The following is a 110,407-nucleotide window of genomic DNA, read 5'->3' as shown; positions in this document are numbered from 1 at the left end:
ACGGAGCCGCCACGGCGCTCCTCTCGGCCGCGCCCGAGGGACCCCTCAGCGCCTGGTCGCACGGCAACCACCCCGCCGCCGCCAGGCTGGCCGAGCGCTTCGGGTGGGTGCGCGAGCGCGACCTGTGGGTGATGCGCCGACCCGCCTCGGTGTCCTTGCCCGACGTCGTCGCCGACGGCGTGGAGATCCGGGCCTACCGCGATTCCGACGCAGGCGAGGTGGTGCGCGTCAACGCCGCGGCGTTCGCCCACCACCCCGAGCAGGGCTCGATGGACCGTGCCAACCTCGCCCGCCGGATGGCAGAGCCCTGGTTCGACCCCGCCGGGCTCCTGGTGGCCGACGACGGCTCCAGGCTGCTCGGCTTCCACTGGACCAAGCGGCACGACGCCGCCCTCGGGGAGGTCTACGTCGTCGGCGTCGACCCGGCCGCGCAGGGCCGCGGCCTCGGTCGCGCACTGACCCTCGCCGGGCTCCAGCACCTCGGGGGGCTCGGCCTCTCCGAGGTCATCCTCTATGTCGAGTCCGACAACGACACCGCGATCCGGCTCTACTCCGGGCTGGGATTCACCCACCACGACACCGACACGCACGTGCAGTACCGCCGCGCCTGAGCCTCGCCCGCTCCGCGCCTCGCCCTCTCCACGCCGTCTGCCTCAGGGTGGCGGCACACGACACCCGTTCCCGCAGGGTGGCGGCGCACGACATCCGCCTGGCCTGTTTCGATGTCGTACGCCGCCAGGGTCACCGTCAGCGATGTCGTACGCCGCCAGGGTCACCGTCAGCGATGTCGTACGCCGCCAGGGTGGGTCGCCGTGGGCATCCGCAGCAGCGGGTACGGCGTCAGCGCAGCCGCGGCCGCACGTGCAGCCCGACCTCGGGGTCGACCACGACCTCCTGGCCCGCAGGCATGTGGTCGCCCTCGGCGACCGCGACCATGAGGGTCGCGTCGACCGGCACGTTGCGCTTGACCAGGGCGAGCGCGATCGGTCCGAGCTCGTGGTGGCGGGCCGAGGACCCGACGAACCCGCACTCGCGGCCCTCGTGCAGGAGAGGGGTGCCGACGGCGGGGAGGCGGTTCTCGGTGCCGTCGAGGTGGAGCATGGCCAGGCGGCGCGGCGGTCGCCCCAGGGTGTGGACGCGCGCGACCGTCTCCTGGCCGCGGTAGCAGCCCTTCTCGAGGTGGACCGCGGGCCCGATCCAGCCGACCTCGTTGGGGATCGTGCGGTGGTCGGTGTCGAGTCCCAGCCGGGGTTCACCGCGCTCTATGCGCAGCGCCTCGAACGCCCACAGCCCACAGGCCGGGCCGGCCGCGTCGGCGAATGCCGCGAGCTTCTCGCGCGGCACGAAGGAGGGGCCCGACGGACGCCACATCGCGGCGACGTCGTCGACCAACGAGACCTCGACGCGGGTCATGAACTTCATCCGCTCCAGCCACTCCACCAAGGCCGCACCACGCCCAGGCTCGGTGTGGGCCACGAAGGCCTCGCCGTCGTCGACGCCGGTCATCTCGTGCTCGACGTGGCCCTGGGGGCTGAGCACCAGCGCCTGGGTCCAGGTGCCGGGGGTGAGATCGAGGAAGAACTGGGTGGTCAGGTTGTGCAGCCACGAGAGCCGTTCGGGCCCCTCGATGCGCAGCACGTCGCGGTGGGAGAGGTCGACGAAACCCTCGCCCCCGACAAGGGTGCGCTGCTCGGAGTTGAACGAGCCGTAGTGCGCGGCGACGGGTGCGTCGATGCCGTCCCCGGCCACAGCGCCGGGGAGCGTCAGGAGGGGGCTGGCCATGTCGACGAGTCTACGGACGCGTCGTCAGCCGGTCCGTCGCGATCACCGGCTACCCGGTGGTTCGCCGGGTTATCGCCCGTTGCAAAGGGCGATAACCCGATCAGTCACTGGGTAGCCGGTGATTCCGACGAGCACGCAGAGCACACCCCGAAGAGCGCCAGGTGCCCCAGGTCGGGCGAGAAGCCGTGCTCGCGCTCCAGCGCCTCGACGAGCGGGGCGGCGACCTCCGGATCCACGCTGCGTACGACACCGCAGCGCCGGCACACGACGTGGAAGTGCTCGGGCTCGCGGGTGGAGTGATAGGTCGGCGCCCGGTCGGAGAGGTGGGTGTGCCGCACCAGGCCGAGCTCTTCGAGGACCTCCAGGGTGCGGTAGACCGTCGAGGCGTTGACCGAGCTCGCGTGGGTGCGGACCTGCGCCAGCACCTCGTCGGGCGTCGCGTGGCCCAGCTCCTCCACGGCCCGGAGGATCAGCTCGCGCTGCGGCGTCAGCCGCAGGCCGCTCTCGCGCAGGCGAGCGCCGAGGTCGCCGGGGTCCGAGGGCATCAGGCCCGCTTGAGCCGGGCCCACAGGTGGGGCTGGAGCTCCTGCCCGACGGCCGCCATGTCGAAGGCGTAGAGCAGGTCGCCCTCGACGTTGCCGTACATCCGGGAGCCACCGGTGACCTCCTTGGCGGTCTCGGTGAACCCGACGCCGGCGGTGTGCATCTCGAGCTTGCCGCCCTCGGCGTGGCCGTACCAGATCTCGGAGAAGCCGATGTTGTGCGCGAGGAGGAGCTCGACCTTGCCGGGCTCGGGGCAGCGCAGGAACCCCGACTCCATCGCGGCGTCACGCACGAACTCGCCCTCGTCGTCGACGATCCACGCACGCGCCATGTAGTGGAAGAACGGGCGGCCGTCGTGGGTGAAGATCAGCTCCTGGCCGAACTGGAACTTCTCGATGGTGGGGTAGTCGCCGTGGCCGTTGCCTCGCCACGTGCCGAGCAGCCAGGCCACCGGAGCGCAGTGGGGGTGGAGGTTGTCCGGCAGCTCGAATGGCATGGGCCCAACCCTATGACGCCACCTAGGGTGGGCGCATGCCCCGATCGCTGGTCGTCAAGGTCACCTGCGGCTCCGAGGACGCCGAGCGCTGCAACCAGGCGTTCACGGTCGCCGCCGCTGCGGCCGCGGCAGGTGCCGACGTCTCGCTGTGGCTGACCGGAGAGGCCGCGTGGTACGGCGTACCCGGGCGGGCGGAGGAGTTCAGGCTCGACCTCGCGACGCCGCTGGCCGACCTGCTCACCACCGTCGTCGAGCTCGGTCGCGTCCAGGTGTGCACCCAGTGCGCCGCCCGTCGCGGCATCGAGCCCGATCACCTGCGTGAGGGCATCACGATCGCCGGCGCCGCGGTGTTCGCCGAGGAGATCCTGCAGGACGGCGTCCAGGCGCTCGTCTACTGAGGTCACCCGCTGTTCACCTGTCGGTGTCAGACTGGTGGGCATGACCGGCACCCTCCCCAGCGCGCTCCACGTCTCGCTGGAGGACGGCCCCGCGCCGGACGCGTTCGCACACCCCTCCGAGACGTTCGACGTCGAGCCGCCCTACGTCCCCGACATGGCAGAGCTCGCGGCCGTCCAGCAGTTCGCCGACCGTTTCATCGACCGCGAGCTGTCCTGGCTCCGCTTCAACCAGCGGGTGCTCGAGCTCGCCGAGGATCCCGCGCTGCCGCTGCTCGAGCGGGCGCGCTTCCTCGCGATCTTCGCCAGCAACCTCGACGAGTTCTTCATGGTCCGGGTCGCCGGGCTCAAGCGACGCATCGCCGCCGGGGTCGCGGTCCGCGCGGCCAGCGGGCTCCTCCCCCGCGAGCAGATCAACGAGCTGTGGGGTGACACCCGCCAGCTGATGGAGCGCCACGCCGCCGTCTTCCAGGACGACATCGTGCCGGCGCTCGCTGACCAGGGCATCGAGATCGTCCGCTGGGCCGACCTCGACAAGGAGGAGCAGAAGGCCTGCAAGCGGCTGTTCAAGGAGCGGGTGTTCCCGGTCCTCACGCCCCTGGCCGTCGACCCCGCCCACCCGTTCCCCTACATCTCGGGCCTGTCGCTCAACCTCGCGGTCGTCGTACGCCACCCCAAGGAGGGCACCGAGCACTTCGCGCGGGTCAAGGTGCCACAGACCTTCGCCAGGTTCGTGCCAGTCGGCGACCAGCGCTTCGTGCCGATGGAGGACGTCATCGGCGAGCACCTCAAGAAGCTGTTCCCCGGCATGGAGATCGTCGGCGCTCACACGTTCCGGGTCACCCGCAACGAGGACCTCGAGGTCGAGGAGGACGATGCCGAGAACCTCCTCCAGGCGCTCGAGAAGGAGCTGCTCCGCCGCAAGTTCGGCGCTGCGGTCCGGCTCGAGGTCGAGGAGTCGATCGACCCCAAGGTCCTCGAGCTGCTGGTCTCCGAGCTCGGCGTCTCGCGCAACGAGGTGGTCGCGCTGCGCGGACCGCTCGACCTCACCGGCCTGCACTCCCTGGCCGACCTGCCCCGCGACGACCTCAAGTACGACGCCTTCCTCCCCACGACCCACCCCTCCCTGGCCGAGGTCGAGTCGGCCTCACCGGTCGACGTCTTCGAGTCCGTACGACGCCACGACGTGCTGCTGCACCACCCCTACGACTCCTTCGCGACGTCCGTCCAGCGGTTCCTCGAGCAGGCAGCCGCGGATCCCCACGTCCTGGCGATCAAGCAGACCCTCTACCGCACCTCCGGTGACAGCCCGATCATCGACGCACTCGTCGACGCGGCCGAGGCCGGCAAGCAGGTGCTGGTCATCGTGGAGATCAAGGCCCGCTTCGACGAACGCGCCAACATCCGCTGGGCGCGCAAGCTCGAGCACGCCGGCTGCCACGTGGTCTACGGCCTGGTGGGGCTCAAGACCCACTGCAAGCTCTCCATGGTCGTGCGCGACGAACCCGACGGGATCCGGCGCTACACCCACATCGGCACCGGCAACTACAACCCCAAGACGGCCCGCCTCTACGAGGACCTCGGCCTGCTGACCGCCGACACGGCCATCGGCGAGGACGTCGCCCACCTCTTCAACAACCTGTCGGGGATCAGCCGCAACGCGTCCTACGAGCATCTCCTCGTCGCCCCCGACAACGTGCGCAGCGGACTCGTGTCGCAGATACACCAGGAGATCGCGCACCACCGGGCCGGCCGCTCCTCCGGCATCCGCATCAAGGCCAACTCCGTGGTCGACGAGGCCGTGATCGACGCCCTCTACCTCGCCTCCCAGGCCGGGGTCCGGGTCGAGCTGCTCATCCGTGGCATCAGCGCCCTGCGGCCCGGGGTCCCCGGCCTGTCGGAGAACATCTCGGTGCGCTCGATCCTGGGACGCTTCCTCGAACACAGTCGCGTCTTCTGGTTCGACAACGGCGGCGAGCCGCAGGCCTGGCTCGGGTCGGCCGACCTCATGCACCGCAACCTCGACCGGCGCGTCGAGGTGCTCGTCCGGCCCTCCGACCCGCACGTCATCGCCCAGATCGGCGAGCTGCTCGACCTGGCCCTCGACCCCGACACGACCAGCTGGACGCTCGACTCCGAGGGAGCCTGGACCCTTCAACACGGCACGGTCGGGCTGCACGAGGCGCTGATCGCGCGTCAGCGCGTCCGGCGGCGCTGAGGGTCAGGGCAGGAAGATGCGGAAGAACCAGTAGCAGACCGCGGCCGCCAGGCCCGCCGCCGGGAACGTCAGCACCCAGGCGGTCAGGATCGACTTCGCGACGCCCCAGCGGACCGCCGAGAGTCGCTTGGTCGCCCCCACGCCCATCACCGCTGAGGTGATGGTGTGGGTGGTCGAGATCGGGGCCTCGAAGACGTAGGACGTCGTGTAGAGGACCGAGGCGGCGACCGACTCGGCGGCGAAGCCGCGGGGCGGGTCGAGGTGGATAATGCGCCGCCCGAGCGTGCGCATGATCCGCCAGCCGCCCGACCAGGTGCCGAGCGAGATCGCGGTCGCGGCGGCGACGATCACCCACAGTGGCAAGCCGTCGGACTCCGCGACGTAGCCCCCGGTCAGGAGCGCCAGGAAGATCACGCCCATCGTCTTCTGGGCGTCCTGCAGGCCGTGGCCCAGCGCCATCGCAGCAGCCGAGATCGTCTGCCCGATCTTGAAGCCGCGGCTGACCTTGCTGGGGTTGGAGTTCCGGAAGATCCACATGATCGCGAGCATCAGGGCGAACCCCATGCTGAACGCCACGACCGGCGAGATGAACATCGGGATGACGACCTTCTCCAGGACGACCGCCCAGTTGGCGGTCGCGCCGGCGGCCACGGCCGCGCCGACCAGGCCGCCGATCAGCGCGTGGGAGGAGGAGGACGGCAGGCCGAAGTACCAGGTGATCATGTTCCACGTGATGGCACCGATCAGACCCGCCATCACGATCACCAGCCCGTGGCTGCCTGGCCCCGGGTCGATCGTGTCGGAGACGGTGTGGGCGACCTTCTGACCGAGGAAGGCACCGACGAAGTTCATGACCGCGGCCATCGCGAGCGCAACCCTGGGGGTCAGTGCCCCCGTGGAGACGGAGGTGGCGATCGCGTTGGCCGCGTCGTGGAAGCCGTTGGTGTAGTCGAAGACGAGGGCGACGACGACGACCGCGACGATGATCGCGAGTTCCATCGGGGCTCAGGACTCCTTGACGGAGATCTGCTCCACGATGTTGGCCACCGTCTCGAAGGCGTCGATGGCGCTCTCGAGGGCCTCCACCACGTCCTTGAGCTTGAGGACCTGGAGGGCGTCGTACTCGCCGCTGAAGAGGTTGGCGAGCATCCGGCGGTAGGACTTGTCGCCGGCGTTCTCGAGGCGGTTGATCTCGATCCAGTACTCCTCGAGCCCCTTCATCGACTCCAGCCGCGGCATCGCCTCGGCGGTGAGCTCGGCACAGCGCTGGAGGACCTCCACCTGCTCGGCGGTCTCGGGCGGCAGCGAGGTGATCTCGTAGAGGAGGACGAGGTCGACCGCCTCGTCCATCTCGTCCATCACGTCGTCGAGCGCCGAGGCCAGCGAGTAGATGTCCTCGCGGTCGAAGGGCGTCACGAACGTGCTGTTCACCCGGCGCACGATGCTGTGGGTGGTCTCGTCGGCGGCGTGCTCGGCCTCGCGCATGCGCTGGGCGATCTCCGCACGGGAGTTGCCCTCGGAGAGCATCTCCCCGAGGAGTCCTGCGCCGACGACGAGGTGCTGGGCGGCTTCGCTGAACAGGTCGTAGAACGAGCCGTCCACAGGGCGGAACTTGAAACGCACGGAGTACTCCCGGTGAGGGGTGGATGAACCGCACTCATGCTAGGGGGTGCCGAGCCTCCTGACGCAACCCGGACCGGTGTGACCACCGTCGCTGGTCGTCCTACCGTCCCACCGGTCCCTCCACACCCATCCGTCATCCGAAGGAGAGCCCATGCGTTCGCTTTCGCATGACGGATGGGTCTTGGCGTGGCCAAGGCCGTGTGGCGTACGACGATGCTGTCAGGCGGCAGGTGGCTGCGCCGTCCACCCGCGGTCACGGAGCGCTCGTCGGACCTGGTCGAAGAAGTCGTCAGGGCTGACGCGCAGGCCCAGCACCGGAAGCCTGAGGACCACGTCGTGCTGGAGGGTCACCTCGTTCTGCCGGAGCGCGTCGGGGACCACCTCGCTCGCCCAGGAGTGCTGGATGCCGTCGATCTCGACCACGACGCCCCACTCGTCCCAATGGACGTCGAGGTAGTAGCGCCCGTCGCGTCCTCGTCGGACGACCTGACGGTCAGGTTCGGGAAGGCCGCGTCTGCGGCATTCGCGTGCGAAATCCAGCTCGCCCAGGCTCCGGACGCCACCTAGCAGGTCGCTCAGGACGTCCCGGACGAAGGCAAGCCGAGGCGCCTTCTTGATCCGCAGCACCTGCGAGGCGAGGCGCTCGGCCGTGGTCAGCCCCTGTTGGACCGTCATCGTGAGGAGCAGAGCCGCCTCCCGGTCGCTGCGGGCCCACAAGGCCGCCCGCACAGCCGCCACCTCGTTGCGGGTGCGGGGGATACCGACCTCCACCATGTCGTCGCTGGCCCAGCGTCGTGTCTGGCGCACGTTGACGCGCGAGTCTCGGAAGACTCGGCCACCTCGCGGAACCGAGACGCGGTGGCGATCCACCGTGAAGCCCTTCAAGCCGGCGGCGATCAGCGAGGACGCACCGTCGAGCTGGGCGCGGGGGCCTCCTGCGAGCTGGGCGGCACGCAGGAGCGCGCGCTCACCGAGGGCTCCTGTGGTGAGGGCAAGACAGTGTCGTCCCACCGCTTGCCACCGACCGGCACGGATGTTGGCGTCGACCTCGCCACGACTGAGCCCGGCTGCATAGACCTGTCGGCGCGCCACGACGCCGTCCTGGTCCTTCGCGAGCGCTTCGACCACGGCGCGGCGAGCCGCTCTCTCCGCTCCCGTGCGGGGCGCCGGTCGACTCGTCATGCCGACGAGCGTGGCGGCCCGCGTCGTCGTACAACACCGGCTGAGGGCGATCTGTGGACATCGTCCGCCCATCCGTCATACGAAAGTGAAGCAATGACTTCGGCTTCGTATGACGGATGGACCCGACCGGCGGGCAGAGGCCAGGGTGGGGCTCCGCTCAGCCGAAGCGGCCGGAGATGTAGTCCTCGGTGCGCTGGTCACCCGGGTTGGAGAAGATCTTCGAGGTGAGGTCGTACTCGACCAGGAGGCCCGTCCGGTTGCCCGTGGTCTCGTCCGGCCGGGCGGTGAAGAAGGCGGTCCGGTCGGAGACCCGCGCGGCCTGCTGCATGTTGTGGGTGACCACGACGATCGTGTAGTCCTCGCGCAGCTCGACCATCAGGTCCTCCACGCGGGAGGTCGCGATCGGGTCGAGGGAGGCGCACGGCTCGTCCATCAGGATGACGTCGGGCCTGGTGGCGATCGTGCGGGCGATGCACAGGCGCTGCTGCTGCCCGCCCGAGAGGCCGTAGGCCGACTGCTTGAGCTTGTCCTTCACCTCGTCCCACAGCGCCGCCCGGGTCAGCGCCTCCTCGACGAGGTCGTCCATGCTGTCGACCTTCATGCCGGTGACGCGGGGACCGTAGGCGATGTTGTCGTAGATCGACTTCGGGAACGGGTTCGGCTTCTGGAAGACCATGCCGATGTGGGTGCGTACGGCGATCGGGTCGACGCCCTTCGCGTAGATGTCCTGACCGTGGTAGACGACCTGGCCCTCCACCCGAGCACCGGCGACGAGGTCGTTCATCCGGTTGAGGCAGCGCAGCACCGTCGACTTCCCGCAGCCCGACGGGCCGATCATCGCGGTGATCTCGTTGCGGCCGTAGGCGAGGTTGACGTCGTGGACGGCGTGGAAGTCGCCGTAGAAGACGTTGAGGTCGCGCGCCTCGATGACCGGGGAGACCGGCACTGGGCTCAGCTCGCGGTCGACGTCGGCGCGGACGCGCGCCAACGAGCTCGGCGCGGGCTGCTCACGGGTAGTGGTGGCAGTGGCGGGGGTGGTTGCCATGACTGAAGACTTCCTCACCAGGATCGCTGGAACTTGTTGCGGATGTAGATGGCCAGGGCGTTGAGGCCGAGGATCATCACGAGCAGGACGATGATGGCGGCCGACGCGGCCTCCTTGTAGGCCTCCTGCGAGCTCGAGCTGAGCCCGTAGATCTGGATCGGGAGTGCCGTGATGGGGCTCATCAGCCCCTCGGGGTCGAAGCGCAGCGAGCTGGCCAGGCCGAGCATCACCAGGGGTGCCGCCTCGCCGATCGCGCGGGACAGGCCCAGGATCGTCCCGGTGGCGATGCCGGGGACGGCGGAGGGGAGCGTCTGGCGCCAGGTGGTCTGCCACGTCGTGGCGCCCAGCGCCAGCGAGCCGTCGCGGATCTCGCGCGGGACGGCCCTGACCGCTTCCCGGGTGGTGATGATGATGACGGGCAGGATCAGCAGCGCCAGCGCGATCGCCCCGCCCAGGACGATGCCCTTGCGCTGGAAGCCGGCGGTGGCCATCACCGCCACCGCCAGGAGCCCGTAGACGATGGCCGGGACGGCCGCGAGGTTCTGCAGGTTGACCTCGATCAGGCGGTTGTACCAACGCCGGCCGTCCGCGAACTCCTCCAGGTAGACCGCTGCGGCGATGCCGAGGGGCACCGCCATGACAGCGGTGAACAGCATGAGCCACAGGCTGCCGAGGATCCCGGCGCGGAAGCCGGTGCGTTCGGGGGACAGGGTCGAGTCGTAGCCCGTGAGCAGCTCGGCGTCGAAGCGGCCGGCCCCGGCGATCGCGGTGTCGAGGATGAGGACGACCAGGACCATGACGCCGAAGAACAGCGAGAACCACAGGGCGCCCAGGAAGACCATCGAGCCCGGGTTGCGGTCCCGGCTCCGGCCGGTGGCGATGCGCACGGTGTCCCGTGCGGTGGTGGCAGCGAGGCTCATCAGTAGACCTGCCTGAATCGACGGACCAGCGTGATGCTGATGATGTTGATGACCAGGGTGATCGCGAACAGCGTGAGCCCGACGGCGAAGAGGGTGTTGTACGACGTCGAGCCCACCGGGTTCTCGCCGCCGGCGGTGGTGGCCATGAAGCCCGTCATCGTCTGCATGCCCTCGCGCGGGTCCAGGGAGAGGTTGCGCTGGGATCCCGCGGCGATGGTCACGATCATGGTCTCCCCGATCGCCCGAGAGAGGCCGAGGACGATGGCGGCGGCGATGCCCGAGAGGGCAGCAGGCATGACGACGCGCAGTGTCGTCTGCATGCGGTTGGCCCCCATCGCGAGCGAGCCCTGGCGCAGCGACTGGGGGACGGCGCTGAGGGCGTCCTCCGAGAGGGAGGCGATGGTCGGGATGATCATCACGCCGAGGATCAGGCCGGCGGACAGGGCGTTGAGGAAGCTGACCTCGAGGCCGAGGATGTCCTGGAGGAGCGTCGGCGTCACGAACATGACGGCGAAGAACCCGTAGACCACCGACGGCACTCCGGCGAGCAGCTCAACCGTCGGCTTGAGCACCTTGCGGGCACGCGGGGAGGCGTACTCGGAGAGGTACATCGCGGCCCCCAGGCCCAGCGGCACGGCGACGACGAGCGCGATGGCCGTGGTGACCAGGGTCGCCGAGATCAGCGGCATGACGGCGAAGCGCGAGCCCTCGTCGAAAGAGAAGAACTCCGAGACGGCGACCTCGCCGAAGAAGTCGATGACCGGCTGGATGAGCGCCGCGATGATCCCGAAGGTGATGGCGATCGACAGCATCGCGGAGACGAAGAGGACCGCCTTGATGACGGTCTCGCCGGGACGGCTGCGTCCCGCCAGACTGACGGGAGCACCGGGCAGGCCCGACCCGTGGGTCGGACCTGCGCCGGTGCTGACGTGGTGACTCATACGAGGAAGCTGTTCCTTCTCGCTCAGGAGGAGATGCCCTCGAGGGCCGACTTGGTCTCCTCGTAGAGCTCCTCGCTGAGCGGGATGAACTTCGCGGCGGTCGCGATCTGCTCGAGGTTCTCGATGTAGAAGTCGACGTACTCGGCGACGGCGGGCTTCTCGGCGTACGACGCGTTGCTCACGTAGATGAACAGCGGGCGGGCGAGGGGGGTGTACTCCCCCGCCTGGGCGGTCTCGACCGAGGGCTCGACGCAGCCGTTGCCGTCGTCGATCGCGAGGGCCTTGAGGCTGTCGGCGTTCTCCTCGTAGTAGGTGAAGCCGAAGTAGCCGGTCGCGCCCTCGGTGCCGGAGACGCCCTGGACCAGCACGTTGTCGTCCTCGGAGGACTCGTAGTCGCTGCGGGTGGTCTCGGACTCGTCACCGATGACGTCGGCGGCCATGTAGTCGTAGGTGCCGGAGTCGGTGCCGGGACCGAAGAGCGCGATCTCCTGGTCGGGGAAGCTCGGGTCGAGCTCGTTCCAGTTGGTGACCTTCGAGGTGGGGTGCCACAGCTCGACGAGCTGCTCGGTGGTGAGGCAGTCGACCGCGAGGTCGGGGTGCACGACCACGGTGAGGGCGTCGGTGGCGACCTGGAGCTCGGTGTACTCCACACCGTTCTCCTCGCACACCGGGACCTCCTCGTCCTCCTTGATCGGCCGCGAGGCGTCGGAGATGTCGCTCTCGCCGACGCAGAACTTCTCGAACCCGCCGCCGGTGCCCGAGGCCGCCACGGTCACCCGCACGTCGGCGTTCTCCTCGGAGAGCAGCTCGGAGGCCGCCTTCGACATCGGCTCGACCGTGGACGACCCGTCGACGGCGACCGTGCCGCCGGCACCCTCGCCGGAGCCGCTCTCGCCGGCGTCGGCGCCGCCGCATGCGGAGAGGATGAGAGCCAGGGCGGCCACGCCGGCGGCGCTGGTGCCGAGGCGGATGGAAGTGCGCTTCACTTCGTTCTCCTGAAGTCTGGTGATGTGCTGACGTCAGGGACGTTAGGGACCTCAGGAGAACGACCGCGGCGGCCTTGGTGAACGCCGGGTGAACTCGGGCCAGCGTCTCGGCGCCCACGGGCGGAGAACGAGACGACGGTCACATGAACTACCCGCCGGTCGCTTGACCCGGAAGGTCACGAAAAGGTAACGGCCCGCTCAGGGCAGGTGGCGCTCCGTCGCGACGACGCGGCCCTTGCGACGGTGCTGGACGAGCAGCTCACCGACCTCGAGGGTGGCGTCCTCGGCGCAGAGCGCGTCGAGGATCGTCGGCAGGACCGGCCGGTGGCTGCACAGCACGACGCCCGCGCGCTCCTGCAGCGCCTCGTCGACGAGGTCGAGGACGCCCTCGACGCTCGCGTCCTCCTCGCTCAGCTCGTCGTGGAGGTGGACTTCGAGCCCGGTCGCGTCGGCGTAGGGCCGCACCGTGTCGACGCAGCGCCTGCTGCTGGAGCAGTGGACTGCGGTGACGCCGAAGGCAGCCAGGACCGGCACCAGGCGCGCGGCCTGGTCGACCCCGACCTGGAGCAGCGGGCGGAGCCTGTCGTCGTCCGTCCACGACTTCCGGGACCGCGCCTTGGCGTGCCGGAGCACCACGACGGCGCGGGTACGACGGCGCAACGGCCGGGCCTGCGCGAGCGTCTCGCGGTCGTGCTGGTGGGTGAGCCGCTCGGCGGCCTCGTCCCACGGAAGCCACTCGACGAGGTCGATCTCGTCGTTGGCCGGGTAGCGGGTCACGTCGTCGTCACCCACGACTCGCGCCACCCAGTAGTCGACGTGCTTGATACGCCCGCCCTCCAACCGGTAGCGCTGGGCGCTCAGGGGCGGACCGAGCCGGATGCCGAGCCCGGTCTCCTCGGCGACCTCGCGCACCGCCGTGGCCACCACGTGCTCGCCGGGGTCGACCTTGCCCTTGGGGAAGCTCCAGTCGTCGTACTTGGGACGGTGGACCAGGACGACGTCACCGTTGCTGCGCGTGACCACGGCGCCGGCGGCGCGCACGTCGCGGGGCTCCATGCGCGTTAGTCTCACACCTCCCCAGCGCGGAGGTGCCCGTCAGTGTCACGACGTCTCGTCTGGTCGGCGGTTGTACTGGTCGCACTCCTCGTCGCCGGCGGTCTCCTCGCCTGGCGCCTGTCGGCTCCGGACCCCGGGATGGCGCGGGCCCTCGACCTGGCTCCGGCCGGCACCGAGCGCGTCACCTGGACCGACTGGGCCGCCGTACGACGCTCGCTCGACGCCGACCTCGACGCGGACTCGCCCACCGAGGACCTCGAGGCCTTCCTCGACGAGGCGTTCGCCCAGGACCTGAGCTCCACCAGCGCCCTGCTCGCCTCGGCAGCGACCCTCCACGAGGAGCTCGGCCTGTCACCGGCGAACTTGGAGTGGGAGATGCTCGCCCAGGGCCCGGACGGGGCCGTGGAGGTGCTGGGACCCGCCCCCGACACCGACCTCGACGACCTGCGCGAGCGGCTGGCCGAGCTCGGGTGGGAGGAGCCCGACGAGGCTGACGGGGTCTGGCGCGGCGGCCCCTCGGTGCTGCCCTCGGTCGGCCCGGGGCTGACTCCGGAGCTCCAGCACGTCGCCGTCCTCGACGACGCGGGCGTCGTCCTCACCTCCGACCAGGAGGGATACCTCGCGCGGGCGGTCGAGGTCGCCCGGGGCGACGGCGAGGCGGTCGCCGGTCTCGACGACGTCGTCGCCGACCTCGAGGAGCCGGTGTCGGCAGTCGCCTACACGGCAGCACATGTGTGCGAGCGGCTGGCGATGTCCCAGGCGGACGCCGGCTCCCAGGAGACCTCGGACCAGCTGATCGAGTCGGCCGGAGGGGTCCATCCGTTGACGGCGTTCGCGATGGGCAAGCGTGCAGGTGGCGTCGTCCGCGTGGCGATGGAGGTCGAGGACGCCGAGGACGCGGCCGCGGACGCAGCCGCCCGCGCCGCACTGGCGCAGGGACCGGCCGTGGGTCAGGGGGGTGACTTCGCCGACCGCTTCGAGGTGGCCGAGGCGTCCTCCAAGGGACGGGTCGTCAGGCTCGACCTGCTCCCGCGCGAGGAGAGCTACGTGCTCTCAGACCTCTCGAGCGGACCGGTGCTCTTCGCGACCTGCTAGCACGCGGCGCCGTCACTCAGACGGGGAGCGCGGCTTCGGCTTGGGGGTGACACCGAGGAGCTTGTCGATCTCCTCCTGGCTGAGGTGGTCCTCGGACTCGGTCGCAGCGATGATCAGCGTCGTGGTCAGCTCCACCTCACCGAGGAGGTCGCCATCCTCGAGGGTCACGTCGAACTGGTCGTGCACAACGCCTCCCTGGAGATCTCGTCCGGCCACGCTTCCGCGAGCGACCTAGCGGTCGATCCAGACACCATGCCCTGTTTCTGTCCAGCTCAAACCGAATTTCAAAGAAAATGATCCATTCGGATGGTATTCCGCCGGACAAAGCACGAGGCCCCACCCCTCGCGGGGTGGAGCCTCGTGTCTGGTCTGGACAGGTCCAGTCCAGCAGTGTCTGAGATCAGACGGGGCGAACGTTCTCGGCCTGGGGACCCTTGGGGCCCTGGGTCACGTCGAACTCAACCTTCTGGTTCTCGTCGAGGGACTTGTAGCCCGAGGACTGAATCGCCGAGTAGTGCACGAAGACGTCGTCGCCGCCGTCCTCCTGCGCGATGAAGCCGAAACCCTTCTCGGCGTTGAACCACTTCACGGTGCCTTGAGCCATGTTGCTCGGTACTCCTGTTGATCGGAACGAGAAGCCGTCACGTCGACGGCTCCGCACCAAGTGCGGTGACACTGCGCTCCGACTTGCAAGCTGGAAGGCCCGAAGAAGAAACGCCGTTGGATCACAAACTCCGCGGGCGTCGACCTGCTGGAACTTGCACCTGTTGCGAGATGAACACTACCAACTTTTCGCCGAATGCCTACCCTCTGGCATGGCGAGCCTGTGAACACTCGGTGGCCGCCTCGTGTCCCAGGGGATGGCCCGGGGACGGCCCGACTTGGCGTCGTCAGACCCCGGCGGGGTCGGCGTACCCCAGTCGCACACCGTCGCCGACGCGGCCACGGCCGTTGCGCTTGGCGTCGTAGAGCGACTCGTCCGCGGCCGTGTAGAGCTCTCGCAGCTGGCCGGAGTCCGCGGGTGCGTGGGCGACCCCGATGCTGATCGAGAGCGCGAGCTCCTCGCCGTCGGCGAGCGGGAGCGGAGTCGCGCGCACCGCCTCGACCAGCCCCTCCGCACGCTGGATCGCGACGTCGTACGGGCAGCCGGGCAGCAGCAGGGCGAGCTCGTCGCCACCGAGGCGGCTGATGACCGTGTCGGGGCGGCACATCGACCGCAGCACCTCGGCGATGTGGACCAGTGCGGCGTCGCCGACCGGGTGGCCCCACGTGTCGTTGATGGCCTTGAACCTGTCCACGTCGAGCACGAGCAGGGCGGTACCGGCGTCGCCGTTCTCGTTGCTCAGCACCGAGTGCGCGGCCTTGTCGAGGACCCGCCGCGTCACCAGGCCCGTCAACGGGTCGATGGCGGCCTGGGCGCGCAGCTCGTTCACCAACGCATCGTTGCGGTCACCGGCCCGCACCAGCAGCCACGTGATAAGGGCGCCCGACGACCCGACGAAGACCAGGTCGGTCATGGCTCGTTCGAACGGCAACAGGCTGAAGGTGATGACGGCATCGGCCGCGATCGCACAGGCACAGACGAACCAGGCCAGCTCCCTGCGCATCTGGGACGCCGCGAAGAGGACGGGGGCACACAGGAAGACCTGACCGGAGGCGGACGCGTCCTTGGTGCCGAGGCTGGTGGCGGTGATGGCCACGATGCCCAGCATGGGTACGACGACCAGCAGCCACCGTCGGAGCGGGTCCCTCCCGGTCAGCAGCAGCAGCCCGACGACCATGATCGCCAGCGAGGCCCCCATGATCGGGAGCTTCATGCCGGGCGAGATGTCCTGCGGCACGAGCGCCGTCATGGCAGTGCTCAGCCCCCCGGCGACGAACGACACCGTGGCCGCGAACCTGCACGCACCCTCGGGGTCGCGAGGCGCGAAGACGTCGGAGCTGAACATTGCCCAAAGGTAAAGGCTCGCCTGCACCCTCCGAGGCGAATCGGTGGAAATGCCATGTGATCTGCGCCGAGTGTCGAGCCCCGGGGGCCTCTGGGATACTCGCCCCGTCGTCGCCGGCCGGTCGGGGTGGCGACCGAGGGCCTCTAGCTCAATTGGTAGAGCACCGGACTTTTAATCCGTTGGTTGTGGGTTCGAGACCCACGGGGCCCACTGAGCTGCGACCGCGGGGACCCGGGTCTCGAGCGCCCTAGAGTGACGGCATGACCCAGCCGATGGCGTCGCGACGCGCCTGCCTGGCCGCCCTCGCGGTGGTGGTGGCCGCGCCCCTCGCGGCGGCCCTGCCGGCCGCGGCGTCAGCGCCGCCCGAGTTCTGGGCGAGCGTCGAGGGCCGCACGAGCTTCTCGCCCAACGGCGACGGCGTGGCGGAGCGCGTACGGTTCGGCTACGAGCTCCGGCAGCGCGGGTCCGTGACCGTGCGGATCCGCCGGAAGGGCCAGCCGCGAGTGCTCCTCACACGGGAACTGCCGCGCCGGAGCACCGGCGAGCACGGCTGGACGTGGGGCGGACGCCTCGACAACGGGCGTCGCGCGCGTCACGGCGACTACACCGCCACCTTCCGCGCCTCCACCGGGAGCGACACGACGTCGTTCAGGGTCGACCGGCGGTTCGAGACGCGTCTCCTACCCCAGTTCCCCGGCGAGAGAGCGACGACCGCTGCCGTCTATCCCAGGAGCGTCGTCGTACGCGACGCCCTGCCCCTGGAGTTCGACGACCTGGAGCCGAGCGGCTACCGACGGGCCTTCGTCAGGATCACGGACCCGGCCGGTGAGGTCGTCTACCGACGTCGGATCACCAGGCGTGACCGATCCCATGGCATGGCGTGGGACGCCCGGGACCGCAGCGGGCAGCCCTTGGCACCGGGGCGCTACCGCGCCGAGGTGGTGGGTGCCGACCGGCTCGGCAACGAGGGGGTCGGCCCACGGCTTCGCATCTGGGTGTCGGCCGACCAGCTGGCCTGGACGGAGGAGACCCGAATCCTGCGGCCCCGGGACACGCGGAAGATCTGGCCGATCTCGAAGTACCAGAAGGACGACTACTTCACGCGGCTCTGCGGGACGGTCGAGCCCATCGAGGACCGGCCGGGGGCGCTGCGTCACCGCGCCGGCGTGTGCGACGTCCCGTGGGGCCTGAACCCGTGGGCGGAGTCCCACCACTACCTCCCCGTGCAGGAGGCGGTGCGCGGCATCGAGGCCTTCCGGGTCGCGTTCACCGGGGCGCCGGCCACGGCCGGCGGCGACGACCTGGGTCACCTCGTGGCGAACGCCAACGGCCTGTACGTCGCCTGGGGCCAGGTGACCACCGACGTCGAGTCGACCAGCGGCGCCCAGACGCCGTGGGGGGAGGCCTCGCTGCTGGGGCGCGGCGGCGCCTACTGGGCCTTCTGGACCGAGGACGACGATGCCTTCGACGTCCTGTCCTTCACCGTGGACCTGCGCTACCTGGCTCCCCCGAGCTGACACTGGCGCCGACTCGCGGGGTGTTGGCGCCGACTCGCGGAGAATTGGCGCCGACTCGGCGGGGTGTTGGCGCCGGCTCGCGGAGAATTGGCGCCGGGTCGGCGTCAGGCGTCGCGGATCCCCCGGGCGCCGCTGTCGGTGAGCCGCGCCTGCTCCTCGGCAGTGGCCTCGAGCTCGCGGCGGCGCGACTCGACCTCGGCGGCGACCTCGGCGTCGTACGCGCCCGGGTCCGTGACGAGGTCGGCAGCACCGTGCTCGAGCCGCGAGAGGGCCGCGCGGGCGAAGATCTGCTGCTCGGTGGTGGTGCGCTCGGAGCGGTCGTTGCTGACGAAGGTGATCGCCCAGCGCATCAGCGCCGAGACGCGGTTCTTGAAGCCGGTGAGGTAGACGAGGTGGATGACCAGCCACATCAGCCAGGCGACGATGCCGGAGAGCCGGATGTTGCCCACCATCGCGACGGCGTTGAACTTGCTGATGATCGCCATCGAGCCCTTGTCGAAGTACTTGAAGGGCTGCTGCGGGGCCTTGCCGTCGAGCCGGTTGCGGATCTCCTTGGCGGCGTACTTGGCGCCCTGGATCGCGACCTGGGCGACCCCGGGGAGGTTGTCGAGGGCGATCATGTCGCCGACGACGAACACCTCGGGGTGACCCGGGAGGGTGAGGTCGGGGTTGACGCCGATGCGGCCGGCCCGGTCGAGCGGCGCCCCTGTCTGCTCGGCGAGGGTCTGGCCGAGCGGGTTGGCCTGGACGCCCGCGGCCCAGATCTTGGTGACGGCGGAGATGTGCTCGACGCGACCGTCCTTGAGCTTCACCTCGAGGCCGCGCTCGTCGACGCCGGTCACCATCGCGCCCAGCATCACCTCGACGCCGATCTTCTCGAGCTCGGTGCGCGTCTTGGCGCCGAGCTTGGCACCGAACGGCGGCAACACCTGCCCCGCGGCATCGACGAGGATGACGCGCGCGTGGCGGGTGTTGATGGCGCGGAAGTCACGCCTCAGGGTGCGGTGGGCGAGCTCGGCGATCTGGCCAGCCATCTCGACACCGGTCGGACCGGCACCCACGACCACGAACGTGAGCAGGTGGTCGACGTCGTCACCCCGGTTGGCCCCGAGCTCGGCCAGCTCGAAGGCGCCGAAGATGCGTCCGCGCAGCTCAAGGGCGTCGTCGATGCTCTTCATGCCGGGCGCGAACTCGGCGAACTGGTCGTTGCCGAAGTAGGACTGCGAGGCGCCGGCGGCCACGAGCAGGGAGTCGTACGACGTCACGGTCGACCTGCCGAGCACCTGCGAGGTGACCGTGCGGGCCTCGAGGTCGATGTCGGTGACCTCGCCCAGCAGGACCCGGGCGTTGGCCTGGCTGCTGAGGATCTCGCGCGTGGGCGGGGCGATCTCGCCCTCGGAGAGGATGCCGGTCGCCACCTGGTAGAGCAGCGGCTGGAAGAGGTGGTGGGTGGTCTTCGCGATCATCGTGACCTCGACGTCGGCGCGCCGCAGGGCCTTGGTGCCGAAGAGGCCACCGAAGCCCGAGCCGATCACCACGACCCGGTGGGTCGCGTTGCCATCGGCCCCGGTCGGGTCCGCAATGCTCTCGACGTCGGTCATGGGAATCCTCCTGGCTGTTGCCGGCGGGGCCGGCCCGGCTGGTGGCGGGCACCGTGGTGACCCGTCACCATTGTGTGTATCCGCGGGGCTGCCATCCCAACCCTGGGCATCGTCTCGTTGCTCACACGGCGTGCTCCGAGCACCGGATGGTCAAATGCTGTAGGAAACCTGTTTGGGGTGCGCTGAACGTGGGTATGCGTGACCCGTTGCCTGCATCCTCCTCCAGTTCCACATGCCGCACCCACGAAGGGAGACCCCGGTGCCGCTGAGCTCCCAGCTCTCCCTCGCACCCTCTCCGCGCAGCGCGGCCGACGCCCGCAGGTGGATCCGGGCCGCCTGCCTCAAGCTGAATCGGCCCGAGCTGGTCGAGGCCGCCGAGGTGGGCATCTCCGAGCTGGTCGCCAACGCCATCCTGCACGGTCACGGCCCCATCACGGTCCGGCTGCGCGGCACCGCCAGCCACCCCCGGGTGGAGGTCCTCGACGGGTCCACGGAGCCACCCGTGCCACCCGCACTGGCCGAGGTCGAGGAGGACGACGCCGACCTGCTGACGACGTTCGGCCGCGGCCTGGCCATGGTGGCCCGCAGCGCGACGGCCTGGGGCGCCTCGATCGACGAGAACGGCAAGATCGTCTGGTTCGAGCCGGCTCCCGAGCTGCGCGAGGACGGCGACATCGAGTGGGTCATCGACCAGGACGTCACGGACGGCCCCGACAACCCCGGCGAGACGGCCACGCTCGTGGCGCTGCTCGGCTTCGACCTGCGTCTCTACGAGGCCCTCAACCGCCAGTACCGCGAGCTGCGGCGCGAGCTGCGGCTCCTGTCCCTCGCCCACCAGGCCGACTACCCGCTGGCCGCGGACCTGTCCGGGATGTTCGACGACTTCGAGCGCCAGTTCCCCCGGACCTACCACGACCAGATCTGTCGGGCCCTCGAGCAGCGTCGCGCGTCGACCGACCTCGAGGTCCCGATCCAGCCGGCGGCCTCGAGCCTCTTCGTCACGATGGGCGAGATGTTCGACCTCGCCGACGCCTTCTGCCGCGCCGAGCGCCTCCTCGCCATGGAGCGCACCCCGCGGCAGCGCGAGTTCCACTCCTGGTTCCTGGGCGAGTTCGTCCGCCAGATCGCCGGCGGGGAGCCACGACGCTGGCCGGGGGCGGCGACCGCCCGCTCGGCGAGCAACGTCTCGTGAGCGGCCTGCGCCCCACGCTCCCCCATCTCCTCCTGGTCGCCGTCGGCGCTGCTGCCGGCGCCGTCCTCCGCTGGGGCCTGGACACCGCGATCCCCGACGGTGTCCTGCCGTGGACCACCCTCGCCATCAACGTGTCCGGCGCCTTCGCGCTCGGCGTCCTCCCGGTCGTCGTACGACACTCGCACGCCGCGGCGCTCGCCCTCGGGCCCGGGCTGCTCGGCGGGTTCACCACCGTGTCGACGTGGGCGCTGGAGGTGCGCGACCTGGCCGCAGACGACCGCGTCGGCCTCGCCGGGTCCTACCTGGGAGGCACCCTGGCCGCCGCGCTGGTGGCCGCGCACCTCGGCCGCCGCCTGGCCCAGCGACCAGAGCCGGAGGACGCGCTCACGTGACCGCCCTCCTCGTGGGACTCGGCGCTGCCGTCGGCGCGCCCCTGCGCTTCCTGCTCGCACACTCACTCGACCGGCGCTGGCCGTCAGGGACGCTGCTCGTCAACACCGTGGGCAGCGGGCTGATCGGGCTCTTCGCCGCCCTGTCGCTGGGGGGAGACGCCTGGGCCCTCCTGGCGACCGGGTTCTGCGGCGGTCTGACGACCTTCTCAGCCTTCGCCGTGCAGGCGGTGGAGCGGCCCCGGACGGTGGCCGCTGCCTACGTCGTCGTCACCGCGGTGCACGCCGTCGGCGCGTGCACGCTCGGGTGGTGGCTCGGCGCGCTCGTGTGACCCCTCCGCGGGTCCGGAGCGGGTCAGCCCCAGCCGAGCTCGTGCAGGCGCCGGTCGTCGATGCCGAAGTGGTGGGCGATCTCGTGCACGACGGTGATCGCCACCTCCTCCTCGAGTTCCTCGCGCGTGTCGACCATGTCGAGCAACGGCCTGCGGAACAGGAGGATCCGGTCGGGCAGGCCGGTGTGGTTGGCCTGGCGCTCGGTCAGCGCGACGCCGTCGTACAGGCCGAGCAGGTCGGGGTCGTCCGGTGGGGCGTCGGCCTCGACGAGGACCACGACGTTGCGCACGAGCGTGGCGAGGTCGTCCGGCAGGTCGTCCAGGGCGCGGTCGACCAGCAGGTCGAACTCTGCGGGGTCGAGCTCCAGGGGCACGGGGTCAGGATAGGCAGGGGGGCGGCGGGGGTTTCGTGACAGGACTTCGTCCTTCCTCAACCACCGAGGGGGCGGCGGGGGTTTCGTGACAGGACTTCGTCCTTCCTCGACCACCGAGAGGCGGGGCCGGAAATGCAGCAGAGCCCCTCCGCGTGGGAGGGGCTCTGCGATGGCGACCCCGACGGGACTCGAACCCGCGGCCTCCGCCGTGACAGGGCGGCGCGCTAACCAACTGCGCTACGGGGCCAGGTGTGTGGAGCGGTGGGAACTCTAACCCATGCGCAGGTCATGCTCCCAATCGCGGTGACATTGGCCGGGAGCCCTGCACGAGTCGCACCCCCAACGGGATTCGAACCCGTGCTACCGCCGTGAAAGGGCGACGTCCTAGGCCGCTAGACGATGGGGGCCAGTGGCGCCCGCCCAGCATAGATGCAGGCCGCGCGCGCCTCCCAACCAGCGCGCCCATGACCACGCCTGCGTGCGATTCCACCGGCACGGGAGCCCTGTTGTAGGGTTTCCCCCGCTTGGCCAGGTAGCTCAGTTGGTACGAGCGACCGACTGAAAATCGGTAGGTCGGCGGTTCGACCCCGCCCCTGGCCACAGGCACACGAGGGCCTCGATCACTTGCTGATCGAGGCCCTTGTGCATGTCTGGCGCCCGCCCCAGGGGGGTACGACACCCACCATGAGCCTGCAGAACACCACCACGGTCACCCGCACTGTCAACGCCCCGGCCGAGGCCGTGTGGAAGGTCCTCGCGGACGGCTGGTCCTACGCCACCTGGGTGGTCGGTGCCTCGCGCATCCGCGCCGTCGACCACGAGTGGCCGGCGGTCGGCTCCCAGATCCACCACTCCGTGGGCCTCTGGCCGGCGCTGATCAACGACAGCACCGAGGTCCTCAGCTCCGAGGCGCCCCGGGAGATGGTGCTGAAGGCACGGGCCTGGCCTGCCGGCGCCGCCCAGGTGCGCGTCACCATCGAGCCCCAGGGCCCGGCGACGTGCACCCTCCGCATCGAGGAGGACGCCACCTCCGGGCCGGCGCAGCTGATGCCCAAGCCTGCGCGTCAGGCGATGATCCACCCCCGCAACGTCGAGGCGCTGCGCCGCCTGGCCCTCATCGCCGAGGGACGGCACCAGGACCCCACCCGCTGATCCAGGACGCGGTCACCGCCCGGGAAGCGTCCACCAGCCGTCGCGCACGGACCGCTCGCCCGGTTCGGGCTCGAGCACGTTCCCCGCGCTGGGCGCTCGCTCAGCCCGGGAGGTCGTCGCGATCGCTGCCAGCGGACCGACCAAGAGGTCGAAGACGGCGGGGAGGAGCCGGAACCCGGCGACCATGACGCCGTTGGCCAGCCCGACAGAGGACTCCCGGCGCGGCTTCTCGAGCGCCTCGAGGACGGCGGCCACAACCTTCTCGGGCGAGTCAACCGGCGGGGGCGGTCGGTGCGCGTGGCCGGTGTAGCTCCCGGCCAACCGGTAGATCGGGGTGTCGACCCCGCCGGGGGACACCAGGGTGACGTGGACGCCGGGAGTCCTCCGCGCCTCGAGCTGGAGCGTCCGCGCCAGCCCGTGGACGGCCCACTTGCTGCTGACGTAGGTGCTCATCATCGGGACGCTGATCTTGCCGACGACCGAGCCGAGGAGGACGAGCGACCCGCCTCCGTGCTCGTCGAAGTGGTCCAGGGCCGCCCTCGCGACGTTGGCAGCGCCGATCACGTTCGTGCGGTGGACGCGGTCGAACACCTCGGCCGGCACGTCCTCGAAGCGTCCGTATGCCAGCACGGCCGCCGCGTTGACCACGGCGTCGATCCGGCCCACCTCGGCGGCGGCCAGCTCGAACGCGGACTCCACGGCCTCCCGGCTGCCGACGTCGGCCGGCGCGACGAGCGCCTGCCCGCCCCGCTCCTCGCACTGCCCGGCGACCTCCGCGAGGGCGTCGTACGACCTTGCGGTGAGCACCACGGTGTCCCCTCGGTCGGCCAGGGCGAGTGCGACGGCGCGGCCGATCCCGCTGGATGCTCCGGTGACCAGTACGACGCTCATGGGAGGGCAGTACCCACGTCGCCGGCTGACAGCGCAACGGGGTGGTGGGCGGCCCGGCGGGGTACAGGCCGCGCATGATCGATCTCGAGAGCCTGGCAGCGCTGTACGCAGACTTCCGCGAGGACCTGGAGAGTCCCGTGGCCCCCGTCCGGGTGAGCGAGGACGTGGTGGTGGGCGACGACGCGGTCACCGTCATGGGTGTCGTGAACCTGTCCCACGACTCGACCTACCGGGAGAGCGTCGCGGTCTCGACCGATTCCGCCGTGCGCCTGGGCCGCGCGCTGACCAGCCAGGGCGCGGCGATCATCGACCTCGGCGCCGAGGCGAGCCACGAGAAGGCGGACCGGGTCGACGCGGCCGAGCAGATCGACCGGCTGGTGCCCGTCGTCGAGGCGCTCTCGCAGCGCACGGTGGTGTCCGTGGAGACCTACAGGCCGGAGGTTGCCGAGGCGGTCCTCGCGGCGGGAGCCCGCATGATCAACCTGACCGGCAGGGGCGAGGAGGAGGAGATCCTGGCCGCGGCGGGGCGAGCCGGTGCGACCGTGCTGATGGTCTTCAGTCCCTCGGACAACGTCCGGGAGTCCGGGCAGCTCCCCGACGACGACGACATGCTGCCAGCGCTCGTCGAGCACTTCGAGGAGCGGCTCGAGCGCGCTCGCGCGGCGGGGGTGGAGAAGGTGATCGTCGACCCCGGTTCGGGCTTCACCTACGACAACCTGTCAGGGGTGGGCAAGGCGAAGGTGCAGTCGCGAGTCCTCGCCCAGTCGATGCGGCTGCGCCGGCTGGGGGTGCCGTCGGCGCACGCCCTGCCCCACTGCTTCGACCTCTTCGAACGCGACTTCCGGCACGCCGAGGGGTTCTTCGCCGTGCTCGCGTTCCTCGGCCGCGCCCACCTGCTGCGCGTCCACGAGGTGTCGCAGGTGTCGAGGGTGCTCCGGTCGATGCGGGAGCTCCCCGTCAGGTGAGCCGGGCCCACGCGGTGCTGGCCAGCGCGCGACGCATCCTGCCTGTGCGGCCCTGGTGGGCCAGGGCTGCGCGGGCGGCGTTCCAGCCGCACGCGCCGTGCACTCCCCCGCCGGGGTGTGCCGAGGCGCCCGCGAGGTAGAGGCCTTCCACCGGCGTCTCCGGTCGGCCCAGGCCCGGCACCGGACGGAAGATCAGCTGCTGGTGCAGGGCGGACGTCCCGGCGTTGACCGCGCCGTCGACGAGGTTGGCATCCATCGCCTCGAGACTGCCCGGCGACTGGACGTGCCGGGCCAGCTGGATGTCGCGGAACCCCGGTGCGACGCGCTCGACGGCCTGCTCCATGCGCTCGACATGGCGGTCGAGCCGCTCGCCGCTCCAGTCGCCGTGCGGGACGTGCGTGTAGGCCCACGCCGACTCGGTCCCCTCGGGGGACCGGGTCGGGTCGGAGGTGGTCATCTGCCCGAAGAGGAGGAAGGGGCGCTCGGGATCGCGCCGGGTGGAGAGATCGGCGGCGAAGTCGACGAAGCCGTGGTCGTCCACCCCGAGGTGGACTGTCCCCGACCCTGCCGCCTCGCGGGCAGTCCACGGCACGGGCCGTTCGAGCGCCCAGTTGAGCTTGATCGTGGGGTTGTCCCAGTGGAAGCGCTCGAGGTCGCGCAGCAGCTTGGCGGGAAGCCGGTGTCGTGCCAGGAGCCGGCTGTAGAGGGCAGGGGCGGCCACGTCGGCCAGGACGGCGTGACGCGCTGCGATGCTGGTGCCGTCGGCCATGCGGACCCCGGTGGCCCGGTCGGCCGACGTCGTGACCTCCGTGACCTCGGCACCGGTCCTGACCTCGACCCCGAGCGACTCGGCGCGGGCACGCAGGGCCTGCGCGAGCCGACCGGCACCCCCCTCCGGCACCGGGAAGCCCACGTCCTGCCCCAGCATCGCCAGCAGCCAGCCGAAGACGCCGCTGCCCGCGGCATCCGGTGGTACGTCGCTGTGCAACGCGTTGCCGGTCAGCAGCAGGCCTGCTCCCTGACCGCGGAAGCGCTCCTCGGCGAGGCGTCGTACGGGCAGGACCGCCAGGCGGGCGAAGTCGAGGCCTCCGCTGGCGCCGAGGCGCCGCAGCATCCTCGCCCCCGCGGCGACCGGGGGGAACGGGGTGAAGAGCGCGTCCAGGAGCGGGTCACGCACCCGCTGCCAGCCGTCGTACATCTCCAGCCAGGCCTCACCGTCGCCAGCCGCCTCGGCGTCCAGCCCGGCGGCCGTGTCGGCGGGGTCGCGGCGGAGAACCGCGGCGCGCCCGTCGTCGAGGACGTGGGAGAGGACGTCGGGGGCCTGACGCCAGGCCAGGCCGTGCTGCTCGAGGTGGAGGTCGCGGATGATGGGACTGGCGGCGGCCAGCGGGTAGAAGGCGCTGAAGAGGTCGTTGACGTAGCCAGGGGCCGTCACCTCGGCGCTCCGCACGGCGCCACCGACGTCGTCCTGGGCCTCCACCAGCACCACGTCCCAGTCCGCGTCACCCAGCGCGTTGGCGGCCACGAGGCCGTTGGGACCGGCGCCGATGACCACGGCGTCCACGGTGCTGTGCGGCATGCTCCACTCCTGACGTCGGGCGGCGGCGTCCCTTCACCTTGGGTCATCTGGCGAGCAGGTGCAAGGAGGCGACAGGATGGGTCGGGTGCTGCCCCGCCTGGAGATCGTGCGCCGCCTGCGGCCGGTCGACCTGGTGGCTCTCCACGACGTCCGGCTGCGGGTGGCGACGCCGGGACTGCACCACATGCCCGCCGCCGCGCCCTACGTCGCGGTCACGTCGGCGCTGCGAGGGACCGGCGCGGTGGCGTTCCACCTCGGAGGGATGCGCCTGGCGGCGGAGTACGACGGCGAGCGCGTCGCCCTGCAACTCGGCGAGCGGCGGCTGGTGAGTCGCCGACACGGACGAGCCCAGGACCCCGTCGACCTCGGCCTGAGCCTGACGGGCACCCACGTGACCGCGTGGGTCCGCGAGCGTGGTCGCTGGGTTGCTCGGGCTGGGCACGACCTGCGCCACGACCCGCGACGTGGCCCGGACACCCACGACGAGTCCGCCCTGGCCGCCCTGGCGGTGGAGACCACGACGGGCCTGCCCGCCACCGCGGGCGGCTTCGGCCAGCTCGGGCTGCGCGACATCCGTGTCGTCACCCACGCCGACGGGGAGCCGGTGCGTGAGGGGGGTGCCACGTGGCTGACCGCCACGTCCGCCGGCCCGGGATTCTTCGACACCGGTCACACGAGCGTGTGGCGGTTGGAACCCGACCTCACCCTCACCCACACCGGCGACCTCTTCTTCCGGCGCCCCGACAAGCCCGGGGTCTTCGGCGACCACGCCACCCACCTGGTCCGCGACGGCGACCACTGGCTGGTGGCGACGAGCACGTGGGGCGACTTCGAGGCGCCGGCATCGCGCGCGGGGCGGCGTACCCCCTCCACCCTGCGGGTCACCCGCGGAACCTCGACGTCGGACCTGCTCCGCGGCACGCACGTCCTCGACACGGTCGAGCTCCCGCTCCCGACCGACGGCTTCGCGTCCATCGCCACCTGGGACCCCCACCTGCTGCGCCGCGACGGCACCTGGCACGTCGGCTTCGTCAGCGCGCACCGGTTCTTCTTCTTCCACCCCGCCCTGGCGGCCGGACCGTCCCTGGACGAGCTGACCCTGGTCGGCGCCGATCCCTCCCGGGTCGCCACGGAGGGCACGACACTGCTCGACGTCGACGGTGCCCTCGTCGTGCTCGCGAGCGACGGGCGCCAGGGTCGACGCGGGCAGCGGGCTGCGTTCCCGGTCTTCGACCCACAGCTCCGAGAGGTCGGCGCCCTCGACGCTCCCTACCCCACCAACCTGCCGTGGCCGTCGCTGGTCCGCGAGGGGCGCGGCAACGGCGACGGTGACAGCTGGCTGATGGTGACGTTCAACGGTCGTCCCCAGGGCGGCGACCTACTCGGGTACGGCACCCACGGCGACGTCGTCGTCATGCGGAGCGGACCGCCCCGCGGTGATGTCACACCCTGAGCCACCACCCAGCGGCCAGGCCCCGCCGTTGTGTCACGGCCCGGGCCGCCTCCCGACGTCACGGTCCTGTCGTTGTGTCACGGCCCGGGCCGCTTCTCGACGTCACGGTTCTGTCGTTGTGTCACGACTCGGCTCGCTTCATGGCGCCAGGCCCCTCGGTTTGTGTCACGCTCCGTGCCGTCACGCAGGCGATCCGACGCGGTGAGGCGACCCGGGTTGTGACGCAACACGGAAAGACCCACGCCGGGAACGGACCCAGGTCGTGACACAACACTAAGCACTCGGTGCCGGGAGGCGGATCACCCTGGGTCATAACCGGCGGCCTGTGGATGAGCGACGCACGACAGGCGCTGGTTGCGCTCGAATGTGCTCATGCCCAAGTTCGTCGACTATCCCGGCCGCTTCGCATTCTTCGAGGAGGCGAGCTTCGTCGTCGTCCGCGACCACGGGGTGTCCCACCTGAGCCGGCACCGCATCGCGAAGGTGCTCGGCACCTCCATCAGCACGGTCCGACGAACTCTCGCCGGGCACGCCGACCTCCGAGCCCTGGCGCTGCGGGAGGTCGAGCTGCGCCGGCGCTCGGGCAGGTACGGCCGACCGCGGGGCGAAGGCGCGGAGGCAGCCACGGACCTACTCCGACGTTTCCTGCCCGACACGACCGAACGCATCGCCGAGGAGCTGGTGTGGTGGCGGCTCGTCCTGGCAGCACCGCCGTCGGTCGCGGTCCCCCGCGATCTCGCCGACCTGGAGGAGGGGCCGCTGCACCACCGCTTCGCGGTGGGCAGCTTCGGCTTCGTGCCCCTGGACATCCTGGCGCTGAAGATCGAGCCCCCGGCCCGCGCCGAGGACGACGCGGGCCAGCTCGACCGGGTGGTCGCTGCTGCGCTCGAGCGCGAGGAGGGCATGGCCTCGATGGTGGACGCCGCACTGACACTGGTGGCGCCCGACCTCGACGTGGCGGGTGTGAATGCGGAGAGCATCGAGAGAGTGAAGGCCCTCCTGCTCGCGCTGCTCGACGGGCTCGGGGCCAGAGTGTGTCTCGGCCGGACGACACCCGAGGAGGCAGTGGCCGTGCTGCACGACCACCTCGTGCGGATAGGCTCGATGTGACGACGGTCACCCACCCATGGTGTCGTCACGACCCGGCCGCTCACCCGCGACCATCCACACCGAACGCGAAGGACCCCATCCATGTCTGACACGTCTCCCGTCGACGTCTTCGACCTCGGCTCAGAGCACGAGCAGGTCGTCTTCTGCAACGACCGCGCCACCGGCCTCAAGGCGATCATCGCCATCCACTCCACAGCACTGGGCCCGGCACTCGGCGGCACCAGGTTCTACCCCTACGCGACCACCGACGACGCGATCACCGACGTCCTCAACCTCTCGCGGGGCATGTCCTACAAGAACGCGCTGGCCGGCCTCGACCTCGGCGGTGGCAAGGCCGTCATCATCGGCGACCCCGCGACGACCAAGAACGAGGCGCTGCTGCGCGCCTATGGCCGCTTCGTGCAGTCGCTGAACGGGCGCTACCTCACCGCCTGCGACGTCGGCACCAACTCCTTGGACATGGACCACGTGGCGCGCGAGTGCGAGTTCGTCACCGGCCGCACCGTCGCCCACGGCGGCGCGGGGGACAGCTCGGTGCTGACGGCGTACGGCACGTTCCAGGGCATGCGCGCCGCGGCCGAGCAGGTGTGGGGCGATCCGACCCTCGCCGGGCGCACCGTGGGCGTCGCCGGCGTCGGGAAGGTCGGCCGCCACCTCGTACGACACCTCGTGGAGGACGGTGCCCGCGTGGTGGTGACCGACGTCAACCCGACGGCCGTCGACGCGATCCGCGAGACCTACCCGGAGGTGGCGGCCGTCGGCTCGACCGAGGCCCTCGTGGCCTCCGCGCTCGACGTCTACGCGCCGTGTGCCCTGGGCGGGGCGCTCGACGACGACGTCGTCGAGAAGCTGTCGGCCAAGATCGTCTGCGGTGCGGCCAACAACCAGCTCGCGCACCCCGGGATCGAGAAGCAGCTCGAGGAGCGCGGGATCCTCTATGCCCCTGACTACTGCGTCAACTCAGGCGGAGTCATCCAGGTCGCCGACGAGCTCGAGGGCTTCTCCTTCGAGCGCGCCAAGCAGCGCGCCACCGGGATCTTCGAGACGACCCGCCGGGTCTTCGAGCTCGCGAAGGTCGACGGGGTCCCGCCCGCCGTCGCCGCCGACCGGCTCGCCGAGCAGCGGATGCGCGAGGTCGGGCAGCTCCGAGGGATCCACCTCCCCTGACGCGAGAGCGCTCGTGCGTGCGTCGTGGCGCGCACGAGCGCCGGCTCGTCGGAGCCGGTGACCGCGAGGGTGCGGTCAGGTGTCAGTCGCGACGACTGGGGTAGTCAGCCCACTCGTCGTAGGCATCCGGCTCGGCGGCATCGACCGCCTCGCTCGGCTTGCTCTCATCCCCGTGCAGCTCCTTCGCAAGCGCCCCGAAGTCCGTCTCGTGAGTCCGGTACTTCAGGTCGCGTGCGACCTTCGTCTGCTTCGCCTTCGCTCGGCCGCGCCCCATTGGGTCGACCCCCTCGCACACTTGGCCGGGGCTCGGGGCGCCCCACCTGCGTGCGGCACCGCTGCGCCCGGTCTGATCGGTCACATATCGTGAGCACAACGCTACCCGAGGAGTGGGTGTTCCCGCACACCAACTCCCCGACGATTGTTTCCGCCGGCAGCGAACGCCCCGTGATGAGGGCGTGCAGGGTCACCAGCCGGGGTGCTGCCCCTCCATGAGGACCCGTCCACCGTTGACGTCGTCGGCGCGGACCTCGCCCGCGACCCAGGCACGGACACCGTGGCCGGCGAGCACCTCGATCGTGGCGTTGACCTCGTCGGCGCCAGTCAGGGCGACCATGCCGACACCGCAGTTGAGCGTCGCCTCGAGATCTGGCTGCGACACCTCCCCCACGCGGCGTACGACGTCGAACACCGGCTGGGGGGTCCAGGTGCTGCGGTCGATCCGGGCGGAGAGCTCCACGGGCATCACGCGTTCGAGGTTGGCGGCGAGGCCTCCCCCGGTCACGTGGGACATCGCGTGGACGCGGGTGCGGGCAGCCACGTCGAGGCAGGCCTTGGCGTAGATCCTGGTCGGCTCGAGGAGCTCCTCGCCCAGGGACCGTCCGAAGTCGTCGACGTGTCGGTCGAGCGCCCATTGCGCCCCGCCGTCGGCGGTGTCGCCCAGGAGCACGTGGCGCACGAGGGAGTAGCCGTTGGAGTGCAGGCCGCTGGACTCCATGGCGACGACCACGTCGCCGGGCCGCACCCGACCCGGGCCGAGCAGCTTGCTGGCCTCGACCACCCCGGTGGTGGCACCGGCGACGTCGTACTCGTCGGGCTCGAGGAGGCCGGGGTGCTCGGCGGTCTCGCCGCCGATGAGGGCGCAGCCCGCGACCACGCAGGCCTCGGCGATGCCCTTGACGATGGCGGCGATCCGCTCGGGGACGACGCGGCCGGTCGCGATGTAGTCGGTCATGAACAGCGGCTCGGCGCCGCACACCACCAAGTCGTCGACGACCATGCCGACGAGGTCGAAGCCGATCGTGTCGTGGACGTCCATCGCCTGGGCGACGGCCACCTTGGTGCCGACGCCGTCGGTGGAGGTGGCCAGCAGGGGCTGCTCGTAGCGGGTCAGGGCCGTCGCGTCGAACAGGCCCGCGAAGCCACCCAGCCCGCCGATCATCTCGGGGCGGCGTGCCTTGTCGACCCAGCCCTTCATCAGGTCGATCGCGCGGTCGGCGGCCTCGATCGACACTCCGGCGGCGGCATAGGCGTTCTCGTGCTGATCGGCCACGGGGGCTCCGTTCACGGGTTGTTGAGGACGGGCAGCTGGGTGGACGACAGGGGCGTCTCCAGCAGGCTCTTGCCCAGCCGCGACTCATCGGGGAGCGGGATCGGGTAGTCGCCGGTGAAGCACGCCTTGCACAGCCGGTCGCTGGCCTGACCGGTCGACTGGACCATGCCCTCGAGCGAGAGGTAGCCGAGGGAGTCGGCGCCGATGCTGCTGCGGATCTCCTCGATGGTCAGGCCGTTGGCGATCAGCTCGGCCCGCGTGGCGAAGTCGATGCCGTAGAAGCACGGCCACTTCACCGGCGGCGACGAGATGCGCACGTGCACCTCGAGGGCGCCGGCCTCGCGCAGCATCCGCACCTGGGCCCGCTGGGTGTTGCCGCGCACGATGGAGTCGTCGACCACGATGATGCGCTTGCCGCGGATCATGTGGTCGAGGGCGTTGAGCTTGAGCCGGATGCCGAGCTGGCGCAGGGTCTGGCTGGGCTGGATGAACGTGCGGCCGACGTAGGAGTTCTTGACGAACCCGAGGCCGAACGGGATGCCGCTCTCCTCGGCATATCCCGCTGCGGCCGGGAGCGCCGACTCGGGCACCGGGATGACCATGTCGGCCTCGACCGGGAACTCGCGGGCGAGCTGGCGGCCCATCTCGACGCGAGCTTCGTGGACGCCGCGGCCGCTGATGGTGGCGTCGGGTCGGGCGAGGTAGACGTACTCGAAGACGCAACCCTTGGGGTCGGGCTCGGCGAAGCGGCGCGAGACCAGGCCGTTCTCGTTGATGACGAGCATCTCGCCCGGCTCCACCTCACGGACCACGCTGGCGCCGATCGTGGCCAGCGCGGCGTCCTCGCTGGCGACGACCCAGCCACGCTCGAGCCGGCCGAGCACCAGCGGCCGGACACCCTGGGGGTCCCGGGCGGCGAAGAGGGTGTCGTCGTTCATCCAGACGAACGAGAAGGCGCCCTTCACCGAGGCGAGGACCTCGATGGCGCGCTCCTCCAGGGAGGTGTCGGGGTGGCGGGCCATCAGTGCCGTGACGACGGCGGTGTCGTTGGTGGCGGCGGTGCCCATGCGCAGGTGCAGGTCGAGCTCGTCGGCGGCGGAGGCCTCCTCGGCCATCTCGGCGAGCTCGGCGGTGTTGATGAGGTTGCCGTTGTGGGCCAGCGCGATCGACCCGGAGGCTGTGGGGTGGAAGGTCGGCTGGGCGTTCTGCCAGGTCGAGGCCCCGGTCGTGGAGTAGCGCGCGTGGCCGATCGCGACATAGCCCTTGAGCGAGGCCAGGGTCGACTCGTCGAAGACCTGCGAGACCAGGCCCATGTCCTTGTAGACCAGGATCTGACGCCCGTTGCTCACCGCGATGCCGGCCGACTCCTGCCCGCGGTGCTGGAGCGCGTAGAGACCGAAGTAGGTGAGGTTGGCGACGTCCTCACCGGGCGCCCAGATGCCGAAGACGCCACACGCGTCCTGTGGACCTTGGTCGGAGGGGTCGATGGCCGCGGTGAGGCGGCCGTCGCCGCCCTTCCGGTTGCTCGGCTGGGGCACGGGTGGAGTCTACGGGTGGTCCGGCCCCGGCCCGAACTCGCGCCGCAGGGCGGTCAGAGGTCGCCGAGGTTGCGCAGGAGGAGCGCCTCGGCGAGCACGACCTTCTCGAACTCCGCAAGGTGGAGCCCCTCGTTGGCGCCGTGGGCACGGGTGTCGGGGTCCTCGACCCCGGTGACGAGAACGCTGGCCCGGGGGAAGGCCTCGAGGAACTCGGCGATGAAGGGGATCGAGCCTCCGACGCCCATGTCGATCGGGGCGGTGCCGTCCCACGCCTCGGAGAACGCGGCACGTGCCGCGTCGTAGGCCGGACCGCTGGCGTCGATCTGGGTGGCCTCGCCGGTGTCGACGACGGTCGTGCTGAGCGTGGCACCCCACGCGACGTTGGCCTCGAGGTGTCGCTGGAGGCACTCGACGGCGTTGGCGGTGGTGTCGCCCGGCGCGACGCGCAGGCTGAAGCGGGCGCGCGCCGCCGGGACGAGGGTGTTGGAGGCGCCCTCGACCTTGGGCGCGTCGAAGCCGGTGATGGACAGCGCCGGCTGCGTCCAGAGCCGCTCGACGGCCGAGCCGGTGCCGATCCACTCGATGCCCTCGGCCGCGCCGGACTCGGCGCGCAGCCGCTCCTCGGGATAGTCGACGTCTGCGGCGGGACCCGAGTGGAGACCGTCGATGACGAGGTTGCCGGCGTCGTCCCAGCACGAGGCGATCAGGCGCGAGAGGGTCATGATCGCGTCCGGCGCGAGACCGCCCCACATCCCGCTGTGCACCGCGTGGGTGAGAGTGCGGACCTCGACGTCCATGCGCACCAGCCCGCGCAGCGACGTGGTCAGGGCCGGCTCGCCGATGTCCCAGTTGCCGGAGTCGGCGATGACGATGACGTCGGCCTCGAGCCGGTCCTTGTGGGCGTTGAGCAGGTCGACGAGCGTGTCGGAGCCGACCTCCTCCTCACCCTCGATGAACATCACGAGGTTGACCGGCAGGTCGTCGCCGAAGATGCGCACGGCGCCCAGGTGGGCAGCGATGCCGGCCTTGTCGTCGGCTGCCCCGCGCGCGTAGAGACGCGTCTCCCCGTGGGCGTCCTCCCTGGCGGTCGGCTCCCACGGCGGGGAGTCCCAGTCGGCGTGGTCGTTCTCGGGCTGCACGTCGTGGTGGGCGTAGAGGAGGACGGTCGGCGCACCCTCGGGGCCCGCCTTCCTGGCGATCACGGCCGGCGGAGCACCGTCGTACGCGCGCACGATGTCGGCCTCGAAGCCCTCGGCGACGAACAGGTCGCGGGTCTTCTCGGCGCTGCGCTCGACCTCGCCGGCGCGGGCCGGGTCGGCGGAGACCGACTGGATGCGGATCAGGTCCTCGAGGTCGCTGCGGATGCCGGGCAGGACCTCGGCGAGACGTGCGCGGATGTCGACGGTCATGCGCCTCACTCTAGGAGGCCGCCAGCTCACCCTCCACGGCGGCTGCGATGGCCGTGGCACCTCGCTCGCCCATCGTGATCGTGTAGTGGTTGACGTCCGCCACCTCGCGGCTGTCGATGAGGTCGAAGCCCTCCAGCATCGCGGCGAGGCGGTCGGCCTCGTAGAGCCCCGGCGACTCGTCGAGAAGTCCCCTGGGTGCCGTGAGCAGCAGCGTGGGGTGCCGCAGGCGGCCGAGGGCGCCGGCGAGCGCCGTGCCGGTGTTGAGGTCGACGGTGTCGCACGACATCACGTCGTAGCTGGTGGCCGGGCGCAGCTCGGGCTCCTCGCCGACGAGGTCGTAGGCGAGGTAGTCCTCGAGGGCGGGCGACCAGTCGTGCGCGAAGGCGGGGTGGCGCCGCCAGAAGTCGTAGTAGTCCTCGACCCCGGCGAACCGCATCGCCAGGCGCTCGGCGGTGGGTCCGAGCACGTACGAGATCACCTCGTCGGCGGTGAGCCCGTCCGGCACGGCCAGCGGCAGGCCACCGTCGACGAGCAGCAGCCGGGAGACCCGGTCGGGGTGGCGGTCGGCCATGACGACACCGACGAACCCGCCCATGGAGTGGCCGACCAGCAGGGTGCGGTCGACGTCGAGGTGGTCGAGCACGCGCACCAGGTCGTCGGCGTGCTGGGCCATCCCTGCGGGTCGCTGCCCGGGGCTCTCCGGATGGCTGCGGCCACGACCGCGCAGGTCGGGGGCCACCAGCCGCACCCGCGGCAGCCGGTCGGCCACGAGCTGCCAGGACCGGTGCGACGCCGTGACGCCGTGGACGAGGAGGGCCGTGGGAGCCTCGGGCACCGGGGCACCGTCGGCGTCGAGCGCGTCCCAGACGCCCACGCGCAGCGATCCGCCCGCCACGGGAACGTCGACCGTGCGGTAGCGGTCGGTGAGACGGTGCTCCACCGAGCGGGCGGTCATCGGGCGCTCCACCCGCCGTCCATGGCGTACGACGCCCCGGTCACCATGCCGGCGTCCGGGGAGCACAGCCACGCGACCAGCGAGGAGACCTCGCGGGGCTCGACCAGGCGCTTGACCGCGGAGTTCTTGAGCATCACCTGAGCGAGGACCTCGTCCTCGGAGAGGTCGTGGACGCGCGCCTGGTCGGTGATCTGCTTCTCGACCAACGGCGTGCGGACGTACCCGGGGTTGACGCAGTTGCTCGTCACGCCGTGCGCGGCGCCCTCGAGGGCAGTGACCTTGGAGAGGCCCTCGAGGCCGTGCTTGGCCGAGACGTAGGCGGACTTGAACGCGCTCGCACGCAGGCCGTGGACGCTCGACACGTTGACGATGCGGCCCCAGCCGCGGGCGTACATGTGCGGCAGGACGGCCCGGACGAGCAGGAACGGCGCCTCGAGCATCACCGAGTGGATCAGCCGGAAGGTGTCGGGGGCGAGCACCTCGATCGGCGAGACCCGCTGGATGCCGGCGTTGTTGACCAGCACGTCCGCCTCGAGGGTCAGCTCGTCGAGGGCGGCGGTGTCGGAGAGGTCCACGACCCACGCCTCGCCACCGACGTCTGCGGCGACCTTCCCGGCGGCGTCGGCGTCGATGTCGGCGACGACCACGTGGGCGCCGCGGGCGGCCAGCCCCTCGGCGACGGCCCGGCCGATGCCGCTGCCGCCGCCGGTGACGACGGCCCGCCTGCCCTCGAGCTCGCGGGTGCTCACTGCGCGGCCTCCTGCCCTGGCGCCTCGTGACCGGCGGGACGCGGCGCCAGGGCGGTCTCGATGAACCGCATGACGTCGGCGAAGACCGTCGGGTCGATCTCGCCGGGACGCTGTCCGTCGCCGTCGCGCTCCCACAGGATGTAGCGCGCACCGACCATCTCGCCGATGCCCATCAGCGCCCATGCCGCCACCTCGGCGTCGATGTCGGAGACCTCGCCGACAGCCTGGGCCTTGCGGAGCCCCTCGACGTACCCCTCGACGATGCGCGAGTAGTGCAGCCGGAGCACCTCGGGCGAGACCAGCTCGGCCTCGCGCACGACGCGGTAGAGCGCCGGGTGCTCGGCGGTGAATCGGAAGAAGCCCGCGAAGCCGGCACGCTCGGCCTCCAGCCGGTTGGCAGCGCCGAGCATCGCCTCGGCCATCGAGTGGCGCACCCGACGGTTGAGGTCGATGACGAGCGCCTCGAAGATCGTCCGCTTGCTGTCGAAGTAGAGGTAGAACGTGCCCATCCCGATTCCGGCTCGCTCGGTGATCTTGACGATCGAGGCGTCGTGGTAGCCGAGCTCGGCGAAGACCGCCTCGGCTGCATCCAGGAGCTTCTGCTGGGTCGCCAGACCGCGCTTGTTGCGGCGCGGGGCACCCGGCGCCTGGGGGTCGGCGCGGCGCTCGAGCTCGCTGAAGTCGTCGGTCGTCATGGGGTGCGGTCCTCTCGGGGAGCGGCTGGAGCTGCGCCAGGGCTGAAGGCGTGGGAGCGGAGGTCGGCACGGGCCACCTTGCCGATGCCCGTGCGGGGCAGCTCCCCCAGCACGTGCACCTGGCGCGGCAGCTTGAAGTCGGCGAGGTGCTCGCGGGCGTGCTCGAGGACCTCGGCGGCGGTGAGCCCGACCCCGGCGACCGGCTGCACGAAGGCGACGCCGACCTCGCCCCACACCTCGTCCGGCACGGCCACCACGGCGGCGTCGGCGACCAGCGGGTGTCGTACGAGCACGGCCTCGACCTCGGCCGGTGCGACGTTCTCGCCGCCGGAGATGTAGATGTGCTTGAGACGGTCGACGATCCGGTAGCAGCCGTCGCCGTCGCGCTCGGCGAGGTCGCCGGTGCGCAGCCAGTCGCCCGTGAACGCCGCTCGGGTGCGACCGGGGTCGTGGAGGTAGCCGGCGAAGACACCGGGACCGCGCACCTGGAGCTCACCGGCGCCGGGCCCCTCGACGACGTCGCCGTCGAGGTCGACGAGGCGCACCTCCACGTGGGGGTAGGGCCAGCCGACGGCGCCCGGATGGTCGGCCGCCCGGCTCGGTGGCAGGTAGAGCACGTTGGGCGAGGCCTCGGTCAGCCCGTAGCCGTGGGCGACCTGGACGCCGTGCTCGGCCCACACCGCGTTCAGGGACTCCGACATGGAGGCACCACCGACGACCACCTGGCGCAGGCTGGTGAGGTCGGCGCTCGCGAAGGCCGGGTCGGCGGCGAGCAGGTGCAGCTGGGTGGGCACGCTCATGGTGGTCGTCACCCCGCGGTCACCGACCAGCCGCAGCACGCGCGCCGGCTCGAACGACCGCTCCAGCACCACCGTCGCACCATGCCACCAGGCGGCGAGCGGCTGGCAGTTCCACGCCGCGACGTGGAACTGCGGCAGGGTCGCGAGCACGACGTCGTGCTCGGAGAGCCCGATCGTCTGCGCCATCGCGAGACTGTTCCAGAAGCAGTTCGCGTGCGTCAGCACCACACCCTTGGGCGCGGCCTCGCTGCCCGAGGTGAAGATGACCAGCACCGGGTCGTCGTCGACGGCGTCGCGCTGGGCCGGCCAGGCCTCCCCCGGCGGCAGGACGCGCGCCGGGACCGTGCTCTCGACGCCCGTGCTGCCGGGCGTCGTGAGCGCGACGCTGACGTCCCCGACGTGCGTCGCCTCGCGAGCCAGCCGCAGCAGCTCCTCCTCGGCGACCAGCAGTGCCGGTCGCGCCGTGGCCAGCACCGGGCCCAGCTCGGAGGCGGTGAGCCGCCACGACAGCGGCACCATCGCCAGGCCGGCCTTGGCACACGCGAAGAAGAGGACCACGTGCTCGGCCGAGTTGCCCGACAGCGTCGCCACCCGGTCGCCTGCTGCGTAGCCGGCCCGCACGAAGGCGCGGGCGAGCTCGTCGCTGCGGCGTTCCAGCTCGTCGTACGACACCCGCACGCCGCGGTCGTCGATCGCGACCTTGGTGGGGTGGCGCCGGGCGCTGTCGACCAGCCAGCGGCCCAGGGTGTGGGAGTCGTTCACGGCTGGGGCTCCAGCACCTTGTCGTCGGCCTGGTCGGCGGCCTCGAGCACGGCACTTCCGCTCCGGGTGCGGTCGCGGCCGGTGAGCCGGCGGGTGGTCCCGGCGATCCCGCCGGGGACGAAGAGCACGACCAGGATGAACAGCGCGCCGAGGATGAACATCGGCTCCGAGAGCGGGACGTGGAGCACCGCCGGCAGCGAGTCGACGGCGTCGGAGCCGGCGAGCAGGGTCAGCCGCTGGTTGAGCAGCGTGTAGATCACCCCGCCCACGATCGCGCCCCAGCGCGAGCCGACGCCACCGAGCACCACCATCACCAGCACGGTGATCGTCAGGTCGGCACCGACCGCACGGGGCACCGTTCCGGACTGGAGGAGGAGGTACATCACGCCGGTGAGGGAGGCGATCAGCCCACCGGCGACGAAGACGACCAGCTTGGCGGTGTAGGGCTGGAGCCCCAGCGCGCGCACCCGGAGCTCGTTCTCGCGGGCCGCGGCGGCGACGTGGCCCACGCGCGACCGGTCGATCCACAGCACCACCAGGTAGGCCACCACCACGATCGCCAGGGCGAGCCAGTAGAGGTTGCGGGTGTTGACCACGCCGACCAGCGCCGCGGGCACGTGCTCGGTGTCGAGCGAGAGGCCCTCCTCGCCGCCGGTGAGTCCCTCGGGGTTGCGACGCACCAGCACCGATCCGGCCTGGGCGAACGCGAGGGTGACCATCGCGAACGGGATGCCCGACACGCGCAGGCTCACCGCCCCGGTCAGCACCGCGACGGCGCCCGCACCGACGAGGGTCAGGCCGATCGCCGGCCACAGCGAGAGGTCGGTGCGCTCGAGCAGGATGCCCAGCCCGTAGGCGCCGGCGCCGAAGTAGAGCGCATGGCCGAAGGAGAGCAGCCCACCGGTGCCGAGCAGCAGGTTGTAGGACAGCGCCAACGACGCGTAGACCATGCAGAGCGCCAGCAGCTGCAGCGCGCCGGGCGTGTAGGTCGGGCCGGGAAGGATCCCGGGCACCTGGATCGAGAGCAGCGGCAGGACCGCGAGCGCCACGACGAGGGCCAGCCCCAGTCCGACCGGAGTGAATCTGCGCATCAGGCTGCCTTCCCCATCAGGCCGGACGGTCGGACGAGCAGCACAGCCGCCAGGGCGAGCACGATGACGAAGTCGCCCGTGCCGCCTGCGTAGTAGTTGGCGAACTGCTGGAGCAGCGCCACCCCCACCGAGGCGATCGCAGCGCCGGTGAGGGAGCCGAGGCCGCCGATGACGGTGACGATGAAGGCGAAGATCAGCAGGCCGCCGCCGAGCGACGGTGACACGTAGCCGAAGTAGTGGGCCGCGAGCACGCCCCCCAGGCCTGCGGCGGCCCCGCCGATCGCGAAGACGAGCGTGAAGGCGGTGCGCACGTCGATGCCGAGCGCCGTCACCATCGCGCGGTTCTCGACACCGGCACGGATCACCATCCCGTAACGCGTCCTGCGCAGGAAGACCACGATCGCCAGGAGGACGAGGGCGGCCAGGCCGATGATCAGGAAGCGGTCGTTGGGGATCCGAGCGCCCGCGAGGGTCGTGGTCTGCTCCAGCCACGCCGGGCCGCGGATGAAGTCGGGGTCGGTGCCCCAGATGCCCTCGAACAGCGCGACGGAGGCCAGGGAGAGGCCGACCGTCACCAGGACCTGCTCGATGTGTCGCTCGTAGAGCGGGCGGATCAGGAGCAGCTCGGTGAGCGTCGCCACCACCGCGCCGACGCCGGCGCCGACCACGATCGAGGCGAGGAAGCCGAACCAGCTCGTGGCGTCGAGGCGCTGCGCTGCGGCGTAGCCGAGGAATGCGCCCAGGGTCAGGAAGGAGCCGTGCGCGAAGTTGAGCACGTGCATCAGGCCGTAGATCAGGGACAGGCCCGAGGCGACGAGGAAGTAGAGCGCACCCAGCCCGAGGCCGGTCGCGAGGAGGAGGACGAAGGTGCTCACGGGGCGACCTGCCTGCTGTCGGGACGGGAGTCGGGGGTCTCGGCGTGGACGCCGAGCAGACGCTGGGTCAGGGCCTCGTCGGCCAGCAGGTCGGCGGCGGGACCGGTGTGGACCACCCGCCCGCCGGCGACCACGACGGCCTCGCCCGCGAGGCGTCGTACGACCTCGAGGTTCTGCTCGACCAGCAGGATGGGGACGGTCGCGGAGGCCTCGCGGAGCGCCTCGGTCACCTGCTCGACGATGAGCGGCGCCAGGCCCTTGGTCGGCTCGTCGACCAGCAGCACCCGGTTGTCGTTGACCAGGGCGCGGGCCAGCGCGACCATCTGCTGCTGACCGCCCGAGAGCGTGCCGGCCATCTGGTCGCGGCGCTCGACGAGGTCGGGGAAGAGCCGCTCCACCAGCTGCCGCCGCTCGGCGGTGACGGCGCCCTTGCGCTCGGCCAGGCGGAGGTTCTCGGCCACCGTGAGCTTGGAGAAGACCTCGCGGTCCTCGGGCACGTAGCCGACGCCTCGCTGCACCACCTTGTGGGTGGGCAGGTCGTCGATCCGCTCACCGGCGAGCGTCACCTCGCCCGTGCGCTGGTAGAGGCCGAGCACGCCCTTGAGCGTGGAGGTCTTGCCGACGCCGTTGCGCCCGAGGACGGCCGTGATGCCCGTGGCGGGCACCGAGAACGAGACATCCTCGACGACCTGCTGGCCCGCGACGGACGCGGCGAGGTGGTCGACGACCAGGATCTTGTCTGTCATGCCGACGTCCCCAGGTAGGCGCTCTGCACCGTCGGGTTGCTCATGATCGCGTCGGGGGTGTCGAAGGCGATGATCGTGCCGAAGTACATCACCGCCACCTTGTCGACCAGCCCGAGCAGGACCTCCATGTGGTGCTCGACCATGAGGATCGTCGACCCCTTCTCGCGGTGCATCTGACGGATCGTGTCGGAGAGGCCGGCCACGTCGCCGGACCCCACCCCGGCCATCGGCTCGTCGAGGAGCACGACGTCCGCGTCGGTCGCTCGGAGCACGGCGATCTCGAGCTTGCGCTTGTCACCGTGCGACAGGCTGCCCGCGGCCAGGTCGAGCTTGTCGCCCAGGCCCACCTCGCCGAGGTGCTCCTCGGCCTCCCGCGTGGCGCGGTCGGTGCGCGAGGGGAAGCGCCACGGCGAGAGGCTGCCACCCAGGCCGACCTGCGAGGCCATACGGACGTTCTCGCGCACCGAGAGCTGCGGGAAGAGGCTCGAGGTCTGGAAGGTGCGGCCCAGCCCCGCCCGCGCCCGGCGGTGCACCGAGGTGCCGGTGACGTCCCGGCCGCCGAGGTGCACCGTGCCGGAGGTCGGCCGCGCGATGCCGGAGACGACGTTGAAGAGCGTCGTCTTCCCGGCACCGTTGGGGCCGATCACGCCGATGAAGGATCCCTGCGCGACCTCGAGGTCGACGTCCTCGAGGATCGTCGCGCCCCCGATCTTGAGGCCGAGGTCCTTCACCTGCAGCGCGGGCGTGGCTGTGGTCGACATGTCTGCCGTGTCTCCTGGTCGTCGTACCGCTGTCAGCCGGCCTCTGGCGGCGCGACCTCGTCGGCCGGCACCGTCTCGATGAGCTCGGGCTTCCAGCCGTCGCCGTCCTCGACGAGCTTGGCCTGGTACATGTCCTGGACGAGGGCGTGGTCGCTCTCGCGGACCGTCACCTCGCCCTTGGGTGCCGTGAAGCTGTGGCCCTCCAGCGCGTCGACCATCGCCTCCACGTCGCCCTGGCCCTCCTCGATGGCGTGCACGATCATCTGGGCGGCGGTGAAGCCGTCGGGGGTGAAGAGGTCGACGGTGGAGCCGGCACCCTCGACCGCCTCGATCATCGCGGCGTTGACGTCGTTGTCGGGCGCGGCGGCGAAGTAGTGCGAGAGGAAGCTGATCTTCTCGGCGACCGGGCCGTAGGCGCCGTACGACGCCACGTCACCGAGGCCGGTCACGATCGGGGCGACGTCGAAGACGCCCTGCTGCTCCAGCGACTGCCACATCGAGCCGGTGGTCTCACCGGCCCACGCGACGAAGACCAGGTCGGGCTTGGCGTCCTTGAGCTGCTGGGAGAAGGAGGTGAACTCCTTGATGTCGCTGCCGACGAGCAGCGGCTGCACCTTGGCGCCCTGCGCGCCGAGGAGTGCCTCGACGGCTGCGGCGTTGCCCTGGCCGAACGCGTCGTCCTGGGCGTAGACGACGACCTTCTTGCCGTCGAGGTCGTCGAGGAACTGACCGGCCGTGGCGACGTCCTGCATGCTCTGGCGGCCGGAGCGGAAGGTGTGGCCGTTGATGCCGGTGATCGCGTCGGCGGCGGCAGCGCCGGAGACGTAGAGGATCTTGTTCTGCTCGGCCTGCTCGGCGACACCGAGGGCGATGCCGGAGGACACGGTGCCGGTGAGGATCTTGACGCCGTCGCCGATGTACTCCTTGGTCAGCTGGACGGCCTTGTCGGCGTCACCGGTGTCGTCGCCGTTGCGAACCTCGATCTTGATGCCGTCGACCTCGCCGGTGCCGTCGGTGGCGTGGTCCAGGCCGGCGTCGAAGCCGTCGAGGAACGCCTGGCCGTAGGCCGCCAGCGGGCCGGTCTCGGAGGTGATGACGCCGACCTCGACCGTCTCGACGTCGTCGCTGCTGCCGCCGTCGCCGTCCGCGCTCGGCGCGCAGGCCGCCAGGACCAGGACGGACGCCGCGGCGACCGAGCCGAGCAGGTGGTGTGTGGTGAGCCGCATGTCTCCCATGCCTTTCGCTTGATGGCCTCGGGGAGATTACCTGAGACCTGATTCAGGTCTTGGAAGTTAGTCGTCCGGGCATGGCTGTGTCAACCACCCCGCGCCCCTGCTCGCGATAGTCCGCATCAAATGGCTCGTCTCCGGACCGGTTTCAGGAGCTCTTTGATACGGACTATCTCGAGGGGGGCGTACGACGGGTTCGTCCAGCGGGTGCCGGCAGGGCTCAGACCTCGGCCCACTCGGGGTCGCGCAACTCGAGCATCACCTGGCGCTGGACGTCCTCGAAGCCGAGGCGGCGGTAGATCCGGATGGCGTCGGCGTCGGTGTCGGCGACGATGACCAGACGCTCGGCTCCGAGCCTCTCGAGGGCGTGGCGACCGGCTGCGTGAACGACCGCGGCACCGATCCCCTGGCGCCGGTGGTCCGGATGGGTCTCGACCGTCTGGAACCGTGCGACACCAGGCTCGGTGACGAAGATGCCGGCCGTGCTGACCAAGGTGCCGTCGACGAAGGCGCCGTACCGGGCACCGCCCTCGCCGTTCGCCCCGGCGAGAGCCCGCTCCTGGGCGTTCTTGCCGCGCGCGAAGGCGAGGTAGGACTCCTCGCTGGTGCTCGGGTAGAGCACCTGGCCGAGCCGGGCCCGCTGCTCCCAGTCGTCGTCCGACTCCAGCGGACGGACCTCCACGTCCCCGATCGGTGCGAGCGGCTGGACGACGGCGGACGCGCTCAGCACCGTCGCCACGTCGACCGTCAGCCCGGCCTCGCGCCAGGCCTGCATGTCGCCGGGGTCCTCGGTCACGTCGATCCCGATGCTCACGTGCGCCGCGACCGGGAACTCCGTCCGGAACGCCCCGACGACCTCGCGCTCGCCGCCGGGCGCCGGGGGCTGCGCCAGGAGCAGGAAGTTGCCCCAGAAGTAGGTCGGGTTGTCGGGGGTGCGGATCACAAGATGGGTGCCGCGGTCCTCGACCTGGCTCCCCGCCTTCTGGAGCAGGGCGAGGTCGGTGCGGAAGCCGAGCGACTGGATCTCCATGGCCGCAGGCTAGCCGCGGTGCCCGCCTCCGGTCCTAGGGTGGCTCCATGGACCGCGACCAGGTGCTGGTGCTCAACGCAGGGTCGTCCTCCTTGAAGTACCAGGTCTTCGGGACCGACGGCTCCGTCGTGGTCAAGGGAAAGGTGGAACGCCTCTCCGGGGAGGACGACCACGCCCGCGCTCTCGAGCAGGTGACCGGCGAGCTGCGCAGGGCCGGTGTCGACGAGGAGCACCTCATCGGTGTGGGCCACCGTGTCGTGCACGGCGGGCACACCCTGACCCAGCCCTCCCTCGTGGACGACCGGGTGTTGGCGGCCATCCAGGACGCCGTACCCCTGGCGCCGCTCCACAACCCGCCCGCCCTGACAGCCCTGCGCGGGGCCAGGGAATGGCTCGACGGCACGCCTCACGTCGTCGTGCTGGACACCGGGTTCTTCGCCGAGCTGCCCGACGTCGCCGCGACGTACGCCATCGACCGCGACCTCGCCGCGCGCCACCACGTGCGCCGCTACGGCGCCCACGGGATCAGCCACGAGTACGTCGCCCGGCGCGCCGCCGAGCACCTGGGCCGTGACGACCTTCGCCTGGTGACGCTGCACCTGGGCAACGGCGCCTCCGCCGCCGCCATCGACGCCGGGCGCCCCGTCGACACCTCGATGGGCCTGACCCCGCTCGAGGGGCTCGTGATGGGCTCGCGGGGTGGCGACCTCGACCCCGGCATCCTGCTCCACCTCGCTCGCGAGGCCGGGCTCGGGACCGACGGCCTCGAGGACCTCCTGCACCATCGCTCGGGCATCACCGGGCTGAGCGGGCGTCCGGACTTCCGCGAGCTCCAGGCAGGGGCCGACGCGGGCGACGACGTGTGCCGACTGGCGTGGGAGGTCTACTGCCACCGGGTGCGCAAGTACGTCGGCGCCTACCACGTCGTCCTTGGCGGGGCTGACGCCCTCGTCTTCACCGCAGGGGTGGGCGAGAACGCACCGCGCCTGCGTGCCGACGTCGCGGGTGGTCTGGGGGTCCTCGGCGTCGAGCTCGACCCCGACCGCAACAGCTCCGACGAGCGCAGGACCAGGACGATCTCGACCGACGGCTCACCGGTCGCGGTCCTGGTCGTGCCGACCGACGAGGAGAGCGCGATCGCGGAGGCGACCCGGTCAGTGCTGGCGACGGGCAGCGCCCCCCGCTAGAGGTTGTCGGCGGCGGTGTCGCCGTCGGCCGTGGTCGACGGCGACGCGCCCCGTGCGGGACCCGCCGAGGCGTCCCAGGTCCAGTCGCGCACCTCGGGCAGGTCGTCGCCGTGGGTCCGGGTCCACTGCCGTGCGCGGCGGCGGGTGTCGACCATCAGCTGGCGCACGCCGCCGGCCCGCGACGCGAGCCCAGGAACCCTGTCGATGACGTCCATGACGAGGTGGTAGCGGTCGATGTCGTTCATCATCACCATGTCGAACGGCGTGGTGGTCGTGCCCTCCTCCTTGTATCCGCGGACATGGATGTTGTCGTGGTTGGTCCGGCGATAGGTCAGCCGGTGGATGAGCCACGGGTAGCCGTGGTAGGCGAAGACCGTCGGGGTGTCAGTGGTGAAGACCGAGTCGAACTCGCGGTCGCCCATGCCGTGCGGGTGCTCGCGCTCGTCCTGCAAGCGCATCAGGTCCACCACGTTGACGAAGCGGACTCGCAGGTCCGGCAGGTGCTCGCGCAGCAGCGAGACTGCCGCGAGCGCCTCGAGGGTCGGTACGTCGCCGGCTGCCGCGACCACGACGTCGGGGTCGCCGCCGTCGTTGGAGGCCCAGTCCCAGATGCCCAGGCCGCGAGCGCAGTGCAGGTCGGCCTGCTCGGCGTCGAGCCAGTCGAAGCTGGGCTGCTTGCCCGAGACGACGACGTTGACGTAGTGCTCGCTCTGCAGGCAGTGGGCCATGGTCGAGAGCAGGGTGTTGGTGTCCGGCGGCAGGTAGACGCGCACCACCTCGGCCTTCTTGTTGACGACGTGGTCGATGAAGCCCGGGTCCTGGTGGGAGAAGCCGTTGTGGTCCTGCCGCCACACGTGTGAGCTCAGCAGGTAGTTGAGGCTCGCGATCGGTGGCCGCCACTCGATGTCGCGCGTCGTCTTGAGCCACTTGGCGTGCTGGTTGAGCATCGAGTCGACGATGTGGATGAAGGCCTCGTAGCAGCTGAAGAGGCCGTGGCGCCCGGTGAGCAGGTAGCCCTCGAGCCAGCCCTGGCAGGTGTGCTCGGACAGGATCTCCATCACCCGGCCCGAGCGGGCGAGGTGCTCGTCGACGTCGAGGATGTCGGCCGCCCACACCTTGTCGGTGACCTCGTAGACGGCATCGAGGCGGTTGGAGGCGGTCTCGTCGGGTCCGAAGATGCGGAAGGTGGCGTCGTTGTCGCGGACGACGTCGATGAGGTAGCGACCCAGCACCCGGGTCGGCTCGTGGATCGACCCGCCCGGTCGCTCGACCTCGACGGCACTGGCGCGCCAGTCGCGCAGCCGCAGCGGCCGCTTGAGGAGACCGCCGTTGGCGTGGGGGTTCGCGCTCATCCGCCGGGTGCCCACCGGTGCCTGCCCGACGATCTGCTCGACGGGGCGCCCGTCCGCCGCGAAGAGCTCGACGGGGCGGTAGGAGCGCAACCACTCCTCCAGCTGCGCGCGGTGCTCGTCGTTGTCGCGAGTGCCGGCCAGGGGCACCTGGTGCGCCCGCCAGGTCCCCTCGACCGGCTTGCCGTCCACGTGCGCGGGTCCGGTCCAGCCCTTGGGCGTGACGAGCAGGATCATCGGCCAGGGTCGGCGCTCGAGGTCGCCCTCCTCGCGCGCCGCACGCCAGATCTCGCGGACCATGGCGTGCGCCTCGTCCATCGCAGCAGCCATCTGGCGGTGCACGTCGGCGGGCTCGTCGCCCTCGACGGTGATCACGTGGTGGCCGTAGCCACGCAGCAGGCTCTCCAGCTCGTCGCGGTGGATGCGCGCCGGAATGGTCGGGTTGGCGATCTTCCAGCCGTTGAGGCTCAGGATCGGCAGGACCGCTCCGTCGTGCACCGGGTCGACGAACTTGTTCGCGTGCCAGCTCGCCGCGAGCGGACCGGTCTCGAACTCGCCGTCGCCGATGACGGCAGCGACGAGGAGCTCCGGGTTGTCCATCGCGGCGCCGTAGGCGTGCGAGAGGACGTAGCCGAGCTCACCGCCCTCGTGGATGGAGCCCGGGGTCTCGGGTGCGACGTGGCTGGGGATGCCGCCGGGGAAGGAGAACTGGCGGAACAGCAGCCCCATCCCCTCCTTGTCCCACGAGACTGCCGGGAAGACCTCCGAGTAGGTGCCCTCCAGCCACGCGTTGGCGACCGCGGCGGGGCCGCCGTGTCCCGGACCGCACAGGACGATCGCCTCGGCGTCGCGCTCCCGGATCAGCCGGTTGAGGTGCGTCCAGACGAGGTTGAGCCCGGGCGTGGTGCCCCAGTGGCCCAGCAGGCGGGGCTTGATGTCCTCCCGGACGAGCGGCCGCTCGAGCAGCGGGTTGTCGAGGAGGTAGATCTGTCCGACCGCGAGGTAGTTGGCCGCGCGGAACCAGCGGTCGAGCTCGTGGACCTGGTCGTCGCTGAGGCTGGCCATGCAACCTTCGTACCGCATTCCCCGGCGGGCCGCACCGGTCGGAAGTCCTCACCTGTCGGGCGTCGCCACGTCCGCCGGGTCCCGCGGACCGTCCAGGGGGAGGTACGGCGTCAGGTCGGTGCGCTCGCCGCTGGCCCGGACCGAGCCGGCCGACAACGCCGCGTGCCACGTCGTACGGCCGGTCGCGAGGTCGAGCCACGTCTCGGGGTCGGTCTCGATGACGGCGGGCGGGGTGCCGCGGGTGTGGCGGACGCCGGGGATGACCTGCGCGGCCGCGATGGGCGGGACCCTCACCTCGACGGAGGCGCCGGGCGCGCGCTCGGCCAGCACCGCGAGGTAGTGCTTGACCAGCGCCCGGGTGTCAGCGGTCTCCAGCTGTTCGGGGCTCAGGACCTTGAGTCGGGCAGGCACGGATCGAGGGTATGCGAGGCCGGACGTGGTCTCGTGACAGGACTTCGTCCTTCCTCGACCAACGGGAGGTCAGCCGATCGAGTCGAGGACCTCCACGACGGCTGCCCAGGCGTCGCTGGCGGGGTCGATGACGCCGAAGTGCCCGCCGGCGACCTCGACCAGGAAGGCCTCCCCGCCCGCCCGCCGGGCCGCCGTGACGTAGTCCTCCGCCTGGCCGAACGGGACGGTGTCGTCGTCGCGCGCGTGCACCGCCCACACCGGCACGTCGAGCGGGACCTGCCGCAGCGGGTCGGCCAGGTCGTACGACGGATGGTCCGGCGTCGCACCCATGAAGGCCTGCGCCGCTCCGTCACCCAGGTCGTCGCGGACGGCGGCGGCGAGGTCGAGGACACCTGCCTGGTCGATCACGTGGGTGACGGGGGCCGCGTCCGCCCAGCGGTCGAAGCGGGTGCGGGCCGCTGCCCAGGCGGCGAGGTGGCCGCCGGCGGAGTGGCCCAGCGCCACCACGGGATCGGGTCGATCCGTCTCGGCCACGGCGCGGTCGATCGCGGCCGACACGTCGTCGCAGGTGGCGGGCCAGCCACCGCCCCCGCCGGGTCCGGTGCCGACGCGGCGGTACTCGACGACCGCAGCGGTCCAGCCACGGGCCACCAGGTCGGCGGCGAGCGGGACGGCGTACTCGGCGCCGTACTGCGCCTTCCAGAAGCCGCCATGGATCACCACGACGAGGCCGCGGCTCACACCCTCGGGCCGGTGGAGCTCCAGCCACTGGCTCGGGTCGTCGCCGTAGGCCAGCCTCATTCGGCGGTGTCCGTGGGGTAGGGCTGCAGGAGGTCGAGCAGGACATAGGTACGACGCTCCGGGTCTAGGCCGCGGGTTCGAGCGGTCCATGACTCGACCAGGTCGCTGAGCTCCTGCCGCAGCTGCTTGGCCTCGTCGTCGGTGAGCTTGAGGACGTGCTCTGCGGAGGAGAACTCCCCGTCACCCTCGGGACGGTCGGTGTCGAAGGCCCGGTCGACGAGGTGGTGGCTCCACGCCTGCTTGGTCTGCCGGAAGGCACGGACGGCGACCTTGCCCCCCGGGGCCTTGGCGAGCTCGCGCAGGTTGACCGTGAGCGCGGCCGAGGACGCTGCCCGCCAGACCCGGTCCCGCTTGTCCCGCGCCTCCTCGGGCGCCTCCTCGACCAGTCCGTACTTGGCGAGCTGGCGGAGGTGGAAGCTGGCCTGGTTGGCGGGGATGTCGAGCTCGCGCGCCATGTCGGCGGCGCGCACGGGCCCCGACGCCTCGATCTGGTCCATGATCCGCCCGCGCACCGGATGGGCGAGCGCGCGCAGCACGCGCGGGTCGTTGACGCGCTTCTGGTCGGCCATGGACTCATCGTAGCGAAATGCGCACGAACTATTGCGCACTAGTAATTGCGCAATATATGTTGCGCATATGCCCGGCTACCGACAGCTCTCGCGCAACCGCGACTTCACCGTCCTCTGGGTCGGCGACACCGTCAGCGAGCTCGGCAGCGCCCTGTCGATGTTCGTCTTCCCCCTGATCGGCTACGCCCTGAGCGGCTCGGCCGTCGTCGCTGCCCTCGTCGAGGCGGCCTACCTCGGCGGGCTGTGCGCGATGTTGCTCCCCGCCGGGGTGCTCGCCGACCGGCTCGACCGCCGTCGGATCATGCTGGTCGCCAGCGGGACCGGCTGCGCGGCCTACACCTCCCTCGCCGTCGCGGGAGCGCTCGGCTCGCTGACGCTTCCCCACCTGGTGGCTGTCGCGCTCGTCAGCGGGGTCGCGGCCGGCGCGTTCAACCCGGCGCAGACCTCGGCGATCCGATCCGTGGTGAGCACCGAGGACCTCCCCACCGCCCTGAGCCAGAACCAGGCCCGCCAGCACGTCGCCTCGCTGGTCGGTGGCCCTCTCGGCGGCGCGCTGTACGCCGTCACCCGGTGGCTGCCGTTCGCCGTGGACGCGATCACCTTCGCCATCGCCTGCGCGACCGTCAGCCGCGTCCGCACCGACCTCTCGGCACCACACCGCCGCCGGGAGCCGTTGCGCACCCAGCTGCGGGAGGGCTTCGCCTTCATGTGGGCCCGCCCGTTCTTCCGCACCCTCCTCGCCTGGGCGGCCCTGGCCAACCTGGTGACCAACGCGATCTTCTTCGTGGTGATCCTGCGGATGGTGCAGGACGGGGTGCCGGCTGCGCAGATCGGGTTGGTGTCGACCGCGGCCGGGGTCGGCGGCATCATCGGCGCCGCTCTGGCCCCCTCGCTCATCCACCGGATGCCGACGGGCCTCCTGACCGTGACGATCGGCTGGATGTGCTGTCTGCCGTTGGTGCCCCTCATCTGGTACGCCAGCCCCTGGGCCGCGTGCGCGTCCACGTTCTTCCTGCTGCTGCTCAACCCGGTCGGCAACGCCGGCATCAGCTCCTACCGGATGGCCCTCACCCCGGACCACCTGCAGGGCCGGGTGGCCTCGACGAGCCAGTTCGTCTCGATGTCGGTGATGCCGCTTGCGCCGCTGCTCGGCGGCTGGCTCCTCGAGCACCACGGCGGCACCACCACGATGACGGCGCTGGTCGCCGCGGCCGCGCTGCTGGCGGTCCTACTCACGGCCAGCCGGTCGATCAGGTCGGTGCCACGACCCTCGGAGTGGCCGGAGACGGCGTCAGGCCTCGAGGTCGTGGCGGTCGCCTGACCGGCCGAACCGCCGACCGACCTCGGCGACACACTCGACCAGCTCGGGCGGTGACTCCACGACGAACTCCGCGCCGGTGCCGGCGAGGACCATGACGGGCCAGTCGAGGGAGTCGACGTTCATCTCCAGGACGCAGCCCCCGCCGTCAGGAGTGACGTCCCCCCAGCGACCGACCTGGCGGGCCAGCTCGTCGACCGGCATCGCCACCCGCACGCGCACGGCGTACCGCTGGGGCATCCGCCGGATGCCGTCACGGACGAAGGAGAGCGCGTCGTCGGCAGGCAGGTCACGAGGACGGAACCGCTGGCCGGTCGGCTCGGGCGACTCGATGCGATCGAGCCGGAAGCTGCGCCAGTCGAGGCGGTCGCGATCCCACGCGACGAGGTACCACCGGCGGCCGAGGGAGACGAGGCGCAGCGGCTCGACGCGACGGTGGGTGGTCTCGCTCTCGCGTGCGGTGTAGTCGAACCGCACGCCCTCGCTGTCGCGACAGGCCTGCGCCAGCGTCGTGAGGACGCTGGCGTCGAACACCGGAGCGCCCTCCCACGGGCCCGGCGCCTCCGTCTGCGAGGCGACCGCGTCCATCTGCCGGCGCAGCCGGGGCGGCATCAGCGCGAGCACCTTCGACAGCGCCTGCACCGACCAGTCGTCGACCCCGGCGACGGCGCTGGCTGCCGCGGTGCGCAGGCCGACCGCGACCGCGACGGCCTCCTCGTCCTCCAGAAGCAGCGGGGGGAGCGAGCCCCCTGCCCGCAGCTGGTAGCCGCCGGCAGCACCGCGGACGGCGTCGACCTGGTAGCCGAGGTCGCGCAGCCGGTCGACGTCGCGACGCAGGGTCCGGGGGCTCACCTCGAGGCGCCCGGACAGCTCGGGTCCCGGCCAGTAACGGTGGGTCTGGAGCAGCGACAGCAGCCGCAGCATCCGCTCGCTCGTGCTCATGTCCTCAAGATAGTTCCCAATGCGGACAGGAACTGACCGCATTGCTCCCTAGCGTCGTCCACATGACACGAACACACCACACCGGACCAGCGATCGTGACCCGTGGCCTGACCCGCCACTTCACGACGCGCAAGCAGACCGTCGAGGCCGTCCGCGGCCTCGACTTGGAGATCGGGCAGGGCGAGCTCGTCGCCTTCCTCGGCCCCAACGGAGCAGGCAAGTCGACGACCCTGCGCATGCTCACGACCCTCATCCAGCCGACCTCCGGCTCGGCGACCGTGGCCGGGCACGACGTGGTCACCGGCCAGCGAGAGGTGCGCGGCGCCATCGGCTACGTCGGGCAGGGCAACGGCGCCGGCCACCAGCAGCGCGGCCGGGACGAGCTCATCAGCCAGGGCCGGGCCTACGGCCTGTCGCGTACGGCGGCCCGCGCCCGCGCCGCCGAGCTCGTGGACAGCCTCGACCTCGGGGCAGTCGCGGACCGGAAGGTGTCCACCCTGTCCGGCGGGCAGCGGCGGCGCCTCGACATCGCGATGGGGCTGGTGCACCTGCCCCGGGTGCTCTTCCTCGACGAGCCGTCCACGGGCCTCGACCCGCAGAACCGCGCCAACCTGCAAGAGCTCGTGCGGCAGCTGCACTCCGAGACCGGCAGCACGGTCGTGCTGACCACCCACTACCTGGAGGAGGCCGACGCCCTCGCCGACCGCGTCATCGTCGTCGACCACGGGCGGATGATCGCCGACGACACGGCCCACCGGCTCAAGTCCGGGCTCGGCGACCTGGTGCGCCTCGGCTTCAGCTCGCCCGAAGCGGCCGGGGCAGCGGCGGCCCGGGCGTCACGCCTCGACGGGTCGCGGGTCGAGGTGGAAGGTGACGAGGTCAGCCTCCGCGTCGCCGCCGGCTCCGAGCTCGTCGCGGAGCTGGTCGGCGACCTCGCCGCGGCCGGAGTCCCGGTCGCCAGGCTCGAGGTGCGGCGGCCCACCCTCGACGACGTCTTCCTCGACCTCACCGGGCGCAGCCTGCGCGAGTCCGAGACCACCGATCAGCCCGATTCCCAGACCGCATCCGAGAGCGAGGTCGCAGCATGAGCACCACGACCATGAGCACACCCACGGCGACGTCCGCTCCGACGAGCGACGGTTCCGCCGTACGTCGTCCCGGCTTCGTCGCCGACACCCTCAACGTCATGAACCGCGAGCTCAAGCCGGTGTGGCGCGAGCCGATGGCGGTCATCTTCGCGATGATCCAGCCGCTCGTCTTCCTCGGCCTCTTCGCACCGCTGCTGCCCGACCTGGCGGCCGGGTCGTCGGGGTCCGCGCTCCAGTGGTTCGTACCCGGCATCGTGGCGATGACCTGCCTGATGGGGGCCTCCTTCACCGGCGCCAACCTGATGGAGGAGATGCAGACCGGGTCCCACGAGCGCCAGCTCGTCTCACCGCTTCGGCGACCCGCCCTGCTCGTGGGCCGGGCGCTGAAGGAGGTCGTCCCGATGCTGATGCAGGTCGTCATCATCCTCGCGGTGGTGACGCCGTTCAGCTTCGACCTGCACCCGCTCGGCGTCCTCGTGGGAGCCGCGATCCTCGGGCTCTTCAGCATCGGCGTGGGCGCGCTGTCCTTCGCCCTGGCGCTCGCGTCGAAGGGACAGGACTGGATGTTCTGGACCGTCCAGCAGACGCTGCTCTTCCCGGTCCTGCTGCTGGCCGGGGTGCTGCTCCCGATCGAGGGAGCTCCGCGCTGGCTGCAGGTGGCCTCCGACCTCAACCCGATGACGTACGTCGTCGAAGCCGTCCGCGCGCTCTTCGCCGGGACCTACCCGGCCGACACCGTCGCGGCCGGGTTCGCCGGCGCCGCGGTGGTCGCTGCGCTCGGCCTCGTCGTCGGGGTGCGGGCGATGCGCCGCTCCAGCTGAGGTCGCGAGTCGGGATCCCCGGCCGGCCGGTGATTCTGCGGGTTTGCGACCGTTGCAGCGGTCGCGAAGCGTGAGGATCACCGGTCGGCCGGGGATCCAGCAGCGGGCTCAGGCGGGGCGGTGCACGACGTTGCGCAGGTCGCGACCGGCGACGAAGCGCTCGACCTGGTCGCGAGCCAGGGCCGCCATCCGGGGGAGCATCGCGGTGGTGCCGCCCGCGATGTGCGGGGTGATCAGCACCCCGGGCGCCCGCCAGAGCGGGTGCTCCTCGGGCAGGGGCTCGGGGTCGGTGACGTCGAGGGCGAAGGCCAGCCGGCCGGCGTGGGCGAGCACCGCGTCGGTGTCGAGGAGCGGGCCGCGCCCCACGTTCACCACGAGCGCGCCGTCGGGAAGCTGCGCGAGGAACGGGTCGTCGACGCTGTGCCGGGTCGCCTCGGTGAGGGGCAGCACCACGACGACCACGTCGACGGTGGGCAGCAGGCCGGGCAGCACGTCGGGCCCGTGCACCTCGCCGAGGAGGTCGTCAGGGCGTGCCCGGCTGGCCACCCCGGTGACGGTCGCCCTGCAGGCGAGCATGCGGGTGGCCACGGCGCGGCCGATCGAGCCGTAGCCCAGCACCAGCACGTGGCTGTCGGCCAGGGACCTGCGGCGCAGGTCCCGCTCCCAGTGGCCGACGTTGCGCACGGCGATGTCGATGCCGCGGAGGCTCGCGATCGTGAGGCCGAGGGCCAGCTCCGCGGTGGCGTCGTCGTGCACGCCGGTGGCGTTGCACAGCACCACCCCGGGCGGCAGCTGGGCGATCATCCCGTCGTAGCCCGCGGACTGGATCTGGACCGCCTTCAACCGAGGCAGGCCCGCGAGGTCTGGCAGTCCGGCGGTGCTGTAGGGCGCCACGACCAGCTCGACCTCGTCGGCCCGGTCGGGCGGGGTCGTCCCGTCCCACACGACGAGGTCGGCCCCGGGCACGTGACCGACTGCGTCGAGCAGGGTGGCACTGGCCAGCGCGACGACGGTCATGGGGGTCAGGAGCCGAGTGCGGCAGGCAGGGTCGCCTGCCAGGCGGCCTTCGCCTCAGCAACAGGGAGCTCGAACTGGCCGTCCACCGTGATCGAGTCGCCGCCGGTGCGGCCGATGCCGGTGGCGGGTACGCCGTGGCGGTGGACGAGGGCGAGCAGCTCACCGGCCCGGTCCTCCGGCACCGTGACCAGGCACCGGGCGGTCGACTCGGAGAAGAGGGCCACGAACGGGTCGCCGCCGGCGACCTTGGAGAGCATCACCCGGGCGCCGATGCCGCGTCGGAAGGTGGCCTCGGCCAGGGCCTGCGCCAGGCCGCCGTCGGAGAGGTCGTGGGCGCTCGTCACCAACGAGTCCCGGGAGGCGTCCTGCAGGAGGGCGGCCAGCGACTGCTCTGCGGCCAGGTCGACCCGGGGCGGACGGCCGCCCAGGTGCCCGTGGACCACGTGGGCCCACTCAGAGCCCGACAGCTCCTCGCGGGTCTCGCCCAGGAGGAAGATCTGCTCCCCCTCGGCGACGAAGTGGCTGGGGACGCGCTTGGTGACGTCGTCGATCACCCCGAGCACGGCCACGACCGGCGTGGGCAGGATCGCCGTCTCGCCGGTCTGGTTGTAGAGGCTGACGTTGCCGCCGGTCACGGGGATGCCGAGCTCGGCGCACGCGTCCTTGAGGCCCCGGCAGGCCTCGGCGAACTGCCACATGACCGCGGGGTCCTCGGGCGAGCCGAAGTTGAGGCAGTCGGAGACCGCGAGCGGCCGGGCACCGCTCGTGGCGACGTTGCGGTAGGACTCGGCCAGCGCGAGCTGGGCGCCGGCGTAGGGGTCGAGCTTGGCGAAGCGGCCGTTGCAGTCGGTGGAGACGGCGACGCCGAGGTTGGTGTCGGGGTCGACGCGGATCATGCCGCTGTCGGAGGGCTGGGCCAGCACGGTGTTGCCCTGGACGTAGCGGTCGTACTGATCCGTGATCCAGGACCGGTCGCACAGGTTGGGGCTGGCGACCAGGCGCAGGAGGGTGTCGCGCAGCTCGTCGCCCGACGACGGGCGGACGAGCTCCTCGGCGACCTCGGCCTGGAGGACGTCCTGCCAGTCGGGCCGGGCGTAGGGACGCTGGTAGGTGGGGCCGTCGTGCGCCACCGAGCGAGGGGGTACGTCGACGACGCGCTCGCCGTGCCAGTCGATCTCGAGCCTGCCGGAGGAGGTGACCTCGCCGATCACGACCGCCTCGACGTCCCACTTCTCGCAGATCGCCATGAAGGCGTCGATGTCGCCGGGCTCGACGACCGCCATCATCCGCTCCTGCGACTCGCTCATGAGGATCTCCTCGGGAGCCAGCGTGGAGTCGCGCAGCGGGACGCGGTCGAGCTCGACGTGCATGCCGCCGTCACCGGCCGAGGCAAGCTCGGAGGTGGCGCACGACAGGCCCGCACCGCCGAGGTCCTGGATCCCGGCCACGACCTCCGCGGCGAAGAGCTCGAGGGTGCACTCGATCAGCAGCTTCTCCATGAAGGGGTCACCGACCTGGACCGCCGGTCGCTTGGCCGGCCCGCCCTGACCGTCGGGGCCGGCGTCGAACGTCTCGGAGGCGAGCACGGAGACGCCGCCGATGCCGTCGCCGCCGGTACGGGCGCCGTACAGCACCACGAGGTTGCCGTCGCCTGACGCCTTGGCGAGGTGGAGGTCCTCGTGACGCAGCACGCCGACGCACAGCGCGTTGACGAGCGGGTTGCCGAGGTAGGTCTCGTCGAAGACCGCCTCGCCGCCGATGTTGGGCAGGCCGAGGCAGTTGCCGTAACCGCCGACCCCCGCGACGATCCCCGGCAGCACGCGCTGGGTGTCGGGCGCGTCGAGCGGCCCGAAGCGCAGCGGGTCCATGACCGCGACGGGACGCGCGCCCATCGCAAGGATGTCGCGCACGATGCCGCCGATGCCGGTCGCGGCCCCCTGGTAGGGCTCGACGAAGGACGGGTGGTTGTGCGACTCGACCTTGAACGTGACGGCGTAGCCCTGGCCGATGTCGATGACGCCGGCGTTCTCGCCGATCCCGGCCAGCATCTTGCCCAGCGGCGTCTCCTGGGCGAGCTCGCCGAACTGCTTGAGGTGCACCTTGGTGGACTTGTAGGAGCAGTGCTCGCTCCACATCACGGAGTACATCGCCAGCTCGGAGCTGGTGGGCCGACGACCGAGGATCTCGCGGATCCGGGAGTACTCATCGGCCTTGAGGCCGAGGTCCTGCCACGGCTGCTCGCGGTGGGGGTCGCCGGCCGCCACGGCCACGGTGTCGAGTCGAGGGGCAGCAGTCGAGTCAGGCACGAGATGAATCTACAAGCGCTGTCCGGTGGCTCGAGCGCTGGCACTGCACGCGGACAGGGTGCGCCGTGGCCGGTCGTGGCGACCGGGACGAAGTACAGGACTGTTCTTCGCTCGAATGGCTGTGACAGGTGTGACTGGTGTGGTTCGCTGGGTCCATGCGCCGCCTCTCCCCGGGCCGGGTCGTCGCGACCGTGGCCGCGATCGCCCTCGCCCTCCCCCTCGTCGGCTCTCCGGCCGGCGCCGGCGCTGGCCCCGGGAGCGTCGAGCACCAGGCGCGGCGTACGGCGTCGCCCGCCCAGGTCGTCATGGCCACGCCCGGCGACTTCACCGGCTACGGCTTCGACCAGTGCCTTGCCCCCACCAGCCGCACGATGGGCAAGTGGTGGCGCCACTCCCCCTTCACGGCTGTCGGCATCTACATCTCCGGTGACTCCCGCGCCTGCCGCGACCAGCCCAACCTGAGCCCCGAGTGGGTCGCCAAGCAGGTCGCTCGCGGGTGGCGGCTGCTGCCCATCGCGCTGGGCCCCCAGGCCTCGTGCCAGCCGCGCTTCCCGCGCTACCAGGACGACTTCCGGATCAGCCCCAAGCCGGCCGGCGGCTATGCCATCGCCACGTCCCAGGGCGTGGTCGAGGCGGAGAAGAACGCGGCCGACGCGGCGTCGTACGGCATCGGGCCCGGCAGCACGATCTGGTACGACCTCGAGGGCTTCACCCTCGGCGACACCCACTGCCGCGAGTCGGCCCTGGCGTTCGTCAGCGGCTGGGTCACCCGCATCAAGCAGCTGGGCTACGTCGCCGGCTTCTACTCCAGCGCGAGCTCCGGTATCAAGATGCTCGACGACGCCTTCCGCCAGCGGCCGGGTCAGTTCGCCCTCCCCGACCGCATCTGGATCGCGCGCTGGGACGGAGTGGCCAACACGTCCACGACCTACATCCCCGAGGACTCCTGGCGCCCCGGCGGCCGGATGAAGCAGTACCTCGGCGGCCACAACGAGACCTGGGGCGGCGTGACGGTCAACATCGACTCCAACTTCCTCGAGCTCGGCGCCGGCTCGACGCCCGTCCCCGAGTCACGCTGCCCGGGCACCCGGCTGGGCTTCTGGCGCTATCCCGCGCTCCAGCCCGGCAAGGCCCGCGCCTCGCGGGTCAGGGCGCTCCAGTGCCTGCTCGGCGAGCAGGGCCACTACACGGGCCCGACCAACGGCGAGTACGACGCCGCCACCATCGCCGCGGCCAGGGCCTGGCAGGCGGCCCGCGGCTTCGCCCCCGACGACCGGTTCGGCAGGCGCCCGTGGGTCGCGCTGCTTGCCGCCGGCTCGCCGACCATCGTCAAGCGCGGATCGACGGGCGAGGCGGTCCACCGCCTCCAGCGGGCCCTCAACGCCGCCGGTGCAGGTCGCTTCCGCGCCACCGGGGTCTTCGACGAGAAGACCGAGGCTGCCGTGAGGACCTACCAGCGCCAGCGTCGTCTGCCGGTCTCCGGCGCGGCCACCCGACCGACGTGGAAGCAGCTGCTCAAGGGGAGCGCCTGAGTCAGGCGGGAGGGCCGACCACCAGGGCGACGCCGGTGAGCACCGCGACTGCGGCGACCCCGACCGCGAGGCCCTGGGCGGGACGTCGTACGAGCCAGGCGGCGATGCCCTCCAGCGGACCCGTGGGAGTCTCCTCACGCAGGCGCCACTGCTCTCCCAGCAGGCCGCGCCGCTCGGCGTAGAGCTCGAACGGGACCGTGGCGAAGGGCGGGACGGCGCAGGCGAGGCCGCCGACCAGGCGGCCGACCGACCAGCGCTGGTCGATCCAGAGCAGGACCGTGGTCAGGCCGTAGGCGATGAAGACGACCCCGTGGAGCATGCCGAAGACCCGGACGCCGAGCTCTGTCGTCTCCGTGACGTACTTCAGGAACATGCCGAGGAGAAGCAGCGCCCAGGTGACGGCCTCGGCGCGCGCGACGAGGCGGTAGAGGCGGACGGGGCTCATGCCATGACCCGCTCGACGAGCGAGGTGAAGAAGCCGAGCCCGTCGGTGCCGGGGCCGCAGAGGCCCTCGACGGCGTGCTCGGGGTGGGGCATCAGACCCACGACGTTGCCGCGCTCGTTGGAGATGCCGGCGATGTCGCGCATCGAGCCGTTGGGGTTGTCGCCGAGGTAGCGCGCCACGACCCGACCCTCACCCTCGAGGCGGTCGAGCACCGCCTCGTCGGCCACGAACCCGCCCTCGCCGTTCTTCAGGACGATCGTGACCTCCTGGCCCTGCTCGTAGGCCGAGGTCCACGGGGTGTCGACCCGCTCGATGCGCAGCTGCTGGTCGCGGCAGGCGAACTTGCGGTGGTCGTTGCGGATCAGCGCGCCGGGCAGCAGGTGGGACTCGCACAGGATCTGGAAGCCGTTGCAGATGCCGAGCACGGGCATGCCCTTGCCGGCCGCCTCGACCACGGAGCCCATCACCGGCGCGAAGCGCGAGATCGCGCCGCACCGCAGGTAGTCGCCGTAGGAGAACCCGCCCGGCAGGATCACCGCGTCGACACCACGCAGGTCGTCGTCGCCGTGCCACAGGGCCACGGCCTCGTGGCCCCCGACGGTCACCGCGCGGCGGGCGTCGACGTCGTCCAGCGAGCCGGGGAAGGTGACGACGCCGACCTTCATGCCAGGGCCTCGGCGCTGTGCTTGCCGCCGCCGACGGTGCTGCCCTCGACGTGGACCTCGAAGTCCTCGATCACCGGGTTGGAGAGCAGGGTCCCGGCCATCTTGATGACCTCGGCGAGGACGTCGTCGGACGCTTCGCCCTCGACCTCGATCTCGAACCTCTTGCCCTGCCGGACGTCGAGGACGCCCTCGAAGCCCAGGCGCGGCAGCGCGCCGAGCACGGCCTTGCCCTGGGGGTCGAGGATCTCGGGCTTGGGCATGACGTCGACGACGTAACGGGCCACGGAAGGTCTCCTGGTGCAGGGGGCGGCAGCGGGTCCGAGTCTAGTGTCGTGACGGGCGCGACACGGCCCCGGCCCACGTCGTACGACGAGCAGGCCGGGGCCGCGGGCACCGCGGGTCAGCGGGTGATGGTGTGCCTCCCGAAGACCAGGCCCAGCCCGAGGACGACCAGCCACACAGGGCCGACCAGGGCAGGGAAGCCGGCGACGCCGCCGACACCGGACATCAGGACCACGGCGAGCACCGGCAGCACGCTGAAGGCGCCGAGCCAGCGGGCGACGGTGCGCTCGCGCAGGCCCATCCCGGGCTGGGGTCGACCAGCACGCCGTGAGCCAAGGCCGCCCGGGTGTCGTACGACGTCAGTCGGGACGTCGGGCGGCGGCGATGACCAGGCCCACACCGAGCCCTGCGACGAGCGGGCCGATGATCGCCCAGACGTCGACGCCGCTCATGGCGCTGCCCCCGAGGACGTCGAGCCCCTGGAGGGTCCAGACGGCCCCGATGAGCACCATGGCCACACCCAGGGCCACGAACAGCGCGCGCATCAGCGCCGCCTGACCTTGGGAGCGCTCGCGCGTCGTACGTCCATGACGGAATCGTGCCCGGTCGACCCGACCGCCGCATCGGTGGGGGTGCCGTCCGGCACGGTCGTTCAGCGCCGCTTGATCTTGAAGGTCTTCCTCGACGGCGTCGCGTCGACGAGCCCGCCCACGACCGCACGCACCTGCAGCTTGTGCTTGCCCGGCTTGAGCTTCTTCGTCGCCACCTTGTGGGGCGAAGTGCAGGCCTTCCACCGGCCCTTGTCGAGCCGGCACTCGAACGTCGCCCCAGGAGCGGTCGAGGAGAACCGGAACTTCGCCTTCCTCGGCCTGGTCACCTTGGACTTGCCCGAGATCGCGCTCGTGTCGGGAGCCTGCGCCGCCGGAGCCGGCAGCGGCGTGGGCAGCGGCAGCGGAGGCACGGCGGGGACGTCGACGTTCTCGCAACCAGTGAGTGTGTCGACGACGTCCGCGACCACCGTGTCAGTGCCCGTGCCGCAGTCGACCCGGTCGGCCACCCCGTCCCGGGCGTTGACCGTGTCGTCACCGTCGCCACCGCGCAGGTCGTCGCCCCCGGCACCACCGGTGACCGTGTCGTTGCCCGTCCCGGCCAGGAGGGTGTCTGCGCCCGGGCCGCCGGTGAGCGTGTCGGGTCCGGCGAGCCCCCGCACGTGTGCCGATCCGGAGAAGGCCGAGCCGTCGTAGGACTCGCTGCCGTGCCTCATCAGCGTGAGATCGAGGTGCTCCAGGCCAGCCGCGGGACGGGTGGTCGGCGAGCTGGACCCGAGCGCGATGGTGGCGTCGGAGTCAGTGAGCGTGAACACCAGCGGCAGCCCCGGCTGCGGAACCTCCGCGTCGATGTCGAGCACCCACGTGTCGGTCCCTGGCCCACCGTCGATCCCGCTCGCGGGCACCACCTGCACGAAGAGGTCGTCACCCTCCCCGCCGACCGCCTCGCCGTCGACGTCCCTGAAGACGTCGTCGCCCGCGCCGCCACGCGCGACGCCGCCGCCGATGAAGGTGTCGTTGCCTCCTGCTCCGTCGAGGACGTCGTCAGCGTCGGCGGTGAAGTAGTCGTAGAGCCCTGAACCGGCGACCGTGTCGACGAAGCCGACGTCACGCGTGTCGACCAGCACCGCCGTGAGGTTGGGGAACGACGCCGTGGTGACCCCGGAGAGGTCGACGGTGTCGGTGCCGCCACCGGGGTCCACGTCGACGAAGGCGAGGTCGGCGCACGGGTCCCCCGCTCCTGCCGCACCCACGGCCGCGAGGTTCCCGGCGGTGCACGTGACCACGATCGAGTCGTTGGCCGCGTCCCCCGTGACAGCGTTGCTGCTGACGGTGACGGCCGCACCCGAAGGAGCCGCCGTCGCCGTCACGAGCACCGCCGCGGAGGCGAGGGCGAGAAGCGGCCTGGTCGCGAGACGTCTGTCCATGGCGGAGATGGTGCACGACCCGACCCGCCCCCGCATGGGTGACACCACCGAGGTCTAGACCATCCGTGGCGACGCGGTCACGGGTCGCGCGGCTCGACGCTCCCGTCGAGGATTCCGGCCGCACGGACCAGGTCCTTGCGCACGGCGCGCGGCATGGAGCGCCGCACGATCGCGACGAGGAATCGCGGAGCACCCGCGCTGGTCACCTCGAATGCGGCCGAGACCAGGCACCCGGTGGCGGTCTCCTCGAAGTCGAGGGTCAGGTCCATCGCCACCCCCTTGGTGACGCCGCGCTCGGCCCACCGGACCGGGCGGTCCACGACGGTGAGCTCCATCTGTGCGACCACCTCGCCCAGCACGACGTCGCGCCAGGACGTCCCCACCTGCGGCGGCATCGGCGTGACCGCCTCGACCCGACGCAGGGTGCTCTGCCACTGCGGGCGCTTGTGCGGGTCGCCCAGGAAGTCGAACGCGACCTCGCGCGAGACAGCGAACGGCACCTGCACCCGGGCCGCCACTAGAAACGCTCGCCGGTGAGGAGCTCGTAGACCTCGACGTAGCGGGCGCGGGTGCGGTCCACCACCTCCTGCGGCAGGTCCGGCGGGGGCTCGCCCGAGGACTGGTCCCACCCCGACTCGGGCGAGGTCAGCCAGTCGCGGACGATCTGCTTGTCGTACGACGGTTGCGCGCGGCCCGGCCGCCACTCGGCCGCCGGCCAGAACCGGCTGGAGTCGGGGGTCAGGACCTCGTCGGCGAGCACCATCGTCTGGTCCGTGCGTCGGCCGAACTCCAGCTTGGTGTCGGCCAGGAGGATGCCGTGGTCGGCGGCCACTGCGTGCGCCTTGCCGTAGACCTCCATCGTCAGCCGGCGGAGCTCGGCGGCGAACGCCTCGCCCACGGTGTCGACGACGTGCTCGTAGGAGACGTTCTCGTCGTGATCACCGACTGCCGCCTTGGTCGCCGGCGTGAAGATCGGCAGCGCGAGGCGGGAGCCGTCCTGGAGGCCCTCGGGCAGCGGGACGCCGCAGACCTCCCCGGTACGGCGGTAGTCGACCAGTCCGGAACCCGTCAGGTAGCCGCGCACCACGCACTCGACCGGGAACATGTCGAGCGACTCGCAGATCACTGCGCGTCCGGCGACCTCGGCCGGCACGTCGGTCGAGACGACGTGGTTGTCGACGAGGTCGGCGAGCTGTTCGAACCACCACAGCGACATCCGGGTGAGGATCTCGCCCTTGTCCGGGATGGTCGTCCCCAGCACGAAGTCGTAGGCCGAGAGGCGGTCGCTCGCCACCATCAGCAGGCGGCCCGCGTGCTCCCCCTCGTCGACCCGGTAGAGGTCTCGGACCTTGCCGGAGTGGACGTGCGTCGTCCCGGCGATCTGTGGCGCGGGCGGGATGTTCAGGGCGGGCACAGCCGGAGCCTAGTGGACCGCGGCCTCGGACCCCCGTGACGCAGGGCCGCCCCGCAGTGGCAGGCTGATGCCATGGCTGAGTCGCCCGAGGAGCTGTACGCCCGCGTCGTCGCCGCCGTCGGCGAGGACGGACGCCTGCCCATGCCGCCCGTGACCGAGTGGGACATGTTCCCCTGGGAGGTCGTCGACGGCGAGCTGGTGCCGAAGGTGGTGCTGCCTCCGATGGAGGCCGATCACCCTCGACAGGGTGTCGATGGTGACAGCTGCGGTCTGTGCACCGGCGAGGGCGATGGTGTCCGCATCTGGGAGTCGTGGAACTTCCACGTCATGCGCCCCGCCCGGCCCTCGGGGCTTCCCCTCAAGCTGTGGCTGAACTCCAACGACCACTTCGACTTCACCGAGATGAGCGACGAGCAGGCCGCAGAGTTCGGGCAGCTGTCGGTCTGGCTGGCCCGCATCATGAGCCGTCTGCCCGGCATCGGCCGCGTCCACGTCAACCGCTGGGGCGACGGCTCCGAGCACATGCACGCGTGGTTCGTGGCCCGGCCCGAGCGCATGCCCGGCATCGTGGGGTCGTTGGCCGTCGAGTGGGACGAGATGCTGCCCCCCGGCCCCGAGGACGTCTGGCTCGAGGACTGCAACAAGGTCGCCACCAAGCTGGCCCACCACGCCGGTCGCGCGCTGGTCTGAGTCGCCGACGGCGGCGCCGAGCGGGCGTCGTACTCTCGACGCATGGCCGTCGTGAAGATCAATGCCATCAGCGTCCCGCCGCAGGCCGCCGACGAGTTCGAACGCCGCTTCGCCGCCCGCGCGGGGGTCGTGGAGGGTTCCCCGGGCTTCCTGGGCTTCCAGCTGCTGCGCCCCGTTGCCGGCGAGACCCGCTACTTCGTCGTGACCCACTGGGCCGACGACGCGTCCTACGAGGCGTGGCGCGACGGCGACGCCCGTGCCGCCCACAAGGGTGAGCACGGCAAGCCGGTCGCCAGCGGCGCCGAGCTGCTGGAGTTCGAGGTCGTGCTGGACGTCAGCGGGAGCTGACGACCCGCGGGCGGTTGGCCATCTTCGGCGCGAACCACCAGGCGGTCGCCGACGCCGCGACGGCGACGAAGGCCATGAGCACCCTCATGTCGCTCAGCCTCGGGAGTGAAGCCCCGCTGACCGCGCCCAGCAGGGCGAGCAGCACGACCGGCGTCGCCACCAGGGCGGCGGCCGCGGCCAACGGACGGGCGCTGGGCACGGGGCGGTCCCGGCCGACGACGACAGCGAGCACAGCACCGGCGCCCACGCCGGTCGCCACGCCGATCATCGCGCCGAAGGCGCCACCCAGGAGGAACCAACCGATGGTCGGCATGTCCTCCCAGGTCTCGCCCCAGGACACCAGCCCGAGCCAGAGGGAGCCCGACACCCCGCCCCAGAGCGCTCCGGCGAAGGCGCCGACCGCCATCCACCACGGCTCTGGGCGCCAGTGCCACGCTTCCTCACCCATGACCGCACGTTACCCGCGCAACCACCACGCCATCCGTCGCGTGATCCACGGCAGCGCCAGGTAGGTCATCACCGGGGTCATGAAGAGCACCGACGTGAGGACCCGCATCACCAGGGGCCAGTCGCCGATCAAGCGCGACGACGACCAGTTGGCAGCCAGGCTGAGCGGGAAGAACACCAGGAAGATCACCACCATCTGCTTCCAGCGCGGGGGCGCGGCGGGTGCCTCGGGCTGGGCGGTGGTCACCGACGTCGGCTCGTCGAACCAGCCCTCGATGCCGGAACGACGCTCGACGCGCGTTGCCTCGATCCGGTCCTCGGCCGCCGCCAGCCACCAGGCGCGCTGGGGCGACGCCTCCCATGCCTCGAGGCTCTCCTCGTCCGCGAAGCGGTAGAGCATGTGCCACTGGGGCGAGTCGTCGGCGGGACGGACCCAACCCGCGCCCAGGAAGCCGTCGAACCTCTCCGCCAGGGACGACCCGGCCTGCAGCCAGGCGATCATCTCCGGCTTCTGCGACGGGTCGACGTGGCGGGTGACGGAGACGGTGACGGGTCCGGACATGGGCTCATTGTCGTGCCAGCAGCAACGTCAGGGGCAGCCGAGCCCTTGTCGGTAGCCCTGGGGCACCCGCCCTGCGCCGACCTCGTCGGCGTACTCCCAGACCACCTCGGGATAGTCGCCCTCCGTGTTCATCTCGTGGAGCACGTCCCAGCCGCGGGAGTCCCCGAGGGCTGCCGCGGCGCGCTGCATGGCCTCCTCGTCACCGCTCGCCTTGGCCTCGGCGAAGATGTCGAGCCAGGCGCAGGCCACCGAGCCGGCCACGTGGGCGCCCAGCTGGTAGGGATCCTTCTCATCGGTGGGCGGCACCTCGAACCCTCGGGGCATCGCGACGCCACCGAGCATGCTGGAGATCGTCGACTCGCGCTCGCCCCCCGTGACGAAGTCAGCGGGCAACGATGCCTCGAACGCCGCGTCGTCCGTCCAGCTGAGCTGACCGAGGAGCCCGACGTAGGTCGCCTCGTCCATCCCGGAACCACGGACCTCGGGGTAGTGCTCGCCCTCCACCTCCCCGATCGTCGTGTGGTCCGTCCGCGAGTAGTGCCACATCAGGCCCTCACGTCCCAGGAGCCGGACCGGGGCGCCCGGATCGACCTTCGGATGGTCGATGCCCCGACGGTCCTCGATGTAGGTGTCCCGAGCCTCGGCCTCTCGGAGGTTGACCTGCAGGGTGGCGTCACCGTTGTCGTACTGCACCTCCCGCTCCCCGCCGGCGTCGGAGACGTAGGTGGCCGTCCATCCCTCCGCCTGCAGGACCACCCAGTCGTGTGCCGTGGCGGCCGGCGGTGCGGACGCGGGTGTCGGCACCTCCCGCACGTCGTCCTCCCCCGAGAGCAGGTAGGTGGGCACGACCAGGAGAGCGGCCACTGCGGCCGCCGCAGCGAGGGGGACCAGCCAGCGACGGTGGCGGGGCGGCTGAGTGACGGTGGCGGGCCGGTCGTGCACGGGTGTGGACATGATCTCCTCCAGGAGCTCGGCCCGGGCCGCGGCGAGTGGCAGGTCGGCGACGGCGTCGTCGTGCAGCTTGGGGTTCATCGCTCCTCCTTCTGCTCGGGCATCGGGTGCTTTCCTGGGATGTGTCCGGGAGGGGCAGGATCGTTGCCGAGCCGGTCACGGAGCCGGGCCCGGGCGCGCGAGAGCCTCGGCCGCACCACGGTCGCCGGCAACCCGAGCACGTCTGCGATCTCCCTCGCCTCGAGGCCCTCCCAGAGGTGCAGCTGGAGCACCTCCTCGTCGCGTCCGCTCAGGCGGGACATCGCCTCGTTGACCACGTGGTCCTGCACGATGCGGTCGCTGACGTCGGGGACGACCAGGCTCAGCTCACGTCGCAGGCGCTCGCCCAGCCGCCGGCGACGGAGCTCGCCGCGACGCTGGTTGGCCAGCACCCGCCGCGCCACGCCGTAGAGCCAGGGCAGGCACGCCTCGCCCTTGGGCACGTGCTGGAGCCTGCGCCACGCCACGAGGAACGTCTCGCTGACGACGTCGGCCGCGTCGTCGGGTCGAGCGGTCCGACGCAGCGCGTAGCCGAGCACCGCGTCGAAGTGCTCGGCGTAGATCCGGCGGAACGACTCCTCGCCGGACGGACCCGAGATCTCCATGACTCCCCCATGTCCGGATGCCCCACCATCGTTGCAGCCGCGGGCCGCGGGCCGCGGCCTCGGATCAGAGGATCGCGCCGGGGGTGTACGACGCCGCGTCGGGGTGGCGTTCGACCACGGCCTCGACCGCTCGCACCACGGCCTGGGTCTGCGCGACCGCGGCGCCGGTGAACTCGATCGGGTCGGCGACTAGAGCATCGATCTGCTCGCGGGTCAGGCCGAGGCGCTCGTCGGCAGCGAGCTTGGCGAAGACGTCGTTGTCGGTCTGCCCCTGCCGCATCGCCAGCGCGGTGCCGACCGCCGCCTCCTTGATCGCCTCGTGGGCGGCCTCGCGGCCGACGCCGTTGCGGACGGCGGTCATCAACACCTTGGTGGTGGTGAGGAACGGCAGGTAGCGGTCGAGCTCGCGCTGGATGACTGCGGGGAACGCCCCGAACTCGTCGAGCACTGTGAGGAAGGTCTGGAACAGCCCGTCGGTGGCGAAGAACGCGTCCGGCAGCGCGACGCGGCGTACGACGGAGCAGGAGACGTCGCCCTCGTTCCACTGGTCGCCGGCCAGCTCGGACACCATCGAGAGGTGGCCGCGCAGGATGACGGCGAGGCCGTTGACGCGCTCGCAGGAGCGGGTGTTCATCTTGTGGGGCATCGCGGAGGAGCCGACCTGGCCCTCCTTGAACCCCTCGGTCACCAGCTCGATCCCGGCCATCAGCCGGATCGTCGTCGCGAGGTTGGACGGTCCGCTGACCAGCTGGACGAGCGCCGCGACGACGTCGAAGTCGAGGGAACGCGGGTAGACCTGGCCGACGCTGGTGAGCACCTGCTCGAAACCGAGGTGCGAGGCGATGCGCTGCTCGAGCTCGGCGAGCCGGTCGGCGTCACCGTCGAGCAGGTCGAGCATGTCCTGGGCCGTGCCCATCGGGCCCTTGATCCCCCGCAGCGGGTAGCGCGCCAGCAGCTCCTCGACCCGCTGCAGCCCCGTGAGCAGCTCGTCGGCGACGGTCGCGAAGCGCTTGCCGAGCGTGGTCGCCTGGGCCGCGACGTTGTGGGAGCGCCCCGCCATCACAGTGGTCTCGTGCTCGGCGGCGAGCCGGGCCAGCCGGGCCAGGGTCGCGACGGTGCGGTCCCGGACGACCTCGAGCGAGCGGCGTACCTGCAGCTGCTCGACGTTCTCGGTGAGGTCGCGCGAGGTCATCCCCTTGTGGATGTGCTCGTGGCCGGCGAGGGCGCAGAACTCCTCGATGCGGGCCTTCACGTCGTGGCGGGTGACGCGCTCCCTGGCGGCGATCGAGTCGAGGTCGACCTCGTGGAGCACCTTCTCGTAGGCGTCGACCACCCCGTCGGGAACGTCGATGCCGAGGTCGCGCTGGGCCTTGAGGACGGCGATCCAGAGCTGGCGCTCGAGGACGATCTTGTGCTCGGGCGACCAGATCTCGGCGAGGTCGGCGGCGGCGTAGCGGGTCGCGAGCACGTTTGGGACGGGCGCAGCGGGAACGGGCGCAGTTGGGACGGTCACGGGGAATGATTCTCCCACGACTCAGGAGTGGCACGTGTGCCGCGCCCCGCACGGTGACCGCTTGGTGTTCCGCCCCACGTGTGCGGGAGTGCTCCGGCCCACTGACGTACACGTGGAGCCGAACACGAAGCGCCGGGCCGAGTGGTGTCTCAGTCGTCGGCCAGGGCTGCGGCACCCTCGACGACCCCGAGGGGCTCGGCGGCGATGTCACGCCGCCACTGGGCACCGGGGAAGGAGATCGTCGCGATGCCCTCGTAGGCCTTCGCGCGCGCGTCGGCGACGTCGGTCCCCACCGCGCGTACGGCGAGCACGCGACCGCCGGCGGTGACGAGGCTGGGCCCGCCGGTCGAGCCTGTCGAGACCAGCGCCGTGCCGGCGTGCACCACGTCGACGTCCGGCTCCTTGTCCAGCGTCTCCGTGCCGACGATGACATCGCCGGAGGAGGAGGACTCGGGGTAGCCGGCGCTCGCCATGACGACCGTGACCGCCGCTCCCGCACGGAACCGGGGCGGCGCCACCTCGGCCAGACGACCCTGGGCCGCAGCCATCAACAGCTCGCCGAGGGGGGACTCCATCAGCGCCAGCACGGGCTGGGTGTCGGGGTCGCCGAAGCGGCAGTTGAACTCGATGACCCGGGGGCCGGCGTCCGTCAGCGCGAGGCCGACGTAGAGGCAGCCCACGAAGGGCGCTCCTCGGCGCTGCATCTCCGCCAGCGTCGGCAGCACGACGTCGTCGACCACCTGCTGGGTCAGGCCCTCGGGCAGCCAGGGCAGCGGCGAGTAGGAGCCCATCCCGCCGGTGTTGGGGCCCTTGCCGCCGTCGAAGATCCGCTTGAAGTCCTGGGCGGCGGGCAACGCGTGGGTGGTCGTGCCGTCGCAGACCGCGAAGACCGAGAACTCCGGGCCGTCGAGGAACTCCTCGACCACCACCCGCTCGCAGGACGCGGCGTGGGCGAGCGCCTCGTCGCGGTCGTTGGTCACGACGACTCCCTTGCCCGCGGCGAGCGAGTCGTCCTTGACGACGTAGGGCGCACCGAAGGTGTCGAGTGCGGCGGCGGTCTCCTCCGGCTGCTCGCAGGTCAGGGACCCCGCAGTCGGGACGCCGGCCGCGGCCATGACCTCTTTGGAGAAGGCCTTCGAGCCCTCGAGCCGAGCAGCCGCGCGAGAAGGACCGAAGACGGCGATGCCTGCCTCGCGCACCGGGTCCGCGACCCCGGCGACGAGCGGAGCCTCGGGCCCGACGACCACGAGGTCGACGTCGAGCTCCTGGGCCAGACGGGCCACCGCGGCGCCGTCCATCGGGTCGACGTCGTGGAGCGTGGCCACCGCCGCCATGCCGGGGTTGCCGGGGGCGGCGTGCACCTCGGCGCCCGGCTCCTGGGACAAGGAGATGGCCAGGGCGTGCTCGCGGCCGCCGGTTCCGATGACGAGTGTCCTCACGCGGCGAAGACTAGTGCCGGTCTGGAAGAGCCCACGTGGCGTCGTACGCCGTGCGTGCGGCGGGGTCGGCCCCGCTGAGGACGCTGTCGGCCCGGAGGGCCCTGGCGGCCAGCGCCTGGAGGCGACGCGGCATCACGGAGGTGACCTTGGCGATGGGCTGGCCCCAGCGCGGCGCCCACGCCTCGGCGACCGGCCGCCGGATCACGTCGACGATGACGGCGGCGACGTCCTCGGGGCTCTGTGGGCGCACCCCGCGGGTGGAGGCGACGCCGGCCGACAGGTCGGTCTTGACGATGACCGGCAGGATCATGGACACGTCGACACCGTGCGGGGCGAGCTCCTCGCGCAGCGCCTCGCTGAAGCCCACCACGGCGTGCTTGGACGAGCTGTAGGTCGCACCGCCCGCGAGCGCGACCCGTCCGACGGCGGAGGCGACGTTGACGATGTGGCCGTGGCCGCGCGCCACCATGGCCGGGGCGAGGGCTCGGACGCCGTGGATGGGACCGAACGTGTTGACGTCGAAGACCCGTTGGGTCGTCCCCGCCGACTCGGAGAGGAAGGGGCCGACCGGCATGATGCCGGCGTTGTTCACCAGGACGTCGATGGTGCCGGCCTGCGCGGCGAAGGCCGCCCACTGGTCCGGGTCGGTGACGTCGAGCGGGTGGTGGTCGACACCGAGGCGCCCGGCGGTCTCGGCGAGGGCGTCCACCTCCCGGTCCGCGATCACGACCCGGGCCCCGGCGTCGCGGAGCAGCAGGGCGGTCGCGGCGCCGATCCCCCGCGCTCCTCCGGTGACGGCGACGCCGAGTCGGGACAGGTCTCGTGTACGTGACATACCGTCAATGCTGACGGTATGTGAACGCCGTGGCAAGGGGTGTCCACGGATGACGCCGCCTCCTCGGCGGCGCCACGAGGACGTCTGGCGGAGGGGTCAGGCGGGGTTGACGACGACCGTCTGCTCGCGACCCGGTCCGACTCCGACGCCCCAGATCTTCGCGCCCGAGATCTCCTCGAGGGCCCTGACGTAGGCCTGCGCCTGTGGCGGGAGGTCCTCGAAGGTGCGGCACCCCGAGATGTCGCTCCGCCAGCCCTCGAAGTGCTCGTAGACCGGCTTGGCGTGGTGGAACTCGGTCTGGGTCATCGGCATCTCCTCGACCCGCTGCCCGTCGATCTCGTAGGCGACGCAGACCGGGATGCTGTCCCAGGCACCCAGGATGTCGAGCTTGGTGAGGAAGAACTCCGTGAGTCCGTTGACCCGGCTGGCGTAGCGCGCGACCACGGCGTCGTACCACCCGCAACGGCGCGTGCGACCGGTCGAGACGCCGATCTCGCCGCCGAGCGTCTGGAGCTGGACGCCGTCCTCGTCGAACAGCTCGGTGGGGAACGGCCCCGAGCCGACACGCGTCGTGTAGGCCTTGATGACGCCGATGACGCGGTCGATGCGCGTGGGACCCACGCCGGCACCGACGCAGACACCGCCGGCGACCGGGTTGGAGGACGTGACGAACGGGTAGGTGCCGTGGTCGACGTCGAGCATCGTGGCCTGCGCGCCCTCGAACAGCACGGTCTCGCCCCGGTCGAGCGCCTGGTTGAGCAGCAAGGAGGTGTCGCAGACCATCGGCCGCAGTCGCTCGGCGTACGACGTGAGCTCCTCGACGACCGCCTCGACCTCGATGGCGCGGCGGTTGTAGACCTTGGTGAGCAGGTGGTTGCGCAGGTCGAGGGCGGCCTCGACCTTGGCGTGGAGGATCTTCTCGTCGAAGATGTCCGCGATGCGGACCCCGACGCGGTTGACCTTGTCGGCGTAGGCGGGGCCGATGCCGCGGCCGGTGGTGCCGATCTGGTTCTTGCCGAGGAACCGCTCGGTGACCTTGTCGATCGTCGCGTGGTAGCTCGCGATGACGTGGGCGTTGGCGCTGACCCGGAGACGGTCCTCGACCCCGTCCAGGCCACGCTCGATCAGGCCGTCGAGCTCGCGGAAGAGCGCCTCGGGCGAGACCACCACGCCACCGGCGATGACGCTGGTCGCACCGGGGGTGAGGATGCCGCTGGGCAGCAGGTGGGTGGCGTACTTCTCGCCGTCGATGACGATGGTGTGACCGGCATTGTGGCCGCCGCTGGTGCGGACGACGAAGTCGATCCGGTCGGTGGTGGCCAGCAGGTCGGTGGCCTTGCCCTTGCCCTCGTCGCCCCACTGGGCGCCGAGCACGACGATCCCGGGCATCGCAGCCCTCCTCGATCACGGTTGGGACAACCCGACAGGACCTGCCCAACAAAAAATGCCCCGGCACAAGTGCACCGGAGCTCTTGCGGCGTCACGCTACCAAACCCCTCCCTGATGCGTGAGCGCCTAGGCTCCTCTGCGTGGACCCACTCCTCGTCATCACCAACTCCGATGCCGGAACCTCCGATCAGGAGACCCTCGAGCAGGCGCTGGTGATCCTGCGGGAGGCCGGGTCGGTGGAGGTGACCGGCACCTCCAACCCCGGCGAGCTCGACGGCGTCCTGCACCGCGCCGGGTCGCGCACGATCGTGGTGGCCGGCGGTGACGGGAGCCTGCACGCCGTGGTCCAGGCGCTCCACAAGCGCAACGAGCTCGCCGACGCCACCCTGGCCCTGCTGCCCCTCGGCACCGGCAACGACTTCGCCCGCGGCACCGACATCCCGCTCGACATCGAGGAGGCCGCCCGTCTCGTGGTGAAGGGGAAGGCGCGTCCGGTCGACCTGATCCTCGACGAGACCGGGTCCGTGGTCGTCAACAACGTCCACGTGGGCGTCGGCGCCCAGGCCAGCCGCAAGGGCAAGAAGTGGAAGGAGCGCCTCGGCTCGGTCGGTGTCGGCAAGGTCAACCTGGGCAAGGCCGGCTACCCCATCGGCGCACTGATGTCGGCCTTCCACCCGCCGCACCGCCGCCTGCGCGTCGAGGTCGACGGCGAGGTCGTCAACGACCTCGACCAGCCGGTCCTCATGGTGGCGATCGGCAACGGCGCCGCCATCGGCGGTGGCACCGAGATCACGCCCGACGCCGACCCGGAGGACCGGCGTCTTGATGTGATGATCTCGCGATCGGTCTCCCCCGCCGCCAAGCTGGGCTACGTCGCGCGCCTGCGTCGAGGAGAGCACCTCGAGCGCGACGACGTCCTGTCGATGACCGGTCACACCGTCTCGGTGAGCGGTGAGGAGTTCTGGGTCTCCGCCGACGGCGAGCTCTACGGTCCCGAGCGGCACCGGACGTGGCGCATCGAGCCGGCCGCCTACCGGATGGTGCTCCCGGCCCTCCACCTCACCCGGGGCGGCGGATAGCCTTCGCCGCATGGCACGAGGTGGACAGAAGGGCGATCCCGTCGACTGGGTGAGCAGGGCGGCGGACGACGCCGTGCGCCACGCCGGCGAGGGCAAGCCGGTCACGGTCTCCTCGGGAGCCTCTCCGTCGGGCCCGGTCCACCTCGGCAACCTCCGCGAGTTCCTGACCACCCACTTCGTCGCCGACGAGCTGCGCCGCCGGGGCCTCGAGGTGCGCCACCTCCACGTGTGGGACGACTTCGACCGTTTCCGCAAGGTGCCGGCCGGTGTCCCGGCCTCGTGGTCGGAGCACATCGGGCGTCCGCTGACGGCCGTCCCCGACCCGTGGGAGTGCCACGCCTCCTGGGCCGACCACTTCAAGGAGCCGCTGCAGCAGGCGCTTGCGGCGCTCGGCGTGGAGATGGACGAGATCTCCCAGACAGAGCTCTACCGGGCCGGCACCTACCGGGACTCGGTGCTGCAGGCAGTGCGAGCGCGCGACGAGATCGACGCCGTGCTGGCGAGGTACCGCACCAAGAAGGCCGCACCTCCCGCCGCCGACTCCGAGCCGGCTTCCGACATCGACGCCCAGGAAGCGGCCGCCCTGGCCGAATCGGTGGCTGCCGACGACGACTTCGACGCCGATCTCGATGGATCCGGCGACAACGCCGACCTGGCGCGGTTCCCCTACAAGCCCTACTGCCGCGAGTGCGGGCGCGACACGGTGACCCTGACGTCGTACGACGACGACTCCACCGATCTGGGCTACCGCTGCGACTGCGGTTTCGAGGGAGTCACCAACCTCACCACCCAGTTCGAGGGCAAGCTGGTCTGGAAGGTCGACTGGCCGATGCGCTGGGCGTTCTACCACGTCGACTTCGAGGCGGCCGGCGCCGACCACGCCACCCCGGGCTCGTCGTTCACCGTCGGCCACGAGCTCGTCGCCGGCATCTTCGACATGCCGAAGCCTGCCTGGTTCGGCTACGGCTTCGTGGGCTTCGCGGGCATGCAGAAGATGTCCTCCTCCTCGGGTGGCGTGCCCACCGCGGCGGATGCGCTGCGGGTGCTGGAGGCACCGATCCTGCGCTGGCTCTACGTCCGGCGCGCGCCCAAGCAGGCCTTCACCATCGACTTCGGCCCCGAGGTGCTGCGGCTCTACGACGAGTGGGACGCCCTCGGCCGCAAGGCCGCCGATCCCGCCAAGCGCGACGTCGCCGTCCTCGCCTGGGAACGGGCCGCCGCCACCGCCGACGGTCCGCTGCCGACCCCCGAGGTCACGGTGCCGTTCCGCACCCTTTCCTCGGTCGCCGACGTCACCGCCGGCTCGGCCGACCTCATCAGCCGCACCATCTCCGACGTCGGCTTCCCACACACCGACGTCGCCGCCCTCGAGCCGCGGCTCGGCCGGGCGATGGCGTGGACCGAGGAGTTCGTGCCCGAGTCCGACCGCACCGTCGTGCGCTCCACGCCGGACGCCGACCGGCTGGCCGCGCTCACCGAGGACGAGGAGCTGTGGTTGCGGATCTTCCTCGACCGGCTGCCCGACTCGGCCGACCTGGCCGAGGTCACCTCGCTGGTCTACGGCGTGCCGAAGGCCGCGCGTGGCCTGGGCTTCGACGACGCCCCCACCGACCAGGTCAAGGCCGACCAGAAGGACTTCTTCCGCCTCCTCTACAACCTCCTCGTCAGCAAGGACCGCGGCCCCCGACTGCCCACGCTCGTCGTGGCGCTCGGTCCGGAGAAGGTCCGCTCGCTCCTCACGCCACCCGCCTGAACCGACGGCGCCCGCGCAGAGCGGACGCCGCCGGCCAGGTCGAGGTCAGTGCCTCAGGAGAGGCAGGTGTTGCGGTAGTCCGAGACCTCCCCGAAGCTCGAGGGCTGGGGGCCCGGGCACAGGAACTGGCGGTAGCGCTCGTCGTCGTCGACGTAGAGCTTGAGCCAGCTGATCGTCGACCACGCGATGGTGGTGTTGGAGCTGTTGGGCGCGAAGTGGCTGGCGTCGTTCAGCTCCAGGTAGGCCTTGCTCGTGCTGGACGGGATCGACTGGTAGAACGGGATGGAGTGCGAGCCGACCGGTGCGACGCTGTCGTTCTCCGCGCCGATCACCAGGCTGGGCGTCCTGATCTCGGGCCAGGTCTTGTCCGAGTTCCACGGGGTCAGACCGATCGTGGCCTGCAACGACGGGCGGTCCTTGGCGGCCTCGAGCGTCCCGCCGCCGCCCATCGAGTGACCGATCACGGCCAGCCGGTTGGGATCGATCCGGGACCGGATCGTCGCGCTGCTGCTCCGGGTCAGGTAGTCCAGCGCCGCGAGCAGCTGGTCGCCGCGGGCGGCCGGCTGGTCGTAGCGGGACTGCGTGTTGAACGTGATCACCACAAAGCCCTGGGAGGCCAGCCGCGGTCCGAGCCACGCGATCGTGGACTCCGAGGCGGTGAAGCCGGGAGAGATGGCGACGGCCCCGTAGGTGCCCTCGCTCGTGGACGTGGGGTAGGTGATGGTGGCCGACCCGAAGCCCGGGGTCGACCAGCTCGAGACGGACGTGGACGTGACCGCGAAGGGGCCCCGTGAGGCCTCGATGCTCGACCTGGTCGGGTCGGGTCCGCGCTCGTAGGGACTCTCCGCGGCAGCGGGCGCCTGCGCGCCCAGGGAGAGGATCATCGCCACGGTCGTGGCGATCACGCTGATGATGCTCGTTCGCTTCCTCAATGGAGCCTCCGGTGCTGGGAGGGCGAACCGGCGATGCCTGCGCTGGCGGTGCCAGTGCCCCGAGAAGGTATGACCCGGATCACGTTACGAACTCGAGGCGGTGACGGCCATGGGCGCTGCGCCCAAGATCCGCCATAGGGTGAGCAGATGAGCAACTTCGGCAACGACCTGATGGCCGGTCCCCCGCCCACCCACCTGCCCGTGGACCCCGCGACCACCGAGCTCGAGGGCGGCGAGGCGCCCGCGAGCGTCGTACGACACCACCCGGCGTCGCCGGCGGCATGGGCGGCCATGGCGACCCTCGCCCGTGAGCAGGGGGCGGACGACGTGACGGTCTACGCCTACGCGCGGGTGGGCTACCACCGCTCGCTCGACATGCTGCGACGCAACGGCTGGAAGGGTCACGGCCCGGTGCCGTGGGAGCACGAGCCCAACCGGGGCTTCCTCACCGCGCTCGCGCTCCTGGCGCAGAGCGCGCGTGCGATCGGCGAGACCGACGAGTGGGAGCGCTGCTCGACCTTCCTGCGCGACTCCAGCCCGACGGCCGCCGACCACCTCCTCGGCTGACGCCTCCAGGCCTGTGGACCGACGGCGCCGGTTGCTGAGGGACTACCTGCTCGCCGTCGCCGGACCCGTCCGCTCCCCACGTCACAACCTGCAGCTCGCGGCCCTGCTGTCCCTCAACGCCGGGGTGCTCAACTCGGTCGGCTTCGTGGCGGTGTCGGTCTACACCTCCCACATGACCGGGCTGACCGCGACCGTCGCGGACAACCTCGTCCTCGGCGGGACCACGGTCGTCCTCGTCGGCCTCCTCGCGATCGCCACGTTCGTGGCGGGAGCGGCTGCCTGCGCGGTGCTCTTCAACTGGGGCAGGCGGCGCGGGCTGCGCGGTCGCTACGCCAACGTGCTCGTGCTCGAGGCGTCGCTGGTCCTGCTCTTCGGCCTGCTCGCCGAGGGGCTCACCTGGCGGCACCGGGAGCTGGTCTTCGTGGCGGTGCTGTGCTTCACCATGGGCATGCAGAACGCGATCATCACCAAGATCTCAGGCGCCCAGATCCGCACGACCCACGTCACCGGCATGGTCACCGACATCGGGATCGAGCTGGGGAAGCTCGCCTACGTCCACCGCACCGACGACCTCGACCCCGTGGTGGCCGACCACCGCAAGCTCGGGATGCTGGCGATGCTGGTCGGGCTCTTCTTCGTCGGTGGGGTCATCGGCGCGCTGGGCTACCCGGAGATCGGCTTCGCGACGCTCGTGCCGCTCGCCCTGGTGCTGCTCGCTGTCGCGGCCGGCCCTCTCGCCGCCGACGTGCACCGTCACCGGCGGGCGGGCGCCGGCGCTCGCTGAGCGCCGGACCCTCACCCCGACCGGAGCCCCACCAGGGGTCAGGCGCCGACGGTCTTGCCCGAGGAGCGGAGGTTCTCGCAGGCCTCGACGATGCGCGCGGCCATGCCGGCCTCGGCAGCCTTGCCCCAGGCGCGGGGGTCGTACTGCTTCTTGTTGCCGACCTCGCCGTCGATCTTCAGCACGCCGTCGTAGTTCTGCAGCATGTGGGCGGCGACGGGGCGCGTGAAGGCGTACTGGGTGTCGGTGTCGACGTTCATCTTGACCACGCCGTAGTCGACGGCTGCGCCGATCTCCTCGGCGGTCGAGCCGGAGCCGCCGTGGAAGACCAGGTCGAACGGTCGGGCTCCGGACTCGAGGCCCAGCTCTGCGACGACGGCCTCCTGGGCGGCCTTGAGGATCTCGGGGCGCAGCTTGACGTTGCCCGGCTTGTAGACGCCGTGCACGTTGCCGAAGGTGAGCGCCGTCATGTAGCGACCCTTCTCCCCGGTGCCGAGGGCGCGGACCGTGGCCAGCGCGTCCTCGGGGGTCGTGTAGAGCTGCTCGTTGATCTCGTTGGCGACGCCGTCCTCCTCGCCGCCGACGACACCGATCTCGACCTCGAGGATGATGTTGGCCGCGGCGCACCTGGCGAGCAGCTCCTCGGCGATCTGGAGGTTCTCCTCCAGCGGCACGGCCGAGCCGTCCCACATGTGGGACTGGAACAGCGGCGCCTCGCCGCGCGCGACCCGCTCGGCGGAGATGTCGATCAGGGGACGGACGAAGCCGTCGAGCTTGTCCTTGGGGCAGTGGTCGGTGTGGAGCGCGATGTTGACGGGGTAGTTCTTGGCGACCTCGGCGGCGTAGGCGGCGAAGGCGACCGAGCCGGTGACCATGTTCTTCACGCTGGGGCCGGAGAGGTACTCGGCGCCGCCGGTGGAGATCTGGATGATGCCGTCGGAGCCTGCGTCCGCGAAGCCCTTGAGCGCGGCGTTGAGGGTCTGCGAGGAGGACACGTTGATGGCCGGGAAGGCGAAGGACTTCTCCTTGGCCGCGTCCAGCATCTGTGCGTAGACCTCGGGGGTGGCGATGGGCATGGCGATGTCTCCTCGAGCAGGTCAACGGGGCGTCGGCCCCAGCCTAGGACAGTCGTACGGCGTCCGGTCGGCGCGGTCGTGACAACCGATCGCGCACCCGCCACGTGTGTTCTCGTGACAGGGTGAGGGAAGTGGGGGATCGACGATGAGCACGAAGATCGACTGGAGCCGCGAGCTCGACGCCGCCGTGGCCAAGGGACCGGACCAGCCGGTGGAGCACTTCGTGGTGGCCGGACGACGAGCCCTCCGCCGCCGGCGGGCCGTCACAGGGCTCGCCGGCCTGGCCGCGACCGTGGCGCTCGGTGGGGCGGTGTGGGCGGTCGCGCCCGATGACGGACCGGCCCGCTCCGATGCACCCGTCGCCACGCAGGCTCCGTCGCCCGAGGAGCCCCAGCGGACGGTGACCGAGTCCCCGTCGGCGCAGGCGACGGCACTCCCGCCGCCCAGGACGCAGCCGACCCGACGCCTCGCCGAGCTACCCACCGCGGAGCGGGGTCTGGTCGACTTCCTCGGCAACCCGGCGGCGCTCACCACCCGCGGGCTCGTGCTCGCGCCGGACACCACCGCCGTCCTCCAGCGTGTGGAGAACCCGATGGGCTACACCGCCGACCAAGGGGTGTCGCTGGGCATCCGCGCGACGCAGGCCGGCGTCGAGCGGTACTCGCTGCTGACGGCCGAGGCCGACGGTTCGTCGACCTCGACCTCGACCGTGGATGCCTCTGGCGACTTCGCAGGCTGGCTCGACGGCGCCGTCCGGACGCAGCGCACCCTCGACGTGGCGAACGGGGTCACCCCGGCAGAGGGCACCGAGCGGCTGCCGGACACCTGGTTGCAGCTCGGACCCGACGGGCAGGTGGCCGCGGGAGGCCCGGGAGTGGTGCTGCTCTCGAACCGAGCCGACGTCGCCCTGGGCACCAGCTTCGCCCTCGGGGCAGAGCGCACCGGAGTCGCGCGCCTCTCGGTCGACGGCGTGCTCGAGTACGTCGCCTACCGCGTCATCGACTCGCGCCTCGAGGTCATCCCCGGGAACGGCCGCTTCGACACCCTCCAGGACTTCATCGCCTGGGCGCGCGACCAGTACGCCTCGGGCGAGGGGCTGCGATGAGGCGCGGCGACCGCGAGGAGGCGTTCACGACGTTCGTCGCCGCCCGGCAGTCCCACCTGCGCCGGGTGGCGTACGCGCTGTGCGGAGACTGGCACAAGGCCGAGGACCTGCTGCAGACGTCACTCACCAAGCTGTACGTCGCCTGGCCGAGGATCGAGCACGTCGGCAACGAGGAGGCCTACGTCCGCCAGATCATGGTGCGCGCCAACATCGACGAGTCACGCCGACCCTGGCGACGGGAGCGCCCCACCGACGACGTCGGCGACAGTGCGGCTGCCCCGGGACTGGCCTACGAGGAGCGCAGCGCCCTGCTCGATGCGCTCCACGCCCTGCCCGAGCAGCAGCGCAAGGTGGTGGTGCTGCGGCACTGGCTCGGCCTGTCGGTGCGAGAGACGGCCAGTGAGATCGGCATCTCCGAGGGCACCGTCAAGAGCCACAGCCATCGCGGTCTTGCCGCGCTCGAGAAGGCCCTCGTCACCGCCGACTCGACGACGGACTGACCTCAGCGGTCTGGACCGGAAGACCTGCGGGACTATCGTCAGGACCATGCCCCTGCGGGTCGTGTTCGCAGACGACAACTACCTCGTGCGCCAAGGCACAGCGGCCCTACTCGCGACCTCGCCCGACATCGATCTCGTCGACGTGGTGGGCGATCCCCCATCACTTCTCGCCGCGGTCGGCACGCACCAGCCGGACTCGGTCCTCACCGACATCCGGATGCCCCCCACGTTCACGACCGAGGGCATCGACGTGGCCAAGCAGATACGTGTGCGCCATCCCGGCACGGGCGTCGTCGTGCTGTCGCAGTACGTGGAGGCGGACTATGCCTTCGACCTGCTCGAGGACGGTGTCAGCGGACTGGGCTACCTCCTCAAGGAGCGGGTCTCCGAGATCGAGGAGGTGGTGCGCGCACTGCACGAGGTGTCGCGCGGTGGCTCCGCACTCGACCCCAAGGTCGTCGAGGGCCTCCTGCAGCGCGGGTCGGCCCGGACCAGCTCGCCCCTGCTCGGCCTCACCGACCGGGAGACCGAGGTCCTGCAGGCGATGGCGACGGGGCTGAGCAACGCGGCCATCGCCGCGAGGCTCTTCATGAGCGAACGAGCCGTGGAGAAGCACATCACCTCGGTCTTCCAGAAGCTGGGCCTCAGCGAGGAGGTCCAGGTGAACCGCAGGGTCAGCGCCGTCCTGGCCTTCCTCGAGGCGGGCGGCGCACCGGGGGCACGCGGGGACCAGGGCCAGGCGTGAGCAGGCCCTCCCCCGGCTTCACGAGCTGCCGGGGAGGGCCTGGACCAGGCGGCGGACGTCAGTCGGTCACCACGGCCCGGAGCACGTCGACCTTCGACGCCGACCGCGAGGGGCCGATGGCGGCGAGCACTCCCGCGATGGCCGCGGCCACGACGTACAACGCCAGCTGGTCACCGGGGATGGCGATCTTCTCGAGACCCTGGTCGGCCAGCGCCCGAGTCAGCGCCACGCCGAGCGCGATGCCCAGGCCGGCCCCCACGAGGGCGCCGATCACCGAGATGACCACCGATTCCCACCGGACCATCGCCCGCACCTGACCTCGCGTCATGCCCACCGCGCGGAGCAGTCCGAGCTCACGGGTCCTCTCGAAGACCGACAGCGCCAGCGTGTTGACGATCCCGAGCAGGGCGATGACCACGGCGAGCAGGAGGAGCACCGTCACCAGGCCGAGCATCTGGTCGATGACCGCGCTGGCCTCACCCTCGAACTCACCCTGGGTCATCACCGTCGCGTCCGGCTGGTCGGCGATCACACCGGCGATGCGGTCCTCCACGACCTCGATGTCCTGACCGTCGGCCACGAGCACCATGGCGGTGCCGGCCAGCCGGTCGGGGAAGTACGTCGTGTGCGCGTCGCCCGAGATGACGTAGTCGGTGTTCACGATGCCCTTCGCCTCGTAGGTGCCCTGGATCTCGAGCCGAGCCCTCTCGGCGCCCGGGAAAGAGCCTGGGATCACGTCGCCGACCTCCCAGCCGTGCGCTTCGGCCACGGCGTCCTTGACGATCACACCGTCATCGGCGAGGTCGGTCACGGCTCCGTCGACCATCCCCAGGTTCAGGGCATCCGCCGCCGTCGCAGGGTCGATCGAGGTGAACGCCGCCTCGGCGTCGCCGAACTCCCCCTTGCCGTTGGAGGTGGGCGAGATGCTCTCCACCCCTTCGACGTGCCGCACCATGTCGACCACCTCAGGGCTGTAGCCCTTGGACTGGCTGCTGGGAGTCAGCACGTAGAGGTCGGCGTTGGTCGAGCTGGACAGGACGTCGGTGAACGAGGCCTTGAAGGACGCGGCGAACACCGCGACCGTCGCAACCATCGTGAGCCCGATGACCAGGGCCATGGCGGTGGACGCGGTCCGCCTGGGGTTGCGCATGGCGTTCTGCCGGGCCAGCTCGCCGGGCACGCCCCGCCTGAGCAGGGGCCAGCTGATCACCCCGGCGAGGCCCCGCATGAACAGCGGCGCGAGCGTGGTGAGGCCGAGGATCGCGGCCACGACGCCCACCGGGATCATCAGGGCGTCAGCGGGGCCGAAGAGGGCCGCGGCGAGGACCCCGACGCCGGCTGCGATCAGCAGCGCGCCGACTCCCAGGCGGACCCTGGAGAAGCGCTCCGCCGTGGGCGTCGCGTCGCGCAGCGCCTCGACGGGCAACACCTTGGTCGCGCGACGGGCAGGCGCCACGGCCGCGGCCACCGTGATGAGGGTGCCGGCGACGAGCCCGATCACGATCGTGCTCGCTTCGACCCGGAGCGGTGCGGACGGCATCGACAGCCCGAAGAGCCCCATCAGGCCCGTCAGGGCGCGCGACATGCCCACCCCGAGCAGCAGACCCAGTGCCGAGGCGCCGGCCCCGAGCACCGCGGCCTCCACGACGATCGTGCGTAGCACCTGACGCCGAGTGGCACCGATCGCCCGCAGCAACGCCAGCTCGCGGGTCCTCTGTGCCACCTGCATCGAGAAGGTGTTCCAGATGATGAAGGAGCCGACGAACAGCGCGATGCCGGCGAACCCGGTCAGCGCCATGGTGATGAAGCCGAGACCGCCCGTGACGGCTTCCGTCTGCTCGTCGGCGACCTCCTTGCCGGTCATGGCCTCGAGCCCGGCGGGCAGGGCCGCACCGATCCGCTGCGTCAGAGCGTCGTCCGACGTACCGTCCTCGGCCTTGACCACGATCGAGTCGAACGAGCCCTCGTTGCCGAGCAGCGCCTGGGCGGTGCGCCCCTCGAAGTAAGCCGCAGTGGCGCCCCCGAGGTCGTCGGCCTCGCCGTAGCCGACGGCGCCCACGACGGTGAACGTCCTGGCCGGCCCCTGTAACATCACGCTGATCTCGTCACCGAGGGCGAGGCCGCCCTTCTCGAACGAGCTGGCGTCGACCGCGACCTCGTCGGGGCGCAACGGCGCTCGACCGGCTCGGAGCTCGGTCTCCCCCAGCAGGGACGGGTCGGAGGGAAGCGTCATGCCGAGCGTCGGCGCACCAGCCGGCTGGATCGGCTTGCCGTCGGAGTCGGTCAGCAGGGCGTAGCCCTCGACCACCCCCTCCGCAGCCGTGACGCCCTCAATGCCGCGGACGTCCTCGAGGACCGAGGCCGGCACCGCTGGTCGCGGCTCGCCCGGAGCGGGCTGCTCGCCCTCGACCGCACCCCGCACGACAGTGTCCGTGCCGGCGTTGATGCTCTGGAAGAGCCCGTCGAAGGCCCGCTGCATGCTGCTGTTCATCATCAGCGTGCCGGACAGGAAGGCCACACCCAACGCGATGGACGTGACGGTGAGGAAGAGCCGGAGCCTGTGCACCAGCATCCCCTTGATCGTGGCACTCAACATGCCTCAGGCTCCTAGCTGCTTCATGTAGTCGAGGACCTCGTCCGAGGTGGGGCTCGCCATCTCGTCGACGATGTCGCCGTCCTTGAGGAACAGGACCCGGTCGGCGTGGGCCGCCGCACCCGGGTCGTGGGTCACCATGACGACGGTCTGGGTCATCTCTCGGACGGCGTGCTGGAGGAACTGCAGCAGCTGCTCCCCCGATCGTGAGTCCAGGGCGCCGGTCGGCTCGTCGGCGAAGACGATCTCGGGCTTGGTCGCGAGGGCTCGCGCCGCGGCGACGCGCTGCTGCTGTCCACCGGAGAGCTCCGAGGGGCGGTGGCCGAGCCGCTCGCCCAGGCCCACGGTCTCGACGATCGACTGGACCCACAGGGGGTCCGGCCTGCGGCCGGCGATCTTCGAGGGCAGGGCGATGTTCTCCGCCGCCGTGAGCGTGGGCAGGAGGTTGAACGCCTGGAAGATGAACCCGATGCGGTCACGCCGGAGCAGCGTCAGCTCACGATCGTTCATGGTGGTGATGTCGACGTCGCCGATGAAGATCTGCCCCGCGGTCGGCCGGTCGAGCCCGGCCAGCACGTGGAGCAGGGTGGACTTGCCGGACCCGGAGGGCCCCATGATGGCGGTGAAGCGGCCCGACTCGATGGAGACGCTGACGTCGTCGAGCGCCAGCACCTGAGCGTCGCCGGAGCCGTAGGCCTTGGTGACGCCCGTGGCACGGGCGGCCGTGGCGGCTGCGCTCGTGCCAGGGGAGGCGGTGAGGAGTGTTGACATGTGAGTGATCTCCTGGCTGGAACGAGACCGGCCGGTCGACCGGATGAGCCCATTCCACGCAACCACGTCCCGTCGGGGCAGGGGGTCCCGCGCACTCTCGGCGTGGCTGCCCGCCGCGCCTCCTCACACTCCCCGTACGGCGCTCCGCACCACCACCGGCGGTCAACCGGCCCGGGTGGGGGCGGGAAGACGCCTGTCCGGACGGCCGCGGCGGGAGCACACTCGGGGGATGAGCCGGGACACGGTCGTGGGGCACCAGGGCTCGCTGTCAGCAGCGGCCGCGGGCTGGGGCGCAGCGGCCGGGTCAGTCCTGGTGATCTACCTCGCCGTCGTGCTGGGGGGTGGCGCGCTCCTGGGCCGTACCGAGTCACCGAGCCTCCCGCTCTCGATCCTGGCGACTGCCCTGGTCGCGGGGGCGGCCCCGCGCGTGCGGGCGCGGGCGGAGAGGGCGCGGGCGCGGCAGCTCGGCGACACCACGTCGCCGTACGACGTCCTGGCGGACTTCTCCCGTGTCGCGGACTCCGACCCGGGCGAGCGGGCCCCTGCCCTGGTCGCCCGCATGCTGGCGCAGGGCCTCGCCCTCGAGTGGGCCCAGGTGTGGGTCCTGGTTGGGGACGAGCTCCGCCTGCTGGCCACGCACCCGCCCGAGGCCGTCGTCGACGAGCCGGCCCCGCGGCTCTACGACGACCGGACGCAGGGTGCTGTCCACGCTGTGACGGTCGCCCACGCCGGGCGCCCGCTCGGCGTCCTCCGCGTGATGGGACGTCAGGACCGGCCCCTGACCTCCACCGCTGAACGCCTGCTGGGGGGGCTCGCCGCACAAGCCGGCATGGTGCTGGAGTCCGCACAGCTGCGCGAGGAGCTGGCCCAGCGTGTGCAGGAGCTCACCGCCAGGGAGCGCGAGCTGCGCCGGGCGCGCATTGCCCTCGTCACCGCCCAGGACACCGAGCGTCGCCGACTGGAGCGGGACATCCACGACGGCGCCCAGCAGCAGCTCGTCGCGCTGACGATCAACCTCAAGCTGGCCGCGGTGCACGTGAGGACGGACCCGGAGCGCGCCCGGGAGGTCATGGAGCAACAGCTGGTCGCCGCCGACAACGCCATCCAGACGCTGACCGACCTCGCCAGGGGACTGCTACCGGCGACCTTGGCCGAGGAGGGGCTCGCCGCGGCCCTCGGCGCGGCCACCGCGGACAACCCCGTGCCGGTCCTGGTCCACAGCGGACCCATGCCCCGGCTCCCGGGAGGCGTCGAGGCCACGCTGTACTTCTGCGCGCTCGAGGCCGTGCAGAACGCCACCAAGCACGCGGCCGGCACACACATCGACCTCCTGCTCGAGGCAGGGCCCGCAGAGGTGTCAGTGGCGGTCGAGGACAACGGGTCGGGCATAGCGCCGGGGGCGCATCGGGGCAGCGGCCTGGCCAATCTCTCCGAGCGGGCCACTTCTGTCGGAGGGCGCCTCGTCCTGGGCGAACGACCCGGCGGGGGCACCCGCATCGCTGTGCACGTCCCGCGTCCCCGATCGGGCGAGCCGGGCGGGGGGACCTGAGATGCGCGTACGTCTGGCCTGGATCCTCTTCGGCCTCACCGTGATCGTTGCAGTGCTCCACGTGGTCGTGCTGGTGGTCGAGGACCGGCCCCTCTTCAGCGAGGAGGTGATGGCGGAGGGCTTCCCCCTGGTGACGCTCGGCGCCCTCGGCGGCGCCTTCGTCGGCGTCCTCATCATCAGCCGCTACCCCAGCCATCCCATCGGCTGGCTGTTCCTCGTGGGACAGCTCCTCAGCGAGCTCGGCGTCGCCCTCGGCGACTACGGGTACGGCGCGGTGTCCGGCAGTCTCGAGGGCGCACCCGCCGGCCCCGTCGCCATCTGGCTCTCCGTCCAGACCGGCGGCGTGTTCGTGGTCTCGCTCCTGGCGGTCCTGTTCCTCCTTGCCCCGGACGGGCGCCTGACCTCGCGTGCCTGGGCCTGGGCGCTGTGGCTGACCGTCGCCGGGCTGCTCGCTCACGTCGTCGCCGTCATGACCGTGAGCCCCGGCGACCTGGACCCCGGAGGGCAGCTCCGGGGTGAACCGGGGCCCGTCCTCACCGCTCTCCTGGTCGCGTCGTCCGTGGCGGTCTTCGCCGGCGTGCTCGCGGGGCTGCTCTCGATGTGGGTGCGGCTGCGCCGGGCGAGAGGTGACGAACGCCAGCAGCTCCACCTCATGGTGCTCGGTGCTGCCGTCCTGCTGGCGGGCATGTCGGTCAACACCCTCGCCGCCGTCCTGGATGCGCCCACCTGGGTGCGCGAGCAACCGCTCATGGCCAGCTACGCCTGCCTGCCGGTCTTCACGGCCGTGGCCATCCTGCGCTACCGCCTCTACGACATCGATCTCTTCCTCAACCGCGCGATCACGCTCACGATCCTGACCGGGTTCGTGTTCCTCGGCTACGTCACCGTGGTGGTCCTCATCGGCACCGCACTCCCCCTGTCACGCGATCGCTTCTGGCCGTCCCTGGTCGCGACCGCCCTGGTCGCGCTGGCGGTGCAACCGGTCCGCGAGCGGGCCGAGCACCTGGCGGCTCGGCTCGTCCACGGCCGACGGGCGGCGCCTTACGTCGAGCTGGCCGAGTTCAGCAAGCGGCTCCAGGAGTCCTACGGGACCGAGCCGCTCCTGCGTCGTGTGGCCGAGAGCGTGGCGCGCGCCGTCGGGGCACGACAGGCCACGATCGTGGTCGGCACGGCTGACCGGGCCGTGCAGGAGGTGACCTGGCCGGAACAGGCGCCACGTGGACTGGGCGACACCACCACGCTGCCGATCGCTGACGCTGAGGGATCGCTCGGTCAGCTCTCGGTGACGATGCCACCGCGCACGTCGCTGCAGTCGGACGAGCTCCGGCTCCTCGAGGACTTCGCGGCCCAGCTGGCCCGCGCCCTACGCAACGTGCACCTCGAGTCGGCGCTCACCCACCAGGTCCGTCGGCTGCGAGAGAGCACGGTGGCGCTCGAGGCCTCGACGCACCGGCTCGCGCTGGCCCAGGACGGGGAGCGGCGTCGGTTCGAGGCGGCAATGAGCCGGACCGTGGTCCCCCACCTGCGCGTGGTGCGCGACAGCCTGGCCGACCTCCTGCGACGCGACCTGCCCGGCGAGGGCGACAGGCGTGACGCGGAGGCGCTCCTGACGGAGTCCTCAGCCCTCACCAGGACCTCCCTGGAGTCGCTGCGCGGCCTGACCCGTGGCGTGTTCCCGACCCAGCTCGAGAGACGAGGACTGGTGGCGGCGCTGACCGCCCACCTGAGCGAGGCCGGCGCGGGGACGGTGCAGACCAGGAATGTGGTCCATCGCCTGCCACCACGCGTCGAGAGCACGGCGTACTTCTGCGTCGTCGAGCTGCTGCGCGAGCAGGACGGACCCGGCGAGGTAGCGCTGCGGCAGGGTGCCGACACGTTGGAGGTGGAGGTGACGGGGCCGTCCCCGCCTCCGTCTCCGTCACGGATCGAGCACGTCCACGACCGCGTGGCCGCACTCGACGGGACCATGAGCGTGACGGAGGCCGAGGACCGCGCGGTCATGACGCTGCGCCTACCCCTGCGTGCGTCTCCGGACGATGGTCAAGAGGCTGCGGAGGCACTCGGAGTCGAAGTCGGCCTTGGTGACGTAGGCGTCGGCACCGGCGGCTAGGGGATCTGCACCCAGGTCACCGAGCGCATAGGTCGACACCAGCACGACCGCGGGAGACGCGCCGGCCGCGCGAATGCGCCGGGTGGCCTCCAGTCCGTCCATGCCGGGCAGGTTCACGTCCATCAGCACCAGGTCCGGTCGCAGCCGCTCGACCGCCGCCAGCGACGACGGCCCGTCGATGGCCGAGCCCACGAGCGCGAACCCCTCCGTCGCGAGCAGGACCGCGGCGGCGGCCTCACGGAAGGGCTGCTGGTCGTCGACGACCAGCACTCGCACGTCGGCCACCACCACACCTCCTCCACCCAGCGTCCCGGACGCGACACCAACGCCGAATGGTGGTGACCGCACCTCACCGAGGTGGTTTCCCGCCCGCAGGATGTGGCCGGGACATCCAGGCCGTGCGGAGGACCCGATCGTCACCTCCGCCTCGCGTTCCTAGCGTCGGACCATGACCTCCTCGACCGGTTTCCAGACACGTCCTTCACGCCACGGCCTGCCCAACGCGCGACGCCGGCCGAGCCCGTCCACGGACCCAGCGCTGCGCGTGTTCACCGCCGCCACCGCCGTCGGCCTGCTGCACGCGCTCGACGACGCGGTGCTGAACCGCCAGCCCGGCGTGCCGGTCGACCAGCACCTCCCCGCGCTGCTCGCGGTGGCCCTCGGCGCAGGGCTCGCGCTGCTGGTGTTCCGTCGCGGCGGCACCGGCGTCCGCGCGGCACTCGCCCTGGTCGTCGGCTCGGTCACGGTGACCAACGGGGGCCTCCACGTCGTGCACGTGCTCTCCGGCGAGGTCTCGGGCAGCGACGTGACGGGACTCCTCGCCGCGGCGGCGGGCGTCGTGCTCCTCCTCCAGGCCGCAGCGCTGCCGTACCTGCACCGCGGCGAGCGGGGGCTCGACCCCTGGCGGCGCTGGGCAGTGCGGGTCGCCACCGTCGTCGTGACTGCGGTGGCCATGCAGTTCGTCGTGCTGTCGGTGTGCGTGGGGATCGTCCAGACCCACCTGTTCCGCGACCAGATCGATGCCCCACCAGACGGTTTCGCGCCGGTCAGCCTCGAGTCGACCGACGGTCTGGAGCTGTCCGGGTGGTACTCGCCGTCGGACAACGGTGCCGCGATCGTGCTGGTCAACAGCGCCGGGGGAGACCGGCTCGGATCGGTCGCGCACGGGCTGCTGCTGGCGGAGCATGGGTACGGCGTGCTGCTCTACGACGCCCGCGGGTCCGGCGAGAGCGAGGGCAGCCCGAACGGCTACGGCTGGGACTGGGACCGTGATGTCGCTGGCGCGATCGACTTCCTGACCGACCGTGCCGATGTGGAGGACGGCCGCATCGGCGCCTTGGGGCTGTCGACCGGCGCGGACGTCCTGCTCGAGGTGGGGGCGAACGACCGGCGACTCGGCGCCATCGTCGCGGACGGCACCACCGCCTCCTCGCTCGCCGACGTCCTCGCGGGCGACGTCTTCAACAAGGTGGCCATGGCCCCGGTGCTGGGGACCGTCCAGCTTCTGTCCGGCACCGCTCCCGGCCCCGCGCTGCGCGATCTTGCTCCCCGGGTCTCGCCCACCCCGCTCCTCTTCGTGGCGGCGGGGGGCTACCCGACGGAGATCGCCATGACGCGCGTCTACGCCGAGGCCGCCCGCGAGCCGGTGGAGCTGTGGACCCTGCCGGACGCCGGCCACACCAACGCGATCCACGACGAGGCCGAGGCCTACGAGCGACGCGTCGTCGGCCACTTCGACGCCGCCCTGCTCGACGGCCCCGCCGCTGCCGACACCGCGGCGGACTGACTCAGCGCTGCTCGAAGGCACCGACGTCGAGGCGGCCGATGACGGGGCGTCGCACCTGCCTGGTCGGGTGGGCGTACTCCCAGCGTGCCCGCCACTTCCTCGGGACGGGCGCGCCGGCATCGACCGCCGACGAGCCTGCCCGAAGCCGGAAGTCGTCGCGCCCGGGGTCGACGAAGTGGTCCGTGCCCACCCTGGGGTTGGTCCTCGCCCGGGCATCGGCGTGGTCGGTCAGGTCGCCGGGGCCGACCAGCAGGTTGTTTCGGAGCCGGGCTCGACTGCCCTCGGCCAGGCTGACGTACGTGCCGGCGGGGCGACGGTTCACCAGGGTGTTGTTGACGACCCACAGGATGCGGGAGGGGTTGGTGAGGCCCTCGGCGCCGTAGGAGACCAGTGCGGAGTTCTCGGAGCGAGGCCCTTGGATGATGACGTTGCCGGCGACGAGCGACCGGCCGCCGTTGGGGAGGTCGATCGAGTAGCTCGCGGTGGCGTCCCGGTCGGTGATCCGGTTGCCGACGATGGTGTTCCTCGCGGCCCTCGACTTGAGCTCGTGGCCGACGTCGGCTCCCCACAGGTAGCTGCCGGTGACGGTCAGCGAGCGCACGGCACCGATGTAGAGGTTGTGGGTGTAGCCGTCGCCGGCACCGCTGCGGAAGAAGCGTGAGCGCCGGATGACGATGTCGCTGTCGGGGTTGGCCCCGGTCAGGATGCCGTTCTGGTTGTGGTGGAACCAGCTGCGCGTGACCGTGAGCCCGGCGCCCTCCTGGCGGATGCCGGCGCCGTTCTGGTCGGGGACCGTGGCGCCGCTGAACTCGATGCTGTCGACGGTGGTGCGGTCCCCCGCGATCACCCAGATGGCCTTGCCCTGCGCGCTCTTGCCGCCGGCTCGCAGGTGGGCCCGACCACCGTCGCCGCGCAGCGTGAGGTCGTCCTGGGTCCAGGTGGCGACGTCTCCCACGTAGGTGCCGGGGGCTATCAGCACGGTGTCGCCGTCGCCGGCCACCGCGGCGGCGGCACTCGGCGTCTTCAGCGCACGGTCCGGTCCCACGTGCCAGGTCTGCGGGGCCGGCCCGCGCTCGACGACCGCGCTGTAGGCCGTCGCGCCCGCGCCGGTCGGCGGGAGCACCGCCACCGCCCCCGGGACGAGGAGGAGCATCGAGAAGGAGGCGACTGTGCTCCTGGTTCGCATCGAACCATTGTGGACGTCTCTTCCCCTCCCCATGAATTTCCACTCGCACGAGTGGAAGTTCAGGCGCTCACCCGCGCCAGGCGGCGTCGCCGGACAGGTCGGCGTACAGCCTGACCCACGAGTGCATCGCGATCGCGGCGGCCGCGCTGGCGTTGATCGACCGGGTGGAGCCGAACTGGGCGATCGAGAAGGTGCCGTCGCAGACCTCGCGTGCCTGCTCCGAGAGGCCCGGCCCCTCCTGGCCGAACAGGAAGCACACCCGCTCGGGCATCGCCATGGTCTCCAGGTGGAGGCTGCCGGGGAGGTTGTCGATGCCGAGCAGGCGCACGGGGTGCTCGAGGCCGTGGAGGTACGACGCCAGCGCGGCGACGTCGGCATGGTGCCGGACGTGCTGGTAGCGGTCGGTGACCATGGCGCCGCGACGGTTCCAGCGGCGGTTGCCGACGATGTGCACCTCGGCCGCGAGGAACGCGTTGGCGGTGCGCACGATCGTGCCGATGTTGAAGTCGTGCTGCCAGTTCTCGATGGCGACGTGGAAGGAGTGCCGCCGGGTGTCGAGGTCGGCGACGATCGCCTCGAGCGACCAGTAGCGGTAGCGGTCGACCACGTTGCGCCGGTCACCGCCACGCAGCAGCCCGGCGTCGTACTGCTCGCCGGTCGGCCACTCGCCCTCCCAGGGGCCGACCCCGACCTCGGCCGGGCCGTGCGGCATCGGGTCGTAGGGAGCCCGCTCCTCGTCTGGCATGCCAGAACCCTAGGAGCCGCCCCATAGGGTGGCGCGCGTGACCGCGCTCCTCGACATGCCGGCGGCCCTGCAGCTGCTGACGACTCCTCTCCTGCTGGGCATCGACTGGATGGATCCCAACTGGTTGCTCGACCGGTTCGGTGCGGAGCTGTTCTGGATCAGCCTGCTCATCGTCTTCGTCGAGTGCGGGCTGTTCTTCCCGATCCTGCCGGGCGACACCCTGCTCTTCGCGCTCGGCCTCTTCATCGCCACCGGCCAGCTCGACCTGTTCCCCGGACCGCCGTTCGTCGAGCTGCTGATCGCCATGTCCGCGCTCGTCGTCGCGGGATTCCTCGGCAACGTGTCGGGCTACGAGATCGGACGCAAGCTCGGCCCGCCCCTCTACGAGCGCGACGGGCGGATCATCAAGCGCAAGTACTTCGACCAGACCTCCGCCTTCTTCGACAAGCACGGCAACAAGGCGCTGGTCATCGGCCGGTTCGTGCCGTTCGTGCGCACCTACGTCACCGTGGTGGCCGGCGTGACGCGCATGCCACGCCACCGCTTCTTCCTGTGGAGCCTGGTCGGTGCCGTGCTGTGGGTCCTGTCGATCATGCTGCTGGGCTACTTCCTCGGCGACGCGTTCCCCAGCCTCGGCGAGCAGATCGACAAGCTGATCCTGGTGATCGTCGCCTTCTCGGTCATCCCGATCGTCTTCGAGTGGTGGCGCCACAAGCGCACCAACGCGCCCGGCGCCGAGATCGGCCCCCAGGACGGCGGTCCCGACCGCGACATCATGGGCGAGGACGTCTGAGGGACCGCGGGTTTCGAGACGGTCGCTGCGCGACCTCCTCAACCAGCGAGGCGAGACGCGTCCTCAGCCAGCGCGGTGGGACGCCGCGTCCAGGTCGGCGCGGGTGAGCACCGAGCGCACCTCGAGGCCGACGTCGTCGAGCGGGTTCTCCCCCGCGGGCGAGCGGTCGATCGCGCAGACCACGACGTCGACGACGGCGCCCGCCGCCCGGAGCTCGCGCACCGCGTCGCGGACAGCTCCCCCCGTGGTGATGACGTCCTCGATCAGGGTGACCCGTCGGCCCTCCACCGAGGGACCCTCGGCGAGCTTGCAGGTGCCGTACTCCTTGGCCTTCTTGCGGACGAAGAGTGCCGGCAGCATGGTCCTGGCGCTCACGGCGGTCGCGATCGGGACGCCACCGAGCTCGAGGCCGCCCAGCAGCTCGGTGCCCTCCGGCAGCAGCTCCACCATCCGGTCGGCGACCCGGGCGAGCAGCGCCGGGTCGGACTCGAAGAGGTACTTGTCGAAGTAGGTGTCGGCAACCTGCCCGGACCGGAGCGTGAACTCACCGGTGAGGCGGCAGCGGGCGTCGATGTCGGCGGCGAGGTCAGGGTCAGCGCTGGTCATGGCGGGCATTCTTCCAAGGAAGGCGGTCCGCCGTGGGCACGGGCATGACGTGTGCCGCGCTCCATCCGGGAATCGTGTGTAAGTGTTCTCCTCGTGGGGAAGGACCTTCCCCGACAGTCGAGCACCAGCCGCCCACAGGGGGAGAACACGCATGACCATGCCCAAGACACGCGTCGCGGCCATCGCCGCGATGCTCGGACTCGTCGTCGCGACGACACCGGCGATCGCGGGGGCGGCGCCGGAGGGTCCCGCCGACGCCGTCGCCGTGCTCGAAGCGGCCCCTGCCCCGGCCAAGACCCGGGGCGAGCAGCCGGCCAACACCGAGCGGTCCCGCTTCGTCACCGTCGAGCAGGACGCGCTCGCCGGCAGCACCGAGGGCGACCGGGTCTCCTTCGAGGTCTTCGCCGGACAGTCGTTCACCGGTGAGGTCGACTCCGTCGGCCGCAGCGGCGAGGCGACGACGTGGACGGGTCTCCTCGACGAGGAGGCAGGCAGCTGGACGGCCTCCCGGGTCGGCGACACCTTCCATGTCTCCCTGCAGACCGACGAGGGCGCGTTCGAGGTCAACAAGGTCGCCCCCGCCACCTACCGGGTGACCGAGGCGAGCGAGCGCAACCTCACCGCCGACGACCAGGTCCAGCCGCCTGCCGGGGCGGAGGTCGAGGAAGAGGCCGAGGTCGACGCGAGGCCGTCGGCACCGCGCGACACCGCCCCCGACGCCGAGCCGCCGACCGCGGCCGACGTCGGCAACGTCGTCGACGTCCTGGTCGTCACCACCGCTGGGGCCCGCCTCGAGGCCGGCAGCCCCGAGGCCCTGTCGGCCCACGTCGCGAGCGGGTTCGCCCAGGCCAACGCGGCGCTGACAGCCTCCAACGTCCCCTACCAGCTGCGCATGGCCGGTCACATCGAGACCCCGACCGTGGAGACCGGCGGCAACCTCAGCACCGACCTCCGTCGCCTCGCGACTCCCAACGACGGCTACTTCGACGAGGCCCACCTCCACCGCGAGATCAACCACGCCGACCTGGTGTCCCTGTGGGTCGGCGGGACGCCCGACCTGACGTGTGGCCTGGGCTACGTGTCGCCCAACGCCGCCTACGGCTTCACCGCGCTGTTCCGCTCGTGCGCGACCGACAACTTCACCTTCGCGCACGAGGTGGGCCACAACCTCGGCGCCGAGCACGACGCCGGCGCAGCCGAGAGCCCCGAGGGCTCGGCACCCTACGCCCGCGGCTACGTCGACCTGGCCGCCCGCACCCGCACGGTGATGGCCTACAACACCGCCTGCGCCAACGCCGGCTTCGACTGCACCCGCATCGGCTACTTCAGCAACCCTGCGGTCAGCTACAACGGCCGACCGACCGGCACCGACCTGGCCAACAACGCGCGCGCGATCAGCGAGAAGTTCGGCTTCGTCGCCCAGTTCCGCCAGGAGCGGATCTACGGCACCGCGCCGACTATCACCGGATCGCCCCGGTTCCGGGGGACGCTCAAGATCGAGGCGGGCGCCTGGCTGCCCGCCGAGACCGCCCTGAGCTACCAGTGGTACGCCGACGGTGAGCCCATGAAGGGCCGCACCGGCCGCACGCTGAAGGTCACCAAGTGGATGATCGGCCGCACGATGACCGTGCTGGTCACCGGCTCGGCGACCCACTACGGTCCGCTCTCGCTGGCGAGCGCCCCGACGCCGCCGATGGGCAAGGCCCTCTTCCGCAAGCGCCGTGCCGTCGTCAAGGGCAAGGCGCGGGTCGGACGGGTGCTCAAGGTCAAGACCAAGATCCGCCCGAAGGCGAAGAAGGTCAAGTACTCCTGGTACCGCGGCAACAAGCGCATCAAGGGCGCCAAGAAGGCGAGCTACCGCCTGCGTCGCGCCGACCGCGGCAAGAAGGTCTACGCCAAGATCAAGGCGCGCAAGAAGGGCTACGAGACCTTGGTCAAGCGCACCAACAAGCGCAAGGTGCGCTGACACCCACCACGCTGCGACGAGACGAGGCCGTGCCGGTCAGGACGACGGCACGGCCTCGCTGTCGTCGTACGACGCCTATCGTCGAGGCATGACCGACTTCTCGCTGGCCAGCCGCGTCGCGTCGATCCCTCCGACGATCTTCTCCGAGATGTCGAGCCTCGCCGTGCGCACCGGAGCACTCAACCTGGGGCAGGGGTTCCCCGACGTCGACGGTCCTCCTTCGGTGGTCGCAGCCGCCGCGGAGGCACTCCGGAACGGCGCCAACCAGTACACCCCCGGCGCCGGGATCGCGCCCCTGCGTGCCGCCGTCGCCCGGCACCAGCAGCGTCACTACGGGATCGAGCTCGACCCCGAGACCGAGGTGGTGGTCACCACCGGATGCACCGAGGCGATCGCGGCCGCCCTGCTCGGCCTGGTGGACCCGGGTGACGAGGTCGTGGTGCTCGAGCCCTACTACGACAGCTACCTGGCGATGATCGAGATGTGCGGCGGCGTACGACGCCCGGTCACCCTGCGCGCCCCCGACTTCCGGCTCGACGTGGAGGAGCTGCGGGCCGCGGTCGGCCCCCGCGCCCGCGTCCTGCTGCTCAACAGCCCCCACAATCCGACGGGCACCGTCCTGACGCGCGCGGAGCTGCAGGCGGTCGCCGACGTCGCGATCGAGCACGACCTGCTGGTGGTGACCGACGAGGTCTACGAGCACCTGGTCTTCGACGACGCGCAGTCCACCGAGGGACACGTGCCGATCGCCACGCTGCCGGGCATGCGCGAGCGCACGCTGACCCTGTCGAGTGTCGGCAAGAGCTATTCGCTCACCGGGTGGAAGGTCGGCTGGGCCACCGGGCCGGCTCCGTTGGTCGACGCGGTGCTGTCGGTCAAGCAGTGGCTGACCTTCATGTCCGGCTCGCCCCTGCAACCGGCGGTCGCCCATGCGCTGGACCACGAGCCGGACTGGCCCGGCCGGCTCGCGCGCGACCTGCAGGGGCGTCGCGACCTGCTGTGCGACGGGCTCGGCCGGGCGGGACTCGACCCGCGCGTCCCCGAGGGCACCTACTTCGCGACCACCGACGTGGCCCACCTGGGCTGGGCCGACGGCCGCGAGTTCTGCCTCGCCCTGCCCGAGCGCGCCGGGGTGGTCGCCATCCCGGCCCAGGGGTTCTACGACGACGTGGACGCCGGCCGCCACCTGGTGCGATGGGCGTTCTGCAAGGAGGCGGCCGTCATCGAGGACGGTGTGCGTCGCCTCGAGACCGCTGACCTGTCGCGCTGAGACCGGCCCGCCCTTGATCGGCCCCGCTTCTCAGCGACGTCGTGCACCTCGCCGTGAAAGTAACGTTGATTTCACCCCGGCGACCGTCTGGCGGGGCGATTCCCGAGGACGAAGACGTCAGTAGGCCGGCGGAGGGTTGTCATGGCTCGCCGGCGCGTAGGGATCAGGGGTGCCGCGCCGGGCGAACCAGTCGCCCGCCCCGCCGACGAAGAGCAGCACGATCACCAGCAGCGTCGCGACGAGCCACACGGCGCTGATGCCGCTGAGGATGGACAGGAGCGCGCCCAGGGCGACCACCGCGGAGGAGATCACCAGCAGGATGCGCGCGACGTTGGAGCGGCGCAGCACGAAGACGCCGAGCACGACGGCGACCAGGGACCACACGGTGAGGACCAGCATGACGGCCACCAGCGCGCCGACGATCGAGTCGAGGTCGACGTCGAGGTCACGGAACTCCGGCTGCCTCTCGAGCTCGTTGACGACCTGGTCGCGCGCGACGAAGAACATCAGGGCGATGAACGCGTAGAGCAGTGCGCTCAGGCCGGAGAGCACGATGGTGATCCAGCCGGCCGCGGTCACGGTCGCGGGACGGGCGTCGCCGTGCCGCGCGGGCGGGTAGGGGTAGCCCGTCGGGGCCTGCCACGAGTGGCCCGCCTGCCCTGCTTCGTCAGCGTGGCCCGCCTGGCCCTGGCCGTAGGGGTCCTGCGACTCGATCGGCCGGCCGTGGGGGTCCTGCGGCGCCGCGGGCTGTCCGTAGGGGTTCTGCGGAGGGGCGGGCTGGCCGTAGGGGTTCGGTGAGCCCGCCGGCTGTCCGTAGGGCGTCGGCGACCCGGCCGGCTGACCGTAGGGGTTCTCCGGGGGCGTCGGCTGGCCGGAGGGGTGCTCGGGCGGGGGCTGCTGGTCGCTCATGGGGTCATCCCATCACGACGCGGGTCACCTGAACCACGCCCGGACCTCGGGGCGACGCAGGAGGATGACGGTGGCGATGGACGCGAGGCCCGGCACGAGGGACACCGGGGTGTAGAACGCCGACAGCACGCAGGCCCCGGCGCTGGCCGCGGCGGTGACGAGCAGGGCGGTGCGGGCCCACCTGCGGCGTGCCATCGCGAGACCGGCGAACAGCAGCGCCGCCGAGCACCAGGCCATGCAGAGCGCGCCGACCACCAGGGTGGCCGAGCGCAGCTGGTCGAGGCTGACGCTGCCCTCGAGCATATCGGGCCGCTGACGCTCGATCTCGGCGGTCAGGAGGTCGGGCGAGAACGCCATCACGATGACGGAGAACCCCACCACGGCCAGGACCAGCCCGGCCCCGATGACCGTGACCACGAAGGCGGACACCAGCGCTGCGGGCCGGTCATGGAGCCCGGCGCTGGCGGCTGCCGGCCTCGGCTGCGCGGAGTGGGGCGGCACGAGTGGGCCGGGAGCGTTCACGGGCGGCGGCGTAGGCCGGGCCGCGGGCCGCTCGTCATCCCGAGCCTCACGAGGCGGTGCGGGCGGTGTCCAGCGACCGGTGCGGAACCACTCGCGCGCCGGTGAGAGCCACAGCATCACCACGGCGGCCGCGACGAGGGACGAGACGAAGCCCCCGGAGGTCATGCCGGTCACGAACAGCGGCAGGGCCACGATCGTGAGCGCCAGCCGTGCCGCCAGGTTGCGCTGCATCACGTGCCAGCCGAGGATCGCGGCGGCTGTGGCCAGACCGGCGCTGACCATCGCGCTGACGCGGAGCAACCGGATGACGGACTCGACGTCGAGGCCGAGGCCCTGGGCGAACGGCTCGGCGAGGAACGCCTCGATCGACTCGCGGGTCTCGAGCGACCGCAGGCCGCTGATCTGCTCCCAGACGGTCAGCACGACCACGACGGAGCAGATGATCACCATCCAGGCGGCCATGGTCACCTGGGGCGGACGCTGTTCGGTCGTGGAGCTCACGGTGCCAGTCTCTCAAGCCGGTGGTGACGGCAGTGCCCTACCCTGACGGCGTGCTGACGAGATCCGTTCCGGTCATGACGCTGCTCGGCAGCGGCGCCCTCGCCGCAGGGATGGCGGGATGGCTGGTCTCGGCCCATCGCAGCGCGCCCGGGCGCGCTGCCCGCCTCGACGACGCGACCGGACGGGGAGGCCAGGCCCGCGAGGTCCTGGCCACCGACGGGACCGTCCTCCACGTCGAGGTCGACGGTCCCGACGACGCCGACGTCACCGTCGTGTTCTGCCACGGCTGGCTGATGGACCTCACCACGTGGCACCGGCAGCGCGAGGCGCTGGAGGGCTCCCGGGTGCGCCGCGTGTTCTACGACCAGCGGGGTCACGGCCGGTCGGGATGGGCGGGCATGGACCCCTCCGAGCGCGGCGTACGCCAGCTCGCGGGCGACCTCGCCGCCGTCATCGGAGCCACCGCTCCCACCGGCCGCCTCGTGCTGGTGGGCCACTCGATGGGCGGCATGACCATCATGGGCTTCGCCCAGACCCACCTCTCGACCATCAAGGAGCGGGTCGACGGCGTGCTCCTCGTGGCGACCGGGGCCGGCCCGCTGAGCCAGCAGGCGACGTTCGGCATCCCCGACGCGCTCCAGCCCCTGCACCGGTTCCTGCGACGCAACGCCGTGCGCACGTTCGCGACGCTCGGCCGCCTGCCCGAGACCGACGTCCGCCGGCTCGGCGTCGGCCCGACGCTGCTGCTCAGCCGTCTGACGGCCGTGGCCCCACAAGCGGACGACCGGGCGCTGGCCGTCACGACGGGGGCGGCCTGGCGCAACCGTCTCGACGTCGCGGCCATCGCGCTGGCCGCGGTGATGAGCCACGACGAGCGAGAGGCGGTGCCGGCGATGCAGTGCACCAGCGTGGTGACCATCAACCCCGGCCGTGACCGCCTGATCCCCCCGGTCTTCCAGCGCGAGCTCGCCGAGATGATCCCCGGTGCGCGCATGGTCGAGCTCCCCGACAGCGGCCACATGGCCATGCTCGAGGCACCCGACGAGGTGACCCGGGAGCTGGAGGGTCTCATCGCCCGAGCCGAGTCCCACCCGTGACCGACCTGATCGCCCGGCTGGGCGAGGCCATCGGTGCCTCCCACGTGCTGACCGACCCCCACGACCTGGCGTCGTACTCCGTCGACTGGCGCGGCGCCTACCGCGGCACCCCCCTGGCCGTGGTCCGGCCCGGCTCGACCGCCGAGGTCTCCGAGGTGGTCCGGCTGGCCCACGACTCCGGGGTCGCGATCGTGCCGCAGGGCGGCAACACGGGCATGTGCGGCGGCGCGGTCCCCTCCGACGACGGCTCCCAGCTGGTGCTCTCGCTCAACCGGATGCGCGCGATCCGCTCCCTCGACGCCGGCAGCGCCACCATCACCGCAGAGGCGGGCGTCGTCCTGCAGGAGCTCCAGTCCGCAGCCGAGTCCGTGGGCATGCTGTTCCCGGTCTCGCTCGCCGCCGAAGGCAGCTGCACGGTCGGCGGCAACATCTCCACCAACGCCGGAGGCACGGCCGTGCTGCGCTACGGCATGATGCGGGCCCAGGTCCTCGGGCTGGAGGTGGTGCTCCCCGACGGTCGCGTGTGGGACGGGCTGCGCTCGCTGCGCAAGGACAACACCGGCCTCGACCTCAAGCAGCTCTTCATCGGCGCCGAGGGCACCCTCGGCGTGGTCACCGCCGCGGTCCTCGCCCTGCAGCCGGCCACGCCGTCCCGGGCGACCGCCTGGGTGTCGCTCCCGTCGGTGTCGGCAGCCGCCTCGCTGCTGTCGGTGCTGCGCGAGCACGCGGGTGACTGGCTCTCGACGTGGGAGCTCGTGTCGCGGCCCGCGCTCGAGCTCGTCGTCGCCCACGGCGTGCCCGACCCGCTCACCTCGGAGGCCGACTGGTTCGGCCTGGTCGAGCTCGCCGGACCGGCCGGCGCCGACGTCGGCTCCGCGCTCGAGGACGCGCTCGGGGCGGCCGTCGAGGCCGACCTCGTGCTGGACGCGGCCATCGCCGGGTCGGCCTCCCAGCGCACCGGCCTCTGGTCCCTGCGCGAACGCGTCTCCGAGGCCCAGGAGTCCCTCGGCCCGACGATCAAGCACGACGTCTCGGTGGCGATCTCCTCCCTCGACGACCTCGTCTCCCGACTCGCGCCCGCCCTGGAAGCAGCGCTGCCGGGCGTGCGGCCGGTCATCTACGGGCACGTCGGCGACGGCAACCTCCACTACAACCTCAGCCGTCCCGCCTCGCTCGATCCGGACGAGTTCCTCGCGCACGCCGCGCAGCTCTCCACCCTCGTCCACGACGCCACGGTCGCCCTCGGCGGCTCGATCAGCGCCGAGCACGGCCTCGGCTCGGGCAAGGCGGCGACCGCGGCGTCCTACAAGAGCGACGTCGAGGTCGACCTGATGCGGGCGGTCAAGCAGGCACTCGACCCCGCTGGACTGATGAACCCCGGCAAGGTGCTCCCCCTACAGTGAGTCGCATGAGCTCACCCGCACGCACCATCGGGCGACTGGCTCTCGGCGCCGCCATGGTCGGTGCGGGCGTCATGCACCTGACGACCCAGCGGCAGGAGTTCCAGGCTCAGGTGCCCAGCTGGTTCCCGATCGACGAGGACCTCACCGTCGTCGCGTCCGGCGTCGTCGAGATCTCCCTCGGTGCCGCGTTCATCGCACTGCCCAAGCAGCAGCGCCTTGTCGGCGGCCTGCTTGCGGCCTTCTTCGTCGCGATCTTCCCCGGCAACATCGCGCAGTACGTCGAGGGCACCGACGCCTTCGGGCTCGACACCGACCGCAAGCGCCTGGTCCGACTGTTCTTCCAGCCGCTCCTGGTGCTGTGGGCGCTCTGGGGCGGCGGGTGGCTGGATCGGTCCCGCCGCGGCCGACAGGACTGACCCAGCCACCGAGCTCAGCCGACCCACACTCAGGCCCGCTGCAGGACCAGCCCGTCCTCGCCGACGTCGACGGTGACCGAGCCACCATCGGTGACCTCGCCGCCGATCAGCATCCGGGCGAGCGGGTCGCCGATCGCCGACTGGATCAGCCGTCGCAGCGGCCGGGCGCCGTACGCCGGGTCGTAGCCGGTCTCGGCCAGCCAGGCGCGCGCCGCGTCGGTCACCTCGATGGTGATGCGCCGGACCGCCAGCCGCTTCTCGAGAAGCCCCAGCTGCAGGTCGACGATGTGGGCGAGGTCGTCCTTGGTGAGCGCGTCGAACATGACGATCTCGTCGAGCCGGTTGAGGAACTCCGGCTTGAAGGACGAGCGGACCACGCCCATCACCGACTCCTTGCGGGCCTCGGGGTCGAGGAGCGGGTCGACCAGGAAGTTCGAGCCCAGGTTGGAGGTCAGGATCAGCAGCGTGTTGCGGAAGTCGACCGTGCGGCCCTGACCGTCGGTGAGGCGGCCGTCGTCGAGCACCTGGAGCAGGATGTCGAAGACCTCGGGGTGGGCCTTCTCGACCTCGTCCAGCAGGACGACGCTGTAGGGGCGCCGACGAACGGCCTCGGTCAGCTGCCCGCCCTCGTCGTAGCCGACGTAGCCGGGAGGCGCGCCGACCAGCCGGGAGACCGAGTGCTTCTCGGAGTACTCGCTCATGTCGATGCGCACGATCGCGCGCTCGTCGTCGAAGAGGAAGTCGGCCAGCGACTTGGCGAGCTCGGTCTTGCCGGTGCCGGTCGGGCCCAGGAAGAGGAACGAGCCCGTGGGCCGGTTGGGGTCGGCGATGCCGGCACGCGAGCGTCGTACGGCGTCGCTCACCGCGGCGACCGCCTCGCGCTGGCCGACCAGCCGGGCACCGATCACCGACTCCATCTCGAGCAGCTTGGCGGTCTCGCCCTGGAGCAGCCGGCCGGTCGGGATGCCCGTCCAGGCCTCGACCACGTCGGCGATCTGCTCGGCGCCGACCTCCTCGCCGACGAGCGGCTCGGCGGTCGCCTCAGCGGCCGCGGACTCGGCCAGCGACTTCTCGAGCTGGGGGATCTGGACGTAGAGGATCTCCGAGGCCTGGCGGAGGTTCTCCTCGCCGCCCTCGCGCTGGAGCTTCTCGGCCTGCACGCGCACCGCGTCGAGCCGACGGCGCAGCTCGCCCTCGTCCTCGAGCGAGGAGCGCTCGCGCTCCCAGCGCGCCTCGAGCCCGCGCAGCTCCTCCTCGGCGTCGGCCAGCTCGGCGTGCAGCGCAGCGAGCCGCTCGGCGGAGGCCTCGTCGGACTCGCGGCCCAGCGCGAACTCCTCCATCTTGAGCCGGTCGACGTGTCGCCGGAGCGCGTCGATCTCCTCCGGGCTGGACTCGATCTCCATCCGCAGTCGGCTCGACGCCTCGTCGATGAGGTCGATGGCCTTGTCGGGCAGCTGGCGGCCGGTGATGTAGCGGTCGCTCAGGGTGGCGGCGGCGACGAGTGCGGCGTCGGTGATGCGGACGCCGTGGTGGGCCTCGTACTTCTCCTGGATGCCGCGCAGGATCTGGATGGTGTCCTCGACGCTGGGCTCGCCGACGAAGACCTGCTGGAAGCGGCGCTCCAGGGCGGGGTCCTTCTCGATGCGCTCGCGGTACTCGTCGAGGGTGGTCGCGCCGACCATGTGCAGCTCGCCGCGGGCGAGCATCGGCTTGAGCATGTTGCCGGCGTCCATCGCGGAGTCGCCCCCGGCGCCGGCGCCGACGACGGTGTGGAGCTCGTCGATGAAGGTGATGACCTGGCCGCCGGCGGACTTGATGTCCTCGAGCACGGCCTTGAGGCGCTCCTCGAACTCACCGCGGTACTTCGCGCCCGCCACCATCGCGGCGAGGTCGAGGCTGAGCACGCGGCGTCCCTTGAGGCTGTCGGGCACGTCGCCCGCGACGATGCGCTGGGCGAGGCCCTCCACCACGGCCGTCTTGCCGACGCCCGGCTCGCCGATGAGGACGGGGTTGTTCTTGGTACGACGGCTCAGCACCTGGATCACCCGGCGGATCTCGGCGTCACGGCCGATGATCGGGTCCATCCGGCCCTGCTCCGCGGCCTCGGTGAGGTCGACGCTGAACTTCTCCAGGGCCTCGTAGGTGTCCTCGGCGTCGGGGCTGGTGACGCGGCGGTCGCCACGCACCGCCGTCAGTCCCTCGCGCAGGCCGGCCTCGGTCAGCCCCGCGTCGGTCAGCACGGAGCGAGCACCGGACTCGACGGTCGCGAGGGCGATCAGGAGGTGCTCGGTGGCGACGTAGTCGTCCTTCATCCCACGGGCGAGGTCGAGCGCTGCGGCCAGGACGCGGGTCAGGGCCGCGGAGGCCGACGGCTGCTGGACGGTCGCGCCGCTGGCCCTCGGCAGCTGCTGCACGCGCGCCTCGGCCGCTGCGGTGAGCGCGGCCGCGTCGACCCCGGCCTTGGAGACCAGGTTGCGGGCGGTGCCCTCCTCCTCGCGCAGCAGCGCGACCAGGAGGTGGATCGGCTCGGTGTGGGAGTTGCCGGCAGTGGTGGCCGCCAGCTGGGCGGCCTCGATCGCCTGGCGGCTGCGGGTGGTGAACTTGTCGGCGCCGAACTGGCTCACGTCATCTCCTTGTCAGTGGCGAGCAGGGCGGCCTCCCGGTGAGGGAGGACGAGGTCCTGGCACGGGACCACTGTGGTCCCACTGGCTCCAACGCGCCAGAAGTTGAGTCGATTCCCCTCAACTTCATCCATTTCTGCGCCTTACGTGGTCCGCGGGGCTCATGAGGCAACTTCGACACTTCTCCGGACGATCTCTAGGAAGTGTGGGGTTTGCGAAGCCTCGCGATCGGGCAAGTTGAGAAGATGACAAAGCTCCTCGGTGACAACCGCGTCGTCGGAGTCGTGCTGGTCGCGCTGCTGTTCCTCAACGCCTTCGCGATCCAGAGCGGCTGGTACGCCTAGCGGTCAACGACTCCGACCCGGCTCAAGCCCGGGTCCCTCGTGCTGCCCTCCCACCAGCGCGAGCTCCAGCAGCGCCTCCACGTCGAGGTGCTCCTCGAGCAGGTCGGCCAGGAGCTCGAGCCTGGCCTCCCGCGCGTCGGTGAAGCAGGCGCCCGAGGGCTGCCACGCCACACCCACGCACTCCGCCACGGCCGCCAAGAACGCCGTGCGCAGGTCGTCGTACTCGAGGCCGCCGTGCCACATCGTGCCGAACACCCCGCCCTGACGCGCGCCCCCGAGGAACTCCTCCACCCCCGGTCCACGGGAGACCCGGCCGTGGTGGATCTCGTAGCCGCCTCCCTCGGCCCCCAGCGCCCTGCCGGTGGGCAGTCGCAGGACCTTCTCGACCCCGAAGACCGTCGACACGTCGAGCAGCCCGAGCCCGTCGGCGGTCGCACCCGCCTCGCCCTCGACCCCGTCGGGGTCCTCGATGCGCCGCCCGAGCATCTGGAAGCCGCCGCAGATCCCGAGCACGGGGCGTCCCGCCGCCGCATGCTCGAGCACGACCCGGTCCAGGCCGCGCCCGCGCAACCACGCGAGGTCGGCGAGGGTCGAGCGGGTTCCGGGCAGCACGAGCAGGTCGAGGTCGCTGGCAGCGAGCGGGTCCGAGACGAAGCGCACGTCGACCGCCGGTTCCAGACCGAGCGCGTCCACGTCGGTGAAGTTCGAGATGCGTGGCAGGCGCACGACTCCGACCCGCAGGCGCGCGGTGTCCACGGGGGCGCGTCGGCCGTCGAGGTCGAGGGCGTCCTCGGAGTCGAGCCACAGGTCGGGGTGCCACGGCAGGACGCCGTAGGTCGGGCGTCCCGTGAGCGACCGGAGCTCGTCGATCGCAGGGCGCAGCAGCTGCTCGTCCCCACGGAACTTGTTGATGACGAAGCCAGCCACGAGCGCCTGGTCGGCCGCCTCGAGCAGCGCCACGGTGCCGTACAACGAGGCGAACACCCCGCCCCGGTCGATGTCGCCGACGACCACCACGGGCAGGCCCGCGTGCCGGGCGAGCCCCATGTTGACGAAGTCGCTGCTGCGGAGGTTGATCTCCGCCGGGCTGCCCGCGCCCTCGGCGACCACGACGTCGTACCTCGAGGCCAGGTCGTCGTACGCCGCCCACGCAGCGTCGCGCAGGTGGGTGCGCCCGGACACCCAGCTCTTCGAGTCGATCGTGCCGGCGGGCCGGCCGTTGACGACCACGTGGCTGCGGCGATCGCCGCCGGGCTTGAGCAGCACGGGGTTCATCGCCACCTCAGGGGTGGCGCGGGCGGCCAGCGCCTGCACCCACTGGGCACGTCCGATCTCGGCACCGCGACCGTCCGGGCCTTCGCAGACCATCGAGTTGTTGGACATGTTCTGCGCCTTGTAGGGCGCCACCCTCACCCCACGGCGTGCGAAGGCCCGGCACAGGCCCGTCGTCACCACGCTCTTGCCGGCATCGGAGGTGGTGCCTGCCACGAGCAGTCCTGGGCTCATGGGTCGCCACCGTAGTGGGGTCGAGGAGGATGGAGCCGTGACCACCCCCGTCCCGCGACCACCCGAGCTGCGTGCCGACTGCTCGTCGTGCTTCGGGCTGTGCTGCGTGGTCCTGCCCTTCAGCAAGGAGTCCGGCTTCGGCGTCACCAAGCCGGGCGGTGTCCCCTGCCTCAACCTCGCCGACGACGACCGGTGCCGCATCCACGCCACGCTGCGTCCCGACGGCTGGCCGGGCTGCACGGTCTTCGAGTGCTTCGGCGCGGGCCAGCAGGTCTCGCAGGTCACCTACGCCGGTGTCTCGTGGCGGGACCCGTCCAGTCCCCCGCACGTGTTGTCGGAGATGGGCGCGGTGCTGTCGGTGATGCGCCACCTGCACGAGATGCTCGTGCACCTGACGGCCGCCGAGCGCCGTGCACCGGGCACGGGCAGCGCCCTGGCCGCGCGCGTGACCGCCCTGACCGCCGGTTCCCCCGACGAGCTGCTGGGCCTCGACCTCGACGCGCTGTACGACGAGGTGGGCACCGTTCTCTCCGGGGTCAGCGCGACGGTCCGCGCGAGGTGGCCGGACACCGTCGACCACACCCGGGCCGACCTCGCCGGGCACGACCTGCGGGACCAGGACCTGTGCGGGGCGATGCTGCGCGGTGCCGTGCTGATCGCCGCCGACCTGCGCGGCTGCGTCCTGGCCGACGCCGACCTGTTGGGTGCCGACGCGCGCGACGCGGACGTACGCGACGCCGACCTGTCCGAGGCGCTGTTCCTCACCCAGCCGCAGGTCAACGCGATGCGCGGCGGCCCTTCGACAGCGCTGCCCACGGACATGGCCCGACCAGAGCACTGGGCCTGATCAGGGGCGACCGACCGCGCGACGCAGCTCCGCGTGCAGCTCGCGCGTCTCTGCGGCCGGCGCCACCCCGAGCTCACGGTGGAGAAGTGCCGCACATTCGCGATACGTCTGCAACGCCTCCGCGTTGTTGCCCGCTGCGGCGTGGGCACGCATCTGCAGGCGCCACGAGGACTCTCTCAGCGGCGCCAACCCGGCCGCCTCGACGGACGCCGCGAGCGCCTGCGCGGCGTCACCACGCGCCAGCCAGACCTCGGCCAGCACCTCGAGCGCGCGGATCCGGCCCACACGCAGCTGCTCCCCCACCTGCTCGATCCAGACGGCATCCTCATGGGGCAGCAGCGGGCGGCGGGTGATGGCCGATGCCACCGCAGCCTCGGCCCAGGCCTGGCCGAGGTCCCGACGGCGCAGGGCCGCCTCCGCCTTGTCCACCGCGCGAACGCCGGCCTCCACGTCCACCCACGAGTCGTGCGGCAGTCGGAGCTGGTAGGTGCCGCCCGACCCCGCCAGCACCGCGTCCGCGCCGACGCGTCTCAGCGCTGTGCGGATCCGCGACACCGACGACTTGAGCAAGGGCTCCCACGACGTCGGCGGGGGCGTTGCCCAGACGACTTCGGCCAGCGCGTCCCGTGAGACGGGGTGCCGCCCGTGCAGCACGAGGAACGTGAACAGCAGCCGGCCCTGACGGCCGGGCAGCTCGTCCTCGTCGAGCGTGCCCGCGGGGCCGATGACGGCGAGGCGCCCAGTGAGGTGGATGCGCAGGCTCATCGGCGGTCCGAGCGCATCCGTGCGCCAACCAAACGCCAACCCACGCACCTAGCATCGCAGCATCGGATCGCTGGATCCGTGATCGAGGAGGCAGCTATGTCGAGCAGCGGGATGGTCATCGAGTGCCCGTGCGGCGTGGTGCTGCGCGGCGACGACGAGACCGATGTGATGTCGCAGGCTCAGGACCATGCGAAGCAGACCCATGACATGGACCTTTCGGGGGACCAGGCGCGGGGGATGTTGCGCCCGGCCTGACAGGGCGGGGGTACGGCGGCCACGGGGACCCGGGGGTGGGGGAAGTGATCTCCGAGGCCGCCGGGCTCTCCGGCGTCGTGGACACGTGAGTCCCGCCGCCACACCGGGCGTGCGCATCACCCGCACCGGGCGACAGGTCAGGAACAGGCCCCGCGGTCCACGAGCAGGGTTGAGCTCTGCAGGTCGCTGGCCGTGCCTGCGGACACCTGCACGCGCACGCAGACCGTCGGCGACTCCTCGCCGCTCGGCGTGACCTCATAGGCGGTCTCCGAGGCGGTGGATGCCACACGATCGGCGTGCACCCGGTGACCGAGCACTGCCGACACCTCTGCCATGAGCCGTTGCTGGGACACCTCGCCGGGCGTCCCGGTCAGCGCGTCCGCGGCGAGGTCCGCAGCGTCGTGCAGGTCGTCCTCGCTGACGGTGAGCGTCGACCAGGTCACGACGAGCGAGGTCACCAGCCCGAGCACGGCGAGCCCCCACACACCGCCGAGTCCCACGCGGTGCCAGCTGCGGACGGCAGGCAGCAACGAGGCAGCGAGGGCGATGGAGACGAGGACCGAGGTCGCCGACCAGGCGGCCAGCAGAGAGGGGGTCACGTCGGGGCACCTACCCCCTGCGGCACAGGGCCAAACCGATCGCGGTCCTCGTGTACGCCACGTTTCAGAACACCTCCGGGGGGAAGGACACCGGGCAACACCACTCGGTTCCCAGGAGACTTGCGATGGCTTCGTACGACGACCTCAACGACATGATCGGACCGCTCAAGCGCGCCGCCATCGACGCCTACATGTGCTCCAACAACTGGGGCGGGTTCCTCGGCTACCGGATCGTGGGAGACAAGTACTTCTTCGCACACCCCAACGTGAGCGGCTCCTACGGCACCACCACCGAGGAGGTGGACAGGCCCAACGAGCAGGGTGAGGGCGGCGGTCGGTGGAAGATGCGGATCCCGATGGCGTTCGACCCCGATGCCGAGGACAAGTACGTCGACGACTTCAACAACATCCGCGACAGGATCGACGAGGCGCTGAGGCCCTGGAAGTGGCTGCCCGAACCGGCCGACATCGCCGAGATGGTCGAGTCGGTGCGGCAGGCCAACCGGATCCTGTCCCTCGACGCGGTCAACGCCGGCGGCACCGTCACCGGCGGCGGCGAGATCGGCGGCAACATCAACCTCATCCTGGAGAACTCCGACGCCATGGCCGGCGGGATGATCACGGCCTTCAAGGCCAACTTCCTCGCCCAGCTCGGGAAGGCCGTCGCCGGCCACCACGCGATCACGATCGTCCTCGGCGGGATGCTGGCGGCGGAGTGGAAGATCTGGGAGCAGGCCCGGCAGACCGTCGCAGACCTGGTGGAGCAGTCCACCCAGGCGTTCGACGCCGCGGCGGAGGGTGGCGACATCGACTGGGACGTCGTCCTCAAGGTCGCGGGCTACGCCGTCGCCGGCGCCGCGATCTTCGCCACCGCCGGCACCGGGGCGGCAACCGCACTCGCCGTCGCAGGGCTGGGGATCAAGATCCTGGACGGCGCGGTGCCGGCCAGCGGCTCCGGGACCGAGACCGACGCCCCCGGCGGTGACTTCGACAGCGTGATGGACAGCTTCGAGGGCACCCTCAAGGATCTCGACACCGCGATCGAGGACGAGGAGACCATCCTCGAGGACAACCTGCGCACGAACCTGAGCCAGATCCGCGCCGACAAGTCCTCCTACGACCTCGAGCGCCCGCCGATCATGGACATCGACGACGACAGCGACCTCGGGGCGCCGTCCGAGATCAGGATCGAGCCCGTGCTCGTCAAGGAGATCACCGAGACCTACCTGCCCAACATCAGGGGCGAGCTCATGCGGGCCGCGAACCGTCTCCAGGAGGTCGTCTCGTTGAGCGCGATCCACCGCGACTCCTCCCTCGGCCTCGGCTCCTACGGCCCCCGCGAGCAGTACCACGACCTGCGCGACCTCGGGTACGAGCTCATCAGGAACCTCCAGCTCGAGGTGTCCTACTCAGCCAAGTCCTTGCAGCTGGGCGTCGAGGACATCCTCGTCACCGACTCCGACCAGCAGGACGCCCTGGAGGCCCACGCACAACGGGTCATCGACCTCGAGATCGGCCAGCCCACCGGCCCCTACAACCCCTGGAACTGATGCCGACCTGACAGGCTGGGGCCATGCGCCCCGACGCCTGGCTGGTGGTCATCGACGCCCAGCGGATCTTCGCCTCGCCCGACAGCCCCTGGGGATCGCCGATGTTCCCGGCGATCGTCGATCCCGTACGACGCCTCGCCGACCGCGCCGGCGAGCGGACCGTCCTGACCCGCTGGGTCGCCCCCGATCCGCCGTCCGGGTCGTGGGGTCCCTACCTGGACGCCTGGCCGTTTGCGAAGGTCCCGGCCGACGACCCGCTCTACGACCTGGTCGAGGAGGTGCGCGACCTCAGCGACACGGTCGTCACCGAGACCACCTTCGGCAAGTGGGGAGCCGACCTGGCGGCGGTGACCGGTCCCACCCCCCATCTCGTGCTCACGGGGGTGTCCACCGACTGCTGCGTCATCTCGACCGCACTGGCGGCTGCCGACGCGGGCGCCACCATCACGCTGGTGACCGACGCGTGTGCGGGCTCGACGAACGACAACCAACGCGCTGCGCTCGACGTGATGGCGCTCTACCCGCCGCAGATCACCCTGGCCACCACCGTCGAGGTGCTCGCGTCGTGGGGCGACACGTGAGGCGGGTCATCCACACCGGCCAGGCGCTCGTCGACGTCGTCCTCGAGGTGCCCGACCTGCCGGCCCGCGGCCAGAACGTGATGGCGTCCACCGCCACCGACTATGCCGGTGGTGCCGTCACCGTGCTGGTGGCAGCCGCACGGTTCGGTGCAGAGTGCGTGCACGCTGGCGCCCACGGCACCGGGCCCCACGGCGACGTCGTACGCGCAGCCCTCGACTCGGAGGGGATCGCCGTCTCCGCGCCCCCCGTCGCCGACCGCGACACCGGCATCTGCGTGGTGCTGGTCGAGCCCTCCGCCGAGCGCACGTTCGTCACGACCCTGGGGGCCGAGCGCGACATCACCGTCGAGTCCCTCGCCACGTCATCGCCACGCGCGGGCGACCTGGTGTGCGTGACGGGCTTCTCGCTCGCCCTCGAGCGGACGCGGAAC

The 110,407-nt window shown here is 71.4% G+C and carries 110 protein-coding genes and 4 tRNA genes (2 of these 114 running past the window's edge); 43 read left to right on the top strand and 71 right to left on the bottom strand.

Features of this window, described 5'->3' with window-relative positions; genetic code table 11:
• On the top strand, positions 1-611 hold the 3' portion of the coding sequence (gene mshD / locus EXE58_RS10430) for a mycothiol synthase (protein ID WP_135267823.1). It extends 184 nt beyond the left edge of the window; only the last 611 of its 795 coding nucleotides appear in the window; the start codon falls outside the window, past its left edge; its stop codon occupies positions 609-611.
• 229 nt (positions 612-840) lie between these two features.
• Here the strand turns inward: mshD and ygfZ are convergent, their stop codons facing one another.
• From ygfZ to EXE58_RS10415, 3 genes are all read right to left on the bottom strand, one after another.
• The gene (gene ygfZ, locus EXE58_RS10425; RefSeq protein ID WP_135267822.1) at positions 841-1,782 is read right to left on the bottom strand and encodes a CAF17-like 4Fe-4S cluster assembly/insertion protein YgfZ; all 942 of its coding nucleotides are present in this window, start codon (positions 1,780-1,782) and stop codon (positions 841-843) included.
• 104 nt (positions 1,783-1,886) lie between these two features.
• The gene (locus EXE58_RS10420) at positions 1,887-2,327 is read right to left on the bottom strand and encodes a Fur family transcriptional regulator (protein WP_135267821.1); all 441 of its coding nucleotides are present in this window, start codon (positions 2,325-2,327) and stop codon (positions 1,887-1,889) included.
• Positions 2,327-2,821 (bottom strand): heme-binding beta-barrel domain-containing protein, encoded by a 495-nt coding sequence (locus EXE58_RS10415; RefSeq protein WP_135267820.1) that lies wholly within the window; start codon positions 2,819-2,821, stop codon positions 2,327-2,329. Before EXE58_RS10415 ends, EXE58_RS10420 begins: the two co-directional genes overlap by 1 nt.
• A 35-nt stretch (positions 2,822-2,856) precedes the next feature.
• Between EXE58_RS10415 and EXE58_RS10410 the strand changes: the two genes are divergently transcribed.
• Entirely contained in the window at positions 2,857-3,219 is a 363-nt protein-coding gene (locus EXE58_RS10410) for a DsrE family protein (RefSeq protein ID WP_135267819.1), read from the top strand.
• 154 nt (positions 3,220-3,373) lie between these two features.
• Positions 3,374-5,434: an RNA degradosome polyphosphate kinase gene (locus EXE58_RS10405; RefSeq protein ID WP_208544257.1), complete on the top strand. Its 2,061-nt coding sequence runs from the start codon at positions 3,374-3,376 to the stop codon at positions 5,432-5,434.
• Positions 5,435-5,437: 3 nt separating this feature from the next.
• On the opposite strand, the gene EXE58_RS10400 is transcribed toward EXE58_RS10405, so the two are convergent.
• The 8 genes from EXE58_RS10400 to EXE58_RS10365 all read right to left on the bottom strand — a co-directional run bounded on the left by EXE58_RS10400 (position 5,438) and on the right by EXE58_RS10365 (position 13,187).
• A complete protein-coding gene (locus EXE58_RS10400; RefSeq protein ID WP_135267817.1) occupies positions 5,438-6,433 on the bottom strand; it encodes an inorganic phosphate transporter in 996 nt (331 codons plus the stop codon).
• A 6-nt stretch (positions 6,434-6,439) separates the two neighbouring features.
• Positions 6,440-7,057 (bottom strand): DUF47 domain-containing protein, encoded by a 618-nt coding sequence (locus EXE58_RS10395; protein WP_135267816.1) that lies wholly within the window; start codon positions 7,055-7,057, stop codon positions 6,440-6,442.
• Positions 7,058-7,276: 219 nt separating this feature from the next.
• Positions 7,277-8,239 carry a hypothetical protein gene (locus EXE58_RS10390; protein ID WP_135267815.1) on the bottom strand — a complete coding sequence of 321 codons (963 nt, stop codon included), beginning with the start codon at positions 8,237-8,239 and terminating at the stop codon, positions 7,277-7,279.
• Positions 8,240-8,396: 157 nt separating this feature from the next.
• A complete protein-coding gene (gene pstB, locus EXE58_RS10385; RefSeq protein ID WP_135267814.1) occupies positions 8,397-9,284 on the bottom strand; it encodes a phosphate ABC transporter ATP-binding protein PstB in 888 nt (295 codons plus the stop codon).
• A gap of 14 nt (positions 9,285-9,298) precedes the next feature.
• Positions 9,299-10,204, bottom strand: coding sequence for a phosphate ABC transporter permease PstA (pstA, locus tag EXE58_RS10380; RefSeq protein ID WP_135267813.1), 906 nt, complete (start codon positions 10,202-10,204; stop codon positions 9,299-9,301).
• Complete coding sequence (gene pstC / locus EXE58_RS10375; RefSeq protein ID WP_135267812.1) at positions 10,204-11,145, bottom strand: phosphate ABC transporter permease subunit PstC; 942 nt, start codon at positions 11,143-11,145, stop codon at positions 10,204-10,206. The genes pstA and pstC overlap by 1 nt, the downstream gene beginning before the upstream one ends.
• Positions 11,146-11,168: 23 nt before the next feature.
• Positions 11,169-12,131: a PstS family phosphate ABC transporter substrate-binding protein gene (locus EXE58_RS10370; RefSeq protein WP_208543971.1), complete on the bottom strand. Its 963-nt coding sequence runs from the start codon at positions 12,129-12,131 to the stop codon at positions 11,169-11,171.
• Between the two features lie 198 nt (positions 12,132-12,329).
• Complete coding sequence (locus EXE58_RS10365; RefSeq protein ID WP_135267811.1) at positions 12,330-13,187, bottom strand: NUDIX hydrolase; 858 nt, start codon at positions 13,185-13,187, stop codon at positions 12,330-12,332.
• A gap of 42 nt (positions 13,188-13,229) precedes the next feature.
• Here EXE58_RS10365 and EXE58_RS10360 point away from each other — a divergent pair, with 42 nt between their 5' ends.
• Complete coding sequence (locus EXE58_RS10360; RefSeq protein ID WP_135267810.1) at positions 13,230-14,282, top strand: hypothetical protein; 1,053 nt, start codon at positions 13,230-13,232, stop codon at positions 14,280-14,282.
• Between the two features lie 12 nt (positions 14,283-14,294).
• Here the strand turns inward: EXE58_RS10360 and EXE58_RS19510 are convergent, their stop codons facing one another.
• From EXE58_RS19510 to EXE58_RS10350, 3 genes are all read right to left on the bottom strand, one after another.
• Positions 14,295-14,450, bottom strand: a complete 156-nt coding sequence (locus tag EXE58_RS19510; RefSeq protein ID WP_208544313.1) for a hypothetical protein — start codon at positions 14,448-14,450, stop codon at positions 14,295-14,297.
• Positions 14,451-14,682: 232 nt separating this feature from the next.
• Entirely contained in the window at positions 14,683-14,886 is a 204-nt protein-coding gene (locus EXE58_RS10355; RefSeq protein ID WP_135267809.1) for a cold-shock protein, read from the bottom strand.
• 286 nt (positions 14,887-15,172) lie between these two features.
• Positions 15,173-16,231, bottom strand: coding sequence for a GGDEF domain-containing protein (locus EXE58_RS10350; protein ID WP_135267808.1), 1,059 nt, complete (start codon positions 16,229-16,231; stop codon positions 15,173-15,175).
• A 137-nt stretch (positions 16,232-16,368) separates the two neighbouring features.
• Between EXE58_RS10350 and EXE58_RS10345 the strand changes: the two genes are divergently transcribed.
• Positions 16,369-16,441 (top strand) — tRNA-Lys (locus tag EXE58_RS10345).
• A gap of 50 nt (positions 16,442-16,491) precedes the next feature.
• Positions 16,492-17,748 (top strand): FlgD immunoglobulin-like domain containing protein, encoded by a 1,257-nt coding sequence (locus tag EXE58_RS10340; protein WP_135267807.1) that lies wholly within the window; start codon positions 16,492-16,494, stop codon positions 17,746-17,748.
• A gap of 104 nt (positions 17,749-17,852) precedes the next feature.
• On the opposite strand, the gene EXE58_RS10335 is transcribed toward EXE58_RS10340, so the two are convergent.
• A complete protein-coding gene (locus EXE58_RS10335; RefSeq protein ID WP_135267806.1) occupies positions 17,853-19,349 on the bottom strand; it encodes an NAD(P)/FAD-dependent oxidoreductase in 1,497 nt (498 codons plus the stop codon).
• 259 nt (positions 19,350-19,608) lie between these two features.
• On the opposite strand from EXE58_RS10335, the gene EXE58_RS10330 reads away from it, so the two are divergent.
• The 3 genes from EXE58_RS10330 to EXE58_RS10320 are packed head-to-tail and all read left to right on the top strand — an operon-like array spanning position 19,609 to position 21,262.
• A complete protein-coding gene (locus EXE58_RS10330) occupies positions 19,609-20,541 on the top strand; it encodes an ATP-binding protein (protein ID WP_135267805.1) in 933 nt (310 codons plus the stop codon).
• Positions 20,538-20,933: a FluC/FEX family fluoride channel gene (locus EXE58_RS10325; protein ID WP_167288792.1), complete on the top strand. Its 396-nt coding sequence runs from the start codon at positions 20,538-20,540 to the stop codon at positions 20,931-20,933. The genes EXE58_RS10330 and EXE58_RS10325 overlap by 4 nt, the downstream gene beginning before the upstream one ends.
• Positions 20,930-21,262, top strand: a complete 333-nt coding sequence (locus EXE58_RS10320) for a fluoride efflux transporter FluC (protein WP_135267804.1) — start codon at positions 20,930-20,932, stop codon at positions 21,260-21,262. The genes EXE58_RS10325 and EXE58_RS10320 overlap by 4 nt, the downstream gene beginning before the upstream one ends.
• Before the next feature lie 23 nt (positions 21,263-21,285).
• On the opposite strand, the gene EXE58_RS10315 is transcribed toward EXE58_RS10320, so the two are convergent.
• The 3 genes from EXE58_RS10315 to EXE58_RS10305 form a co-directional block, all read right to left on the bottom strand.
• Positions 21,286-21,636, bottom strand: coding sequence for a metallopeptidase family protein (locus EXE58_RS10315; protein ID WP_135267803.1), 351 nt, complete (start codon positions 21,634-21,636; stop codon positions 21,286-21,288).
• A gap of 170 nt (positions 21,637-21,806) precedes the next feature.
• Positions 21,807-21,883: transfer RNA gene (locus EXE58_RS10310), tRNA-Asp, on the bottom strand.
• An 87-nt stretch (positions 21,884-21,970) separates the two neighbouring features.
• A tRNA-Glu gene (locus tag EXE58_RS10305) sits at positions 21,971-22,043 on the bottom strand.
• A 119-nt stretch (positions 22,044-22,162) separates the two neighbouring features.
• Here EXE58_RS10305 and EXE58_RS10300 point away from each other — a divergent pair.
• Together EXE58_RS10300 and EXE58_RS10295 are read left to right on the top strand one after the other, a co-directional pair.
• Positions 22,163-22,236: transfer RNA gene (locus EXE58_RS10300), tRNA-Phe, on the top strand.
• Between the two features lie 84 nt (positions 22,237-22,320).
• Positions 22,321-22,788 carry an SRPBCC family protein gene (locus EXE58_RS10295; RefSeq protein WP_135267802.1) on the top strand — a complete coding sequence of 156 codons (468 nt, stop codon included), beginning with the start codon at positions 22,321-22,323 and terminating at the stop codon, positions 22,786-22,788.
• 12 nt (positions 22,789-22,800) lie between these two features.
• On the opposite strand, the gene EXE58_RS10290 is transcribed toward EXE58_RS10295, so the two are convergent.
• Positions 22,801-23,679, bottom strand: coding sequence for an SDR family NAD(P)-dependent oxidoreductase (locus EXE58_RS10290; protein ID WP_135267801.1), 879 nt, complete (start codon positions 23,677-23,679; stop codon positions 22,801-22,803).
• A 74-nt stretch (positions 23,680-23,753) separates the two neighbouring features.
• On the opposite strand from EXE58_RS10290, the gene EXE58_RS10285 reads away from it, so the two are divergent.
• Positions 23,754-24,644: a dihydropteroate synthase gene (locus tag EXE58_RS10285; RefSeq protein ID WP_135267800.1), complete on the top strand. Its 891-nt coding sequence runs from the start codon at positions 23,754-23,756 to the stop codon at positions 24,642-24,644.
• Here the strand turns inward: EXE58_RS10285 and EXE58_RS10280 are convergent.
• Positions 24,637-26,223 carry a phytoene desaturase family protein gene (locus EXE58_RS10280; RefSeq protein ID WP_135267799.1) on the bottom strand — a complete coding sequence of 529 codons (1,587 nt, stop codon included), beginning with the start codon at positions 26,221-26,223 and terminating at the stop codon, positions 24,637-24,639. The genes EXE58_RS10285 and EXE58_RS10280 overlap by 8 nt on opposite strands.
• 76 nt (positions 26,224-26,299) lie before the next feature.
• On the opposite strand from EXE58_RS10280, the gene EXE58_RS10275 reads away from it, so the two are divergent.
• From EXE58_RS10275 to EXE58_RS10265, 3 genes are all read left to right on the top strand, one after another.
• Positions 26,300-27,676 carry a hypothetical protein gene (locus tag EXE58_RS10275; RefSeq protein ID WP_135267798.1) on the top strand — a complete coding sequence of 459 codons (1,377 nt, stop codon included), beginning with the start codon at positions 26,300-26,302 and terminating at the stop codon, positions 27,674-27,676.
• Positions 27,677-28,048: 372 nt separating this feature from the next.
• The gene (locus EXE58_RS10270; RefSeq protein WP_135267797.1) at positions 28,049-28,786 is read left to right on the top strand and encodes a hypothetical protein; all 738 of its coding nucleotides are present in this window, start codon (positions 28,049-28,051) and stop codon (positions 28,784-28,786) included.
• 81 nt (positions 28,787-28,867) lie between these two features.
• Positions 28,868-29,953: a Glu/Leu/Phe/Val family dehydrogenase gene (locus tag EXE58_RS10265; protein WP_135267796.1), complete on the top strand. Its 1,086-nt coding sequence runs from the start codon at positions 28,868-28,870 to the stop codon at positions 29,951-29,953.
• A gap of 82 nt (positions 29,954-30,035) precedes the next feature.
• Here EXE58_RS10265 and EXE58_RS10260 read toward each other — a convergent pair whose 3' ends face one another.
• The 14 genes from EXE58_RS10260 to EXE58_RS10195 all read right to left on the bottom strand — a co-directional run bounded on the left by EXE58_RS10260 (position 30,036) and on the right by EXE58_RS10195 (position 44,142).
• The gene (locus EXE58_RS10260) at positions 30,036-30,227 is read right to left on the bottom strand and encodes a DUF3073 domain-containing protein (RefSeq protein ID WP_135267795.1); all 192 of its coding nucleotides are present in this window, start codon (positions 30,225-30,227) and stop codon (positions 30,036-30,038) included.
• A 189-nt stretch (positions 30,228-30,416) separates the two neighbouring features.
• The gene (purM, locus tag EXE58_RS10255; RefSeq protein ID WP_208543970.1) at positions 30,417-31,502 is read right to left on the bottom strand and encodes a phosphoribosylformylglycinamidine cyclo-ligase; all 1,086 of its coding nucleotides are present in this window, start codon (positions 31,500-31,502) and stop codon (positions 30,417-30,419) included.
• Between the two features lie 11 nt (positions 31,503-31,513).
• Positions 31,514-33,040, bottom strand: coding sequence for an amidophosphoribosyltransferase (purF, locus tag EXE58_RS10250; RefSeq protein WP_135267793.1), 1,527 nt, complete (start codon positions 33,038-33,040; stop codon positions 31,514-31,516).
• Between the two features lie 53 nt (positions 33,041-33,093).
• Complete coding sequence (locus EXE58_RS10245; protein ID WP_135267792.1) at positions 33,094-34,449, bottom strand: dipeptidase; 1,356 nt, start codon at positions 34,447-34,449, stop codon at positions 33,094-33,096.
• Between the two features lie 10 nt (positions 34,450-34,459).
• Positions 34,460-35,404, bottom strand: a complete 945-nt coding sequence (locus EXE58_RS10240; RefSeq protein ID WP_135267791.1) for an alpha/beta hydrolase — start codon at positions 35,402-35,404, stop codon at positions 34,460-34,462.
• The gene (locus tag EXE58_RS10235) at positions 35,401-36,153 is read right to left on the bottom strand and encodes a 3-hydroxybutyrate dehydrogenase (RefSeq protein ID WP_135267790.1); all 753 of its coding nucleotides are present in this window, start codon (positions 36,151-36,153) and stop codon (positions 35,401-35,403) included. Before EXE58_RS10235 ends, EXE58_RS10240 begins: the two co-directional genes overlap by 4 nt.
• Positions 36,150-36,848: a TetR/AcrR family transcriptional regulator gene (locus tag EXE58_RS20045; RefSeq protein WP_135267789.1), complete on the bottom strand. Its 699-nt coding sequence runs from the start codon at positions 36,846-36,848 to the stop codon at positions 36,150-36,152. The genes EXE58_RS10235 and EXE58_RS20045 overlap by 4 nt, the downstream gene beginning before the upstream one ends.
• On the bottom strand, positions 36,845-38,410 hold the full coding sequence (locus tag EXE58_RS10225) for a class I adenylate-forming enzyme family protein (protein ID WP_135267788.1): 1,566 nt from the start codon (positions 38,408-38,410) through the stop codon (positions 36,845-36,847). Before EXE58_RS10225 ends, EXE58_RS20045 begins: the two co-directional genes overlap by 4 nt.
• Entirely contained in the window at positions 38,407-39,501 is a 1,095-nt protein-coding gene (locus EXE58_RS10220; RefSeq protein WP_135267787.1) for a branched-chain amino acid ABC transporter permease, read from the bottom strand. The genes EXE58_RS10225 and EXE58_RS10220 overlap by 4 nt, the downstream gene beginning before the upstream one ends.
• Entirely contained in the window at positions 39,501-40,376 is an 876-nt protein-coding gene (locus tag EXE58_RS10215; protein ID WP_135267786.1) for a branched-chain amino acid ABC transporter permease, read from the bottom strand. The genes EXE58_RS10220 and EXE58_RS10215 overlap by 1 nt, the downstream gene beginning before the upstream one ends.
• Positions 40,373-41,122 carry an ABC transporter ATP-binding protein gene (locus tag EXE58_RS10210; RefSeq protein ID WP_135267785.1) on the bottom strand — a complete coding sequence of 250 codons (750 nt, stop codon included), beginning with the start codon at positions 41,120-41,122 and terminating at the stop codon, positions 40,373-40,375. The genes EXE58_RS10215 and EXE58_RS10210 overlap by 4 nt, the downstream gene beginning before the upstream one ends.
• Positions 41,119-41,883, bottom strand: coding sequence for an ABC transporter ATP-binding protein (locus tag EXE58_RS10205; protein WP_135267784.1), 765 nt, complete (start codon positions 41,881-41,883; stop codon positions 41,119-41,121). Before EXE58_RS10205 ends, EXE58_RS10210 begins: the two co-directional genes overlap by 4 nt.
• A gap of 32 nt (positions 41,884-41,915) precedes the next feature.
• Positions 41,916-43,109 carry a substrate-binding domain-containing protein gene (locus EXE58_RS10200; protein ID WP_135267783.1) on the bottom strand — a complete coding sequence of 398 codons (1,194 nt, stop codon included), beginning with the start codon at positions 43,107-43,109 and terminating at the stop codon, positions 41,916-41,918.
• A gap of 223 nt (positions 43,110-43,332) precedes the next feature.
• Positions 43,333-44,142 (bottom strand): GNAT family N-acetyltransferase, encoded by an 810-nt coding sequence (locus EXE58_RS10195; RefSeq protein WP_135267782.1) that lies wholly within the window; start codon positions 44,140-44,142, stop codon positions 43,333-43,335.
• A 47-nt stretch (positions 44,143-44,189) separates the two neighbouring features.
• On the opposite strand from EXE58_RS10195, the gene EXE58_RS10190 reads away from it, so the two are divergent.
• On the top strand, positions 44,190-45,329 hold the full coding sequence (locus tag EXE58_RS10190; RefSeq protein WP_135267781.1) for an acetate/propionate family kinase: 1,140 nt from the start codon (positions 44,190-44,192) through the stop codon (positions 45,327-45,329).
• On the opposite strand, the gene EXE58_RS10185 is transcribed toward EXE58_RS10190, so the two are convergent.
• The 4 genes from EXE58_RS10185 to EXE58_RS10170 form a co-directional block, all read right to left on the bottom strand.
• Entirely contained in the window at positions 45,326-47,743 is a 2,418-nt protein-coding gene (locus EXE58_RS10185; RefSeq protein ID WP_208543968.1) for a phosphoketolase family protein, read from the bottom strand. The genes EXE58_RS10190 and EXE58_RS10185 overlap by 4 nt on opposite strands.
• 48 nt (positions 47,744-47,791) lie before the next feature.
• Complete coding sequence (locus EXE58_RS10180) at positions 47,792-48,154, bottom strand: sterol carrier family protein (protein ID WP_135267779.1); 363 nt, start codon at positions 48,152-48,154, stop codon at positions 47,792-47,794.
• Positions 48,155-48,223: 69 nt separating this feature from the next.
• On the bottom strand, positions 48,224-48,955 hold the full coding sequence (locus EXE58_RS10175) for an alpha/beta hydrolase (protein ID WP_208543967.1): 732 nt from the start codon (positions 48,953-48,955) through the stop codon (positions 48,224-48,226).
• Positions 48,952-49,524, bottom strand: coding sequence for a winged helix-turn-helix domain-containing protein (locus EXE58_RS10170; RefSeq protein WP_135267777.1), 573 nt, complete (start codon positions 49,522-49,524; stop codon positions 48,952-48,954). Before EXE58_RS10170 ends, EXE58_RS10175 begins: the two co-directional genes overlap by 4 nt.
• 67 nt (positions 49,525-49,591) lie before the next feature.
• Here EXE58_RS10170 and EXE58_RS10165 point away from each other — a divergent pair, with 67 nt between their 5' ends.
• Entirely contained in the window at positions 49,592-50,845 is a 1,254-nt protein-coding gene (locus tag EXE58_RS10165) for an MFS transporter (protein ID WP_135267776.1), read from the top strand.
• Here EXE58_RS10165 and EXE58_RS10160 read toward each other — a convergent pair.
• Positions 50,816-51,784, bottom strand: coding sequence for a helix-turn-helix transcriptional regulator (locus tag EXE58_RS10160; RefSeq protein ID WP_208543966.1), 969 nt, complete (start codon positions 51,782-51,784; stop codon positions 50,816-50,818). The genes EXE58_RS10165 and EXE58_RS10160 overlap by 30 nt on opposite strands.
• Positions 51,785-51,846: 62 nt before the next feature.
• On the opposite strand from EXE58_RS10160, the gene EXE58_RS10155 reads away from it, so the two are divergent.
• Complete coding sequence (locus EXE58_RS10155; protein WP_135267775.1) at positions 51,847-52,872, top strand: ATP-binding cassette domain-containing protein; 1,026 nt, start codon at positions 51,847-51,849, stop codon at positions 52,870-52,872.
• Positions 52,869-53,693 carry an ABC transporter permease gene (locus EXE58_RS10150; RefSeq protein WP_135267774.1) on the top strand — a complete coding sequence of 275 codons (825 nt, stop codon included), beginning with the start codon at positions 52,869-52,871 and terminating at the stop codon, positions 53,691-53,693. The genes EXE58_RS10155 and EXE58_RS10150 overlap by 4 nt, the downstream gene beginning before the upstream one ends.
• 108 nt (positions 53,694-53,801) lie before the next feature.
• On the opposite strand, the gene EXE58_RS10145 is transcribed toward EXE58_RS10150, so the two are convergent.
• Positions 53,802-54,710, bottom strand: a complete 909-nt coding sequence (locus EXE58_RS10145) for an NAD(P)-dependent oxidoreductase (RefSeq protein ID WP_135267773.1) — start codon at positions 54,708-54,710, stop codon at positions 53,802-53,804.
• A gap of 5 nt (positions 54,711-54,715) precedes the next feature.
• Positions 54,716-57,016, bottom strand: a complete 2,301-nt coding sequence (purL, locus tag EXE58_RS10140; protein WP_135267772.1) for a phosphoribosylformylglycinamidine synthase subunit PurL — start codon at positions 57,014-57,016, stop codon at positions 54,716-54,718.
• 155 nt (positions 57,017-57,171) lie between these two features.
• On the opposite strand from purL, the gene EXE58_RS10135 reads away from it, so the two are divergent.
• Positions 57,172-58,548, top strand: coding sequence for a glycoside hydrolase domain-containing protein (locus EXE58_RS10135; protein WP_135267771.1), 1,377 nt, complete (start codon positions 57,172-57,174; stop codon positions 58,546-58,548).
• A gap of 1 nt (position 58,549) precedes the next feature.
• On the opposite strand, the gene EXE58_RS10130 is transcribed toward EXE58_RS10135, so the two are convergent.
• From EXE58_RS10130 to EXE58_RS10095, 8 genes are all read right to left on the bottom strand, one after another.
• Entirely contained in the window at positions 58,550-58,993 is a 444-nt protein-coding gene (locus EXE58_RS10130) for a DUF3817 domain-containing protein (protein ID WP_135267770.1), read from the bottom strand.
• Complete coding sequence (gene purQ, locus EXE58_RS10125) at positions 58,990-59,658, bottom strand: phosphoribosylformylglycinamidine synthase subunit PurQ (protein ID WP_135267769.1); 669 nt, start codon at positions 59,656-59,658, stop codon at positions 58,990-58,992. Before purQ ends, EXE58_RS10130 begins: the two co-directional genes overlap by 4 nt.
• Positions 59,655-59,942 carry a phosphoribosylformylglycinamidine synthase subunit PurS gene (gene purS, locus EXE58_RS10120; protein WP_135267768.1) on the bottom strand — a complete coding sequence of 96 codons (288 nt, stop codon included), beginning with the start codon at positions 59,940-59,942 and terminating at the stop codon, positions 59,655-59,657. Before purS ends, purQ begins: the two co-directional genes overlap by 4 nt.
• Before the next feature lie 116 nt (positions 59,943-60,058).
• Positions 60,059-60,241: a hypothetical protein gene (locus EXE58_RS10115; protein ID WP_135267767.1), complete on the bottom strand. Its 183-nt coding sequence runs from the start codon at positions 60,239-60,241 to the stop codon at positions 60,059-60,061.
• A gap of 58 nt (positions 60,242-60,299) precedes the next feature.
• The gene (locus tag EXE58_RS10110; RefSeq protein ID WP_135267766.1) at positions 60,300-60,485 is read right to left on the bottom strand and encodes a hypothetical protein; all 186 of its coding nucleotides are present in this window, start codon (positions 60,483-60,485) and stop codon (positions 60,300-60,302) included.
• A 107-nt stretch (positions 60,486-60,592) separates the two neighbouring features.
• Positions 60,593-61,915 (bottom strand): hypothetical protein, encoded by a 1,323-nt coding sequence (locus tag EXE58_RS10105; RefSeq protein ID WP_135267765.1) that lies wholly within the window; start codon positions 61,913-61,915, stop codon positions 60,593-60,595.
• 77 nt (positions 61,916-61,992) lie between these two features.
• A complete protein-coding gene (locus tag EXE58_RS10100) occupies positions 61,993-62,421 on the bottom strand; it encodes an SRPBCC family protein (protein ID WP_167288790.1) in 429 nt (142 codons plus the stop codon).
• Between the two features lie 11 nt (positions 62,422-62,432).
• Positions 62,433-63,329 carry a phosphoribosylaminoimidazolesuccinocarboxamide synthase gene (locus tag EXE58_RS10095; RefSeq protein ID WP_135267763.1) on the bottom strand — a complete coding sequence of 299 codons (897 nt, stop codon included), beginning with the start codon at positions 63,327-63,329 and terminating at the stop codon, positions 62,433-62,435.
• A 72-nt stretch (positions 63,330-63,401) separates the two neighbouring features.
• On the opposite strand from EXE58_RS10095, the gene EXE58_RS10090 reads away from it, so the two are divergent.
• Entirely contained in the window at positions 63,402-64,019 is a 618-nt protein-coding gene (locus EXE58_RS10090) for a hypothetical protein (RefSeq protein ID WP_135267762.1), read from the top strand.
• Between the two features lie 42 nt (positions 64,020-64,061).
• Entirely contained in the window at positions 64,062-64,367 is a 306-nt protein-coding gene (locus EXE58_RS10085) for an antibiotic biosynthesis monooxygenase family protein (RefSeq protein WP_135267761.1), read from the top strand.
• On the opposite strand, the gene EXE58_RS10080 is transcribed toward EXE58_RS10085, so the two are convergent.
• The 8 genes from EXE58_RS10080 to EXE58_RS10045 all read right to left on the bottom strand — a co-directional run bounded on the left by EXE58_RS10080 (position 64,354) and on the right by EXE58_RS10045 (position 72,147).
• Positions 64,354-64,815: a hypothetical protein gene (locus EXE58_RS10080; protein WP_135267760.1), complete on the bottom strand. Its 462-nt coding sequence runs from the start codon at positions 64,813-64,815 to the stop codon at positions 64,354-64,356. The two genes, EXE58_RS10085 and EXE58_RS10080, sit on opposite strands and share 14 nt — an antisense overlap.
• 9 nt (positions 64,816-64,824) lie before the next feature.
• Positions 64,825-65,376 carry an antibiotic biosynthesis monooxygenase gene (locus tag EXE58_RS10075; protein WP_135267759.1) on the bottom strand — a complete coding sequence of 184 codons (552 nt, stop codon included), beginning with the start codon at positions 65,374-65,376 and terminating at the stop codon, positions 64,825-64,827.
• Between the two features lie 27 nt (positions 65,377-65,403).
• Positions 65,404-66,408 (bottom strand): hypothetical protein, encoded by a 1,005-nt coding sequence (locus EXE58_RS10070; protein WP_135267758.1) that lies wholly within the window; start codon positions 66,406-66,408, stop codon positions 65,404-65,406.
• Positions 66,405-66,971 (bottom strand): RNA polymerase sigma factor, encoded by a 567-nt coding sequence (locus EXE58_RS10065; RefSeq protein ID WP_135267757.1) that lies wholly within the window; start codon positions 66,969-66,971, stop codon positions 66,405-66,407. Before EXE58_RS10065 ends, EXE58_RS10070 begins: the two co-directional genes overlap by 4 nt.
• A gap of 64 nt (positions 66,972-67,035) precedes the next feature.
• Positions 67,036-68,484, bottom strand: coding sequence for an adenylosuccinate lyase (gene purB, locus EXE58_RS10060; RefSeq protein ID WP_135267756.1), 1,449 nt, complete (start codon positions 68,482-68,484; stop codon positions 67,036-67,038).
• Between the two features lie 149 nt (positions 68,485-68,633).
• The gene (gene purD / locus EXE58_RS10055; RefSeq protein WP_135267755.1) at positions 68,634-69,923 is read right to left on the bottom strand and encodes a phosphoribosylamine--glycine ligase; all 1,290 of its coding nucleotides are present in this window, start codon (positions 69,921-69,923) and stop codon (positions 68,634-68,636) included.
• 10 nt (positions 69,924-69,933) lie between these two features.
• Positions 69,934-70,758, bottom strand: a complete 825-nt coding sequence (locus EXE58_RS10050; RefSeq protein WP_135267754.1) for an SDR family oxidoreductase — start codon at positions 70,756-70,758, stop codon at positions 69,934-69,936.
• 96 nt (positions 70,759-70,854) lie between these two features.
• Positions 70,855-72,147, bottom strand: coding sequence for an adenylosuccinate synthase (locus tag EXE58_RS10045; protein WP_135267753.1), 1,293 nt, complete (start codon positions 72,145-72,147; stop codon positions 70,855-70,857).
• Between the two features lie 140 nt (positions 72,148-72,287).
• Between EXE58_RS10045 and EXE58_RS10040 the strand changes: the two genes are divergently transcribed.
• Positions 72,288-73,226, top strand: coding sequence for a diacylglycerol/lipid kinase family protein (locus tag EXE58_RS10040; protein ID WP_135267752.1), 939 nt, complete (start codon positions 72,288-72,290; stop codon positions 73,224-73,226).
• 10 nt (positions 73,227-73,236) lie between these two features.
• Positions 73,237-74,979 (top strand): lysine--tRNA ligase, encoded by a 1,743-nt coding sequence (lysS, locus tag EXE58_RS10035; protein WP_135267751.1) that lies wholly within the window; start codon positions 73,237-73,239, stop codon positions 74,977-74,979.
• A gap of 53 nt (positions 74,980-75,032) precedes the next feature.
• Here the strand turns inward: lysS and EXE58_RS10030 are convergent, their stop codons facing one another.
• Positions 75,033-75,884 carry an alpha/beta hydrolase family protein gene (locus EXE58_RS10030; RefSeq protein ID WP_244242172.1) on the bottom strand — a complete coding sequence of 284 codons (852 nt, stop codon included), beginning with the start codon at positions 75,882-75,884 and terminating at the stop codon, positions 75,033-75,035.
• Positions 75,885-76,058: 174 nt separating this feature from the next.
• Between EXE58_RS10030 and EXE58_RS10025 the strand changes: the two genes are divergently transcribed.
• Both EXE58_RS10025 and EXE58_RS10020 read left to right on the top strand, forming a co-directional pair.
• Positions 76,059-76,478: a DUF3151 domain-containing protein gene (locus tag EXE58_RS10025; RefSeq protein ID WP_135267749.1), complete on the top strand. Its 420-nt coding sequence runs from the start codon at positions 76,059-76,061 to the stop codon at positions 76,476-76,478.
• Between the two features lie 31 nt (positions 76,479-76,509).
• Positions 76,510-77,262, top strand: coding sequence for a YoaK family protein (locus EXE58_RS10020; protein WP_208543965.1), 753 nt, complete (start codon positions 76,510-76,512; stop codon positions 77,260-77,262).
• Between the two features lie 38 nt (positions 77,263-77,300).
• Here the strand turns inward: EXE58_RS10020 and fbaA are convergent, their stop codons facing one another.
• Positions 77,301-78,335 (bottom strand): class II fructose-bisphosphate aldolase, encoded by a 1,035-nt coding sequence (gene fbaA / locus EXE58_RS10015; protein WP_135267747.1) that lies wholly within the window; start codon positions 78,333-78,335, stop codon positions 77,301-77,303.
• A gap of 145 nt (positions 78,336-78,480) precedes the next feature.
• Here fbaA and EXE58_RS10010 point away from each other — a divergent pair, with 145 nt between their 5' ends.
• Genes EXE58_RS10010 through EXE58_RS10000 form a run of 3 tightly spaced genes read left to right on the top strand, consistent with a single transcriptional unit; the run spans position 78,481 to position 80,685 of the window.
• Positions 78,481-79,440 (top strand): hypothetical protein, encoded by a 960-nt coding sequence (locus EXE58_RS10010; RefSeq protein WP_135267746.1) that lies wholly within the window; start codon positions 78,481-78,483, stop codon positions 79,438-79,440.
• Positions 79,437-79,940, top strand: coding sequence for a SigE family RNA polymerase sigma factor (locus EXE58_RS10005; protein WP_135267745.1), 504 nt, complete (start codon positions 79,437-79,439; stop codon positions 79,938-79,940). The genes EXE58_RS10010 and EXE58_RS10005 overlap by 4 nt, the downstream gene beginning before the upstream one ends.
• Before the next feature lie 46 nt (positions 79,941-79,986).
• Positions 79,987-80,685 (top strand): response regulator transcription factor, encoded by a 699-nt coding sequence (locus EXE58_RS10000; protein WP_135267744.1) that lies wholly within the window; start codon positions 79,987-79,989, stop codon positions 80,683-80,685.
• 58 nt (positions 80,686-80,743) lie between these two features.
• Here the strand turns inward: EXE58_RS10000 and EXE58_RS09995 are convergent, their stop codons facing one another.
• Positions 80,744-83,281: an ABC transporter permease gene (locus EXE58_RS09995; RefSeq protein ID WP_135267743.1), complete on the bottom strand. Its 2,538-nt coding sequence runs from the start codon at positions 83,279-83,281 to the stop codon at positions 80,744-80,746.
• A gap of 3 nt (positions 83,282-83,284) precedes the next feature.
• Complete coding sequence (locus EXE58_RS09990) at positions 83,285-84,049, bottom strand: ABC transporter ATP-binding protein (protein WP_135267742.1); 765 nt, start codon at positions 84,047-84,049, stop codon at positions 83,285-83,287.
• A 229-nt stretch (positions 84,050-84,278) separates the two neighbouring features.
• Between EXE58_RS09990 and EXE58_RS09985 the strand changes: the two genes are divergently transcribed.
• Complete coding sequence (locus tag EXE58_RS09985) at positions 84,279-85,598, top strand: GAF domain-containing sensor histidine kinase (RefSeq protein ID WP_167288788.1); 1,320 nt, start codon at positions 84,279-84,281, stop codon at positions 85,596-85,598.
• 1 nt (position 85,599) lies between these two features.
• Entirely contained in the window at positions 85,600-87,708 is a 2,109-nt protein-coding gene (locus EXE58_RS09980; RefSeq protein ID WP_135267740.1) for a histidine kinase N-terminal 7TM domain-containing protein, read from the top strand.
• Here EXE58_RS09980 and EXE58_RS09975 read toward each other — a convergent pair.
• Positions 87,610-87,993 carry a response regulator transcription factor gene (locus EXE58_RS09975; protein ID WP_208543964.1) on the bottom strand — a complete coding sequence of 128 codons (384 nt, stop codon included), beginning with the start codon at positions 87,991-87,993 and terminating at the stop codon, positions 87,610-87,612. The genes EXE58_RS09980 and EXE58_RS09975 overlap by 99 nt on opposite strands.
• Positions 87,994-88,156: 163 nt before the next feature.
• Here EXE58_RS09975 and EXE58_RS09970 point away from each other — a divergent pair, with 163 nt between their 5' ends.
• Entirely contained in the window at positions 88,157-89,494 is a 1,338-nt protein-coding gene (locus EXE58_RS09970) for an alpha/beta hydrolase (protein ID WP_135267738.1), read from the top strand.
• 1 nt (position 89,495) lies between these two features.
• On the opposite strand, the gene EXE58_RS09965 is transcribed toward EXE58_RS09970, so the two are convergent.
• Positions 89,496-90,680 (bottom strand): right-handed parallel beta-helix repeat-containing protein, encoded by a 1,185-nt coding sequence (locus EXE58_RS09965; protein WP_135267737.1) that lies wholly within the window; start codon positions 90,678-90,680, stop codon positions 89,496-89,498.
• A gap of 67 nt (positions 90,681-90,747) precedes the next feature.
• Complete coding sequence (locus EXE58_RS09960; RefSeq protein WP_167288786.1) at positions 90,748-91,425, bottom strand: RNA methyltransferase; 678 nt, start codon at positions 91,423-91,425, stop codon at positions 90,748-90,750.
• A gap of 37 nt (positions 91,426-91,462) precedes the next feature.
• Between EXE58_RS09960 and EXE58_RS09955 the strand changes: the two genes are divergently transcribed.
• On the top strand, positions 91,463-92,218 hold the full coding sequence (locus tag EXE58_RS09955) for a DedA family protein (protein ID WP_244242171.1): 756 nt from the start codon (positions 91,463-91,465) through the stop codon (positions 92,216-92,218).
• Positions 92,219-92,281: 63 nt separating this feature from the next.
• Here EXE58_RS09955 and pyrE read toward each other — a convergent pair whose 3' ends face one another.
• On the bottom strand, positions 92,282-92,824 hold the full coding sequence (gene pyrE, locus EXE58_RS09950) for an orotate phosphoribosyltransferase (protein ID WP_135267736.1): 543 nt from the start codon (positions 92,822-92,824) through the stop codon (positions 92,282-92,284).
• Positions 92,825-92,975: 151 nt separating this feature from the next.
• On the opposite strand from pyrE, the gene EXE58_RS09945 reads away from it, so the two are divergent.
• Together EXE58_RS09945 and EXE58_RS09940 are read left to right on the top strand one after the other, a co-directional pair.
• The gene (locus EXE58_RS09945) at positions 92,976-94,790 is read left to right on the top strand and encodes a M12 family metallo-peptidase (RefSeq protein WP_135267735.1); all 1,815 of its coding nucleotides are present in this window, start codon (positions 92,976-92,978) and stop codon (positions 94,788-94,790) included.
• An 88-nt stretch (positions 94,791-94,878) separates the two neighbouring features.
• A complete protein-coding gene (locus EXE58_RS09940) occupies positions 94,879-96,060 on the top strand; it encodes a pyridoxal phosphate-dependent aminotransferase (RefSeq protein ID WP_135267734.1) in 1,182 nt (393 codons plus the stop codon).
• A 117-nt stretch (positions 96,061-96,177) separates the two neighbouring features.
• Here the strand turns inward: EXE58_RS09940 and EXE58_RS09935 are convergent, their stop codons facing one another.
• Positions 96,178-96,969, bottom strand: coding sequence for a hypothetical protein (locus EXE58_RS09935; RefSeq protein ID WP_135267733.1), 792 nt, complete (start codon positions 96,967-96,969; stop codon positions 96,178-96,180).
• A 24-nt stretch (positions 96,970-96,993) separates the two neighbouring features.
• Positions 96,994-97,992, bottom strand: coding sequence for a hypothetical protein (locus EXE58_RS09930; RefSeq protein WP_135267732.1), 999 nt, complete (start codon positions 97,990-97,992; stop codon positions 96,994-96,996).
• Between the two features lie 50 nt (positions 97,993-98,042).
• Between EXE58_RS09930 and EXE58_RS09925 the strand changes: the two genes are divergently transcribed.
• From EXE58_RS09925 to EXE58_RS09915, 3 genes are read left to right on the top strand one after another with little or no spacing between them, the layout of a single operon-like run.
• Positions 98,043-99,089, top strand: coding sequence for an alpha/beta fold hydrolase (locus EXE58_RS09925; protein WP_135267731.1), 1,047 nt, complete (start codon positions 98,043-98,045; stop codon positions 99,087-99,089).
• Entirely contained in the window at positions 99,086-100,492 is a 1,407-nt protein-coding gene (locus tag EXE58_RS09920) for an FAD-binding oxidoreductase (protein WP_135267730.1), read from the top strand. The genes EXE58_RS09925 and EXE58_RS09920 overlap by 4 nt, the downstream gene beginning before the upstream one ends.
• Before the next feature lie 5 nt (positions 100,493-100,497).
• Entirely contained in the window at positions 100,498-100,908 is a 411-nt protein-coding gene (locus tag EXE58_RS09915; protein WP_135267729.1) for a DoxX family protein, read from the top strand.
• 29 nt (positions 100,909-100,937) lie between these two features.
• Here the strand turns inward: EXE58_RS09915 and clpB are convergent, their stop codons facing one another.
• Together clpB and EXE58_RS09905 are read right to left on the bottom strand one after the other, a co-directional pair.
• On the bottom strand, positions 100,938-103,532 hold the full coding sequence (clpB, locus tag EXE58_RS09910) for an ATP-dependent chaperone ClpB (protein WP_135267728.1): 2,595 nt from the start codon (positions 103,530-103,532) through the stop codon (positions 100,938-100,940).
• A 344-nt stretch (positions 103,533-103,876) separates the two neighbouring features.
• A complete protein-coding gene (locus tag EXE58_RS09905) occupies positions 103,877-105,379 on the bottom strand; it encodes a cobyric acid synthase (protein WP_135267727.1) in 1,503 nt (500 codons plus the stop codon).
• Positions 105,380-105,416: 37 nt separating this feature from the next.
• Between EXE58_RS09905 and EXE58_RS09900 the strand changes: the two genes are divergently transcribed.
• Positions 105,417-106,226 (top strand): pentapeptide repeat-containing protein, encoded by an 810-nt coding sequence (locus EXE58_RS09900; RefSeq protein WP_244242170.1) that lies wholly within the window; start codon positions 105,417-105,419, stop codon positions 106,224-106,226.
• Here EXE58_RS09900 and EXE58_RS09895 read toward each other — a convergent pair whose 3' ends face one another.
• Positions 106,227-106,991: an AfsR/SARP family transcriptional regulator gene (locus EXE58_RS09895; RefSeq protein ID WP_135267725.1), complete on the bottom strand. Its 765-nt coding sequence runs from the start codon at positions 106,989-106,991 to the stop codon at positions 106,227-106,229. It lies immediately after the preceding gene.
• Between the two features lie 78 nt (positions 106,992-107,069).
• Here EXE58_RS09895 and EXE58_RS09890 point away from each other — a divergent pair, with 78 nt between their 5' ends.
• A complete protein-coding gene (locus EXE58_RS09890) occupies positions 107,070-107,246 on the top strand; it encodes a DUF1059 domain-containing protein (RefSeq protein ID WP_135267724.1) in 177 nt (58 codons plus the stop codon).
• Positions 107,247-107,383: 137 nt separating this feature from the next.
• Here the strand turns inward: EXE58_RS09890 and EXE58_RS09885 are convergent, their stop codons facing one another.
• Positions 107,384-107,845, bottom strand: coding sequence for a hypothetical protein (locus tag EXE58_RS09885; RefSeq protein WP_135267723.1), 462 nt, complete (start codon positions 107,843-107,845; stop codon positions 107,384-107,386).
• Between the two features lie 125 nt (positions 107,846-107,970).
• On the opposite strand from EXE58_RS09885, the gene EXE58_RS09880 reads away from it, so the two are divergent.
• The 3 genes in view from EXE58_RS09880 to EXE58_RS09870 are tightly spaced (at most 23 nt apart) and all read left to right on the top strand, a layout consistent with a single transcriptional unit that may run on beyond the window.
• Positions 107,971-109,395, top strand: coding sequence for a hypothetical protein (locus EXE58_RS09880; protein ID WP_135267722.1), 1,425 nt, complete (start codon positions 107,971-107,973; stop codon positions 109,393-109,395).
• A 23-nt stretch (positions 109,396-109,418) separates the two neighbouring features.
• Positions 109,419-109,976 carry a cysteine hydrolase family protein gene (locus EXE58_RS09875; protein WP_135267721.1) on the top strand — a complete coding sequence of 186 codons (558 nt, stop codon included), beginning with the start codon at positions 109,419-109,421 and terminating at the stop codon, positions 109,974-109,976.
• Positions 109,973-110,407: the start of a PfkB family carbohydrate kinase gene (locus EXE58_RS09870; RefSeq protein ID WP_135267720.1), read on the top strand. 540 nt of this gene lie beyond the right edge of the window; 435 of the gene's 975 nt are visible here — the first part of the coding sequence; its start codon is at positions 109,973-109,975; its stop codon lies beyond the right edge, outside the window. The genes EXE58_RS09875 and EXE58_RS09870 overlap by 4 nt, the downstream gene beginning before the upstream one ends.

Origin of the sequence: Nocardioides seonyuensis (assembly GCF_004683965.1) — a bacterium.
GTDB classification, from domain to species: domain Bacteria; phylum Actinomycetota; class Actinomycetes; order Propionibacteriales; family Nocardioidaceae; genus Nocardioides; species Nocardioides seonyuensis.
The sequence above is the reverse complement of the archived record's forward strand: the minus strand, read 5'-3'. Positions and strand labels throughout refer to the sequence as shown.

Bases quoted from the DNA above. Each gene is read 5' to 3' on its own strand.
- EXE58_RS10355 (WP_135267809.1), bottom strand. From the start codon at position 14,886: ATGGCTCAAGGCACCGTGAAGTGGTTCAACGCCGAGAAGGGTTTCGGC.
- EXE58_RS10170 (WP_135267777.1), bottom strand. From the start codon at position 49,524: ATGGCCGACCAGAAGCGCGTCAACGACCCGCGCGTGCTGCGCGCGCTC.
- EXE58_RS10405 (WP_208544257.1), top strand. From the start codon at position 3,374: ATGGCAGAGCTCGCGGCCGTCCAGCAGTTCGCCGACCGTTTCATCGAC.
- EXE58_RS10135 (WP_135267771.1), top strand. From the start codon at position 57,172: ATGCGCCGCCTCTCCCCGGGCCGGGTCGTCGCGACCGTGGCCGCGATC.
- pstB (WP_135267814.1), bottom strand. From the start codon at position 9,284: ATGGCAACCACCCCCGCCACTGCCACCACTACCCGTGAGCAGCCCGCG.
- EXE58_RS10160 (WP_208543966.1), bottom strand. From the start codon at position 51,784: ATGAGCACGAGCGAGCGGATGCTGCGGCTGCTGTCGCTGCTCCAGACC.
- EXE58_RS10185 (WP_208543968.1), bottom strand. From the start codon at position 47,743: ATGGCCAGCCTCAGCGACGACCAGGTCCACGAGCTCGACCGCTGGTTC.
- EXE58_RS10410 (WP_135267819.1), top strand. From the start codon at position 2,857: ATGCCCCGATCGCTGGTCGTCAAGGTCACCTGCGGCTCCGAGGACGCC.
- EXE58_RS10195 (WP_135267782.1), bottom strand. From the start codon at position 44,142: ATGGAGATCCAGTCGCTCGGCTTCCGCACCGACCTCGCCCTGCTCCAG.
- pyrE (WP_135267736.1), bottom strand. From the start codon at position 92,824: ATGACCAGCGCTGACCCTGACCTCGCCGCCGACATCGACGCCCGCTGC.
- EXE58_RS10265 (WP_135267796.1), top strand. From the start codon at position 28,868: ATGTCTGACACGTCTCCCGTCGACGTCTTCGACCTCGGCTCAGAGCAC.
- EXE58_RS10045 (WP_135267753.1), bottom strand. From the start codon at position 72,147: ATGCCCGGGATCGTCGTGCTCGGCGCCCAGTGGGGCGACGAGGGCAAG.
- EXE58_RS10420 (WP_135267821.1), bottom strand. From the start codon at position 2,327: ATGCCCTCGGACCCCGGCGACCTCGGCGCTCGCCTGCGCGAGAGCGGC.
- EXE58_RS09935 (WP_135267733.1), bottom strand. From the start codon at position 96,969: ATGAGCGACCAGCAGCCCCCGCCCGAGCACCCCTCCGGCCAGCCGACG.
- EXE58_RS10145 (WP_135267773.1), bottom strand. From the start codon at position 54,710: ATGACCGTCGTCGCGCTGGCCAGTGCCACCCTGCTCGACGCAGTCGGT.
- EXE58_RS10115 (WP_135267767.1), bottom strand. From the start codon at position 60,241: ATGGGCCTGCGCGAGCGCACCGTCGCCCGCTGGCTCGGCGCCTTCAGC.
- EXE58_RS10090 (WP_135267762.1), top strand. From the start codon at position 63,402: ATGGCTGAGTCGCCCGAGGAGCTGTACGCCCGCGTCGTCGCCGCCGTC.
- EXE58_RS10295 (WP_135267802.1), top strand. From the start codon at position 22,321: ATGAGCCTGCAGAACACCACCACGGTCACCCGCACTGTCAACGCCCCG.
- EXE58_RS10340 (WP_135267807.1), top strand. From the start codon at position 16,492: ATGACCCAGCCGATGGCGTCGCGACGCGCCTGCCTGGCCGCCCTCGCG.
- EXE58_RS10105 (WP_135267765.1), bottom strand. From the start codon at position 61,915: ATGGACAGACGTCTCGCGACCAGGCCGCTTCTCGCCCTCGCCTCCGCG.
- EXE58_RS10190 (WP_135267781.1), top strand. From the start codon at position 44,190: ATGGACCGCGACCAGGTGCTGGTGCTCAACGCAGGGTCGTCCTCCTTG.
- EXE58_RS10400 (WP_135267817.1), bottom strand. From the start codon at position 6,433: ATGGAACTCGCGATCATCGTCGCGGTCGTCGTCGTCGCCCTCGTCTTC.
- EXE58_RS09915 (WP_135267729.1), top strand. From the start codon at position 100,498: ATGAGCTCACCCGCACGCACCATCGGGCGACTGGCTCTCGGCGCCGCC.
- EXE58_RS10270 (WP_135267797.1), top strand. From the start codon at position 28,049: ATGCCCAAGTTCGTCGACTATCCCGGCCGCTTCGCATTCTTCGAGGAG.
- EXE58_RS09965 (WP_135267737.1), bottom strand. From the start codon at position 90,680: ATGCGAACCAGGAGCACAGTCGCCTCCTTCTCGATGCTCCTCCTCGTC.
- EXE58_RS10080 (WP_135267760.1), bottom strand. From the start codon at position 64,815: ATGGGTGAGGAAGCGTGGCACTGGCGCCCAGAGCCGTGGTGGATGGCG.
- EXE58_RS10210 (WP_135267785.1), bottom strand. From the start codon at position 41,122: ATGACAGACAAGATCCTGGTCGTCGACCACCTCGCCGCGTCCGTCGCG.
- EXE58_RS09945 (WP_135267735.1), top strand. From the start codon at position 92,976: ATGACCATGCCCAAGACACGCGTCGCGGCCATCGCCGCGATGCTCGGA.
- EXE58_RS10415 (WP_135267820.1), bottom strand. From the start codon at position 2,821: ATGCCATTCGAGCTGCCGGACAACCTCCACCCCCACTGCGCTCCGGTG.
- lysS (WP_135267751.1), top strand. From the start codon at position 73,237: ATGGCACGAGGTGGACAGAAGGGCGATCCCGTCGACTGGGTGAGCAGG.
- EXE58_RS10010 (WP_135267746.1), top strand. From the start codon at position 78,481: ATGAGCACGAAGATCGACTGGAGCCGCGAGCTCGACGCCGCCGTGGCC.
- EXE58_RS10155 (WP_135267775.1), top strand. From the start codon at position 51,847: ATGACACGAACACACCACACCGGACCAGCGATCGTGACCCGTGGCCTG.
- EXE58_RS10285 (WP_135267800.1), top strand. From the start codon at position 23,754: ATGATCGATCTCGAGAGCCTGGCAGCGCTGTACGCAGACTTCCGCGAG.
- EXE58_RS10050 (WP_135267754.1), bottom strand. From the start codon at position 70,758: ATGTCACGTACACGAGACCTGTCCCGACTCGGCGTCGCCGTCACCGGA.
- EXE58_RS20045 (WP_135267789.1), bottom strand. From the start codon at position 36,848: ATGACGACCGACGACTTCAGCGAGCTCGAGCGCCGCGCCGACCCCCAG.
- EXE58_RS10110 (WP_135267766.1), bottom strand. From the start codon at position 60,485: ATGCGCGCGCTGTTCGTGGCCCTGGGTGTGGCCATGGTGCTCATCGGG.
- EXE58_RS09875 (WP_135267721.1), top strand. From the start codon at position 109,419: ATGCGCCCCGACGCCTGGCTGGTGGTCATCGACGCCCAGCGGATCTTC.
- pstC (WP_135267812.1), bottom strand. From the start codon at position 11,145: ATGAGTCACCACGTCAGCACCGGCGCAGGTCCGACCCACGGGTCGGGC.
- EXE58_RS10175 (WP_208543967.1), bottom strand. From the start codon at position 48,955: ATGAGGCTGGCCTACGGCGACGACCCGAGCCAGTGGCTGGAGCTCCAC.
- EXE58_RS10085 (WP_135267761.1), top strand. From the start codon at position 64,062: ATGGCCGTCGTGAAGATCAATGCCATCAGCGTCCCGCCGCAGGCCGCC.
- EXE58_RS10245 (WP_135267792.1), bottom strand. From the start codon at position 34,449: ATGACCGTCGACATCCGCGCACGTCTCGCCGAGGTCCTGCCCGGCATC.
- EXE58_RS10165 (WP_135267776.1), top strand. From the start codon at position 49,592: ATGCCCGGCTACCGACAGCTCTCGCGCAACCGCGACTTCACCGTCCTC.
- EXE58_RS10290 (WP_135267801.1), bottom strand. From the start codon at position 23,679: ATGAGCGTCGTACTGGTCACCGGAGCATCCAGCGGGATCGGCCGCGCC.
- EXE58_RS09880 (WP_135267722.1), top strand. From the start codon at position 107,971: ATGGCTTCGTACGACGACCTCAACGACATGATCGGACCGCTCAAGCGC.
- EXE58_RS10005 (WP_135267745.1), top strand. From the start codon at position 79,437: ATGAGGCGCGGCGACCGCGAGGAGGCGTTCACGACGTTCGTCGCCGCC.
- fbaA (WP_135267747.1), bottom strand. From the start codon at position 78,335: ATGCCCATCGCCACCCCCGAGGTCTACGCACAGATGCTGGACGCGGCC.
- ygfZ (WP_135267822.1), bottom strand. From the start codon at position 1,782: ATGGCCAGCCCCCTCCTGACGCTCCCCGGCGCTGTGGCCGGGGACGGC.
- EXE58_RS10240 (WP_135267791.1), bottom strand. From the start codon at position 35,404: ATGACCGCCCGCTCGGTGGAGCACCGTCTCACCGACCGCTACCGCACG.
- purQ (WP_135267769.1), bottom strand. From the start codon at position 59,658: ATGAAGGTCGGCGTCGTCACCTTCCCCGGCTCGCTGGACGACGTCGAC.
- EXE58_RS09970 (WP_135267738.1), top strand. From the start codon at position 88,157: ATGACCTCCTCGACCGGTTTCCAGACACGTCCTTCACGCCACGGCCTG.
- EXE58_RS10390 (WP_135267815.1), bottom strand. From the start codon at position 8,239: ATGACGAGTCGACCGGCGCCCCGCACGGGAGCGGAGAGAGCGGCTCGC.
- EXE58_RS09895 (WP_135267725.1), bottom strand. From the start codon at position 106,991: ATGAGCCTGCGCATCCACCTCACTGGGCGCCTCGCCGTCATCGGCCCC.
- EXE58_RS10280 (WP_135267799.1), bottom strand. From the start codon at position 26,223: ATGCCGCACAGCACCGTGGACGCCGTGGTCATCGGCGCCGGTCCCAAC.
- EXE58_RS10075 (WP_135267759.1), bottom strand. From the start codon at position 65,376: ATGTCCGGACCCGTCACCGTCTCCGTCACCCGCCACGTCGACCCGTCG.
- EXE58_RS09905 (WP_135267727.1), bottom strand. From the start codon at position 105,379: ATGAGCCCAGGACTGCTCGTGGCAGGCACCACCTCCGATGCCGGCAAG.
- EXE58_RS09985 (WP_167288788.1), top strand. From the start codon at position 84,279: ATGAGCCGGGACACGGTCGTGGGGCACCAGGGCTCGCTGTCAGCAGCG.
- EXE58_RS10070 (WP_135267758.1), bottom strand. From the start codon at position 66,408: ATGAACCCCAAGCTGCACGACGACGCCGTCGCCGACCTGCCACTCGCC.
- EXE58_RS09990 (WP_135267742.1), bottom strand. From the start codon at position 84,049: ATGTCAACACTCCTCACCGCCTCCCCTGGCACGAGCGCAGCCGCCACG.
- EXE58_RS09960 (WP_167288786.1), bottom strand. From the start codon at position 91,425: ATGCCAGACGAGGAGCGGGCTCCCTACGACCCGATGCCGCACGGCCCG.
- EXE58_RS10275 (WP_135267798.1), top strand. From the start codon at position 26,300: ATGGGTCGGGTGCTGCCCCGCCTGGAGATCGTGCGCCGCCTGCGGCCG.
- EXE58_RS09940 (WP_135267734.1), top strand. From the start codon at position 94,879: ATGACCGACTTCTCGCTGGCCAGCCGCGTCGCGTCGATCCCTCCGACG.
- EXE58_RS09995 (WP_135267743.1), bottom strand. From the start codon at position 83,281: ATGTTGAGTGCCACGATCAAGGGGATGCTGGTGCACAGGCTCCGGCTC.
- EXE58_RS10220 (WP_135267787.1), bottom strand. From the start codon at position 39,501: ATGCGCAGATTCACTCCGGTCGGACTGGGGCTGGCCCTCGTCGTGGCG.
- EXE58_RS10130 (WP_135267770.1), bottom strand. From the start codon at position 58,993: ATGAGCCCCGTCCGCCTCTACCGCCTCGTCGCGCGCGCCGAGGCCGTC.
- pstA (WP_135267813.1), bottom strand. From the start codon at position 10,204: ATGAGCCTCGCTGCCACCACCGCACGGGACACCGTGCGCATCGCCACC.
- EXE58_RS10200 (WP_135267783.1), bottom strand. From the start codon at position 43,109: ATGCGGCTCACCACACACCACCTGCTCGGCTCGGTCGCCGCGGCGTCC.
- EXE58_RS10365 (WP_135267811.1), bottom strand. From the start codon at position 13,187: ATGGAGCCCCGCGACGTGCGCGCCGCCGGCGCCGTGGTCACGCGCAGC.
- EXE58_RS10335 (WP_135267806.1), bottom strand. From the start codon at position 19,349: ATGACCGACGTCGAGAGCATTGCGGACCCGACCGGGGCCGATGGCAAC.
- EXE58_RS10350 (WP_135267808.1), bottom strand. From the start codon at position 16,231: ATGTTCAGCTCCGACGTCTTCGCGCCTCGCGACCCCGAGGGTGCGTGC.
- EXE58_RS10260 (WP_135267795.1), bottom strand. From the start codon at position 30,227: ATGGGGCGCGGCCGAGCGAAGGCGAAGCAGACGAAGGTCGCACGCGAC.
- EXE58_RS10025 (WP_135267749.1), top strand. From the start codon at position 76,059: ATGAGCAACTTCGGCAACGACCTGATGGCCGGTCCCCCGCCCACCCAC.
- EXE58_RS10205 (WP_135267784.1), bottom strand. From the start codon at position 41,883: ATGTCGACCACAGCCACGCCCGCGCTGCAGGTGAAGGACCTCGGCCTC.
- EXE58_RS10065 (WP_135267757.1), bottom strand. From the start codon at position 66,971: ATGGAGATCTCGGGTCCGTCCGGCGAGGAGTCGTTCCGCCGGATCTAC.
- EXE58_RS09980 (WP_135267740.1), top strand. From the start codon at position 85,600: ATGCGCGTACGTCTGGCCTGGATCCTCTTCGGCCTCACCGTGATCGTT.
- EXE58_RS10000 (WP_135267744.1), top strand. From the start codon at position 79,987: ATGCCCCTGCGGGTCGTGTTCGCAGACGACAACTACCTCGTGCGCCAA.
- EXE58_RS10150 (WP_135267774.1), top strand. From the start codon at position 52,869: ATGAGCACCACGACCATGAGCACACCCACGGCGACGTCCGCTCCGACG.